The organism is Streptomyces sp. NRRL S-920 (genome assembly GCF_000717945.1).
GTDB lineage: Bacteria > Actinomycetota > Actinomycetes > Streptomycetales > Streptomycetaceae > Streptomyces > Streptomyces alboniger.
This window is the reverse complement of the sequence record NZ_JODF01000015.1, coordinates 1-112,305: the sequence shown is the minus strand read 5'-3', so window position 1 is coordinate 112,305 and position 112,305 is coordinate 1. Positions and strand designations below refer to the sequence as shown.

The following is a 112,305-nucleotide window of genomic DNA, read 5'->3' as shown; positions in this document are numbered from 1 at the left end:
GGCGAAGGACGACAGCGGCGACGAGCCCGCGTGGATCGACTTTTATGCGCACTCCCGCTTGTCCGCGGACGCCGCCGAAGTCTTCCGGGACCTGAAGAACCCCAAAGCCGCCCTGACCTGGAACGAACAGGCCAGCGCGATGCCGACCGGGGTCTTCACCCGCTCCGTCGGCATGCGGCTCGCCATCGTCGGAACCGCCCACCTCCAGGCCCGCGACCTCGACCACGGCCTCGAACTCGGCAACCGCTCCGTGGACATCCTCGCCCGCGTCCAGTCGACCCGGGCCAAGGACTACGTGGCCGAGTTCAACACCGCCCTCACCCCATGGCGGCGCGAGCCAGCCGTCCGCGAGTTCCTCCACCGAACCCGCACCGAACTCGGCGTCGCCGCCTGAGCTGGATCTTCCCCCTCCTCGAGGAGGGGGAAGATCCAGCGAACACCCCAAGGGCGTACGACTTCCTCATGCACCATCGCGTCCGGCTCTCTGGGCTCAGCCGTCCTGGGCTGGGACGGCGGCCAGCCGCTGACGGCTGCCGACCTTCTTCTTCAGCCCGAGGTTCTCCGCGTAGAGGTTCGCGGCAACCGTGGCCAGCGCGTCGAACTTCCCTTGGACTTCCGTGACTTGGCCCTTCGCTTCCCGCAGTTGCTTGCGGAGGTCGGCGATCGTCTCGTCTCTCTGAACTTCGCCGGGGGTCCGCAGGACCGGGCGGGCAACCTTGGTGTCCCACTCGGCCAAGATGTCCTCGGCCCGGTGGACGGTCGCGTGGCTGACCTTGGCCTCGCGAGCAAGGTTCTCCTTGGTCAGGGCCCCGTCGGTGTGCAGGGGCTCTCCGGCCAGCAGCCGGGCCATGGCCTCCCGCAGCTTCGTCTCGGTCGCGGCGGACACCGGCATCAGGTGGCTCCTTCTTCTCGTAGTGCGCGGGTGATGCGATGGACGTCGTCGAGCCGGATCAGGACGGCTTCGCGGCGGGGCGGCGCGAGGCGGGGTTCTTTCGCCATGGCCGTTAGGTCCTCCTCTTCGGCAACCCAGATCGGCATGTGGGCCCGGGTGATCACCGAGTTGCGGCAGCGGTCAGGCTGGCAGGCTCCGATCAGCGGGGCCCGGCCCCGCTGATCCTCTGGCAACTCGTTTTGGCATTCGGCCTGCGGGGCGTCGAACAGGCAGTGGTTCAAGGTGCCCAAGTGCAGTTCGGGAAACTCCGAGGCCAGCAGGGAGGCTTGGAGACGCTCGTCGGCAATCTGGGCCTGCAGTTCGGAGTCGCTGTCGACCGCGGCGATGACCTTGTCCAGGCCGGCATGCAACCGGGCTGCCCCGGGGCCGACCGCGACCACGTCGCCGCTGCGGCGGGCCTTGAGCAGTTCGACCAGTCTGAGCGCCGCCGCGTGCTCCAGCTGATCGTCGAACTCCTTGATCCAAGAGACGTCCATCCGCCCGTATGCCTGGGTCGTCCGGTTCGACATCGCCCGGCGTGCGGCGTGCTTGAGCTGCAGCCCCAGGGCAATCTCAGAGTCCGGCTCCCGGCTGGTGATCAGGGACATCGTCTTGCGGAACATGTGCGGACGCACGTGTGCCTGCGGAATCTTCGCCAGCCCGAGGCGGTCGGCGGTGGCATTGACCCGGTTCATGAAGTAGTCGATCTCGTCGCCCGCGATGATGCCGGGGCGTCCCTTGTAGCTCGTCTCGCCCCGTGTCGGGGGTTCCAGGGTGGCGAACAGGTGGGTCGGGTGCCAGGAGACCTTCTCGGCGACGGCGATCGCCTCAGCGACCGGCTCGATGATCCACCAGAACTGCTCCGGCCGGGTCGGCTCCTTCTTGGTCTTGCGGGACTTCACGGCGGGCGAGCCGAAGTGGCTGCCCACCGCTTCCCGGGTGATCTCCTGGACTTCAGAGTCGCGCATCATGCTCAACGCCGTGATGAAGACGTAGCAGGATGCCCGCAACATCCGCAGTTCTTCGCCCAGTTCGTCATGGGTGATCCGTGTCCGCCAGGGCCCCGTGCTGCCGTCCTCTCGCGTGACCTGGGCCGCGCCGGAGGTCTGAAGCGGCAACAGCCGATAGCCCCGGCTTCCGCGCTGCCCGACAGCCTGGCACTGGCCAGCGGCCACCGCCTCCTCGACCACCCGTCGACGCTCGTGTCCGGCCGCCGTCGTGCCGAAGCGGTGGCCATAACGCGGGAAACCCCAGATCATCCGTGCCAAGGTGCCCAGCATCGGCGTCCCGGCCTCCCCCTGATCGTCAGCCTCCGCCCGGACCGGCACCAGATTGGCCGGGTCGGACAGCCACTTCTGCACGTCGTCGTCGAGTGTGCCCCTCGTGGGGTGGGCGCCGTTGGGGCGGTAACGGCTCCCCTCCGTAAGCCGGCCGACCTCACGGGTTCCAACCGTCCAGCTGCGGCCCTGCGCAACAGCGGCAAGGACGCTGGCCCTGCGGGCCTCGACACGGTCGTGGTGGACGCCCGGGCGGATCGCGAACAGGAAACGGTTCTGCCCGCGGGAGATCATCTGGCTCAGGGTCGTCCAGATCGGGGAGCCTGCCGGTGCCTCCCGGAACGGCTTCTCATGCAGGGGAACAAGGTTGGCCGGGTCGGCAAGCCAGGCCGCGACCACCGCGTCCGCCTCGTCTGCGCTCATCGGGGTTCTGCGTTTGCGGGGCGGCTCCGTTCCTTTGCCCAGCGTCTCGGCCCGCTCCTCGAACTCCGTCTTCCACCGCAGGATGTCCGGGGCGAAGGTGTGGATATAGGTCCAGGCCGCCCGTAGCAGGGGCCACCAGGTCTCGGGCGGGACGGCCGGGGTGGACAGCCCGTCGTTGACGGGAGTGGTGTCCTCCTCGGCCTCCTTCACCACGTGCAGAGCGGGACGCCCCTCCCAGGGGTCCTCGAACGTGCTCATCCCGGTAATCACCGAAGTGAGCTGCCGCAGCCGCCGCACTGCCGCGATGTCGCCGGTCAGGGTCTTGGGCTCAACTGTCTTCAGGCGCTCGGCGATCAGGGCCTGCCAGTGCTCTGTCTCCCATCGTCCGAAGTCCTCGGGCCAGCTGTGTTCCCGGGCCAGCCGCAAGACGATCCGCAGCTTCCGGCAGTCCGCCACCACCGAGAGGAACGGCGCCGGCTCCGCGAGGAGGTAGACGGATGCCTGCCGCAGCCTCGCGTGGGTCGGGTTCAGCAGCGAGAACGCGAACTCCCGCAGCTGCAGCGACGCCAGCGGGTCGTCCGTGGGGAAGTAGAGCGTCCAGTCCGAGCGGCTGAAGTTGGCCCGTCTGCCGATGCAGTCGCCCGACCAGGCAACGAGATCTCCGAAGACGGGAACCTTCACTCCTGCCAGCAGCTGGTAGCCGGTGCCGAAGACGGGTTCGTCGTCACCGATCCGCTCCGATGCCAAGACGGTGGGGGCAAGAGCGGGGCGGGCCGTCATCGGTCAAACTCCGTTCGTTGTCCCAAGGGAAGGTCGAGGCGAAGGCCCAGTTCGTCGATCTCCCGGCGGGCGGCCGGGAGGAGTTCCCCGCACTCGGCGAAGATCTTGTTCAGGGCGGCGGCCTGCCGCCCCCAGACGGCTTGCCAGCGGGGCGGGTCCAGGGCGGCCCGCATCCGTTCAATGTGGTCCGCCAGCATCAGCAGCCGCGGCAACTGTGAGGTGAACACCACCGCATTGCGGCAGAGCATGCACATCGCCGGGGCAACATGGCAGACCTTGCCCCGGGCGCTGTGCGGCGAGTCGTAAGGATCGCGGCAGTTCACCAGCCCCATGTCCAGCTCACCCGCCAGCATCGCCTTGGCCTGCGACGCCTCAAGGCCGAGATCGGCGGCGACCTCGGCGTCCTCCAGCCGCTTCTCGGCTTCCTCGGCAACCAGGACAGGGCTTTGGATCGTGCGGCCGAAGACCCATTCCTGGGCCCGGTTAACCGCCCGGCCGGCCAGGATGTGCGCGGTCGTGCCGTGGGCGTAGTGATTGCGATAGACCTCGACGTGGTGGTCATCACCGGCCAGGTCGGACACCGTGCCGCCCAGGACCGTGGCGCGTACGACTTTCGCGGTCTTGCGCAGGCGGCGTGCGTCATGTGGCTCGGATATCTCCAGCAACTTGCCCGCCGCATCCCGCTGTTGCGCGATCCAGTGGGTGAAGCGGCGATCCGTCCGCTTGAACGAGCAGACCCCGGCCTTGAGCGAGCCGTCCTTAGCCTCGCGGGTCACTTCCAGCATCAGCCACGGGTCCACGTCAGCGAACACTTCCCGGCTCAGCTCTGTGGCCGCCAGCAGGCGCCTGAACAGGCCCGGGACATCCCAGGCGCCCGCCCCGGCGAAGTACTCACCGGCCTCAGTCGCGGGATGAAGATCGGCGCGGGTCCGCCCGGCCCGGAACTTGCTCTGGACCACCCGCAGTCCACCATCGATGGCTTCCAGGTCGCCGAGCTTCAGGTCGTTCAGTTCCTCGGGCGTGGTGTCAGCCATGCCCAGGAGCATCAGGACCCGAAAGGGGTGAAGATCCATGTCGTCGGGAAACAGCAGCCGCCCGACGCCCCGGCCCAGCTGCCGGATGCCGGGGCGGCGGGACTTGCCGTCCGGGGACGGCTCAAGCATCACGTCATGCAGCGGCCGCGGCCACCACTTGGGATGCGCGGGCAGATTCTCCGTCAGCGCCGCCGAGTTGAGCAGCCCGAACCGGGCCGCCCAGACCAGGTTCTCCAGCTTCCGCCAGCTGTCCTGCCGGGGATCGACACCGGCTTCCAGCAGTTCCCGTCCCCAGGACAGACGCTCCTCCATCGCCCGAATCGCCGCCCGGGAGGCGTCCCGCAGCGCGATCCGCTCGGCGTTGGAGAACTCGTCCAGCGGCTCTTCCGGCGGCTTGCGGAAGGCGGGACGGGCCTGCGCTCGCAGCCGCAGGCTCTCCGGCACCGCCCCGTCCCAGGCCGCCCGGTTCGCGATCAGCGCCAGCACCGAGGTTGCACGATCGTAGGAGTTGCCCGATTCCGCCCCGCTCTCCTCGCGCATGGCGGCTTCCCACGCGTAGAGGACCGCGACGAGATCGACCGTATCCCCGTCCAGCCGGGCCTTCTGCGGGTCCAGGCCGAGCGTGGGCAGGTGCTTGTCGACGAACCGGGCGAGGTTCCTCACTCCGTGGGCATAGCTCTGGCCGCCACTGCGCAGAGCCGTGCCCCGCGCCAGCTTCAGCCACTCATCGGCAAGTTGGGCCACCAGCACCGAGCACCGATAGGCCCCCGGGTCCAGCGTGACCGTCTTCTCCCGGCCCCGTTCGGGCACCAGGAGACTGCGGATCCCGATCTGCCCCGGCGACGGCGGCGGTGACGGGGCGGCCGCCCGCGTACGGACCTTGCGTTCTCCCCGCCGGGCCATCAGCCCGCCTCCTTGTCCACCAGTGCCGACGCATAGTCCACGTAAGTCCTGTCCTGGTAGTTCCACTCTTCAATTGCCCTGTTGACCAGCGCATTTGTGTCCCGGATATAGCGCAGATACCGCATCGTGGATTTTGGGCTCCGGTGTCCCAGCAACCGCTGCAAGATCAGCAAAGGGTTCCTGGAGATGTGATCGGCCAGGAACGCGCCATGGCCGCCCTCACGCAGCCGCTCGGCCTCCTCCTGCACCACCAGCTGCGTCAGCATCTGCAGCATGTAGATCGCGAAGGTGTGCCTGGTGTCGTGGATCTTGACCTGTGCGGGCATGACCACGTCGCCCTCGTAATCCTCGATGATGCGCCGCGTGCGCACGAGCGCCTCGTCGAAGATCTGCTCCCACCGCGTCTTGGTCGGCATCCGCCCGCCCCGGCCGACGAACAGCGCCATCGGCTCCAGGCCATGGTCGCCCTCGAACACCGTCCGGCGCCGGGTCTCGGCCGGTATGGCCTCGATGCGGAACGTGCGGCGGCGGCCGTGGAGTATCCCGGTCAGTTTCCTGCGACGCAGGTCGATGTCCGAGACGACGAACAGCTCGTCCCGCCGCCGGGAAAGCGCCTTGGCGGATGCCCGGACCATCGCGGCCCGCTCCGTGCGCCGATACATGTCGATCTCGCGCAGCGTCATGTCCTGGACCGTGACCACCCGCGGAATCCCGAACTTGGCGATCGCCTGCAGCGGCACCTCGGCCGGTGAGCCATCCCGTCGCGGTGAGGGCACCTCGATGTCGAAGAGGCAGCTGAACTCCCGTAGCCGCATGCCAGTCGTGATCGCCAGCTCTCCACCGGCACTGTTTCGCAGCGGGGACCGGCCGCGAAATTGCGGGTCAACACGGTCATTTGGCAGGAGGCCGCGCAGCCCGACCAGCTTCAAGGAACGCCACTGGCGGAAGGTCAGATGCCGCACGTCCAGCTCGCTCGTCGCACCCCAGGACAAGACGTCCCGGCCATTGCTGCGGCGGTGATACGGCCGCTCCTCCAGCAGCTTCGTCCTCGGATCCGTCGCCCAGGTGTAGAAGTTGTTGATCGTCGCCCGGCGGCGCTTCCAGGTCGCCGGCATGTCCGGCGACTCTCGCAGCTCGGTGCAGTCCTCGCGGTAGGCCAGCAGATCGTCCTCGGTGGCGGACAGCAGGTCAGTCGGCGGATCCAGCTCCTCCAGAAAGTCCACCAAGTCCATGGCGTCGTAGGCGTAGTCCTGCATCGTCTTCGCCTTCACCGTCTTCGCCAACTCCAGGAAGAAGCTGCACAACGGCTCCGACGGCCGCATGTCCGGCCCGAGGAAGAACGGCGTACCCTCCTTCACCGCCCCGGGCCGCTGTACATACGCCAGCGCATCGAGCGGAACCCCCGGAATTGGCTCGTAGTAGCGGCGCACCTTCTCGTGCGACACAAAGAAGTAGTCCAACTGTCCCTCCCCTGAGACATGTAGAGATCACTGAACCTAACAAGGCCCTCGCTGATCTCGTACGCCTCAGAAGCAACTGTGAGACACCTAGCAATACTTGGCCTAACCGGCCCCCTCTTGGTTCGCGGGGCGGGACTCCAGCCGGACCACATGGGGGTGCTCGGGCCTCAACTCCGTGGAGTCCTCGGCCAGCACGATCCGCTCCCTCGGGCCGACCAGGCCGAGCAGCGCGCTCAGCAAGGTCGTCTTGCCGGTGCCCGTGCCCCCGCTGATCAGGAAGGACAGCCGGGCGTCGAGCAGCGCCCGCAGCACCCGGTCGCCGCCGGGCGGCACCGTCCCCGCCTCGACCAGCTCCGCGAGGGTGAAGGCGCGGGGCCGCACGACCCGCAGGGAGAGGCAGGTGGAGCCCACGGCGACCGGTGGCAGCACGGCGTGCAGCCGGGTGCCGTCCGGGAGGCGCGCGTCCACCCAGGGCCTCGCGTCGTCCAGGCGCCGCCCCGCCACGGCCGCCAGGCGCTGCGCGAGGCGCCGCAGCGCGGCCGCGTCCCGGAACGAGACCCCCGTCAGCTCAAGGCCACCGCCCCGGTCCACCCACACCTTGTCCGGCGCGGAAACCAGCACATCGGTCACGGAGGCGTCCGCGAGCAGCGGCTCCAGGGGCCCCGCGCCGATCAGCTCCGAACGCAACTGGGCTGCGGCTCCGAGCACTTCGGTGTCCCCGAGGACCCGGCCCTGCGCCCGCAGTGCCTCGGCGACGCGCGCCGGGGTCGGCTCCGTGCCGTTCTCCGCGAGCCACTGGCGCACCCCGTCCAGCATCCGCGCCCCCACGACCGCGCTCATACGCCCCCTCCGAGAGTGTCGGCCGGCACCCGGTCCCAGAACGCGGCACAGAACCGCGCCAGCGGACCGCGCGCGGCGCCACCGGGCGGCACCCCAGCCGCCTGCGCCGCACGGAGCCCCCCTTCCCAGGGCACTTCTCCGACCAGCGGCAGCCCGAGCAGCCCCGCGACCTCCTCCGGATCGAGCGTGCCGAGGCCCGGCGCGCCCACGCCTGCCGGAACCGCCACGCGCACGTCGCGCAGGACCGGACCGGCCGCCGACGCCACCCGCCGCGCCCCCGCCACCGCGCGCAGCTCGGGCGGCACCACCAGCAGGCCGAGGTCGATCTGCGTCAGCGCCTCCGCGACCGCCTCGTCCACCCGGCGCGGCAGGTCCACGACGACCACCCCGCCGCGCCTGCGGGCGGCCGAGACGACCGCACGGACGGCTTCCGGCGCGACCGTCACCATGTCGCCGCGGTCCCAGCTCAGGACCCGCAGGGCGTGCAGCTCCGGAAGCGACTCCTCCAGCGCCCCTCCGCCGACCCTGCCCCGCGACGCGGCGAAGGCCGGCCAGCGCAGGCCTTCGGCCGTCTCGCCCCCCAGGAGGACATCCAGGCCGCCGCCCAGCGGGTCGGCGTCGACGAGCATCGTGCGCCGTCCCGCGCGGGCCGCCGTGACCGCGAGGGCGCAGGCCAGGGTGGAGGCCCCGGCCCCACCTCGGCCGCCGATGACCCCCACGGTGAGCGCGGGCCGCCCCACGCCCTCGGCCACGTCGGCGATGCGCTCCACCAGCCATTGCTCGCCGTCGGGCAGGAGCAGCACATGATCGGCGCCGATCTCCACCGCACGCTGCCAGACCCCGGGATCATCCTGATCCCGCCCGACCAGCACGACCCCGCGCCGCCGCACGGCCCCGCGCAGCCGCTCCGCCGCGTCGTCGCCCACCAGGACGAGCGGAGCCGAGTCCCATCCCCCTCCCCGGTCGGGCCCGCCGTGGTGCACCTCGGGCCGGGCTCCTGCCGCCGCGCACAGCCGCAGCAGGTCATCGAGGAGATCCACATCCTCCGTGAGGATCAGCGGTCCACCCTGCCGTCCGTCCGTCGGCGCGGCCCCGCACTGCGAAATCAGTCCACCCACGATCTTCATCCCCCTCTCGCGCAAGCTCCTGTGAATGCCGCGTTCCGCAAGGGGCGAAGAACCTGGCAAAGCAATCCGGCCATGAACTTCGCGAGCAGAACGAGCAAAATCAGCGTGCCGCGATCCGGGAAATCTTGTGGATCTTGGTCAATAACTGCGGACAAGGCGATGGCTGTGAATATTTCGGTCACTCGAACCAGTGACATCGCCTCGGCTTCACGTCGGCTTCGCGCCACCTTCGCTTCGACTTCCCAGCGCCTTCCGCCGACTTCCCGAGGGCTTCCGCAGAGCAGTGAAACGGCTACGCACAGTGACGAATCTTGGGCAGACCTCAAGAATGCCAAGAGGGTGGAGAGAGGGACCTGAAGGCCGGCAGATGATCGACGGAGGGTTCAAAAACCCATCCGGACATGCGACGACCCCCGCCGGGGGGGAGAGCGGGGGTCGTCCCCACGGTCCGACTCGGGGGGGGAGGAGCCAGACCGGGTTAGCACGGTCGCGAACGATCCGTGACTTCCATGGTGTACCCGAGAGCCTTCTCAGGCAAACCCACGCGCCTCAGCTTACGCCGAATGGTGGGCGCCTATGCTCAAGCCTGTGGAAAACCACTCCTTGCCTCGCGCGGCCGCCTTCTTTGACCTGGACAAGACGGTCATTGCGAAGTCGAGCACGCTCACGTTCAGCAAGTCGTTCTACCAAGGCGGCCTGATCAACCGCAGGGCGGTGCTGCGCACCGCGTACGCGCAGTTCGTCTTCCTGGCGGGCGGCGCCGACCACGATCAGATGGAGCGGATGCGCGAGTACCTGTCCGCGCTGTGCCGCGGCTGGAACGTACGACAGGTCAAAGAGATCGTCGCCGAGACTCTGCACGATCTGATCGACCCGATCATCTACGACGAGGCCGCCTCTCTCATCGAGGAGCACCACATCGCGGGCCGCGACGTCGTCATCGTCTCCACCTCGGGCGCCGAGGTCGTCGAGCCGATCGGCGAACTCCTCGGCGCGGACCGCGTGGTGGCGACCCGCATGGTGGTCGGGGACGACGGCTGCTTCACCGGCGAGGTGGAGTACTACGCGTACGGCCCCACCAAGGCCGAGGCGATCAAGGAGCTGGCCCGGTCGGAGGGGTACGACCTCGACCGCTGCTACGCCTACAGCGACTCGGCGACCGATCTGCCCATGCTCCAGTCCGTGGGACACCCCTTCGCCGTCAACCCCGACCGCGCGCTACGGAAAGAGGCCCTCACGCGCGCGTGGCCGATCCTCGACTTCCACCGCCCCGTGCGGCTCAAGCAGCGCCTGCCCGCCCCGCCCCGGCCCGCCCTCGTAGCGGCCGCCGCGGTGGGGGCCGCGGCGGCCACCGCGGGTCTCGTCTGGTTCGCCAGTCGGCGGCGCGCGGCAGCGAGCTGACCAGCACAGTTGCCCAGGGCGCCCCCTGCGCCCCATTCGCACCTGTTTGAACCCAAAAGTAAAGAAGTACGGCCAGGACTACCGCTTGCCCCAGGACTGGAGTACAAAGGAGTCAACGGCCCGCGAGACCAAGGACATCCGAGAGGATTACCTTAAAACGCAACCACGGCCCCACGGACCGAGCATGAACACTGGGCACCCACGCGACGTCGACCCGTCGATTACGGGCCAGCCGCACCAGGTGACGGGCCAAGTTCCCGACCTGATGGGCAACATTTCGAGGACGCTTGGTAACCCGGTGAACATGCCAGCGGCGGTACGGAATTCCGTACCGCCGCAACCCTGTTCGGGCCCCGCAACTGCCGCTGAAGCGCCTATGCGGCTCCGCGCTGAAGCGCCTCGCAGACCGCGGTCGATTCCCGGACGCCCAGCTCAACGGCCTTGCCGCAGTGGGCGATCCAGGCCGCCATGCCGTCCGGCGTGCCTGAGGCGTAGCCGTCCAGGGCCGCCACGTAGGCCGCCCGGCCCAGCTCCGCGTGCCCCGCCTCCGCCGGGCAGATCGACTTCGGGTCAAGGCCGCTGCCCACCAGGACGATGCGCTCGGCGGCCCGCGCGACCAAGCCGTTGTGCGAGGCGAAGGGCCGCAGACTCAGCAGCTCGCCGTGGACCACGGCCGCCGTCACCAGGGCGGGCGCCGAGCTGCCCGCGATGATCAGCCGCGACAGCCCTTCCAGGCGCCCCGCCACCTCGTCCGCGTCCGGCAGCGGAAGCTCGATCAGCGGCTCCTCGACGGGCTCGCCCGCCAGCCGCGGGCGCCCCGCGGCCTCGGCCGAGTCGGCCGCCGCGACCAGGTGCAGCCGCGCGAGGACCCGCAGCGGCGACTGCCGCCAGATGGACAGGAGTTGGCCGGCCTCCGCGGTCAGCCGCAGGGCCCCGCCGACCGTGCGCGCCTCGCCGTCACCGCTGAAGTCGCTGCGCCGGCGCACCTCCTCGAGGGCCCACTCGGCCCCGGAGAGCGCGGCGGAGCCACGGGCGCCGCGCAGCGCCGCCTCGGAGGTGATCTCGTTGCTTCGGCGCCGCATGATCCGGTGCCCGTAGACCCGGTCCACGGCCTTGCGCACGGAGTCCACGGAGTCGGCCACGCCGGGGAGCGCCCCCAGGGCCACGAGCGGATCGGGTGTCGTACTCATGAGTACGACCCTACGTACTCCAAGCGCCCGCTCCACGAAGGAGTGGTCTTCTTCACGCGGAACGAGTACCGCGCGTAAAGAACCCACTACGCTATGTGGTTATGAAAATCGCTTTCGTGGGGAAGGGCGGCAGCGGCAAGACCACGCTGTCCTCGCTCTTCATCCGCCACCTCGCCGCCACCGGCGCCCCCGTCATCGCGGTGGACGCCGACATCAACCAGCACCTGGGCCCCGCGCTCGGCCTCGACGAGGCGGACGCCGGCCGGCTGCCCGCCCTCGGCGCCCACCTGTCCCTGATCAAGGACTATCTGCGCGGCACCAATCCGCGGATCGCCTCCGCCGACACCATGATCAAGACGACACCCCCGGGCGAGGGCTCGCGGCTGCTGCGGGTCCGTGAGGACAACCCCGTGTACGACGCGTGCGCCCGGCCCCTGGAACTCGACGGCGCCACCGTGCGTTTGATGGTGACCGGGCCGTTCACCGAAGCCGACCTCGGCGTGGCCTGCTACCACTCCAAGACCGGAGCGGTGGAGCTGTGCCTGAACCACCTCGTCGACGGCCGCGATGAGTACGCGGTCGTGGACATGACCGCCGGTTCGGACTCCTTCGCCTCCGGGATGTTCACGCGCTTCGACATGACGTTCCTGGTGGCCGAGCCGACGAGGAAGGGAGTCTCCGTCTATCGCCAGTACAAGGAGTACGCCCGCGACTTCGGCGTCGACCTCAAGGTCGTCGGCAACAAGGTGCAGGGCCAGGACGACGTCGACTTCCTGCGCGAACAGGTCGGCGACGACCTCCTGGTGACCGTCGGGCACTCGGACTGGGTGCGCGCCATGGAAAAGGGCCACCCGCCCCGCTTCGAGCACCTGGAAGAGGAGAACCGCCGTTCCCTGCGCGTCCTTCAGGACACCGTCGACGCCTCGTACGAGCGGCGGGACTGGGAGCGCTACACCCGCCAGATGGTCCACTTCCACCTGAAGAACGCGCAGAGCTGGGGCAACGAACGGACGGGTGCCGACCTGGCCGCCCAGGTCGACCCCGCCTTCGTTCTGCGCGAGCAGACGGTCACCCCTGCCTGAACGGGCCCGCGGGGGTTACGGCTTGACCGCCGGGGCCCCCGGTACGCCCTTGGGGGCCGGTGCGGGCTGGGCGGAGAGGAACGACGCCCAGCCCTCCTTCGGCGCCTTGCCGACGGGCAGCTTGGTCAGCTTCGCCAGCACCTTCGGGTCCTGCGCGTCGAGCCAGTCGGCGAGCTGCCGGAAGGAGACGCAGCGCACCCCGCGCTTGGTGCAGACCGAGTCGATGGTCTCCTCGATGGCCCGCATGTACGTGCCGCCGTTCCACGACTCGAAGTGGTTGCCGATGATCAGCGGCGCGCGGTTGCCCTTGTAGGCGCGCGCGAAGCCCCGGAGCAGTCCGTCGCGCATCTGGTCGCCCCAGTACTCGTGCTTGGACGGGTCACCGTTGGACGTCGAACCGGACTGGTTGACCATGAAGTTGTAGTCCATGGTGAGCGTCTCGAAGCCACGACCGGGCACCGGGACGAGCTGCATCGACAGGTCCCAGAGGCCGTGCCTCTTCTTGGGCCACAGCTGGTTGTTGACGCCGCTGGTGTCGTAGCGGAAGCCCAGTTCCCGGGCCGCCCGCATGAAGTTCTTCTGCCCCTCCAGGCAGGGCGTGCGGGCGCCGACCAGTTCCTTGTCGTAGTCGAAGGGCAGGGGCTGCGCCTTCTTCAGGCCCGTGTTCGTCTTCCAGGCCTTCACGAAGGACTTGGCCTGCTTGATCTCGCTCTTCCAGTCCTTGACCGACCACTCGCCGACCCCGCGGCCGGCACCGCAGAAGTGACCGTTGAAGTGGGTGCCGATCTCATTTCCCTCGAGCCAGGCGCCGCGGAGCTGCTCCACGGTGTTCTTGATGCCCTTGCGGTCGTTGAAGCCGATGTCCGAGCTGCCGGCCATGTGCCGCGGCGGGTCGTAGAGAGCGCGCTTGTCCTCGGGGAGCATGTACACGCCGCTGAGGAAGTACGTCATCGTGGCGTTGTTCCGCTTGGCCACCTTGCGGAAGTGGGAGAACAGCTTCTGGCCGTCCTCGCCCGCGCCGTCCCAGGAGAAGACCACGAACTGCGGTGGCTTCTGGCCGGGCTTCAGCCGGGCCGGTCTCGGCAGGTTCGGCTGTTTTCCAGTGTACGCGGTGGAGCCGTCCCCGATCAGGCGTACCGGGCTCTTGGGCGCCGCGGCTCCGGCCGCCTTCTTCGCGCCCTGGGCGCCTTCCTTGGTGCCGGCGTCCGCGCCGGTGTCGCTTCCCGCGCAGCCGGCCAGCGCTGTCGCGCAGGCCACGAGGGCGGTGAGGCTCGCGGTGATCCTCCGGGTGGCGGCCATCTTCCGCCCACCTCTTTCCGTGCAAGTCGGGACAGAACGGTCAGCAACCTCGCACGGATGTCGGAATGTCCCGGTATGACAAGCCGACAAAAGTTCTTATTCATTCATCCGGGTGATTGGTTACCCCATTTGCACCTTTAGTCCACCCAAAGCCTTTACTCTGCATTACTGTTCGTTTACCGAGCGTTGAGATATCCCGCCGCTGCACGCCGTGACCCACGGCCGCGACCCGCCCTCCGGAGCCCTCCGGAGGACCCCTTGTCCCGCGACCGCGCTGCCCCGGAGGAGACGGGAAAATGTCTGCCTGCGTCCCCACTCGCCCCACTGATCCGGCCCCCACCCCGGGCGCCGACACGCCCCCCACCCGGCCGCCCGGCAAGCGGTTCCGTATCGCGGGGGCCGACATCTCCGCGTCGATCGCCGTCTTCCTGATCGCACTGCCGCTGTCCCTCGGCATCGCCCTCGCCACCGGAGCGCCGCTCCAGGCGGGCCTTGTCGCCGCCGCCGTCGGCGGCATCGTCGCCGGTCGGCTCGGCGGCTCACCGCTCCAGGTCAGCGGGCCCGCCGCCGGGCTCACCGTCGTCACCGCCGACCTCATCCAGCGGTTCGGCTGGCGCACCACCTGCGCCATCACCGTCCTCGCCGGCCTGGCTCAACTGGGCCTCGGCTGCCTGCGCGTGGCCCGCAGCGCGCTCGCCGTAAGCCCCGCCGTGGTGCACGGCATGCTGGCCGGTATCGGCGTCTCCATCGCCGTCGCCCAGTTGCACATCGTGCTCGGCGGCACCCCGCAGAGCGCCGTGATCGACAACCTCCGCGCGCTGCCCGCCCAGTTGGCCGATCTGCATCCGGCCGCGCTGTCGATCAGCCTGCTCACCCTCGCCGTGCTGCTGCTGTGGCCACGGATCCCCGGGCGCGCGGGCCGCATCGCCCGCGTCGTGCCCGCCGCCCTGGTCTCGGTGGCCCTGGCGACGGGCGTAGCCTCGGCCGCCGGCTTCCGGGTCGACCAGGTCGAGCTGCCCTCCTGGCGCAGTCACGCGCTGGCGGGGCTCCCCGAGGGCCCCGCGCTCGGGCTCGTCGCCGCCGTACTCACGATCACGCTGGTGTGCAGCGTGCAGTCCCTGCTCGGCGCCGTGGCCGTCGACAAGCTCGTCTCCAAGCAGCCCGATCCGCACAGGGACGTGCGCCGCTCCGACCTCAACCGCGAACTGCTCGGCCAGGGCAGCGCCAATATCGTCTCCGGCGCGCTCGGCGGCCTGCCCGTCGCCGGTGTCGCCGTACGCAGCACGGCCAATGTGCGCGCGGGCGCCGTCAGCCGGAACTCCACGATGCTGCACGGCGTTTGGGTAGTAGTGGCCGCGCTGCTCCTGGTCCCCGTCCTGGAGCTGATCCCCCTCGCGGCCCTCGCCGCCCTCGTCATGGCCGTCGGCATCCAGATGGTCAGCCTCTACCACATCCGTACGATCACCCGTCACCGCGAGATCCTCGTCTACGCCGTGACCACCATCGGGGTGGCCTTCATCGGCGTCCTCCAGGGCGTCGCGCTCGGCGTCGCCGTCGCCGTGGCCGTGGCGCTGCACCGCCTCGCCCGCACCCGGATCACCCACGAAGTGCGGGACGGCGTCCACCATGTGCGCGCACGCGGCCAGTTGACGTTCCTCGCGGTGCCGCGGCTCAGCAGAACCCTGCACCTCGTGCCCCAGGGCGCCGATGCTGTCGTGGAACTGGACGGCTCATTCATGGACCACGCGGCCTACGAGTCCCTCCAGTGCTGGCAGGACGAGCACACCGCCCACGGCGGCGGTGTCGAGATCACCGGACGGGACGGCACGCGCATCGCCGAGCCCGCCAGCGCCTCGCACTCCTGCTGCCGGCCGTGGACCCCCTGGCGCAACCACCACTGCGACCGGCCGCAGGAGGAGCAGGGGGCAGGCCGACCCAGGCCCAGCGGGTATCAACTGGCCAGCGGAATCAGCGCGTTCCAGCGGGACACTGCGCCGCATGTGCGGGGCGAGCTGGCCAGGCTCGCGCGTGAGGGTCAACAACCCGCGCAGCTCTTCCTCACCTGCGCGGACTCCCGGGTCGTCACATCGATGATCACCTCCAGCGGCCCCGGCGACCTCTTCGTCGTGCGCAACGTGGGCAATCTGGTGCCGCTGCCGGGCGCCGAGAGCGGGGACGACTCGGTGGGCGCCGCGATCGAGTACGCGGTCGACGTGCTCAAGGTGCGGTCCATCACCGTGTGCGGGCACTCCGGGTGCGGTGCGATGCAGGCACTGCTCAACACCCCGCCCGGGGGCGCCCAGACGCCGCTGCGGCGGTGGCTGCGGCACGGCCTGCCCAGCCTGGAGCGGGTGGGCGCGCAGGACAGGGCGTGGGCGCGGCTCTCCGGGCGGGCGCCCGCCGACGCGGTCGAGCAGCTCTGCCTCACCAACGTGGTCCAGCAGTTGGAGCACCTGAAGGCACACGACGCCGTGGCGCGCCGCCTTGCCGAGGGCGATCTCGAACTGCACGGTATGTACTTCCACGTCGGAGAGGCGCAGGCGTATCTGCTGACGGAGAACAGCGACGCGGAGCACCTTCCCGACGAGGTCTTCGCTCAGGTGGCGCCCACAGCGCTGGTCGAGGGCGTCCGGGCCGAGACGCGGAGGGCCAGTGCCTGACGAGTAAAGGTCTAAACCAATTTTCGGCAGACCCTTGTCACCACGGGTCGGGTCTGATGAGCTGTGGCTTCGGACACAACGGTCGCCCCCCGGCAAAGCAGTGCAAGGGAGATGTCGTGAGCAACGAAAGCCTGGCCAACCTCTTGAAGGAGGAGCGTCGCTTCGCGCCGCCGGCGGAGTTGGCGGCCGCCGCCAACGTCACCGCGGAAGCGTACGAACAGGCCAAGGCTGACCGGCTCGGCTTCTGGGCCGAGCAGGCCCGCCGGCTGACCTGGGCCACGGAACCGACCGAGACGCTCGACTGGTCGAACCCGCCGTTCGCCAAGTGGTTCGCCGACGGCAAGCTCAACGTCGCGTACAACTGCGTCGACCGCCACGTAGAGGCAGGACACGGCGAGCGCGTCGCGATCCACTTCGAGGGTGAGCCCGGCGACAGCCGGGCCATCACCTACGCCGAACTCAAGGACGAGGTCAGCCGCGCGGCGCACGCGCTGACGGAGCTGGGCGTCCAGAAGGGCGACCGAGTCGCGGTCTATCTGCCGATGATCCCCGAGGCGGTCGTCGCGATGCTGGCCTGCGCCCGTATCGGCGCCGCGCACTCGGTGGTCTTCGGCGGGTTCTCCGCGGACGCCATCGCGGCCCGCATCAAGGACGCCGACGCCAAGGTCGTCATCACCTCCGACGGCGGCTACCGCAGGGGCAAGCCCTCCGCGCTCAAGCCCGCCGTGGACGAGGCCGTGAGCCGGGTCGACAGCGTCCGGCACGTCCTCGTCGTCCAGCGCACCAAGCAGGACGTGGCGTGGGCCGAGGGCCGTGACGTGTGGTGGCACGAGATCACCCAGAAGCAGTCCACCGAGCACACGCCCGAGGCCTTCGACGCCGAGCACCCGCTCTTCATCCTGTACACCTCGGGCACCACGGGTAAGCCGAAGGGCATCCTGCACACCTCCGGCGGCTACCTCACGCAGACGGCCTACACCCACCACGCCGTCTTCGACCTCAAGCCGGAGACCGACGTCTACTGGTGCACGGCCGACATCGGCTGGGTCACCGGCCACTCGTACATCACGTACGGCCCGCTGGCGAACGGCGCGACGCAGGTGATGTACGAGGGCACCCCCGACACCCCCCACCAGGGCCGCTTCTGGGAGATCGTCCAGAAGTACGGGGTGACGATCCTCTACACCGCGCCGACGGCGATTCGTACGTTCATGAAGTGGGGCGACGACATCCCCGCGAAGTTCGACCTCAGCAGCCTGCGCGTGCTCGGTTCGGTCGGCGAGCCGATCAACCCCGAGGCCTGGATGTGGTACCGCAAGAACATCGGCGCCGACAAGTGCCCCATCGTGGACACCTGGTGGCAGACCGAGACCGGCGCCATGATGATCGCGCCGCTGCCGGGCGTGACCGAGACCAAGCCGGGCAGTGCCCAGCGCGCGCTGCCGGGCATCGCCGCCACCGTCGTGGACGACGAGGCGAACGAAGTGCCGAACGGCGGCGGGGGCTACCTCGTCCTGACCGAGCCGTGGCCGTCGATGCTGCGCACCATCTGGGGCGACGACCAGCGGTTCATCGACACGTACTGGTCGCGCTTCCAGGACCGTTACTTCGCCGGTGACGGCGCCAAGAAGGACGAGGACGGCGACATCTGGCTCCTCGGCCGTGTGGACGACGTGATGCTTGTGTCCGGGCACAACATCTCCACCACCGAGGTCGAGTCCGCGCTCGTCTCGCACCCGTCGGTCGCCGAGGCGGCGGTCGTGGGCGCAGCGGACGAGACGACCGGGCAGGCCATCGTCGCCTTCGTGATCCTGCGGGGCACGGCGAACGCCGAGGACGAGGGCCTGGTGGCCGACCTGCGCAACCACGTGGGCACCACACTTGGGCCGATCGCCAAGCCGAAGCGGGTCCTTCCGGTGGCCGAGCTGCCGAAGACGCGATCCGGAAAGATCATGCGGCGCCTGCTGCGCGACGTCGCGGAGAACCGCGAGCTGGGTGACGTCACCACCCTCACGGACTCCTCCGTGATGGAGCTGATCCAGTCGCGGCTCCCGGCCGCGCCGAGCGAGGACTGAGACCGCCGCGGCAGACCGCTCGTACGTAAGGAGGGCATCCGGCACCGCGCCGGATGCCCTCTTCATGCATAAAGTGAAGATTGCCGGATGCGCCCGCGCGTACGTTAGGTACGCTAAGAATCGCGTCAACGTCGCGACAAGACTCATGCGCACGAGTCATGCGCACGAATCGTACGAACGAGAAGCGACGCGACCGAGAAGCGAAGAGAAGTACCTAGGTGCGCCGGGAAGTCTGGTCGGCATGTGCTCAGCCCTGCCTACCGACCGGAGGTCAACCCGTGACCGCGCCCGCCCCCCACCCCCGCCGCAAGGTCCTCGGCCGCCTCTCGCTGCCCGAGCGGAATTTCGTCGCCGAGGCCCTGCGCGCCGAGACGGTCGGCGGAGTCCTGCTGCTGATCGCCGCCGTCACCGCGCTGATCTGGGCGAACACGGCCGGCGGCTCGTACGAGTCGGTGCGCGGCTTCCACCTCGGGCCCGGGTCGCTCGGGCTCGACCTCTCCCTCCAGCACTGGGCGGCGGACGGCTTGCTCGCCGTCTTCTTCTTCGTGGCGGGCATCGAACTCAAGCGCGAACTGGTCGCGGGCGATCTGCGCGACCCCAAGGCCGCCGCGCTGCCCGTCATCGCGGCGCTCTGCGGCATGGCCGTACCGGCGCTCGTCTACCTCCTCACTAATCTCGCCGGTGGAGGTTCGACCGACGGCTGGGCCGTGCCCACCGCCACCGACATCGCCTTCGCGCTCGCGGTCCTCGCCGTGATCGGCACCTCGCTGCCGTCCGCGCTGCGCGCCTTCCTGCTCACCCTCGCCGTCGTCGACGACCTGTTCGCGATCCTGATCATCGCGGTCTTCTTCACCAAGGATCTGAACTTCGCGGCGCTCGGCGGCGCCGTCATCGGCCTCGCCGTCTTCTGGCTGCTGCTCAAGAAGCGGGTGCGCGGCTGGTACATCTACCTCCCGCTGGCCCTCGCCATCTGGGGCCTGATGTACAACAGCGGCGTCCACGCCACCATCGCGGGCGTCGCCATGGGCCTGATGCTGCGCTGCCACAAGGAGGACGACAGCGAGCGGCACTCCCCCGGCGAGCACATCGAACACCTCGTACGCCCCCTCTCCGCGGGCCTGGCCGTACCACTGTTCGCCCTGTTCAGCGCCGGTGTGTCCGTCTCGGGCGGCGCGCTCGGCGACGTATTCACCAAGCCGGAGACGCTCGGCGTCGTGCTCGGCCTCGTCATCGGCAAGGCGGTCGGCATCTTCGGTGGCACCTGGCTCGCCGCGCGCTTCACCAAGGCCGAACTCAACGACGATCTGGCCTGGCCCGACGTCTTCGCGGTGGCCTCGCTGGCCGGCATCGGCTTCACGGTCTCGCTGCTCATCGGCGAACTCGCCTTCACCGAGGACCCGCTGCTCACCGACGAGGTCAAGGCCGCCGTCCTGGTCGGCTCGCTGATCGCGGCGGTGCTCGCCGGAATCCTGCTGAAGGTACGCAACGCCAAGTACCGCAAGCTGTGGGAGGACGAGGAGCGCGACGACGACCTCAGCGGGGTCCCCGACATCTACGAGATGGACGACCCGGGATACCACCTCCGGATGGCCGCCATCTACGAGAAGAAGGCCGCGGAACACCGCAGGCTTGCCGAAGTGTCGGGCGGGGAACGCGAGGATGGCAACGGTCCGGCATGATCTGAGCAGACATATCTCAGAAGAGATCAGAAGAGAAAAAGGGGAGAACGCGATGAGCTCACCCGACGGTCCTGTCGGCGCCGAGCGCAGCCTCGGCCAGCTGGTCGCCTCGGCGACCGGCGAGATGTCCGCGCTGGTGCACGACGAGATCGCACTGGCCAAGGCCCAGCTGCGCCAGGACGTCAAGCGCGGCGCGATCGGCGGTGGCGCGTTCGCCGCGGCCGGAGCGGTCCTCATCTTCTCGCTGCCCATGCTGAGCTTCGCGCTCGCGTACGGCATCCGTACCTGGAGCGGCTGGAACCTCGCGGTCTGCTTCCTGCTGTCCTTCGCCGCCAATGTGCTGGTGGCCGGTCTGCTGGCACTGATCGGCGTCGTCTTCGCCAAGAAGGCCAAGAAGGGCAAGGGCCCGCAGAAGGTCGCCGCCTCGGCCAAGGAGACGGCCGCCGTACTGGGGAACGTCAAGCCGCATCCCCGCCCCGTGAGCCCTGCGGGTGCTCTCGACGTCCGAGTCGGTGAGACGGGGGCCACTGTGGCACGCTCGTCCTCATGACCGACCCCGCCCATCAGGACCAGGCCCCCACGGGCCCCGCGCAGCACGGCTCCCCGCAGCCCAGCACCGCGCAGCACGGCCCCACGCTGGGTGCCACCGCCCATTCGGCGCAACCGGCCTCGGCCGTACGCATCGAGGGGCCCTGGACCCACCGGGACGTGGCCGCCAACGGGGCGCGCTTCCACATCGCCGAGATGGGTGACGGGCCGCTGGTCCTGCTCCTGCACGGCTTCCCGCAGTTCTGGTGGACGTGGCGGCACCAGCTGGTGGCGCTCGCCGACGCGGGGTTCCGGGCGGTCGCGATGGACCTGCGGGGCGTGGGCGGCAGCGACCGCACCCCGCGCGGCTACGACCCGGCGAACCTCGCGCTCGACATCACCGGCGTCGTGCGCTCGCTCGGCGAGCCGGACGCCGCCCTCGTCGGGCACGACCTGGGCGGATATCTCGCGTGGACGGCGGCGGTGATGCGGCCCAAGCTGGTGCGCCGCCTCGCGGTCTCCTCGATGCCGCATCCGCGGCGCTGGCGCTCGGCGATGCTGTCCGACAGGAAGCAGACCGCCGCGGGGGCGTACGTGTGGGGCTTCCAGCGCCCGTGGCTGCCCGAGCGCCAACTGGTCGCCGACGAGGGCGCCCTGGTGGGGCGTCTGGTCCGGGACTGGTCCGGGCCCCGGCTGCCGGAGGACGAGGCGGTGGAGGCGTACCAGCGGGCGATGTGCATCCCCTCGACGGCGCACTGCGCGATCGAGCCGTACCGCTGGATGGTGCGGTCGATGGTGCGGCCCGACGGCATCCAGTTCAACCGCCGCATGAAGCGGCCGGTACGGGTGCCGACGCTGCATCTGCACGGGTCGCTGGATCCGGTGATGCGTACGAGGAGCGCGGCGGGGTCCGGCGAGTACGTCGAAGCGCCCTACCGCTGGCGGCTGTTCGACGGCCTCGGGCACTTCCCGCACGAGGAGGACCCGGTGGCGTTCTCCACGGAGCTGGTGAACTGGCTGAAGGACCCCGAGCCGGACCGCTGAGCCCCCCGACCGACGGCCCAACCAGTGGCCCACCCCACGGCACGGCCAACGGCAGGGGAACAGCTGTCCTACGAACGCCAATTGCCCGGCGCATAGGCCAATTGGGGCCCTTGGGCGCGGTTACCGACCATGAGGCACGGGCAGACGTCGGGGTATGGGCTGGACGCACGACTACAGTGACGTAGCACGCAATCGCCGCTCGGCCGCAGCGCTGAACAGCCGCGAGAGGGGCGGGCCGCAGGATCCGGGCCGTCACGGCCCCCCTCAAGGCATGGGCATCCCCCGCATCCTCCGCCGCAGGGCCCGCTGGGTCTCCGCGCGGCTTCGGCATACGCGCGACTGACCCAGCCCCTTCCCTCTGGCTCTCGCTCTCTAGAGCGCGCAGCCCTGGCTGTCGACCTCCTGGTTGGCGGTGCGGCCTCGCTCGATGTCCTCGCGCACCTCGTCCACCGTCAGTGCGTAGCCGGTGTCCGGGTCGTCGAGGGACTTGGCGAAGACCACGCCGTAGACCTTGCCGTCGGGGGTGAGCAGCGGGCCGCCGGAGTTGCCCTGGCGCACGGTCGCGTAGAGCGAGTAGACGTCACGGCGCACGGTGCCGCGGTGGTAGATGTCCGGGCCCTTGGCCGTGATGCGGCCGCGCACGCGCGCGGGGCGGACGTCGTACGGCCCGTCCTCGGGGAAGCCCGCGACGATGGCGCCGACGCCGCTCGTCGCGTCCTTCGACGTGAACTTCAACGGCGGTGCCTTCAGCGTGGGCACGTCCAGGACGGCGATGTCCCGCTCCCAGTCGTAGAGGACGACCTTCGCGTCGTACGTCTGGTTCTGATCGCCTATCTGGACCGTCGGGTCGTCCACGCCGCCGACCACGTGGGCGTTCGTCATCACGCGGCGGTCGGCGAACACGAAGCCGGTGCCTTCGAGGACCTTGCCGCAGCTGCGGGCCTCGCCGCGGACCTTCACGATGGAGCGCTTGGCGGTGGTGGCGACCTCGCTCTTGGCGAGCTTGGGGTCGGGGGGCTGGACCTCCGTGATGGGCTCGTTCGAGAACGGGCTGAAGACCTGCGGGAAGCCGTTCTGCGCGAGGACCGAGGAGAAGTCGTTGAACCAGGTGTCGGCCTGGTTCGGCAAGGCGCGCGAGACGCCGAGGAGCACCTTGGAGTTGCGCACTTCCTTGCCGACCGTCGGCAGCGTCGTCCCCGCGAGGGCGGAGCCGATCAGCCAGGCGACGAGGAGCATCGCCACCACGTTCACCAGCGCGCCGCCCGTCGCGTCCAGGGCGCGGGCGGGCTGCCACGTGATGTGTCTGCGCAGCTTGTTGCCCAGGTGGGTGGTGAAGGCCTGGCCGATCGAGGCACAGACGATGACGATGACGACGGCGACCACCGCCACGGTCGTACTCACCGAGGCCGCTTCGTCGTCCGTCAGGGCGTCCCAGATGACCGGCAGGAGATAGACGGCGACGAGCCCGCCGCCGAGAAACCCGATCACCGAGAGGATGCCGACCACGAAGCCCTGGCGGTAGCCCACGATCGCGAACCAGACCGCGGCGAGCAGCAACAGGATGTCCAGCACGTTCACCGATTCAATCCTCGCCTCGCATCGCGGTCGCCACGTCCCCGCAACCTTGTCATGCGCGCCAGTCGAGCGGGACCTGCCTGTCACGGTCCCAGGGGCGCTCCCAACCCGCGAAGTGCAGGATTCTATCGATCACCCCGGCGGTAAAACCCCAGACCAGAGCGGACTCGACGAGGAACGCGGGGCCCTTGTGGCCGTGCGGGTGGACCGCTGTCGCCCTGTTCGCCGGGTCCGTGAGATCGGCCACGGGGACCGTGAAGACCCGCGCGGTCTCGTTCAGATCGACGGCGCCGACGGGGCTCGGGACGCGCCACCAGCCGAGCACGGGCGTCACGACGAAGTCGCTCACCGGGATGAACAGGCGCGGCAGCACGCCGAAGAGCTGGACGCCCCGGGGGTCGAGGCCCGTCTCCTCCTCGGCCTCGCGCAGGGCGGCGCGCAACGGGCCGTCCGTGCGCGGGTCGCCGTCCTCGGGGTCGAGGGAACCGCCGGGGAAGGAGGGCTGCCCCGCGTGGGAACGCAGGGAGCCGGCGCGCTCCATCAGGAGCAGCTCGGGGCCGCGCTCGCCCTCTCCGAAGAGAACGAGCACCGCGGACTGCCGCCCGGCGCCGCTCTCCGGGGGCAGGAAGCGGCTCAACTGGAGCGGCTCGATGGTCTCGGCGGCGCGGGCGACGGGGGTCAGCCACGAGGGAAGGCCGTCGGTGCTGAGGAGGCTCGCGGGGTCGGTCCTTCCGGCCCCACCGGTCGTGTCGAACCCACCGGTCGTGCCGGTCCCGCCGCTCGTGCCGGTCCTGTCGGCCGTGTTGTTCGCGTGTGTCATCGGCACCCCCGTCCGTCTCTGGACAACGCTCTTTGCCCCGTGGTTCGTTCCACCTTGTGCGGTGTCACCCCGCGGCCAGCGGCGGCGCGGGCTTTCCCGGGTAGTCCGCCGGGGGCTTGAGCCGCTGGCCCGGGAAGCCGCCCATCTCGTACTTCAGGAGCTTCTTCGCCTTCTCCGGGTCGGTCTCGCCCTCCCCGTACGACGGACAGAGCGGGGCGATGGGGCAGGCGCCGCAGGCGGGCTTGCGGGAGTGGCAGATGCGGCGGCCGTGGAAGATCACGCGGTGCGAGAGCATCGTCCACTCGCTCTTCGGGAAGAGCGAGGCGACGGCCGTCTCGACCTTCTCCGGGTCCGTCTCCTCGGTCCACTTCCAACGGCGGACCAGGCGGCCGAAGTGGGTGTCCACAGTGATCCCGGGGACGCCGTAAGCATTGCCGAGCACGACGAACGCGGTCTTGCGGCCCACCCCGGGCAGCTTGACCAGGTCGTCGAGGCGGCCGGGCACCTCGCCTCCGAAGTCGTCCCTCAGCACCTTCGCCAAACCCATGATCGACTTCGTCTTTGCGCGGAAGAAACCGGTGGGCCTGATCAGCTCCTCGACCTCCTCGGGGACGGCCGCGGCCAGGTCCTCGGGAGTCGGGTACTCGGCGAACAGGCGCGGGGTCGTCTGGTTCACGCGCAGGTCGGTGGTCTGCGCGGAGAGGACCGTGGCGACCAGCAGCTCGAAGGGGTTCTCGAAGTCCAGCTCGGGGTGGGCGTACGAATACACCTCGGCCAGCTCGCGGTTGATCCGCCGGGCACGGCGGACGAGGGCGGTGCGGGACTCCTGCGGGGAGATGACGGGCGGCTTGATCGCGGGAGCCGCCGACTTCTTCGCGGGGCCGGACCGGCCGGACTTCTTTGCGGGCGTGGAGGCGGACTGTTGCACGGCGGGCTCGGAGTTCCTCGTGGTGGACGCGGGACGGCGCTCGGGGGTAGCGGGGGCCTTCGGAGCGGAAGCGGACTTCTTCCCTACGGATCCGGTCTTCCCCGCGGACGGCGTAGTACGCGCCTGCTCGGCGGCCGACGCGGACGCCACGCGCGCCCCGCCTGCCCGATTTGTCGGATTACCCGACTCCCCGGACGCGTGTTCGCCCACAGCGGAATCACGGGGTGCGGCCACCTTCTCCGCCCCCTTGGCCTGTGCTCTCACCGGCTTTTTGGACACCCGGCCAGCCTAGGGCCCGACACTGACATCCGTCCTTGCCGTCATGGATCGGCCCCCAATTGGCCCCCTCCCGCACGGCACGCCACGCCGGTGCGGCAGACTTGTGACTGATCACACTGTTTGGACCGTCCGGCAAACTGGGGAACACGGTCCCCTAATGCAGGTCGACAAGGAGAGAACTCGTGGACGACGTTCTGCGGCGCGCCCCGCTCTTCGCGGCGCTCGATGACGAGCAGGCCGCGGAGCTCCGCGCCTCCATGAGTGAGGTGACGCTCGCGCGCGGGGATGCGCTTTTCCATGAGGGCGACCCCGGAGACCGCCTGTACGTGGTCACCGAGGGCAAGGTGAAGCTCCACCGCACCTCGCCCGACGGCCGCGAGAACATGCTCGCGGTGCTCGGCCCCGGCGAGCTGATCGGTGAGCTGTCGCTCTTCGACCCGGGTCCGCGGACGGCCACGGCCTCCGCCCTCACCGAAGTGAAGCTGCTCGGCCTCGGCCACGGCGACCTCCAGCCGTGGCTGAACGCACGGCCCGAGGTGGCCGCCGCGCTGCTGCGCGCCGTCGCCCGGCGCCTGCGCAAGACCAACGACCAGATGTCCGACCTGGTCTTCTCCGACGTGCCGGGCCGCGTGGCCCGCGCGCTGCTCGATCTGTCGCGCCGCTTCGGCGTGCAGTCCGAGGAGGGCATCCACGTCGTGCACGACCTCACGCAGGAGGAGCTGGCCCAGCTGGTCGGCGCCTCCCGCGAGACGGTCAACAAGGCGCTGGCCGACTTCGCCGGGCGCGGCTGGCTGCGCCTGGAGGCGCGTGCGGTGATCCTGCTGGACGTGGAGCGGCTCGCCAAGCGGTCGCGCTGACGCCGAGTCCGTACGTGGATGGGCCCCGCCTCTCAGGAGGCGGGGCCCATCGGCGTAGAAGGCCCAATCGGAGCAGGCCGTGTCCCGCGACCGGTCAGATCAGGCCGTGCTCCCGCAAGTAGTCCAGCTGGGCCCGGACCGACAGCTCCGCGGCGGGCCACAGGGAGCGGTCCACGTCCGCGTACACGTGCGCGACGACATCCGAGGCCTCGGTGTAGCCGTTCTCCACGGCCGTCTCGACCTGGGCCAGCCGGTTGGCCCGGTGCGCGAGGTAGAACTCGACGGCCCCCTGGGCGTCGTCGAGCACCGGCCCGTGACCCGGCAGGACCGTGTGTACGCCGTCGTCGACCGCCAGGGACCGCAGGCGGCGCAGGGAGTCGAGATAGTCCCCCAGACGGCCGTCCGGGTGCGCCACGACCGTCGTACCGCGGCCGAGGATCGTGTCGCCCGTCAGGACCGCCCGGTCGGCGGGGAGATGGAAGCAGAGCGAGTCCGCGGTGTGGCCGGGGGTGGCCACCACGCGCAGCTCCAGGCCGCCCGTGGTGATCACGTCCCCGGGGCCGAGGCCCTCGTCGCCGAGGCGCAGGGCGGGGTCCAGGGCCCGTACGTGCGTCCGTGTCAGCTCGGCGAAGCGGCCGGCGCCCTCCGCGTGGTCGGGGTGACCGTGGGTCAGGAGGGTCAGGGCGACGCGCTTGCCCATCTTCTCGGCGGTTTGGACGACGCGGCTCAGATGGGCGTCGTCGAGCGGCCCGGGGTCGATGACCACCGCGAGGGGTGAGCCCGGCTCCGAGACGATCCAGGTGTTGGTGCCGTCCAGCGTCATGGCGGAGGGGTTGGGCGCGAGGACGTTGACCGCGCGGTCGGTGGCGGGGCCGCTGAGGACTCCGCCCCGGGGCTGGCCGGGGAGGGCGGCGGCTTCTGTCATGCGGGGGTGACTCCCGTCGGGTTCGGGGGGTGCGGGGGGTTCGTGCGGGCGCGGCCCGGGGTCACCTCGCGCCGCCCGGCGCGATCCGTTTGGTGAACTCGTCGTGGCCGGGCCAGGACAGCACCAGTTCGTCGTCCACCAGCCGCGCCTCGGCCAGCACCGGAGTCATGTCCTGCGCCGAGGCCCCGGCGAGCGCCTCCGAAGGCGTGCCGTACCCGCTCAGGGCGCGCAGTGTCGCGATCGTCGGCGGCATCATCAGCAGTTCGCCCGCGTCGTAGCGGGCGGCCGCGTCCGCCGGGCGGATCCAGACGGTGCGGTCCGCCTCCGTGGAGGCGTTGCGCGTGCGCTGCCCCTTAGGAAGCGCGGCCACGAAGAAGAACGTGTCGTAGCGCCTGGGCTCGAACTCCGGAGTGATCCAGCGGGCCCAGGCGCCGAGCAGGTCACTGCGCAGGATCAGCCCCCTGCGGTCCAGGAAGTCCGCGAAGGACAGGTCACGGGCCACCAGTGCCTCGCGGTCCGCCTCCCAGTCCGCGCCCGTGGTGTCACCGACGACGGTCTCCGCGGTGGGCCCGGCGAGCAGCACGCCCGCCTCCTCGTACGTCTCGCGGACCGCCGCACAGACGATCGCCTGGGCCGCGGCCTCGTCATCGACGCCCAGCCGGGCGGCCCACCACGCGCGCGTGGGCCCCGCCCAGCGCACCAGGTGGTCGTCGTCGCGCGGGTCGACGCCCCCGCCCGGATACGCGTACGCGCCCCCGGCGAAAGCCATGGAGGCGCGTCTGCGCAGCATGTGTACTTCAGGCGCGCCGACCGCGCCGTTCCCCGCCCCGTCCCGCGCTTCCCGCCCGTCCCTGAGCAGCATGACGGTCGCGGCGCGGCGCGGGGTCGCCGGAATCAGCTCACCGCTCGCGAGGGCGCGGATGCGGTCGGGCCACTCCGGGGGATACCACTGCCCATTTGCCATGGGCGGAGGCTATCCCCAAGTGCGCTGATGTTCGAGAGACGGCCGTCACGCCCTACGGGGCCGTCAGCTCCACCTGGAACTCGACCTCGACCGGCGCGTCCAGCGGCAGCACGGCCACGCCCACGGCGCTGCGCGCGTGCACGCCCTTGTCACCGAGCACCTCGCCGAGCAGCTCGCTCGCACCGTTGATCACGCCGGGCTGGCCCGTGAAGTCCTGGGCGGAGGCCACGAAGCCGACGACCTTCACGACGCGCGCGATGCGGTCGAGGTCACCGGCGACCGACTTCACCGCGGCCAGTCCGTTCAGCGCGCAGGTGCGGGCCAGGTCCTTGGCCTCCTCCGGAGTGACCTCGGCGCCGACCTTCCCGGTCACGGCGAGCTTGCCCTCCACCATCGGGAGCTGGCCCGCGGTGTAGACGTACACACCGGACTGGACGGCCGGCTGATACGAGGCCAGCGGCGGCACGACCTCCGGCAGCGTCAGGCCCAGCTCGGCCAGGCGCGCCTCGACGGCCCCGCTCATGCCTGCTTCTCGCGCTTCAGATAGGCCACCAGCTGCTCGGGGTTGTTGGGTCCGGGCACGACCTGGACCAGCTCCCAGCCGTCCTCGCCCCAGGTGTCCAGAATCTGCTTCGTGGCATGGACGAGCAGAGGCACGGTTGCGTATTCCCACTTGGTCATATGGCCGACTGTAGTCGGTGTAGGGGGATGCTCAGGGTGGGCATCAGGGAACGCTCAGGGTGGGGTCCTGCGTAGGCCGGGCGCGCACTGGTTAGGCTCAAAGGTGTGAGCAGGCTCCAGGTCGTCAGTGGCAAGGGCGGTACCGGCAAGACCACGGTGGCCGCGGCCCTCGCGCTCGCCCTCGCGACGGAGGGCAAACGCACCCTCCTCGTGGAGGTCGAGGGCAGGCAGGGCATCGCGCAGCTCTTCGAGACGGAGGCGCTGCCTTATGAGGAGCGGAAGATCGCCGTCGCTCCCGGGGGCGGGGAGGTGTACGCCCTCGCCATCGACCCCGAGCTGGCACTGCTCGACTACCTCCAGATGTTCTACAAACTGGGGGGAGCCGGCCGGGCCCTGAAGAAGCTCGGCGCCATCGACTTCGCGACCACCATCGCGCCGGGCCTGCGGGACGTCCTGCTGACCGGCAAGGCCTGCGAGGCGGTCCGCAGGAAGGACAAGAGCGGGCGCTACGCCTACGACTGCGTCGTGATGGACGCCCCGCCGACCGGCCGCATCACCCGCTTCTTGAACGTGAACGACGAGGTGGCGGGCCTAGCGAAGATAGGGCCCATACACAATCAGGCGCAGGCCGTGATGCGGGTGCTCAAGTCGCCCGAGACGTCCGTGCATCTGGTGACCCTGCTGGAGGAGATGCCCGTCCAGGAGACCGCGGACGGGATCGCCGAGCTGCGGGCCGCGCGGCTGCCCGTGGGGCGCGTCATCGTGAACATGGTGCGTTCCGCCCTGCTCGACGAGGCCGAGCTGGAGCTGGGCCTGGAGTCGGCGCCCCGTACGGCCATCGCCAAGTCGCTGTCCGCCGCCGGCCTCGGCGGCGCCCGGCGCGGGGGCAGCGCCGAGCGGCTGGTCGACCCGCTCCTGGAGCAGGCCGCGGAGTACGCCGAGCGGTACGCCCTGGAGCGCGACCAGCGTGCCGTGCTCGCGGAGTTCGGCCAGCCCCTGCACGAACTCCCGCTGCTCCCGGGCGGGATGGACCTCGCGGGCCTCTACCAGCTCGCCACGGCACTGCGGAAGCAAGGGATCGCATGACCCCGGAACCGGCACGGACCTCGGACGCGGCACCGGCCTCGGACGCGGCGCGGACCCTGGACGCGTCCCGCGCGCTGGACGTCGACGCCCTGATCGACGACCGGCGGACCCGCATCGTCGTGTGCTGCGGCTCCGGGGGCGTCGGCAAGACGACCACCGCGGCCGCCATCGGGCTGCGCGCGGCCGAGCGGGGCCGCAAGGTCGTCGTCCTCACCATCGACCCGGCGCGCAGGCTCGCCCAGTCCATGGGCATCGACCGGCTCGACAACGTGCCGCGGCGGGTCAAGGAGGTCGAGGGCGACGGCGAGCTGCACGCCATGATGCTCGACATGAAGCGCACGTTCGACGAGATCGTCGAGGCGCACGCGGACAAGGAGCGGGCCGCCGCGATCCTCGGCAACCCCTTCTACCAGTCGCTCTCGGCGGGCTTCGCGGGCACGCAGGAGTACATGGCGATGGAGAAGCTGGGGCAGCTGCGCTCCCGCGACGAGTGGGACCTGATCGTCGTCGACACGCCGCCCTCACGCTCGGCGCTGGACTTCCTGGACGCCCCCAAGCGCCTCGGGTCCTTCCTGGACGGGAAGTTGATCCGGCTGCTCATGGCGCCGGCGAAGGTGGGCGGCCGGGCCGGGATGAAGTTCCTGAACGTCGGCATGTCGATGATGACGGGCGCGCTGGGCAAGCTGCTCGGCGGGCCGTTGCTGCGTGACGTACAGACGTTCGTGGCGGCGATGGACACCATGTTCGGCGGGTTCCGTACGCGGGCGGATGCCACATACCGGCTGTTGCAGGCGCCCGGCACGGCGTTCCTCGTGGTGGCGTCGCCGGAGCGGGACGCGCTGCGGGAGGCCGCGTATTTCGTGGAGCGCCTGGCCGCCGACGACATGCCGCTGGCCGGTCTGGTGCTGAACCGCGTGCACGGCAGTGGCGCCGCTCAGTTGTCGGCCGAGCGGGCGCTCGCCGCCGCGGAAAATCTTGAGGAGAGCGGCATTGTGGATCAGGAGGGCGGGAAGGTTGGAGGTCGTAACTCCTCCGATAATCCCGCGACTTCGGGTCCCGCGCCCACCGAGACCTCAGAACTCCCCGAGACCTCAGAACTTTCCGAGACCTCAGAACTTTCGGAGCCCACGGCCGACCCGTCCGCTGCTGCCGCACCGTCCGCTGCTGCCGACCCCTCCGTCGAGCGGCTGACCGCGGGGCTGCTGCGGCTGCACGCCGAGCGCATGCAGCTGCTCGCGCGTGAACAGCGCACGCGTGACCGCTTCACCGCGCTCCACCCCGAGGTGGCCGTGGCCGAAGTGGCCGCGCTGCCGGGCGATGTGCACGACCTCGCGGGGCTCCGGGCCATCGGGGACCGGCTGGCAGGCTGACGCCGCGCCGACCGCGTACCCCTACGCATACCGCTTCGGTGGCAGGGCTAGCCCACCGCCGCGTAGCTCTCGTACGTCTCCTCGTCCTCCAAGTCCACGGGCAGCAGGCCCGCGCCGCGCTCGTACTCGGAACGCGCGGTCTCCAGGAGCCTGCGCCATGAGGTGACGGTGGGACGCCTGCGCAGCAGTGCGCGGCGCTCACGCTCCGTCATGCCACCCCACACGCCGAACTCGACGCGGTTGTCGAGCGCGTCGGCCAGGCATTCGGTCCGCACCGGGCATCCGGTGCACACCGCCTTGGCCCTGTTCTGCGCTGCTCCTTGAACGAACAGTTCATCTGGATCGGTAGTGCGGCAGGCCGCCTGCGCACTCCAGTCGGTTACCCAGCCCATACCGGCGCCGTCCTCTCCCGAATCGAGGCTCCCCCACGGCGGCAGCGGCATATTCACCGCCGCCAGTTGAGGACGTTACGGAAGGTGGGCACAGCGCAACACCCCCTTCGGGCCCAATCTTGAATGGCCCGAACGGACTATGCGTAAGCGGCAGATCACCCGACGGAGTGAGCTGGCGACATGCGTGAGGAACCCGGCAAAGCGGGACGTTTCAGTTGAGTCACAACGGACGCCCGACGCCACAAAAGGCTAATTCGGACATGAATCCGTCGGATTCGGGAGCGACGGAGGGCTTGTTGCTGCACCCCACAGCTGTGACAGTTGAGAGCAGCTTAGGCCAAGGCATTAAGGCCTGTCCGGAGAATCAGAACGTAGGCTGCCCTCATGGGAAAGAAGCGCTCGGGTGGTGGTCTGTCACCGGCTCAGCAGGCCGCGAAGTTCCTAGGGGTCAGCGTACTGGCGGGTGCCGTGCTGGCCGGGATCGCGCTGCCCGCGGCCGGCGCGCTGGGTCTCGCGGCCAAGGGGTCGGTCGAGGGGTTCGACGAGATCCCCGCCAATCTGAAGCAGCCGCCGCTCAGCCAGCGCACCAGCATCCTGGACAACAAGGGCGGCCAGATCGCCACGGTCTACTCGCGTGACCGCACGGTCGTCCCGCTCAAGGACATCTCGCCGTACATGCAGAAGGCGATCGTCGCGATCGAGGACGCCCGCTTCTACGAGCACGGCGCGGTCGACCTCAAGGGCATCCTGCGCGCGCTCAACCAGAACGCGCAGAGCGGCGGCGTCTCGCAGGGCGCGTCGACGCTCACGCAGCAGTATGTGAAGAACGTCTTCGTCGAGGAGGCGGGCGACGACCCGACGAAGGTCGCCGAGGCCACGCAGCAGACGCTCGGCCGCAAGATCCGCGAGCTGAAGTACGCGATTCAGGTCGAGGACAAGCTGGGCAAGAAGCGCATCCTCAAGAACTACCTGAACATCACCTACTTCGGTCAGCAGGCCTACGGCATCGAGGCCGCCTCCCAGCGCTACTTCTCCAAGCCCGCCAAGGAGCTGAAGCTCCAGGAGGCCGCGCTCCTGGCGGGCATCGTGCAGTCGCCGAGCCGGTACGACCCGGTCAACGACGCGACGGAGGCCACCCAGCGGCGCAACGTCGTACTCCAGCGCATGGCCGACACGCACGACATCTCGCAGCAGGAGGCGAACGAGGCCAAGAAGACGGACCTCGGCCTGAAGGTGAGCCGGCCGAAGAACGGCTGCATCACCGCGGTCAGCGGCGCCGGCTTCTTCTGCGACTACGTACGCGAGGTCTTCCTCAACGACCCGGTCTTCGGCAAGACGAAGGAAGAGCGGGCCAAGGTCTGGAACCGCGGCGGCCTGAAGGTCCGTACGACGCTCGATCCGCAGGCGCAGGACTCGGTGCAGGCGTCGATCAAGGACCACGTGAACAAGACGGACGACGTGGCGACCGCCGCCACCATCGTCGAGCCGGGCACGGGCAAGATCCTCGGCATGGGCCAGTCGCGGCCGTACGGCTTCCGCAAGGACGAGACCACGATCAACCTCTCCGTGGACGACTCCATGGGCGGCGGCGCGGGCTACCAGCCCGGTTCGACGTTCAAGCCGATCGTCGCGGCGGCCGCCCTGGAGGGCGGCAAGACGGCCGGGCAGAAGTATTCGTCCCCGTACGAGATGCCGTATCCGGACCGCGTCTCGGCCTGTGACGGCAAGACCTGGGTGAACACCAACAACGAGAAGCTGAGCAACGAGAACGAGTCCGAGGTCGGCCCGTACGGCATGCGGGAAGCGACCGCGAAGTCGGTCAACACCTACTACGTGCAGCTGATCGGCGACGTCGGCATCTGCCCGGTGACGAAGCTGGCCGCCAAGATGGGCGTCGAGCGGGCCGACGGCAAGGAGATGGCCCAGGCGCCGTCGATCGCGCTCGGCACGCAGGAGATGTCGCCGCTGACGATGGCGGGCGCGTACGCGACGTTCGCCTCGCGCGGCACGTACTGCTCCCCGATCGCCATCGACTCGATCACCACGCTCGCGGGCAAGTCGCTGCCGGTGCCGAAGTCGACGTGCTCGCGCGCGATGTCGGAGAAGACCGCGGACACGATCAACACCCTTCTGAAGGGCGTGGTCGAGGACGGTACGGGTCAGAAGGCGGGCCTCGGCTCCCGGCCGAGCGCGGGCAAGACCGGTACGACGGACTTCCGCTACGCCGCCTGGTTCGTCGGCTACACCCCGAACATGTCGGGCGCGGTCTGGGTCGGCGACCCGCAGCACAAGCGCCAGATGGTCGACATCACCATCGGCGGCGTCCCGTACGACAAGGTCTTCGGTGGCGAGGTGCCGGGTCCGATCTGGCGCGACGCGATGAGCGGCGCCCTGGCGGGCAAGCCGGCGCCCGGTTTCAACTCCGTGCATCTTCCCGGGGGAGGGAAGGGCCATGACCGGGGCGACGGGAGTGACGGCGGCGACGGTGGTGACAGTGGTGACGGTGGCGGCGGCGGTCGTCACGATGACGACAAGCCGGGTGGCGCCGGGGGTGGCGGCGATGACGGGGGCGGCGGCGATGGCAACCCGTGGCCGGAGATCTCCATCCCGCCGGACATGCTGGGCGGCCTCGGCAACGGCGGGGGCCACGGCAATGGGGGCGGCAACGGTGGCGGGAACGGTGGGGGCTGGCGCCGGTAGTTCCGTCTCGGTACGCGTGTGAGGGCGCTCCCTGGCTTTGGTCAGGGGGCGCCCTCATCGTCGTACGCAGGGGGTACTTGATCGTCGTACGCAGGGGGTACTTGCGGCTCGCGAGGAGCCTCAGCCCGCGAGGAGCTTCTTGACCGTGGCGGCGACGCGGCCGCCCTCGGCCAGACCCGCGACCTTAGGGTTGACGATCTTCATGACCTGGCCCATGGCACGCGGGCCCTCGGCGCCGGCTGCCCTGGCCTCCTCGACGGCCTGGGTGACGATCTCCCGCAGCTCGTCGTCGGAGAGCTGCTTCGGAAGGTACTCGGCGAGGATCTCGCCCTCCGCCTTCTCCTTCTCCGCCTGCTCGGTGCGCCCGGCCTGACCGAAGGCCTCGGCGGCCTCGCGGCGCTTCTTCGCCTCGCGCGCGATCACCTTCTGCACCTCGTCGTCGGAGAGTTCGCGCGCCTCGGTGCCCGCGACCTCCTCCTTCGTGATGGCGGTGAGGGTCAGCCGGAGCGTCGAGGAGCGCAGCTCGTCACGCCCCCGGATCGCGGCGGTGAGGTCTTCCTGGAGCTTCGACTTGAGCGTGGTCATGGGTTGATTGTGGCAGGTGCGGCCGGTTTCCTGCCCACCGATTTACCCCGGGGGGTGGGGAGGTTGACCCCGACGCTCCTCCTCTTCCTCGGGCTGGCCGGCCGCCACTGCCCCTTCTGTTCCGGGCCGGTTGGCCACTCGGCGCGCTCCCGAAACCGGGCCGTTGGACCACTCGACGCCCTCCCACAACCGGGCCGTTTGACCACTCGGCGCGCTCCCGATCCCGGCAGCTCTGGCCCCGATGCCCTCCGGATCCGGGCCCGCCCGCGTCTGACACGATGGGAAGATGCGCGCGCGATACGCAGTACCCCTGGGCATCACGGCGACGGCCGCGGCCGGCCTCGCCTACTCGGTGGGCTTCGAAGCCCGTTCCTTCCGGCTGAGGCGGGTCACGGTGCCCGTGCTGCCGGCGGGGATGCGTCCCCTGCGGGTCCTCCAGGTCTCCGACATCCACATGGTGTCCGGGCAGCGCAAGAAGCAGCGGTGGCTGCGCTCGCTGGCGGGCCTGCGGCCCGACTTCGTGATCAACACGGGCGACAACCTGTCCGACCCCGAGGGCGTCCCGGAGACGCTGGACGCCCTCGGCCCGCTGATGGAGTTCCCCGGGGCGTACGTCTTCGGCTCGAACGACTACTACGGGCCGAAGCCGCGCAACCCCGCGCGCTACCTGGTCGAGAAGGTCCAGGGCAAGCACGGCCTGAACGGCAACGCGCCCGCCGTCGGCGTCATCCACAACCCCTGGGAAGGCCTGCGCGACGGTTTCGACGAGGCGGGCTGGGTGAACCTCACGAACACCCGCGGTTCCCTGAAGATCGACGGCTACGAGATCGGCCTCACGGGCCTGGACGACCCGCACATCAAGCGCGACCGGTACGCGCGCGTGGCGGGCGGCCCGGAGGCCGGGCCCGACTTCTCGATGGGCGTCGTGCATGCCCCGTACCTGCGTTCCCTGGACGCCTTCACGGCCGACGGCTACCCGCTGATCCTCGCCGGCCACACCCATGGCGGACAGGTCTGCATCCCCTTCTACGGGGCTCTGGTCACCAACTGCGACCTCGACACGGACCGCGTGAAGGGCCTCTCGACGCACACGGCGGAGGGCCGGACGGCGTTCATGCACGTCTCGGCGGGCTGCGGCGCGAACCGCTATACGCCGATGCGGTTCGCGTGTCCGCCGGAGGCGACGTTGTTGACGTTGGTGCCGGGGGCGTCGGGGGCGGTGGGGGCTGCGAGGGTGCCGGGGGCGTCGGGGCGGGTGGTTTGAGCGGGGGTACGTGGTTGAGCGGGGGTTGGTCGCTGAGCGCGGGGTAAGTCGCTGGGCGCGGGGTAAGTCGCTGAGCGGGACGGTCATAGGGCCGGGTCCCCGCACGGCCCGCCCGCCCCCTTTAGGTCAATATGACCCCCTGCCCCCTACCGTGGGGGCATGATCGCTCCGACTCCTCCCCCGGGCACCTCAAGCGCTTCGGGCGTCCCCGCGGAAGCGGTCGTGCCACCCGTACGCCGCCCCCTCGTGGCCGTCCTCCGCACGCTGATCGCCCTCGCCGCGGTGACCGGGATCGTGATCGACCTGGCCATCGGCAGCCCTCCGCGTGTCCTCAGCTACTTCACCGTCCAGAGCAACGCGCTGGTGGCGGTGGTTCTCGGCCTCTCCGCGTGGCGGGCATGGCGGGGCCGCCGCCCTCTTCCGCCGTGGGTGACCGGCGGCACACTCCTCTTCATCGCGATCACGGGCCTCGTCTACCACCTGGTCCTGGCGAACGCGTCGAGCGGCTTCTCGATGACAGAGGAAACGGCACCGCCATCCGGCTGGCATGCCCTCTCCAACCAGCTCCTGCACACCGTGACGCCGATCGCCGTGGCCCTCGACTGGCTGCTGCTGACAAGGCCGGGCGGCCTGCGCCCGCGCCACGCGGCCCTGTGGCTGCTGTACCCCCTGGCGTACCTCGCCTTCGCCCTGACCAGAGGCGCCCTCCTGCCGCCGGGCTCCCCGGCCCGCTACCCCTACCCGTTCCTGGACGTCGGGTCCCACGGCTATACGGGCGTCCTCGGCAACGCGCTCACCTTCGGCCTGGCCTTCTACGCACTGGCACTGCTGACGGTGACCCTGGACCGCGTCCGCCCCTGGCCCCGGCCCCCCGAAAACCGGATTTCGCCTCAGGCCTCCGGTCCGCTAAAGTAATCGATGTCGCCACGGGCCTTGCAGCAATGCGGGGCGGTGGAGCAACGACATCGGGGTGTAGCGCAGCTTGGCAGCGCGCTTCGTTCGGGACGAAGAGGTCGTGGGTTCAAATCCCGCCACCCCGACAGTTGAAACACCAGGTCAGGGGCCTGATCCGCATCGCGGGTCGGGCCCCTGAGCGGTTTCTCCAGTCGTCTTGGGAGCCAGTCACCAGATCCGGCTCCCAAATCTCCCGGCAATCAAGCAGCCATCTCCGACACCGGGGCAGTTCCCTCCGGCGGGTCGAGAAGCGTGAACGCACAGTCCCCCGGGCGCCGCCCCAAACGTTGGACCGTCAGCGCGCCCAGAAGTGCGGCTCCAGGTCCGCGCACCGGCCCTGCCTCGGTACCTACGAAGATCAGGCCGTTCTCATCCGGCTCCCAGCTCTCGTACTCAGATCCAGCAACCGACGCGAGGCAGAAACCGAGAAGGTCGGCCTGTAACCCGGTGGGCAGGTCTCCGCGGAGGAAGACCAGCGGATGCGCCATCCCCTCGTCGTCGTAGCCAGCTGCCACGACGGCACCGAGGCCCTCAGGCAACGGGTACATGTCTTCGGGGATGTCCTCCACGACACCCTTGAGATGACGGACTCCGACCTCTTTCAACTCCGCGAGGACCTCCTCATCACACCGCCAGCCGTCCTTCGGCGCCCAGTTGCCGTCGCCGTAGAGATCCAGGACGTCTGCCGTCACCTCCGGTGGATCTGCTGACATCGAAGCCGGTAGGTCATCCACTTCCTCCACCCGCCCGCCCTGCCGATCCGACGCCGGCCAGAACGCCAAGACCGGGTATGGCCGGTGGATGTAGTGGGCCAGGAGAGACCGAATAGCGATCGCGACTCGCGCATCGCTCAGCCCGGGACGCACGAGCAGGCAGAGCCGCCCAGTGATGCCGCCCAATGCCGCCTGCATGTTCTGTTCCCCCAGGTCGTACTCGACCGCTTGTGCGTTCATCGTGTCCAACAGCACGGGGAGCTCCAGCGCCCAGGCGTCATGCGCCCGAATCCTGCCCGGCGCCTTGTTCTGGTCCCGAGGGTCCTTTGGGTCCTTTGATGCGCATTGCGTTGCTCGCGCTTGCATGAGTTGTCCTTCCGTCGTTTGAACCAGGTCACCTACTCTCGGCCTGGTTCATTCGACGGAGGGCGTAAAGTCAGGAAATGCCTTCTCGTGCGGGCGACGCCGGCCAAGCTCAGCAGCACGGAGTCGCGGTCGACGCCTCTGTCCGCTGAACTTCTTCTCAAGCAGCTAAGGGCAATCACCCCATACGGCTTGTGCCGCGGTGGTCACAGACGGTACGTCCAACCTCATGCACCCCTGGTCTCCGCTCAACGACCGCCAAGTCGGCCTCCTCCTTCGACGCCGAGCCGCGGACAATACGTAGAACCGCCGACTGGCCACTGCCCGACAGCTGAAGTAACACATCAGGGCCACCGACTCACGTGAGTCGGTGAGGGCCGTTTTTGAGTCGTGGTCTCGTGTGCGGTGTCGCCCGTCTCCCGGTCGGAGTTCCGGGGGCCGACGCGTGGAGGGGCCCTGGTGTCTTGTGACACCAGGGCCCCGAAGGAACTGCTACACCATCTGCCGACCCTGATACCGCGTCGGCCTTCTGTGTCCGCAGGCCCGGCCGTGGTGCGGTCGGGGGTGCGGGGATCGCGGTTGCTTGACCGGAGACCACCTCACTATCGATGTCCTGCGGTACCCAGGCTTGAGACTTCTGCCTGGGCGATCCTGATGGCGCTTGGCCCCTCCGTTCTTCCCTCGGTGATTAACCAGCTATTTCACGGGAGTACTGCCTACTGCTGGTACTGCTCGTGGCGGCCCCTGATCACTGCGGGCCACCCGGTCCGGTCGTCAGCCCCGTCGCCGTCCTGCGACAACCCTGGCTTCGGAACTCCACCACCGGACCGTACTGCGTACTGCAACTGCGGGTACTGCTGCCTGGCAGTTCGTCTCTGCCAGGCCCTTCGGTCTCTCTGGGTTACAGGAGAAACCATAGCCACACCAGCACCCAATGTCTACTCCCGCTGGCATAGGTTTTTGTGTGCTCAGGGCTTAGGTAATCGGGCTCCCCGATCAGTCGCCTGGGGTTAGCCCCACCCGATGTGGGCGGGGTAGCGGGATCGCCCCGGGCCGTCGTGTCCGGAAATGCTGGGTCCGGGGCGCGCGTATCGCCGATGTGTATCGCCGGTGTCCCCACCATCCCGTTGATTGCCTAGGAGTTGGCTCGTGCGTAAGCAGGCTTGGCAGAGGTTCCGTTCGTCCGGGCAGAGGCAGAAGCAGCGGCAGCAGCAGCAGCGGCAGCGCGGGGGGCGTAGAGGCGCCGCGGCCGTAGGGGTCGTGGGGGTCGTGACCATGGGGGTCGTGGCAGTCGGAGTCCTCGCGCCGGCCGGCGCCTTTGCCGCCCCCACGTCGGCCCCGGCGCTTTCCGCCACCCACACGGACGCCGTCCAGCAAGGCCTGAACGCGCTGCTGCGTTCCGACGACCCGCCCCCCGCCGCGCTGGCGAGCGTCCAGGGCCGCGGGGGCTGGGAGGGGCGTGGGCGTAGCTATACCGCCGGCGTCGGTGATCTGGCCACCGGTTCGAAGGTGCCCAGGGACGGGCAGGTGCGGATCGGCAGCAACACCAAGACGTTCACCGCCGTGGTCGTGCTGCAACTGGTCGGGGAAGGCAAGATCCGCCTCGACGCGTCGGTCGACACCTATCTGCGGGGCGTCGTACGCGGGGAGGGGATCGATGGACGTGACATCACCGTCCGGCAGCTTCTCCAGCAGACCAGCGGGCTTCCCAACTACAGCAACTACCTCGGCGACGACGTCCGTTACTACCAGCCCCGCGAACTCCTCGACCTCGCGCTCCAGCACAAGGCCCGCTTCGACCCCGGGAAGAAGTGGGAGTACAGCAACACCAACTACGTACTGGCCGGGCTCATCGTCGAAGAGGTCACCGGCCGGTCCCTCGCCGAGGAGATGGACCGGCGCATCATCAAGCGCATCGGGCTGCGCCACACCTACTTCCCCGCCCCCGGCGACGCGGCCATCCGAGGGCCCCACCCCAAGGGCTACTACCGGGAATCGGCGCGCGGCCCCCTGCGTGACATCACGGAGATCGACCCCTCCTGGGGCTGGGCGGCCGGGCAGTTGATCTCCACCAACTCCGACCTCAACCGGTTCTACACCGCGCTCCTGGGCGGCAGGCTCCTCCCGGAGGCCCAGCTCGCCCAGATGCGCGCCGACACCCTCCCCGCCGACGAGACCTTCGGCCCCGGCGCCCGTTACGGACTGGGGCTCGTGAGCAAGCCGCTGCCCTGCGGCGACGGTGGCCTCTACTGGGGGCACGGCGGCAGCTTCCCGGGATACGAGACCCGGGGCGGGGCCACCGACGACGGCCGCGCCGCCAATGTCGCGGTGACCATGCAGCTGTCCGACGCGGCGTCCAGGGCACGTGTCGATCATGTCGTGGAGACGGCCCTGTGCCGCTGAGCCGCTGAGGGTCGTGGAGATGGCCCTGCGCCGCTGAGGCGCTGACCCGCGTCCTTCTCGGCTGCTCCCTCTGAGCCCGTTCCCCAGCCCCTCCCTCAGCCCGCGGCCGTCGGTGCCGCCTCGGCCGCGCGGCGGTATTCGGCGTTGATGCGCTGGGCTTCTTCGAGCTGGTCTTCCAGGATGATGATGCGGCAGGCGGCCTCGATGGGGGTGCCCTGGTCGACGAGTTCCCGGGCGCGGGCGGCGATGCGCAGCTGGTAGCGGGAGTAGCGGCGGTGGCCGCCCGCCGACCGGAGCGGGGTGACCAGGCGGGCTTCGCCGATGGAGCGCAGGAAGCTCTGGGTGGTGCCGAGCATGGCGGCGGCCCGGCCCATCGTGTAGGCGGGGTAGTCGTCGTCATCGAGGCGGTCGAAAGAATCGTCTGCTGTCATCGCACCTCACTGGGCAAGAGGGGTAGGCGGGGTAAGAGAAGGAACACGTCGAGGGGCCCGGGTGCCGTACTGGCGCCCGGGCCCCTAGGAACTGCTCTACCGTCTGCCGGCCTGGACCGCGCCGGCCTCCGCATCCGCATGGCCACCCGGGAGCGAATGGTCATGCGGTGAATCGCGGGTCTAGCTGTACTGCTTCCAGCTGTACTGCTTCTACCTGTGCTGTTTCTACCTGTACTACTGCTACTTGAACTGACTTGAACTGCTGCCCGGCAGTTCGTGTCTGCCGGGCCCTGCTCGATCTCGCTCGATCTCGGCTACGGGAAAAACCATAGCCACACGACCACCGAATGTCTACTCCAGCCAAGGTAGATTTCTGGGCGTCCCAGGGTGAGGTAATCGTCCCCGAGGTCAGACCTCCGTCGAGACCCCGAAGTCCGCCCCCGAGATGGCCGCCAGGGAAGCCGCCACCATTCGAAGTGGCTCGTGCAGGGCGTTCAGGTCCGCGCGGAAGTTCTCGGCGCGGTCCCACGTGCGCTCGTGGTCCAGCGCGCTCGTGTGCGGCGGGCGGTGGGCCTCCCAGGCCATGAGCAAGGGGTGCCAGCGGGTCATGAAGGGGCGGAGGATGCCGTTCAGTAGCTGGTCAGCCACCGACTGGACGGAGGGGCCCGTGCTCGGCCTCAAGCCGATGCTGTAGCGGTGCAGCGTGTCGCGGGTGAACGGGAAGAGGCTGTTCAGGGAGGTGAGCGCCTCGCGCAGACTGCCGCCGTCGGCGGGGAGTTGCTGGATGCCGATGCGGCTCACCAGCTCGACCTGTAGGTCGAAGGCGGCCATCCGCTCGGCTTCGCTGACCGTCATCGGCACGCTCTCCTTCCGTACGCCGGGGACCGGCGGTCCGGGGTTGTCCAGCGTAATGGCCGTGGCCCCGAGGCTGGAGAGGACCGCACGGCGCAGGGTCTCCGCGCGGGCCGAGTCGCTCTCGTGGTGGAGCCAGGAGTGGGCCGTGACCGGGTGCAGGAGGTGCGGGGCGGGCGTGAGCAGGCCGCGGGCGGTCAGTTCGGCCAGGCCGGAGCGGGCCCGGCGCAGCGCGACGGCACGCGGCAGCCGGTCCGCCGCGGCGAGGACGGTGGCGGCGGTCTCGGCGGTGACCGGCAGGGGCGACAGGGCGAGTGCGCAGCGCAGCACGTCCTGGGCCTCGGCGGGTGCGGTCAGGGCGTCCCGTACGTGGTCGGCCGTGAGTTCGTCGCCGGCGAGGATGTCGAGCAGGGAACGGCCGGGTTCGTACAGCCGGTTGGCCAGGGCCGCGGGGTTCTGGCCGGCGCCCACCGCGCGGCCGAGCAGTCCGAGTGCCCCGGGGTGCCCGGCGGCGGCGTCGACGATCTCGGGGGCGCCGGCGAGGGCGGCGGCGGCCGCTTGGGGGAGCGGTTCCAGGTCGAGGTGCTCGCCGTGTCCCCCGTAGGCGCGGCTGCGCGTGATCAGCAGGGTGCGGACCAGGGGGTGCGGGGCGGTGAGGTCCGTGACGGCGCGGGGCGGCAGGCCGTGGGGCACGTCGTCCACCACGTACAGACACGGGCCGTCGGGTGTCCGCGGCGGCTGCGGCGCGGCGGCCCGGGCCCAGTGCACGCCGCCGGGGAACGCGGCTCCGAACCGCAGCGCGTACTCCCGTGCGAGCCTGGTCTTGCCGATGCCCGGCATGCCGCGCAGCTGCACGGGTCTGGCCGAGGTGCGGCCCGTGACGAGGGGGGCCTCCTGGACGTGCAGGGCGCTGTGCAGGCGCCACAGTTCGGGCAGCCGCCCGGTGAACTCGCCCACGGCGGCCGGCAATGCGCCGTGTACGCGCGGAGGGGTGACGTCCGGCCGCATGGGTCCGGACACCTGCCGCAGGTGGGCGAGGATGTCGGGTACGAGCGTCTCCGGTTCGCCGTGCCTGCTGTCGCGCAGCTCCACCGGGTGGATGTGCGCGGTGTCCGGCTCGGGGTTGACCACAAGGACCCGGCGGCGCGGGTCGCCCTCCCCGAGGCCCGCGAGGAAAGCGGTGGTCAGTTCCCACTGGCAGGCCGGACGCTCGGGGTAGCCGAGGGAGTAGTACGCCAGCAGAACGCGGGAGTTGGCGAGCGCACGGCGGATGGTCTCGCTGATACCGGCGAACCCGGCGACCGCGGACTCGTCCGTGAACACCTTCAGCCCGGCCGCGATGAGCTCCTCGTGGAACCGGCGGACGTGCCCGGCGTCTTTGCGGCTGTAGCTGAGGAAGACGTCCCACACGGTGTCTTACCCTACTGGGGGGAAGCGGGGAGGCGATCATGACGCAGTCCGGCGAGGCACCGCGGAGCGGACGTACGGGACGCACGGGGCGCACGGGGCCTTCGCAGGTCACGGCGAAACTGACGATCCCGTTCGTCGGCGAGGTGGCGGGCCTGTGGGAGCCGGCGGACGCCGAGCGCGTCGCCGCCTGGGAGCTGTACTTCCAGCTGGCCAGCCGGGTCGCGGTGATTCCGCTGGAGCGGGACGAGGGTGTGCTGCGCGAGGCGCTGACCTCGCTGTACTCCCTCTATGACGTCACCCGCGGCATCCTGCACGAGCACGGCCCGGCCGTCGCGCCGCCGGTGCCGCCGGGCCGGCTCACCTTCGGGGTGCTGGCGATGGTGACGCTCAACCGCGTGCTGCGGCCTCTGCTGACGGTGTGGCATCCGCGGCTCTCGGCGTACGAGGCGCTGCGGCCGGAGGGCACGGATCCGGTGAGCTACGAGCGGGCCTGGCCGGAGGCCGCCGAGCTGCGCCGCCAGCTGGATGCCACGCGGCAGGCGCTGCGCTCGCTGGCACGGACGCTTCAGCAGGTGGCGGAGGTGGGCGACCTGATCGACCTGCCGGTCCCCCGGCCGCCGCTGCCGCCACCGGCTCGCCCGCGGCCGCTACCGCTCACTCCGCCGGACCAGTCGGGCCCACGTCCTGACGACGGGTCTGTTGGGGGCCCCCCCCCCCCCCGCTGATCAGGGGTAGTGCCGCCTGTCGTGAGGGGCGTCGGGTGGGGTGTGGTGGCGCGTCCCAGGCGGCGCGCTCCGCGCCATCGCCGCGGACCTGCTCGATGACTCCGGCGGGTCGACGACTACGTGTGTCGCGCCCGGAGCGCCATGTGGTCCGCGCGTGAGCCGCAGGTGATTGGCGCGTGGTCCGCGCGTGATCCGCGCCTATCGCGCGCCACGTCGTTTCGGCACCGGTCCCTCCCCTGTGGGGACCGGTACCGAACGACGCGGGCGGGGTCGATCCGCGTCGCGGCACGGATCGGGTGAGTCCGGGTCTGTGATCGGTGGAAAGTGATCAAGGATCCGGACGTGTCCGGCTGACCGGCGTTGTGGAGCACGCGTGGCGAGGTCGTCGCCACCGATGCGTGACTCCGGCCGGAATCAGCCGAGAATGTGCAGCGTCATCAGTCACCTCTCCGAGCGCAGAGCGTGTGGCCTGCTCCGACGCTGCGCGGTTGGCTCGCTACTGGGTTCAGATCCTGCCAGTTACCGCTTCCGCGGAGGAGGTTCCGGAGTCGTCCGGACCGGTTATCCGCAGGTCAGCCGTATAAAGTGAGTTTTCCGGTCCGGATGTTCGAGCGCGGCGGAAGTAAGGGGTGAAGGCCTTGAGTCCCGACTCAGGGGCACGCACAGCCTTCGCGGAACGTCTCGCTCTGCTGTACAAGGAGGCCGGCAACCCGCCCCTCCAGCGCGTGGCCGAGGCCGTCGTCCGGCTGCAAAGGGTCGACGAGCGCGGGCGGCCCGTACGGGTCTCCGCCCAGCGGATCAGCGACTGGCGACGGGCCAAGAACGTGCCCGCCCAGTTCGCCGCCCTCGCGGCGGTGCTGCACGTCCTGATCCCCGAAGCGCGCCGTGAGCGGCCCGCGCCGGTGTCCGAAGGCCTGTACGACATGGGCCAGTGGCAGCTCCTGTGGGAGCGGGCGGTCGCCGACCCGGTCAGCGGGCGCTCCGCGGCAGCCGCGGAAGGTGAGAGGCAGCCGCCCGCCGAGGCCCCGACCGCCCCCGCCGTGTGTCCCTATCGGGGTCTCGCCTCGTATCGCCGCGAGGACGCCCGGTGGTTCTTCGGGCGGGAGCGGAGCACGAAGGCGCTCGTCGCTCAGCTCCGCGCGGTGGAGAGGACGGGCGGCCTGGTGATGCTCGTGGGCGCGTCGGGCGCGGGGAAGTCCTCCCTTTTGAACGCCGGTCTGGTTCCCGCGCTGCGCGGCGGGGCGTTGAGCGATCACGTCTTGAATGCCGCAATTGTTCTGAATGGCTCGGGCGGCTCGGACGGCTCGCCGGGCTTGAATGCCCCGGGCACACCGGGTGCCCCGAGCACCCCTCGCAACGACCCCCCGAGCGACGCAGCCCACTCAGCCACCCCCCGGCCCGTGCTCCAGCTCGTACCGGGCAACGCCCCTCTCGACGAGCTGACCCGCCACATCCCCGGACTCGCGCACGCCCTCTCCGCCTCCGAGGCCACCCCCGCCCACACCACCCACGACCCCGCCGGGCACCCCGCGTTCACCCGCACCGTGCACGAGGCCATCACGGCATGGGCGGCACAGCACGAGGCCCCCTCGGAGACCCCCTCCAGCAGCCCCGGCAGCCCCAGCAGCCCCGGAGCCCCGAAAGCCCCGGCAGCCCCACGCGCCCGCCCCGTCATCATCGTCGACCAGTTCGAGGAAACCTTCACCCTCTGCTCGGACGAGGCGGAACGGCGTACGTTCATCCAACTCCTGCACGCCGCCTGCTCGCCCACCGCCGCCGGTGACCCCGCTCCCGCGCTCGTGGTCCTCGGCATACGCGCGGACTTCTACGAGCAGTGCCTCGGCTACCCCGAGCTGGCCGACGCGCTGCAACACCGGCACATGGTGCTCGGGCCGCTGACCAACGCGGAGCTGCGCGAGGCGGTGACCGGGCCCGCCAAGTCCGTAGGCCTCGAACTGGAACCGGGGCTCGCCGAGCTGATCGTCCGCGAAGTGAGCACCGACGGCCCGCGCGGAACGCACGACGCGGGAGTGCTGCCGCTCCTCTCCCACGCCCTGCTCGCCACCTGGCAGCGGCGGAAGACGGGCAGGCTGACGCTCGCCGGCTACCGGGCGGCGGGCGGCATCCAAGGGGCCGTGGCCGCGACCGCCGAGCGGGCCTGGTCCGACCTCGACCCCGCGGCCCGCACCGCCGCGAGACTGCTCCTCCTGCGGCTGGTCCGGCTGGGCGAGGACACCCAGGCCACCCGCAGGCGGGGCACCCGGCGCCAGCTGGCGGAGGAGTCGACGGACCCCGGCAAGACGGAGGAGTCGCTCGAAGCGCTGGTCCGCGCCCGCCTGGTGACGCTCGACGCGGAGACCGTGGAGATCACCCACGAGGCGCTGCTGCACGCCTGGCCCCGGCTGCGCGACTGGATCGACGAGGACCGCAACGACCATCTGCTGCGCCAGCGGCTGGAGGAGGACGGCAGGGCCTGGGAGGAGTCCGAGCGCGACACCGCGCTGCTCTACCGGGGTTCGCGGCTTGAGCACGCCCGCGCCTGGGCGAAGTCCGCCGGTGCCACGTTCCTGACCCGGAGCGCGGCGGAGTTCCTCGCGGCCTCGGCCAGGCTGCGCCGACGTACGGTCTGGATCGCCCGCGGCGCGGTGGCGGCGCTGGTCGTCCTGGCGATGGTGGCCGTCGTCTCGGCGGTGGTCGCCTGGCGGCAGCGGGACGACGCGGTGTTCCAGCAGGTGGTCGCCGAGGCCGATCGCGCCCAGCCCACCGACCCCTCCCTGTCCGCCCAGCTCGATCTGGTGGCCCACCGGATGCGCCCGGACGACGCGGCCACGCGCAACCGGCTGCTCGCGATCGTCAACGCACCGCTGGCCACACCGCTGCTCGGGCACACCGGCGCCGTCTACCTCACCTCGTTCAGCCCGAGCGGTCGCCTCCTGGCCACGGCCAGCTACGACCGGACGGTCCGCCTCTGGGACGTGACGGACCCCTCCCGCCCCAAGCATCTGGGCAAACCCCTCACCGGCCACAAGAGCTGGGTGAGCAGCGCCGTCTTCAGTCCGGACGGCCAGACCCTCGCCAGCGCGTCGGACGACGGCACGATCCGGCTCTGGGACCTGCGCGACCCCGGCCGCCCGCGCCCGCTGGGTTCACCCCTGCCCGGCCGCGGCGGCACGATCTACCTCGTCGCCTTCAGCCCGGACGGGCGCACGCTGGCCACCGCCCAGGACGACCACACCGTCGGCCTGTGGAACGTGGCGGACCCGGGCCGGCCGAAGGCGCTCGGCACCCTGACCGGCTCCACGGCGGCCGTACGCTCCGTGGCCTTCAGCCCCGACGGGCGGACACTGGCGGCCGGTGGTGACGACAGCGCGATCAGGCTGTGGGACATGGCGGATCCGCGCCGCCCGAAGCGGGTCGGGAAGGCGCTGAAGGAGCACACGAGCGGGGTGCACTCCGTGGCCTTCAGCCCCGACGGCGACACGCTCGCCAGCGGCAGCTCGGACAACACCATCAGGCTCTGGAACGTGACCGACCCCCGTCGCGCGAAGCCGCTCGGCGCCCCGCTCACCGGCCACACCGGCCCCTTGTGGTCCGTGTCCTTCAACTCCGCGGGCACGATGCTCGCGGGAGCCAGCGCGGACAGTACGGCGAGTCTGTGGAACGTCAGCGACCCCGCGCACCCGTCCCAGGTCGGCGAGCCCCTCGCCGGGAGCAGCGGGGAGATGTACGCGCTCGGCTTCAGCCCCGACGGACGCCATCTCGCCACCGGGACCGGTGACAACAAGGTGCGGCTGTGGTCGATACCGACGTCGGACATGATCGGCCGGACGGGGTCCTTCCGCCCCGACGGGAAGGTCCTGGCCACGGCCGCGCGCGACGACAAGATCCGGCTGTGGAACGTGGAGCGCCCCGGCAGCCCGGTCATGCTGAGCAAGCCGTTCAGGGCCGGGAAGGGGGACGTACGCACGATGGCGTTCTCCCCCGACGGGCATACGCTCGCGGTGCTGACGGCGAACAGCGCGGTCCAGCTGTGGAACGTCACCGACCCGACCCGGCCCGAGCCCTACGGGCCGCCGGTCGCCCTGCGCACGCGGTTCGCGGCCGCGCTGGCCTTCAGCCCGGACGGGCGCACGCTGGCGACGCCCCAGACCGACCGCACCATCCAGTTGTGGAACGTCAGCTCTCCGTCCCGGCTGCGCCCGCTCGGCGAGCCGCTCACCGGGCACAAGGGGTACGTGAACTCCCTGGTGTTCGACAAGGGCGGGCGGCAGCTCGCCAGCGGGAGCGCGGACAGCACCGTACGGCTCTGGAACACGGCCGATCCGCGTCGCGCCACCCCGCTCGGCGGGCCGCTGACGGGCCACCTGGGCCCGATCAACAGGCTCTCCTACAGCCCGGACGGCCGCACCTTGGCCAGCGGCAGCGACGACGGCACGGTCCGGCTCTGGAAGCTCACGGCTCCGCACAAGGCGGCCCGCCCTGCCGCCACCCTCAAGGGCCACACGGACGCGGTGGTATCGCTGACGTTCAGCCAGGACGGCAGCACACTGGCGAGCGGCGGCAACGACAACACCGTACGGCTCTGGGACGTCGTCGACCCCGACGAGGCCACCGCCATCGGCCAGTCGATGAGCCCCAACGCCAAGACCGGCAGCTTCCTGACGTTCAGTCCGCAGAGCGACATGCTCGGGGTGTCGAGCGGCACCGACACCGTCCGGATGTGGGACCTCGACACCGATGCGGCGATTCGCCGGGTCTGCTCGACCACGCGGGGTGTTCTGACCCCGGAAAAGTGGCGTGAGTATCTGCCCCGGCTGTCATACGAGCCGCCGTGCGACGAGTAGGACTCGGTCGCTCCTGGCCGGGCGGCTCGGTACTTTCGTACTCCGCACCGAGAAATCCGGTTGTTCGGCCGGATTGCGGAAGGCAGTTGAACACCACACTTTTACGACGTGATCCCGCTCACAACACCCCATTACAGCAGGGAAGTTGACTCCCCTCATGGAAGCAGCCTTGTTACTGTTGGTCGCAGCCCGATCGCTGGTGCATCCCCCGTCGCCAGCGGTCGGGCCCTTTCATGGGATCGCCGTGCCGCGAGACGCCTTTTTGATACGACGGTCTCCGGCAGCCCGAATTGGGGCGGCTCCGCGGTAAACCGACCCGCCTTCCCCGATATCCCGCGTACAAGCACCTGACAGGACCTCCGGCATAACGCCGGCTGGGAAAGGTGGTGAGCCGTGAGCCGGCGCATCGTCATCGTCACCGCCGTCCACGCACCGTCGGCGCGCTTCCTGCCGGAGGCGTACGACTCCCTCCGCGCACAGGAGTTGCCCGCCGGGTGGGAGTGGACCTGGGTGATCCAGGAGGACGGCACGACGGACGAGGTCGCCCCCCACGTCCCGGACGACGAACGGGTCACCTTCCGCCAGGGGCGTCCCGGCGGCCCCGGCGTCGCCCGCACCATGGCGCTCGCCCACGCGGACGGCGAGTACGTCAAGATCCTGGACGCCGACGACCAGCTTCCGCCCGGTGCGCTGGCCCGCGATCTGGCCGCTCTGGAAAGCGATCCGACGCTCGGCTGGGCGACGTCCCGCGCGCTCGACCTGCTGCCCGACGGTTCGACCGCCGGGTTTCCCGGCGACCCCGAGCCGGGGCCGATCGAGCGCCGCGCGGTGCTCGACTACTGGTCGGCGCACGACTACCGCGCGCAGGTCCACCCGGCGACGCTCTTCGTCCGGCGCGACCTGCTCCTCGCGCTGGGCGGCTGGATGGCGCTGCCCGCCTCCGAGGACACGGGCCTGCTACTGGCGCTGAACTCCGTGGCCCGCGGCTGGTTCTCGGCGGAGGTGGGGCTCCTGTACCGCAAGTGGGAGGGCCAGGCCACCAGCCGGCCGTCCCACACGGACACCGCCGAGCGGGAGGCACGTATGACCGTCGTCGCGGCACGGGCACGGGCGCTGGCGCACTACGGGTGGCGCTACCCGGCCCAGCCGGGCTGACCGACGCGACGACGGCCCGGCGCGACGACTGACCGCCGATCGGCCGGGCCGTCAGACCGCGTAAGGCCGTCAGCCCACGCCGGGCCGTCAGGCCGCCAGCCCACGTCAGCCCGTCAAACCGCGCCGGACCGCCAGCCCGCCTCAGACCGCCAGCCCGCGCCGAGCGTCAGCCCACGCCGGGCCGTCAGGCCGCCAGCCCACGTCAGCCCGTCAGACCGCGCCGGACCGTCAAGCCCCGTCAGGCCGTCAGCCCGCGCCGAGCGTCAGCCCACCCCGGGCCGTCAGGCCGCCAGCCCACGTCAGCCCGTCAGACCGCGCCCGCCCGCCAGCCCGCCTCAGACCGCCAGCCCGCGCCGGACCGTCAAGCCGCGTCAGGCCGTCAGCCCACGCCGGACCGTCAGGCCGCCAGCCCACGTCAGCCCGTCAGACCGCGCCCGCCCGCCAGCCCGCCTCAGACCGGGCCAAGCCGTCAAGCCGTCACCCCAATACCTCCGCGTCCACCCGCGAGAAGACCAGCTCGGTCTCGCCCACCACCGGCCCCCGCCACCGCTCGGGCGCCGAAGGGCTCCTCATCGTCCGCGGGTAGCTTCCGGGCGCGTAGTCGTTGGCGAGGCGGTAGGCGTGGAAGCCGTGCTCCCGCATGGTGTCCAGCAGTTCGTCGACCGAGTCGCCGAGCTGGGCCATGCGCTCGGGCGTGACCTCCACGGCGATCTCCACGTCCGGGCGGAGCCGGTCCAGTACGGGCTTCAGCCCTCGGACGACCCCGCCCTCCGCGCCCTCGACATCGATCTTGATGACGCGGGCGCGGGCGATCTCGTCCGCCTCCAGCAGCTCCGGGAGCGTGAGCGCCTCCGTCTCGAAGGTGGACTCGGCGGGACCCTCGTAGGGAACGATCGAGTTCGCGCCCATGTTCTGGGAGCTGGCGAGGACGAAGGTCAGCGTCCTGCGGCTGTCCGAGACCGCGGCGTTGACCGCGCGGATGTTGTCGCAGCCGTTGAGTCCGGCGTTCCGCAGCAGCCGCCCGTGGAAGGCGGGGGACGCCTCGACGGCGACCACGCGGCCCGTGGCGCCGACGAGCCGCGAGCCGAGGACGGCGAACACGCCCACGTTGGCGCCGACGTCCACCAGCACGTCACCGGTGCGCAGACGGCTCCTCAGCCAGCGCGTCATGTTCGGCTCCCAGACGCCGAAGAGGTACAGATAGCGCTGGATGAGGTCCCGGGTGTCGACCGCGAACCGCGCGCCGCACTCCACGTCGACGACCCGCTGACGCGGATGATCCCGGAGGCGGGCATTGAGGAACCGGGCGGCGAGCGCGCTCTTGAACAGCGTCCCGGGGGCCCGCCGCACATAGGCGCGGCCGAGCGTGACCAGGCCCTCCGTCACACCCTCCCGCACGCCCTCCCCTACGCCCTTCGTCCTGCCCTCCGTCATGGGGTGCCCTTCCGATCGCCTCTCCAGCGGGGAACAGACGAACCCTAACGCCGAGAGTCGAACGGCAGGTCGAGCATCCGGATCGCGTTGCCGCGCAGCACCTTGTACGCGACCTCCTCCGACAGGCCGCCGACATGGTCCTGCGCCACCTGCTTCGTGTGCGGCCAGGTCGAATCGACGTGCGGGTAGTCCGTCTCGAAGGTCGCGTTGTCGACGCCCACAGTCTCGATCGACTCGATCCCGTGCTTGTCGCGGAAGAAGCAGCAGAAGATCTGCCGGTAGTAGTACGTCGAAGGGGGCTCGGGGATCAGATCCTTCACCCCGCCCCACGCGCGGTGCTCCTCCCACACGTCGTCGGCCCGCTCCAGGGCGTACGGAATCCAGCCCATCTGGCCCTCGCTGTAGGCGAGTTTGAGCCTCGGGAACTTCACGAGGACCCCCGAGAAGAGGAAGTCCATCATCGAGGCCATGGCGTTGTTGAAGCTCAGCGCGGCCTGGACGGCGGGCGGGGCGTCGGGGGAGGCCGCCGGCATCTGGGACGAGGATCCGATGTGCATGTTCACGACCGTGCCGGTCTCCTCGCAGGCCGCGAAGAACGGGTCCCAGTAGCCGGAGTGGATCGACGGCAGCCCCAAGTACGTCGGGATCTCGGAGAAGGTCACCGCGCGCACCCCACGGGCGGCGTTCCGCTGGATCTCGGCGACGGCCAGGCCGATGTCCCACAGGGGAATCAGGCACAGCGGGATCAGCCGGCCCCCGCTGTCGCCGCACCACTCCTCGACCATCCAGTCGTTGTAGGCCCGGACGCAGGCGAGCCCCACCTCCTTGTCCTTGGCCTCGGCGAAGGTCTGCCCGCAGAAGCGGGGGAAGGTGGGGAAGCAGAGCGAGGCCTCGACGTGGTTGATGTCCATGTCCTCAAGGCGTGCCTTGGGGTCCCAGCAGCCGCGCCGCATCTGCTCCCGCGTGATGCCGTCCAGGGTCATCTCGTCACGGGAGAAGCCGACGGCCGCGATGATGCGCTTGTAGGGGAAGAGATCGCCCTCGTACTCCCACCAGTCGGTGGTCTGGCCCTCCGGGTCCGTCGTGAACTTGTACTTCCCGCCGACGTAAGCCAGTTCGCCGATGCCCGCGGTGAAGGGCTTCGGCCCGCGGTCGCGGTACTTGCCCGGGAGCCATGTCTCGAAGAGGTGCGCGGGCTCGATCACGTGGTCGTCCACGCTGATGACCCGGGGGATTTCCTTGGTGCCGACCTGGCTGCTGACCACTGCTTGCCCCCTACGGCTCGCCGGTTCCGCCACCGCGAATCTGACGGACCATCAGGTGGAGGTTATGGGCTCGCCCCGACGACGGCAACCACCCCTCCCGAAACTCACCCCACCCCTTGCGAACCCCGGGCACATCAGCTGAACTGACAGACCGTCAGGTCAATGCGACGGAGGGCTCTCGATGCAGACGATGTGGCTCGGCGGCGCCGAGTGGCTGGCCGTGCTCCGGATCGGACTCGGCCTGTGGTGGCTCGAGAGCTGGCGCCACAAGGACAAGAAGGAGTGGTTCAAGGGGGGCGGCATCGGCTGGGCGGCGGGCATCGCCGAGAAACACCGGTGGGCCGTCGTGCGCAGCGGCTTCGACGTCGTGGTCAAGCCGCGGCCGCGGGTCATGGCCTACGTCGTCGCTTACGCGGAACTCGCCCTCGGCCTCGGCCTGATCGTCGGCCTCCTCACGCCGGTCGCCCTCGTCGCGGGCCTGGCGCTCAACCTGATCTACCTCGTCCTGATGATCCACGACTGGGCCGAGCAGGGACAGAACCTCATGATGGCGCTGATCTCCCTCGTCGCCCTCTTCGCGATGAGCTGGCAGACGTGGTCACTGGACGCGGCTCTGGGGATCTTCCTCTGACCGCAGAAGGCCGACCGACTGCCCCCTCTCCCGCCTCTCCCGCCTCTTCCCCTTCTCCTTGCCGCACGGACCCGGAGGTGCCGGTGAACGAACACGACGACAAAGAGCGGGAGCCGACGGCGGCGGCCCTCAGGGCGAACCACGCCGCCCGCGCCGAGAGCGCGGCAGCCCGCGCGGCGGCCCTGTGCCGCTATGCCGAGCGGCGGGGCGCGGAGCACGCCGACGCCGTGTGGAAAGCCGCCCACGCGGCGCGCGTGGCGGCCCAGGCCCTCGCCGTACTCTCCGAGAGCGCGCCCGACCCGGCCGCGGACTCGCGCTGCGCCCGCAACGCGGCGGCGGCCGCCGCGCAGGCCGCGCGGATGGCCGAACTCATCGACGGCGGGGCCGAGTTCTCCGCGCGCGCGAGCCGGGCGGCCCGCGCAGCCTCACAGGCCGCGGCGGCCGTGGCGGGAGCCGGGCGCCTGGGAGCCGACGAGGGTCTGAACGGCGAAGCCGCGGCAGCGGAGAGCGCGGCCGTCAAAGCGGCCGAGGACGCGGGATGGATCCGCCCCGGCGAGCCCGTCCCGAGCGTGGCGACCGGCGTACGCAGCCCCGAGGTGATGGCCATGCTGCACCTGTGACCGCACGCGGGTGAAAAGCCGTACGGAAAACTGACCCGGACGTTCCGAGGTCCCGCTGTGACTCGTTGGGTCCGGCATGGCGGCTTTTGACGACGACCCTCGCGACCCGGCGCCCCTACTTCCCGCTGCGACCGGCGCGACACCCTGGCCGGTGGACCCCGACGCGGGCCTCGACTACTGCGAATGGTGCGCGCGGTTGCGGCAGGCGGACGGCCTCGGCGGCGGGGGGCTTGGCGACAGCGGCCTCGGCGGTGGGCTCGCCGAGCTGTCCGCGCACGTACGGGCAGCGAGGAGAAACGATTCCCTCGCCGTACGGCGGCTGTGGAACGGACGATGGCGAGGGCTCGGCCGGGTCATGCTGCTGTCCGCCGCGACCGCCGCGGTGGTGTCAGGGGTCCTGGCCGTCACCCTCGGCTGACGCCGGCCGCCCGGCCTACTCACGCGCGCGGGGCCGACCGGTCAGCCGCGCCGGAACAGATCCTGCGGATCGGCCCGCACCCAGTCCCCGCCCGCCGTCGGCGGGCGCGGCACCTCCCGGCACTGGGCACGCCACTGCCGTACGAGCGCGTCGTAGATGGGGGTGGACGAGCCGGGGGTCCCGTCTTCAGGAGCGGCGGCCGCATCGCCCGGCCGAGTCGGAAGAACGTTTCTTCGTACGTCGCTCATGCCCTGCCCAACGACGGCGTCATCCGTTCGGTTCGGCCCAGGAAGCCGCTGATCCGGCCCGGTGATAGACACGGACGCAGGAGCGGGCGCCGCTGCAAGAGCCCCGCTCGTGGGGAGTCAGACGCCCGCCGCCACCGTGCGCGCGGGCCACAGCGAGTGGAGGACCACTCATGTCCCAGTTGTCCGAGGGCATAACCCTTTCCGTGAATTTCACCCAAGGGCTCAACGACGCCTGGTCGAAGGTCGCCCAGTTCGTACCCAAACTCGTCGGGTTCCTGGTCGTCCTGGCGATCGGCTGGATGGTCTCGAAGCTGATCACCCGGGTTCTCGACCGGGTGCTGAGAAAGATCGGGTCGGAGAAGCTGGCGGATCGCGCCGGGGCCTCCCGGGTGCTCGCCGGGTCGAAGTACGACATGACGGCGATCATCTGCAAGGTGGTCTACGCCGCCCTGCTCCTGATCACCCTCCAGCTCGGCTTCGGCGTCTTCGGCCCGAACCCGGTCAGCACCATGATCGACGGCATCGTCGCCTGGCTGCCGCGCGGCATCGTCGCGGTGGTCCTGATCGTGGTGGCCATGGCCGTGGCGAACATGGTCCGTGACATCGTCACCAACGCCCTCGCCGCGCTCTCGTACGGCAAGACGGTCGGCACGATGGTCTGGGCGTGCATCGTCGCGCTCGGCGTGATCGCCGCGCTCGGCCAGGCCGGCATCGCCACCACCGTCACCCAGCCCGTCCTGTACGCGGTGCTCGCCTCGGTCGCCGGAATCCTGATCGTCGGCGTGGGCGGCGGTCTCATCGGGCCGATGCGGGAGCGCTGGGAGCGCTGGCTGCACACGGCCGAGCAGGAGACGGCCAAGGCCCGCACCGGCGTCAGCGCCTACCAGGCGGGACGCGAGGACGCGCTGGCCAACCAGCCGGTCCAGGAACGGGAACCCACCGACCCCTTCTGATCCCTCAGAGCAGATCGTGCCGTCTCACCAGCCAGGAAATGGCGGTGAGGCGGCACACCGCGTAGTCGTGCCCGACCGGCTCGCGCCAGTCCGACTCGGCCAGCGCGTCGAGGAAGCCGAGGGCGTAGTCGGTCAGCGCGTCCGGGTCCGGGGCCCGCGGTACGAGCCCGGGGCTGCCCGCCGCCAACCGGTCCCGCAGATGGGCCACATGCTGGTCCACGGCCGCGGTGAAAGCGGCCTCGAAGGCGAATTCCGCGAACCGCGGGGTGTAGGACGCGGTGATGCGGGCGAGCGGGGACATTCCTCCAAGCTAAGACAGGCGGACCGCCCCGCGGAGGGGCTTTTGCCATGCCCTTGGTCACAGACCGAGCGTGGTCACAGAGCGACGAGGTCGTCATAGAGCGAGGGAAGCACTCCGGTGAGTGCTTCCCTCGCTCTCCGTGGATCCGCGGAGCCGACGCGTCAGTGGCGCGGGCCCTGCTTCCGGTCACGCCAGTCCTCGCCCTTCGCGCCGCGTTCGCCCACGCCGCGCTCGCCCTTCACGCCGCGGCGCCGGCTCTTGGCGTCCCCGGTGTCGTCGAACTCGATCTGCTCCTTGCGCACGGTGTCGGAGATCTCCTGGGTCTCGGTGACCCGCTCCGTCTCCAGGTGTACGCGTTCGACCGGCACGGTCTCCTTGCTCACGACGGCCCGCTCGGAGTGCAGGGTCACCTCCGTCTCGGCCTCGCCGATGTCGCCGCGCACCCGGTCGCCCTCACGGATCGGCTCGCGTACGACGCGCACCTCCTCGTGGGAGAGCGGGACGGACGTCCTGACCTCCTCGTTCACGACCGTCTTGCGCAGCCGGGCGCGTCCGGTCTCCTCCTCCTCGGTGCCGACCCGCAGCCGCTCCTCGGAGCGCACCATGTCCCGCTCCTTGGACTCCTCGCCCAGGCCGGCCCGCATGGCGTACTCGCGGTCACCCGCGTGACGCCCCTGGCCCGCACCGGCACCCGCGCCCGCGAGGCCGGCCGTGCCCGTACCGGTTCCGGTGGCCGCGTTGCCGATGCCCGTCGCGGCACCCGGCCGGGACAGGCCGTAGTGGGCGTACAGCTCATGCTCCTGGCCAGGGTCGAGGTGCTGGTCGGCATCCACCCGCGGGGCCTCCTTCACGGCCTCCTTGGTGGCCGTGACGTGCAGGTCCTCGCCCCGCAGCCGGGCCCCCGCCAGCGGCACGAAGCTCTCCTTCATGCCGAAGAGGCCGGTCTTCACGGTCACCCACTCGGGGCGTCCGCTGCGGTCGTCGAGGTAGACCCGTTCGATGCTGCCGATCTTCTCGCCGGTCCGGTCGTAGGCTGTCAGGCCCTTGAGCGCATCGGGGTTGGTGAAGGCCTCGCCCTGCGTCATGGGTGATCACTCCCTTGGAGCGTGCGACGGGCAGAACCCAATCCGCCACGGACGACGCACGCCTCATGCTCCATCGCGCGCCGCGCAGGCCCGCCGCGCAAGGCGGAGTGTCACGCAGCGTGCGGACAACGGCCCGCGAGGCCTCGCCATCCCGGGGCGGGCGCCGCTCGGACCGCTCACATCCGCCACCGCGCCGATGGGGCCATTCGGGTGAACGCGTGGACACTGCACCCACCTCCTCCACGGCCCCCGCCCCGCCCTTCGGCTCAGCCCCGGGGGCGTCGGCTCTGGAGGACGCGCGCCAGCCGGGGGCCGAGGCTCTGCTTGAGCCGGCGCAGGGACGGCAGGCGGCCCACGGTCTGGTCCAGGTGGTAGTAGAGCTGCGGCGGCACATACGGCAGCAGCGGCGAATGGCGCTGTCCGAGCAGCGCGAACATCTGCCGCGGCTCAAGGCCGATGTACCGGGGCAGGTTCTCGTACCACTGGGCGCTGTGCCGGGCCGCGCTCTGCACGGAGAGCAGGGCCTGCTTGCGCTCGCGCTCGTAGGCCGCGAGGGCGTCCGGGAGCCGCGCGGGCCCCGCCGGACCCAGCGCCCGCGCCAGACACGCGGCGTCCCGCAGGGCGAGGCTGGTGCCGGCCCCGATCGAGTAGTGCGTGGTGTGCGCGGCGTCGCCGATCAGGACGAGGTTGCCGTGGGACCACGCCTCGTTGGTGACGGTCGGGAAGGCCTGCCACTGCGCGTGGCCCTCGATGTCCGTACGGCCGAGGAGTTCATGGCCGTCGAGCATGTCGGCGAAGAGCCTCTCCAGCTGGCGGAGGGCGTCGGCGTGGTCGAGCCTGTCGAGGCCGAGGCCGCTCCAGGTGGCCTCGGAGCACTCCACCACGCAGGTGCTGCGATCGGGGCCGTACCCGTAGGCGTAGCACCAGATCCAGCCGTGCCCGGTCTCCACGAAGGCGAACGTGAACGCGGTGAAGACCCGGGTCGTGCCGAGCCAGATGAAGCGGTTGGCGCCGGTGGTCACGCGCGTACCGAAGTGGGCGGCGCTCTCCGTGCGGAGCCTGCTGTGCGCGCCGTCGCCCGCGACCACGAGGTCCGCGTCGGGCAGCTCGGCCCGGCTGCCGATCTCGGTGCCGAACTCCAGCCTGACGCCCAGCTCGCGGGCGCGGTCGGCGAGGACGGTCCGCAGCCGGTGGCGTCCGATGGCGTGGCCCACGTCGCCGTCGTGGGCCACGGTCCTGTCGCCGACGTGGGCGAAGCCGCCGCGCCAGCGCACGGACCGCTCCGCGACGGCGCGCGCGGACACGGGGTCGTGGGCGCGCAGCTCTTCCAGGAGATCGGGCCAGTACGTCACGCCCCAGCCGTGGCTGGTGCCGGCCGCGTGCCGCTCGTGGACGGTGACCTCGTGGGCCGGTTCCTGAAGTTTGGCGAGGATGGCCAGATACAGGGAGGCGGGCCCCCCACCGACGCAATCGATCTTCACGCCGACCAACGTAAGCGCCGACCGCCCCGCTCCCCCGCAGGTCACTCACCGTGTCGGAATAGCGATCATGAGTGACATCTGGGCAGGATCGGAGGGTCTCGGGATACGACGATCACGAGGAGAACGGACGTGTCGGTTCACCTCAGACTGCTTCTGTCGCTGGTGGCGGTGCTGGTCCCGCTGCTGGTGTTCAGCCCCTCCGCGGCGGCCCCCACGGGCCCGAGCGGCCCTGCCGCGACCGTCGTCGGCCAGGTCGAGTGCGACTGGAAGTACGGCAGGTCCTGTGTCGTGGGCGGCGGCATGTCCTTCATGTGATCGGGCCGATTGAGCCGCCTGGAGTAGTCACGGCGGCCACAGGATGCGTGTCGTGCCCGCCGCTAGTGAGCTGGCGGGCATGGACTACGACATAGAGAAGGCGCCCGAGGCGCCTCCCACGCGGCGCCACGCCCTGCGCGTCGCCGCCGGAATCCTGGCCGTCGGAACGGCCCCGCTGACCGCGTCCCGTGCCCTCGCGCGACCGGCGGACGCGGATGTCTGTACGGGCGGGTACGACGCCGAGTTCGAAGCGGCCCTGGCCGAGGCGGACGCCCATCTCGCCCCCGACGAGATCCGGGGCCTCGCCCCCGAGCGGGCGCCCGGCCGTTTCACCCTCCCCCTGCGCAGACGCTTCAGAGTCAGCGCGCGCTACGGAATCCGCGGCGACTGGCTCGCCGGGCACCACACGGGCATCGACCTGGCGGTGCCGAGCGGGACGCCGGTGTACGCGGTGGGCGCGGGGGTCGTCGTCCTCGCGCGCTGGTCGGGGGCGTACGGCAACGCGGTGACCGTGCGGATGCGGGACGGCCGCTATGCCGTCTACGCCCATCTCTCCCGCATCCAGCCGCAGTGATGGGGTCTCCCCTGCTCGAGCGAAGCCGAGAGCTTGGGGAAGTGCCAGACCCCGCGGCCGCGGCATGATCCGCCGGACAGGCCCTAGGGCCTGTCCGGCCCTACTGGACGGCCGGCACGAGGCCCATCAGGGGGGCCACCGGGTCGACGAGCTGCTGGAGCTTGCCGAGTTCGCTCAGACCGCCGAGCTGCTGGTCGATCGTGGGCACCACGGCGCGGTGCTCCTCGGGGATGCCCGCCGTCTGGAGGTCGTTGATCGTGCCCTGCACCGAGATGTTGCCCGGCCCCGGCAGGGCGGCGGCGTGGGCGGCCGGGGCGGCCAGGGCGGCGGTTCCGGCGGCCAGTGAGACAGCGGCGATAAGTCGTCGTGCTGATGTCATGCCCTCAGAAACGGCCGGACCTGCGCCAAGGACACGGCTTTCCCGCCGCTCTCACTCAGGAGAAAACAGAAAACCATGTATTCGGCGCGTCGGCTTGACGCGCCGAATAGCGATTTCCGAATCGACGGCCGAAGCGTTTATGCCGTTACTTCCCCGGGAGAACAGACGTTAGAAAAATGCGGCTGCGCGCAGCAGCCGCTCTTTCCGACTCAAAGGAGAACGTGATGTATCGCATCGCGAAGGCAGCCGCCGCCACCGTCGGCACTGGTGCTGTCGTGCTCGGGGGCGCCGGCCTGGCTTCGGCGGACGCCGGTGCGCAGGGCCAGGCCGTCGGCTCCCCCGGCGTGCTCTCGGGCAACCTGCTCCAGGTCCCGATCCACGTCCCCGTGAACCTCTGCGGCAACACCGTCGACATCATCGGTCTGCTGAACCCCACCTTCGGCAACCAGTGTGTCAACAAGAGCGACAAGCACCACCACCACCACGGCGGCGGGCACCACAAGGGCGGCGACGACCACAAGGGTGGCGGTCGCCACCACGGCGGCTACGGCGGCTGACACGTCCCGCGAAGCCCCCGGTGAGCGTTCCACCGGGGGCTTCGTGCTGCCCGCCCACTGCCCGCCCACTGCCCGCCCGCTGTCCGCCCGCTGTCCGCCCGCGGTGTCAACCGCCGTAGGTGTAGAGCCCTTTGTGCCCCAGCAGGGCGTCCGGCTCGACGTCCCACGGCGGCATCGGCTCGTGGCGGGCGACGATGCGCCGGTACTGGGAGGAGCCGGGGCCGGGGGGCCGTGCGGGGAGGTAGGGCGCCGAGCGGGGGTGGCGGCGCTGCCAGCGGTCCCACAGCAGGTCCACGAAGGCGTGGTGCAGCCAGAAGACGGGGTCGTTCACCGAGGCGCCGCCCAGCATGTGCCCGCCGACCCAGCGGTGGACACGGTTGTGGTTGCGCCACCGCTCCTTGCCGGTGGCCGACGTCCAGCCCTCCAGCTTGTTGCGGAAGCCCTGTGGCGCACGGGAGTCCCACGGCGCCACGTCGTAGCGCGGGTCGTCGAGCGCCCAGGCCACGTCCCGCGGGGTGGGCAGGCCGATCGGGTCGCGCGGACGGCCGAGGTCGCGGGTGAGGAACTCCCCCTCGGTGATGCTCTCCTTGATGACCCAGCCGCCGTTCCGGTGGGCGAACGGGCCGGTCGTGACTTTCCGGTCAGGCCCCCGCCCGTTGCCGCCCATCAGGTCCTCGCCCCACAGCGACGAGGCGGGGCTGCGGTCCTTCGTCCAGTCCCAGTACGGGACGGTGACCCCCGAGTCGATCCGCTGGAGGGCCCGTTCGAACTCCAGCAGGAAGCGGCGGTGCCAGGGGAAGAACGACGGGGTCATGTGGGCGACCCGGAGTCTTTCGTCGCCGTCCGACACGTAGTAGTCGATGTGCGTCCGGACGAATTCGTCGTACTCACCCCTGCGCTTGAGCTTCAGCACCGCGTCGACGAACCTGCGCCGCTCGGCTCGGCTGAGGCTGCTCTGGTTCTTGCGCGTGTGGGCCATGTCCGTCCGTTCTGCGATCCGGTGGGCGCCCGGCACCGCCTCTCAGTGGCCGCGTCCGCTCAGGGCCTGGGAGGGGCCGAGTTCGTCGACGGCGGCCCGGGCGGCGGCGAGCGGTGTGGCGTACGACTGGAAGTGGTCGACCATGCTGAGGTAGCCGCCGTCCGCGCGGCGCATGATCCCGAGCGGCTGCCCGTCGACGGTGACGCTCCAGCCCCCCGGCGCGTGCCCGTCCTGCCGGGCGACCGGCTCGCCCTGAATGCGGCGGCCGCGGTACATCTCGTCGAACGGCGGATCGTCGGGCGGGGTGGCCGGGCCCGCCCCGTTAGGCGTCTGTACGGCGCGGAAGACGCCCCCGGCGGCGAGCAGCGACGAGGCCGCGACGCCGAGGAGGTGGCGTCGCGTCACGCGGTCGAGGAGCCGCGGGGCCGGGCCGTCGGCCGGGGGCTCCTGGCACGGGGAGGTGTGGGCCCGGCTCGGGACCGGGCCCACACGGTTCGGCAGCGGCGCCACGGTCAGCTGAGACCGAGGGTGGTCATCGGCTGTGCGCTCAGCGTCGGTGAGTGGAGCCCCGCGCTCGGCAGCTGGGGGGTGGGCAGCCCCCAGAGGTCGGCGCGCGGCGCGGTCAGGGGAAGACCGAGGCCGGCGCCCGGCGTGGAGGCCGTGACGTCGGAGGCGCTCACCTCGGCGTCGATGGACTCGACGCTCTCGTCGCCGAGCACATCGGCCAGCGGGGCCGACGCCCGCAGGGAGGGCAGGCTGTTGTTGACCGGGATGCGCGGCACCACGTGGTCGGGCAGCAGCTGGCCCTCGACGTAGTCGGGGCCCTGCGGGGCGCCGCTGGGCAGGGGTCCGGGGAGGCCGATGCCGATCTCGGGGGCCTGCACCCCCAGGGAGTACTCGATGCCTTGCAGCGGTACGGGTACCTCGACCTGGTCGGCCGCCGTGGCGGACCCGGCACCGCCGGCCGCCGCCGCGCAGGCGATGACCGCCGCGAGGGCGCCTCTGGTTGACTTCTTCATTGCGGGGTCTCGTCCTTTCGCCGTGACGGCCGCTCGGCCGTCACCGAATCAACGATCCTGGGGCGACATCAGCGCAAACTTCGCCCGACTGAACCAATCTCCACGGCTTTCGCGGGTTCAACCGGTCCAGAAGTCCCACCAGCGCGTCAGTACGAGCATTCCGATGACGCCGATGTGCAGGGCGGGGAGAGTCCAGGTGAACTCACCCAGGAATGCGCGCACTTCGCGGGGGGCGGGCAGAAATCCGCGGCGCACGTTGTGTGACGTCACGTGCCAGAACATGAGAATGGTGGCGGCCCAGGCCAGGCAGCACCACAGGCAGAGCGAATTGATGCGGTAGAGGGACTGGAATTGCAGCCAGGTGCAGAACGCGACGCCGAAGAGCGTGCCCGCGTGGAACGTCAGCCAGTACCAGCGTGGGAAGCGGGCCCCCGCCAGCACGCCCGCCCCGGCGCCGATGACGACGGCGTAGGCGGCGAGGCCGAGCATCGGGTTGGGGAAGCCGAACACCGACGCCTGCTCGCTCTTCATGATGTTGCCGCAGGCCACCACAGGGTTGAGGCTGCATCCCGGGGTGAAGTGCGGGTCCTGGAGGAGCTTGAACTTGTCGAGCGTGATGACCCAGGCCGCCAGCAGGCCCGCCGCCCCGGTGACGACGAGGAGCAGGCCGAACGACCGGCTCCCCTCGGTCCGGTGGGGGCCGTCCGAGGGTGTCGCGCCCGCCGCCCCGGGCCCGCCGGGGGCCTGCCGCGGCACCCGGGCCGGCAGTCCGGTCGTGCTCATCAGCGCAGGCTTCGCGCGGGCAGCAGGCAGTGGGCGGCGTTGAGCAAGGTCTCCTCGTCGCCCGCGAACTCGCTGAGGCGCTTCTCGTCGACGGGCTCGCCCGGCTTGGCCTCCGGCCACGCGCGCGTGGTGACCATGAAGTAGGCGTGGCCGCGCTGCTTGACCGCGGCGAGCCACTCCGGCGGCACCACGCACTGCGCGTGCAGGTGCGGCATGGTGACGACCGCCTGGTCGACCTCGACGAGGAGAGTGACGGGCAGGGACGGGTGGCGCGCGCCGTCGACGACGGGTCCGCCGACGGGCAGCCCCGCGTCGTGGAGCAGGACGCGCATGGCCTCGGCCGTGGCCTCGGGCCCGCCCTCCGTGTCGCCCAGGGAGTAGGCGAGGAGGAAGGGCATGTCCGCCTCCTCGTCGGGGTGTTCGCCGCTCCAGGGAAGAACAGCCAGGGTTCCGAGGTCAGTTGCTTGGAAGGGGCGCTGTTCGCTGGATGTTGAGGTCATGAGGGGAACCGTATAGACGCCGTGGTTCTTATTTCCCTCAGCTGTCACCCAATTGGCCGAGCGCAGGGCCTCCATCACACGATGGGGTCATTCGACGAAATCCGATGACGCGCGGGTACGCGAAAGGGCCGACCCGTGGGAGAGGGGGCCGGCCCTTGCGTCGTCGTGTGTTCCCTTTTCCACCCGGGTCGATACACCGCAGCGGAAAGGGGAAGGCAGCGGGGGTTACTTGGGAGCGAGGGGGAGCCCGCCGAGCATCTTCGACGGACCGCCGCTGGCGTTCACGTCCTCCACGGCCTCCGTGGCGGTGTTGACGACCGAGTTCTCGTTCTCGGTGTCGAGCATGTTCGTGCTCACCGGCTTGGTGTCGAGCAGGGGCTGGCCGGCCAGGGACTCAAGTCCGCCGTTCAGGCTGGTGGGCGTCAGGCCTCCGGCGAACGCGGGCGCGGCGGAACCGGCGATGGCGATCGAACCGGCAAGGACAGCGGCAGCCTTCAGGGCCTTCATCATGTTCCTTTCTTTGGCAACTCGTGTCGCCTGTGGGAGCACCGTTCAGGCATCGTGTGCCTGTCGTCTCACTTCACCGGGACTAACGAGACAAGGCCGGTACGGAAACCCCTGGCTTTCAAACTTCCCCCAAGCCACTCGAATGAAGAACGCATCTCATTCTCATATCAACCGGCCTATTGTCGGGCAGTGCCGAGCCATCGAACGGCACCCCCACACGCGCGACGGCCGCCCCCGCCTTCGCGGGGACGGCCGTCAGGTCAGACGACGCGTCAGTCGTTGACGCACGTGTTGCCGAACGCCGGGTTCAGCAGACCGATGACGTTGATGGAGTTGCCGCAGACGTTCACGGGGATGTGGACCGGCACCTGAAGGGCGTTGCCGGAGATGACACCGGGGGAGTTGGTGGCGGCTCCCTGCGCGCCGGCGTCGGCGGCAGCGACACCCGCGCTTCCGGCCACGGCAGCGGCGGCAACGGCGGACAGGGCGAGAGCCTTGGTGGTACGCGACATGGAGTGCTGCTCCTTGGTAAGGGGTGCGACGTACGGGCCGGGTGCCCGTATACAGGGATCAACTGCCGAGCCGGACGCCGAGTTGTGCGCCCAGACGAGTGATGTGCGGCGGGCCCCCACGTGCGCGATCGCCGATTCACCATGCCCTTCACCGATCCGACACACGTACGCAGGTTGACGGATCGGCCCTTCGCAGCCGCTACAGTTGCCCTTCTATTTAGGGCATTTCAGTCATACGCGCCAGATTCGCGTAAATGATGCGAACCTCTCATCTCCGCTGTGGTCAGAGCTCTTCACACGTCGGAAGGCCAACGCCGTCATGCCACGGATCCTGCACGTCAGCCAGCCCGTGGACGGAGGCGTGGCGCGGGTCGTCACCGATCTGGCCGTCGCCCAGGCGGCAACGGGGATGGACGTCCACGTGGCCTGTCCGGGCGAAGGCCCCCTGCCACGGGCGCTGGCCGCCGCCGGGGGCGGGGTGCGCGGGCATCCCTGGGCGGCGTCACGCTCCCCCGGCCCCCGGCTGCGCGCCGAGGTGGCGGAGCTGCGCCGCCTCATCGACGGCGTAGGGCCCACCCTCGTCCACGCCCACAGCGCCAAGGCCGGGCTCGCCGCGCGGATCGCCCTGCGCGGGCGGATCCCGACCGTCTTCCAGCCGCACGCCTGGTCCTTCGAAGCGGTCGGCGGGAGCACCGCGCTCCTGGCCCGGCTCTGGGAGCGCCGCGCGGCCCGCTGGACGGACCGCATCGTCTGCGTCAGCGAGGCCGAGCAGGTCACCGGCCGCCGCGCGGGCATCGCCGGTTCCTACGCGGTCGTCCCCAACGGAGTGGACGTGGACCACTTCTCGCCCCGCGCCGCGCGGGAGGCCCGCGACCGGCTGCTGCCCGGCCCCTTCGCCCGCGCCCCCCTCGTGGTGTGCGTGGGCAGGCTGTGCCGGCAGAAGGGGCAGGACGTCCTGCTCAGGGCGTGGGCGTCGGTCACCGCGCGGGTGCCGGGAGCGCGCCTGGTGCTGGTGGGAGACGGTCCGGACGCCGCCCGGCTGCGCGAAGGGGCGGACGCGTCCGTGACGTTCGCCGGGGCGGCCGGGGACACCGCCGACTGGTACCGGGCGGCCGACGTGGTGGTGCTGCCCTCCCGGTGGGAGGGCATGGCCCTGGCGCCGCTGGAGGCCATGGCCTGCGGCCGGCCCGTGGTCGTCACCGACGTGGACGGCGCACGGGAGAGCCTGCCGCGGGCCGGCCGCGCCCACGGCCTCGTACCGCCGGAGGACCCCGCCGCGCTCGCCGGGGCCCTGGTCGCCCTGCTGCGGGACGGAGACCTGCGCGACGCGCTCGGCCGGCGGGGCCGGCGGCATGTCCTGGACCACCACGACGCGCGGCGTGCCGCGGACGCGATCGACGTGGTGTACCGCGAGCTTCTGGGCGTGGCGCCCACCAAGTACAGGGAGTGCACCACCACGTGAGTGCGGAACGAACCGTTGCCTCCTCGTCAGGTCCGACACGGCAGGACACCAGTCCGACACGGCAGGACACCACGTCACGGCGGGACACCACGTCACAGCAGGACACCCACGCCTCGCCCGGGAGCCTCGTCATCGCCCCGCGCGGAGCGAAGGGTGCGCGGGCCGGGGCACGCGTGCGGCGCCCCTCCCGCCACCGCCGCTCGGTCGCCGCCCTGGTGGCCGTCGACGCCGCCGCCGCACTGCTCGCCCTGCTCGCGCTCGACGAGCCGCGTCGTTACGCCGCCCTGGCCCCCCTCCTGCTCGCCGCCGTCCTCACCCTGAACGCGCAAGGACGCCTGTACGCGTACACGGCGCTGCCCGCCACCCTCGACGAGGTCCCCGCGCTGAGCGGGCGGATCGCGCTCGGCCTCGCCCTCACCCTCGCTCTCGCCCCCGCCCTGCCCGCCCCCGTGCCCCCGCTCCCCCTGTCGGACCTGGCCACCGTGGGCGCCGCCCAGTGTCTGCTCGTCGTCGGCGGCCGCGCCCTGGTGCACTGGCAGCGGCGGGCGGACGCCCTGCGCAGACCCCGGCCGGTGCTGGTGCTCGGCCCCCGCGCCGAGGCGCGGGCCGTGGCGGCGGCCCTGCTGCGGCGCCCCCGTTGCGGCCTGCGGCCCGTGGGTCTGGTGAGCGAGGCCGACCAGCAGGGCGAGGGGTCCGCTCCCGAACTGCCGGTCCTCGGCACGGAGGACGAACTCCACCGGGCGGTGATCCAGAACGACGTACGGGCCGTGCTGCTGCTCCCCGGCGGCGGCCCCGGGCTCGCAGGCCTGCTGCCGGTGCTGACCGGCCTCGGCTGCGACCTGTGGGAGACCGGCCCGCGCCACGCGGAACTCGGCCCGGCCCGGGAGGGGGCCCGCCGGTACGTGGCCGGGTTCTCCTGCCGGCCGCTGACGGTCGCCGGGCCCCACGGGACGAGCGTGGGCAAACGGCTGCTGGACATCACGGTCGCCGGGGTGCTGCTGCTGGTGGCCGCGCCGGTGCTGGCGGGCTGCGCGCTGGTGCTGCGGGCCGTGGAAGGGCCCGGCGTGATCTTCCGTCAGGAGCGCGTCGGCAAGGACGGGCGCCTGTTCACCCTGCTGAAGTTCCGCACCCACCGGCCCGCCGACCCGCAGGAGTCGGCGACGCGGTGGACGGTCGCCGACGAGCAGCGGATGAACGCCTTCTGCCGCTTCCTTCGCAGCACCTCCCTGGACGAACTGCCGCAGCTGTGGAACGTCCTGCGCGGCGACATGAGCCTGGTCGGGCCGCGCCCCGAACGCCCCTTCTTCGTCGCGCAGTTCAGTCAGACCTATCCGGAGTACGCGCGACGACACCGGATGCCGACCGGCATCACCGGCCTCGCCCAGATCCACGGCCTGCGCGGGGACACCTCCATCGAGGACCGGTGCCGCTTCGACAACGCCTACATCGACAGCTGGTCCTTCTGGCAGGACATGTGCATCCTGCTGCGCACCCTCGGCTGCCTGCTGCGCCGCACGGGGAGCTGACACGGTGACCCCACGCGATGCCGTCCCGCGCGAACTGCGGCGCGCCGCGCCCGTCCTGCCGGTCGTCCTGATCATCGCGCTGCTCGCCCTGCCGATGCCGGCCGGCGGCGAGACGTCCGGCGCGGAGGCCGGAGCCGGGACCGGCACGCTCGCCGACGCGGTCTCCGCCCTGGTCGTCGGCGCCTGCGTCGTCCACGTGGCGCGGACCGGGCGGCGCCCGCTGAGCCGGACCGCCGCGGTACTCCTCGGGCTCCCGGTGGTCGGCATCACCGCGGCCGCCTTCGGCGCGTCCTCCGCGTCGACCGGTGTCGCCGGGGCCGCGCGCTACCTCCAGATCTTCGTGCTGGTACCGGCGGCCGTGCTGATCCTCGTCCGCGACGCGCGCCACTTCCGCCTGCTCGCCTGGTCGTTCGTGGCGCTGGCCCTGTGGCAGGGCGCCATCGGCGTACAGCAGAACCTGACGGGCACCGGGGCCTCGTACATGGGCGAGGACATCCGGGCCGTCGGCACCTTCGGTTCCACGGACGTCATGGGGATGGCGACCGTCGTGTCGTACGGGCTCGTCTGCGCCCTCGCGCTCGCCTTCCGCCCGCACGCGCCGCGCATGCGCGCGGTGGCGGCCGGGTGCGCGGCCCTGCTGGCCGTGCCGCTCGCCCTTTCGTTCAGCCGCGGGGCGTGGATCGCCACCGCGGTGGCCTGCCTCGGCGTCCTGCTGCTCGCCGGGGCACGCCGGGCGGGCACGGTCCTGCTGGCGGGGGGCGCGGCGGCCATTGTGCTGGTCGTGGGGCTCGGGGTGGGCTCCGCGATGCTCCAGGAACGGCTCAGCAGCATCACGCAGGTCACGGACACCCCCGATCAGTCGGTCACCGACCGGTACACGATGTGGGCGGCCTCGGCGGACATGTGGCGCGAGCGGCCGGTGACCGGCGTGGGCCTCAAGGGCTTCCCCGAACACCGCGACAAGTACGCCTCGCTGGCCCTGTCCTCCGGCAGCGACACGGCCGGAGCGGGCAGCGGCTTCGTCCGCCAGCCGCTGCTGTCCCCGCACAACATGTACCTGCTCGTCCTCGGCGAACAGGGTCTTCTCGGCCTCGCCACCCTCGCCGGGGGCTGGGCGGCGCTCCTCGTGTGTGGACTGCTCCGGTGGAAGCGCGGGTGCGCGCGGCCGGGCGGTCGGGACGGTCCCGAGCTGGACTGCGCGCTGGTCGCCTGCGGACTGCTGATCTGGCAGCTGACCGACTTCGTGTACGCGGACATCGGCGGGCCCTCCACCGTCCTGACGGCGGTGGCCCTCGGCGTCGCCGCGTGGTGGGCGGTCGGCTCGCGCGGGCCGGCCGAAGAGGCGGGTGCGCGATGACGACCGTGCCGCCCGCGGTGGTCCCGGAGACCGCCCCGCCCGCGGAACCGCGCGCGACAGCGCCGTCCGAGAAGACCGGCGGCTCGTTCCTCGCCAAGGCCGCGCTGATCACCGCCGCGCTGTCGGTGGCGGGTTCGCTCCTCGGCCTCGTACGCGACCAGGCGCTCGCGCACTTCTTCGGCGCCGGTACCGACACCGACGCCTTCCTCGTCGCCTGGACGATCCCGGAACTGGCCGCGACGCTGCTCATCGAGGACGGCCTGGCCTTCTTCCTCGTGCCCGCGTTCAGCCTGGCCCTGGCCCGCCGCGCGGCCGACCCCGCCACCGACCCCGTACGCGACCTCGTCCGCGCGTCGCTGCCGCGGATGTCGCTGTGGTTCGCCGCGGCGGCGCTCGCGCTCATGGCGGCGGCGCCCTACGTAGTGGCCGCGCTCGCACCGGGGCTGCCCGATCCGCGGCGGGCGGTGGACTGTACGCGGCTGACCGCCACCTGCGCCTTCACCTTCGGGCTCACCGGCTATTGCAGCGCGGCGCTGCGGGCACACCAGCGGTTCGTCGCCCCGGCGACCGTGTACGTCGCCTACAACGCGGTCATCATCACGGCCCTGTTCGTCCTCGCGGCGCCCCTGGGCGTACGGGCCGCGGCGGCGGGCGTGGCGGTGGGCGGCGCCCTCATGGTGGTCGTACAGGCGCCTTCCCTGTGGCGGCAGTTGCGGCGCGGGCCCGGCGCGGCGCCCGCCAAAGGCACGTCGGCGGACAGGACGCTCCAGACGGCGATCATCTGGACGGTCCTGCTGTTCGCGCTCTGCCGCCAGTCGCAGGTCCTCATCGAGCGGTTCCTGGCCTCGTCGCTGCCCGCCGGGGCCATCTCGCACCTGAACTACGCGCAGAAGGTCGCGCAGATGCCGATGGTCCTCTCCCTCATGCTGTGCACCGTCACCTTCCCCACGGTCGCCCGCGCGCTGGCCGCCGGTGAGACGGAACGGGCCAGGGACCGCGTGGAGCGCGACCTCGTCCTCGCGGGCTGCGTGGTGCTGTGCGGCACGGCCGCGGTCGTCGCCGTCGCGCCCGCGCTCATCGAACTGCTCTTCCAGCGCGGCGCCTTCACCGCGGGCGACACCGCCACCACGGCCTCCGTCATGCGGGTGTACGCGCTGGGCCTGCTGGGGCACACGCTGGTGGGTGCGCTCGCCCGCGCCCACTTCGCCGTCGCCCGCACCACCTGGGTCCCGCTCTTCTCGATGTCCCTCGGCATCGTCATGACCGCCGGGATCGGCTTCTTGAGCGTCGGCACCTGGGGCGTCCACGGCATCGCCGCCGCGAACGCCACCGGCATCTGCGTCACCGCGCTGCTCCTGCTGCGCGGTCTCGGCCCGCGCACCGTGCCCATCAGGACGCGGGCGGTCGCCGGGCAGCTGGGCCGCCTGACGCTCGCTGCGGTGGGCGCGGCGATCCTGGGCGGCCTGTGCGCGGAAGGGACCGGGCAGCCCGCCCTCGCCGTCCTGGCCGGTTTCTCGGCCGTCACCGTCTCCTTCGTGCTGTTCGGGCTGCTTTTGGGCGCGCAGCCCTGGCCGTCCGTCCTTCGCTCCGTCAGAGGAAAGGTCCGTCATGTCCGTTGACCTCACCCCGTCCTCCCCGTCCTCCCCTCCCTCCCCTTCCGCGGAGCCCTTCCTTCGCCCCGGGCCGCCCCGCACGCGCGCGTGGATCGCGATGTACCACTCCGTCGCCGACCCCACCGACGACCCGTACCGCATCACCGTCTCCCCCGACCGCCTCGCCGCACAGCTGCGGTGGCTGCGCCGCCGGGGCCTGCGCGGGGTGTCGATGCGCCAGCTCCTGGACGCGTGCGCGCGGGGCCAGGAGCGCGACCTGGTGGGACTCACCTTCGACGACGGCTACCGCGACTTCGTCGACGAGGCTCTCCCGCTGCTGCGGAGCCACGACTGCTCCGCCACCTTGTTCGTCCTGCCGGGCCGCCTCGACGGCGACAACGCCTGGGACCCGCTGGGCCCCCGCAAGCCGCTCCTGGGTGCCGCCGGCATCCGCCGCGCCGCCGAGTACGGCATGGAGATCGCCTCGCACGGCCTGACCCACGTCGACCTCACCCAGGCCGACGACGGGCTCCTGCGCCGCGAGGTCAGCGACAGCCGTGCGGCCCTGACCGAGCTGACCGGCACCGACGTGCAGGGCTTCTGCTACCCCTACGGCCACGTCGACGAGCGGGTAGCGGCCGCCGTACGGGACGCCGGATACCGCTACGCCTGCGCGATCTCCCCCGGCCCCCTCTCCGGAGTCCTCGCGCTGCCCCGCGTCCACATCGGCCAGAGCGACACGGGCCCGCGCCTGCGGCTGAAGCTGTGGACCAACCGGCTGCGGCACCGCACCCTGGACCGCGCGGCGGTCACGTCGGCGGTCACCGGATGAGGGTCCTGCACATCATCACCGGCCTCGGCGTGGGCGGCGCGGAGCTGCAACTGCGCCTGCTGCTGCGCCACTTGCCCGCCGACTGCGACGTGGTCACGCTGACCGACGCGGGCACCGTGGCGCGGGGCATCGTCGCCGACGGCACCCAGGTGACCGACCTCGGCATGTCGGGCAACCGCGATGTCGCGGCGCTGCCCCGCCTCGCCCGGCTCATCAAGGCGGGGCGGTACGACGCGGTCCACACCCACCTCTACCGCGCCTGCCTGTACGGGCGGATCGCGGCCCGCATGGCCGGGGTGCGGGCCGTGGTGGCCACGGAGCACTCGCTGGGCGACTCGCAGATGGAGGGCCGCCCGCTGACGGCCGGTGTCCGCGCGCTGTACCTCGCCGGGGAGCGGCTCGGACGGATGACGGTCGCCGTCTCCCCCGCCGTCGGACAGCGCCTGAACCGCTGGGGAGTGCCCCGCCAGCGCATCCGGGTGGTGCCGAACGGCATCGACCTGGACCGCTTCCGGTTCGACCCGGCGGCCCGCGTCCGCACACGGCGCCGGCTCGGACTGCCCGATTCCGCGTTCGTCGTCGGCGGCGTGGGCCGGCTGACCGACGGCAAGCGTTTCGACGTACTCCTGCACGCGGCCGCCCAACTCCCCGAGGAGGTGGCTGTCCTGCTGGTCGGTACCGGCCCGCGGGAGGAGGAGCTGAGGCGGCTGGCCCACCGGCTGGGCCTGGCCGACCGGGTGCGGTTCGCCGGGGAGGCGGCCCACGAGGAGAGCGGCGGCGCCGACGGTGCGCCGGGCCTGCCCTCGCTGCTGTCCGCGATGGACGCCTTGGCCTCCCCCTCCCCCGAGGAGGCGTTCGGGCTGGCGCTCGTGGAGGGCCTGGCCTGCGGGCTCCCGGTGATCTACACGTCGTGCCCCGCCGTGGACGGCTTCCCGGCCGGGGCGCGGGCGGACGCCTCGTACTGCCCGAGCGACGCGGACTCCTTCGCGCAGGGCCTGTACGGCCTGCGCACCGCCCTCCTGCCGCGCCGCCCCGCACCGGCCGCGGTGCGGCACTACTGCATCACCCGCAGCGCCGAGCGACTGATGCGTGTCTACGCCTCCGTCGTCCCCGGCCCGACCCTGGAGGTGAACCCCCGATGAGCGACTCCGCGAACGAGCGCCCACGTACCGACGCCTGGCGTGCCCGCGTCGCGCGGCTGCCCCGCTGGTGGCCCCTGCCGGCCTGCGCGGCCCTCGGCGTCCTGGCGGGTGCCGGGTACGGCGTGCTCCAGACGCCGCAGTACACCGCCACGAGTTACGTCGTCGCCGTACCGCAGGCCAAGTCGGACCCGGCCGCGGCGCTCGGGTTCGCCCAGGCCTACGGACGGGTGGCGACGCAGCTGGCCGTGCTGGGCGACGCGCAGGTGGCGGCGGGCGTGTCGGCCACGGAGCTGCGGGACAGCGTCCAGGTGGCCACCTCCCCCGACGCGCCGATGATCGCGATCTCCGCGCGCTCCGCAAGGCCCTCGGCCGCCGCCGTCACCGCCGACGCGGTGGCCCGCTCCCTCTCCAGGAGCGCCAATCACTCCAAGGACAGCACCCAGGTCAAACTCCTGACGTTCTCCCGCGCGCTGGAGCCCGACGCGCCGTCCTCGCTCTCCACCGGCGTGACGACCCTGGTCGGCGGATGCGCGGGCGGCCTGCTCGGCGGCCTCGCCCTCCTCGTACGCCCACGGGGACGCGCGGAGACGACCGGCGCGGCCTCCGTACCCGGCCCCACGAACGGCCCCGCGTCCGGCCCCACGCCCGCCCTCGCCAGAAGCGCCGCCCCGTGAGCACGGCGACGGGCACGGGCCCCCTCGTCAGGACGCGGGTGTGCGTCGACGAGCGGGAGTTCGACGCGCTGGCCGAGCCGTGGGGGCGGCTGCACCGGGCCTGCGAGGCGGCCACGCCCTTCCAGAGCCACGCGTGGCTGTCCTCCTGGTGGCGGTCCTACGGGCGCCCCGGGCGGCTGCGGGTGCTCCTGGTCCGGGAGGGGGACCGGCTGATCGCCGCGGCGCCGCTGATGCGGGTGCACCGTCCGCTCCCGGCGCTGAAGCCACTCGGCGGGCCGATCTCCGACTTCGCGGACGTGCTGGTGGACGGCGCGGCGCGCGAGGCCGCCACCGAGGCGCTGGTGACCGGGCTCGCCGAGCTGGCCGGGAGCGCGCTGATCGACTTCGGGGAGGTCCGTCCGGGCGCCTGCGTCGAGGGCGTCCACGCACGCTGGCCGGGGCCGAAGCGGACGCTGGCCGACTCGCCGTGCCTGGAGCTGCCCGCACTGCCCATGGAGGAACTGCTCCAGCGGCTGCCGTCATCGCGGGCCCAGCGCACCCGGGCCAAGATGCGCAAGCTGACCAAGCTGGGCGTGGAGAGCCGCGTCGTGCCCGCCGACGAGGTGGACGCCTCGGTGCGGACCCTGCTGCATCTGCACCAGTTGCAGTGGCGCGGCCGGAAGGTGACCTCCGAGCATCTGCGGCCGCGGTTCCGTGAGCACCTGCTGCGCTCGATGCGGCCGATGGTCGCGGCCGGTGAAGCGGTCATGACCGAGTTCCGCCTGGACGGCGAGGTGGTGGCCGCCGATCTGACCCTGCTCTCGGGCACGCTGGCCGGCGGCTATCTGTACGGCGCCCATCCGCGGCTGCGGGAGCGCAAGGTGGACGTGGCCACGATGCTCCTGGCCGCGTGCACCCGCCACACCGGCGGCGAGCAGCGGCGCGCCCTGAGCCTCCTGCGCGGCGACGAGCCGTACAAGCACCACTGGCGCCCCGAGCCGGTCACCAACCAGCGCTTCCTGCTGGCCCGCAGGCGCACGGCCCCCCTGCTCCGCGCGGCGGTCTGGGACGCCTCCGCCCGGCGGTGGACGAAGGAGCGGCTGCGCGAACGCCGCGAGGCGAGGCGCGGCGACGGGGCCGCCACCACGTGACGGCCCGCGCCCCGTGAGGGCCTCAGGAGCCCTCCGTCCCTTTCCACCAGTCGAACCGCAGGCACAGCTTCCCGCCCAGCCAGTGCTCGGCCCATTCGCCGAGGTCCACCGGCGAACACCCGGGCGGCAGCGCCGGTTCGGTCGGCACGTTGGGGGTGCCGTCACGGCCGGAGAGCAGATCGCGGTAGACCTTCGAGGCCGCCGGATTCTCCTTGCACTGCCACACGCCGTGCGGGCAGTAGTCGGTCACCGTGTTGTAGAGCGGCTTCTTCTCGTCCATCCACTTCAGCATGCGGCGCATGTATTCTTCGTTGTCGCCGTTACGGAAAAGTCCCCATTCGGGATAGGAAATGGGCTTCTTGTGGGCCGCCGCGAAATCGACGTGCTCCTGAAGCCCGTACGGCTCCGCCACCTGTTCGTCGAACGACATTCCGCGCGGCTGGTCGTACGAGTCCATGCCGATGATGTCGACGACATCGTCACCGGGATAGCACTGCGTCCACGGAATGGCGTCACGCCCCCTGCTGGGCGTGAAGTCGAACTGGAACTTCTGCCCGGGCACCGACCGCATCGCGGTGACGATCCTGCTCCAGTACTTCTTCCAGGACTCCGGGTCCGGGCCGCAGCGGTGGGTGTAGGTCGTGCCGTTCATCTCCCAGCCCGGCACGATCACCGTGTCGGGCACGCCGAGGTCGACCAGGCGTTCGGCGAGGGCCCGGAAGTGGTGGTCGAAGCGGCCGTCGGCGCCCTGCCGCAGCAGCCCGGCGACTTCGTCGTCGTCGAGGCCCTCCTCGTTGCGTTCGAGCATCGGGACGTTCAGGACGAAGAGCCGGTCGTCCTTCTCCTTGCGCCACGTGGCCCAGGCGTCCAGGAAGCCGGGGGCGCCCTCGATGTTGCTCCACAGGTCGCCGGGGAGGTAGGTGTGCCCGACCCGCAGCTCGGCCCCGCCGAGCCACCGGCTGAGTTCGCCGATGCGCCGCACCCCGGGGGGCCCGTAGTGGAGGTACGCGCCGAAGGCGGGCGCCTTCCCCGAAGCGGCGGAAGCGGGGGCGGGCCCGGGAGAGGCCGCCGGGGCCACCGGGCCCACCGATGTCACGGGGGCACCGGGAGCGGCGGGAGCCGCGGAAGCCGACGGCAGGGCGCCCGGCGGATCACCGTCGCGCACGACGCCCGCCGTGTATCCGGGCGCCGATACGAGAACCACCGCCGAAACGACCCCCACAGCGATGAAGGAAAGACGTTTACCGTGCCGCCGACGCCCCACATCCGTCCCTGCACCCATAACCGCTCCTCTATTCCGCTACATCGACCACCACCACTGACACTTCGTCATATGTATTCCTATTACGCCAATCGAGTTTCTAATCCCGCGATCCACCACACCGCCCATATGGACCGCGCTGATCGGGTGGACTCGCGGCCGGGCAAAGGCGTGGCACGCATGCGTGCGGGACGGCGCCCCTAGGCTCGCCTCAGGTGACGCGGAGACGGCACCGGGCCCGGCTTCCGTGTATGCGATGGTCCACCGAAGCCGGGCCACCAAGGACCGACCCTCGAATACCGGACCCACCTACCGGCTCTCTTATGAGTGACACGGCGGGCGAATGGGTGAACCTCGTCCGCCGCACGGCCCGTCAGGTGATGCACTGGACGGGCTTCACGGGACAGGCCGGGTCGCTTCCCGCCAGCCGTCGGCAGCCATGCCGTGGGTGAGCGACATCCCCGCAGCGGGCCGGTCGTCCACCGTCCGCCGCCTCGGCTCCGCGATTCCTCGGGGCGTACGCGCCCGGCACCACGCGTCAGAGCCTTGGCCGCCAAGGAACGGTTGAGCCCCGCTACCCGGCAGGTAGCGGGGCTCAACCGGTTTCGTACGTCCGTCAGCGGCGGCCCGGGGCGGTGCGCCCGCGCCGGTAGAGGATCGCGCCGCCGAGCAGCAGGCCGGTGCTCGCGGCCGCCGTCCCCAGCAGCGTTCCGTCCATGCCCGTCGCGGCGAGCCCGGTCTGCGCGTTCGCCGCGTCAGCCGCGTCAGCCGCATGCGCCGCGTGCACCCGGTGGTCGTCCCGAGGCGTCTGCTGGCCGTGCCGCGGCGGTACGGGCGCGGGCCCGGCTCCGGGGTCGCGCGGCTCGTGTTCGCCGGGACGGTGACCGGGCCGCTCCGGCATGAACGGCGGGCGTACCGCGTGAGGTTCGGGCGACTGGCCGCCGCAGCGGTTGTTCATCGCGGGCGAGGCGGCGGCGACACCGTCCACGGTGTTGCCGCAGACGTTCACCGGGACCGACACCGGCGCCTTCACACTGTTGCCGGACAGCGCTCCGGGCGAGTTGGTGACAGCGCCGCGGGCGGCGGCACCTGAGGAGCGCCCGGCGGAGTCGTGACGTCCCTGGGCCGCCGGTGAACTCCGCTCGGTGCGCGGGGAGTCGTGGCGGTGCTCGGCCGAGGAGGAGGTGGTGGCGCACTTGTTGCCCGTGGTCGGGTTGAGGGCGGCCACGCCGTTCACGGAGTTGCCGCAGACGTTCACCGGCACTTCCAGCGGCGCCTGCACGCTGTTGCCCGACAGCACACCGGGTGAGCCCGAGGCCTGTCCGCTCGCCTCGGAGTCGGCGAACGCGGGGGTGCCGGACAGGGACAGGATGCTCGTGGCGGCCGCGGCGGAGAGCATTCCTTTGCTGAGGGCCTGTCGCAATCTAGTGGTCTTTCTCTGTGCGATGGGGAGCCGGCCCCGGAGCCGGTGGGCTTCCGGGGCCGGCCAAGACGCAGCTGGAGCAGCTGAGTCGCTACGTCAGTCGTTGACGCAGGTGTTGCCGAATGCCGGGTTCAGCAGACCGATGATGTCGATGGAGTTGCCGCAGACGTTCACCGGGATGTGGATGGGGACCTGAACCACGTTGCCGGAGAGGACACCCGGGGAGTTGACGGCCGCACCCGAGGCCCCGGCGTCGGCGAACGCCGGACCGCCCATGCCCAGGACCATGACCGCACCGGCGATGAGCGTCGCGCTCTTCTTGAGCTTCACAGCTTTTCCCTTCTTTCGGGCCACGCCTAAACGGCGGCCGGGGCCGGGCGGTAAGTTCCTGTTCCCGCACCGTGACCTGAGCCCTGCTTAACGAGTGATAAGCGCAGAGGAAACCGAGGTGTTGACGTTCCTCGGAAATTCACTCGAATGCGAATGCGGGCAGCGAGCACCCGGATTCGGCGGTGCAACAAATAAAGCTCGGGCCGCCCACCATGAAGAGCGGGCGGCCCGAGCGGGCCCTACGACGTGGCGGATCAGCCGTTGCCGCCGCCGTTGCCGGCGAGGACCGAGATGTCGTCCAGGATGTGCGACAGCGGCTCGTCGCCCTTCGCCTGGGTCGAGTTCTCGGTGCACTGCTGGGTCTGCGACAAGGGAGAGCTGCGGGCTCATGTCACCCTTGGTGGCAGAGTTGCCGAACGACTGCTGGGCGCCGTTGCCGCTCATCGACTGGGTGCCGGTGTCGTCACCGATCGCCATCGCGGGGGAGCCGATACCGGCCACGGACACGGCGACCGCGGCTGCTGCCGTTGCCATTGCCTTCTTAAGCATTTGCGGTTCCTTTTCTGGGGCAGACGGTCACGTTACTGCGGCCTGCTCAACTCCCAACCCCACGTTTAGTTCCGCGCATTCACTCCATCGGATCTTTCGGCGGCTCCATGACGACGAATCACTCATGGAACCGGCCCCGCAGAAATGACGGTCCGATTATTCGCAGATCGGCGATTCACAACTGTCGAGAGACCGCGCATTGGGCCATCGGAGTGAATTTCAGCAACCCCTTCCATCCTGCGCAGTTGCTCAGGGTGCTCCGAGGACGGGGCTAACTCAGAGAGGAACGTCTGTGATCAAGAAGGTTATGGCCGCAACTGCGGTCACGGCTTCCGTCGTCGGCATGTCAGCCGCCGCCGCGCCCACGGCCCTCGCCATCGGCAACGACGGCGGCACCGAGACGATGAGCGGCAACCACGCCGTGCAGTCGTTCGGCAACTCGGCCACGCACGGCAACATGAGCCCGCAGATGGCGCTCATTCAGGGCTCGTTCAACAAGCCCTGTATCGCCCTGCCGGCCAAGCTCAACCTCCAGAACATCGTCGGTCTGGTCAACATCGGCATCCAGGACATCCCGATCCTGTCCGCGCCGCAGACCCAGCAGTGCACCGAGAACTCGACCCAGGCGAAGGGCGACGAGCCGCTGTCGCACATCCCGTCGAGAGTGGCCACGCCTCTCGTCTTATTTTCCAGGAACTGGCATTCAGCACACTTATCCACCGAATGGGCCAATCGCCGCAACTCCCGCCTTGCCACTGAGTTGATGACCATGCGGCTCCGGAGTGGAGCCTCACTCGAAGGGAACCCCTCACCATGAAGAAGCTGCTCGCAACAGCCGCCATCACCCTGACCGCCGCCGGAATGACCGCCACCGCGGTTCCGCAGGCCATGGCGATCGGCAATGACTCGGGCACCGAATCCCTCAGCGGCAACGGCGCCAAGCAGTCGTTCGGCAACTCTGCCACCCAGGGCCGGATGAGCCCGCAGATGACCCTCGCCCAGGGCTCGCTGAACAAGCTCTGTGTCGGCCTCCCGGTCAAGGGCAACATCCAGAACATCGTCGCGCTCGTCAACGTCGGCATCCAGGACATCCCGATCCTCTCGGCGCCGCAGATGCAGCAGTGCACCGAGAACTCGACGCAGGCCAAGGAAGACGAGCCGCTGTCGCACATCCTGTCCGACATCTCGGCCCTCTCCGGCAACGGTGTCGCCAACCACTGAACCTGAGTTCCGACAGGGGCCGGCCGGGACACCGGCCGGCCCCTGCGGCTCGTACGGCTCCGGAAGGCCTCTGATGCAGCGAATCGTTAAGGCGGGCCTCACGGCGGCGGTGGCCGTCGTCTCGGCCCTGGCTCCCGTGGCGGCGACCGCCGCCGAACGGCCCGAGGTGACCCTGGACGGCACGGCCCGGCTCGGCCAGCGCCCGTCGGCCGCGGTCCTCTCCGGCACCTACACGTGCCGGGGCGTGCGGGGCTCCGCACAGCTGATGGTCTCCCTGCGGACCCGGCGCGACCGCACGCCGAGCCCGGCCGAGACCCAGGCCATGAAGCAGCTCTTCGGGCCGTCCGCGCCCACGGTGCTGTCGAGCGTCACCACGCAGGCCCGCACCGTCGAGGTGACCTGCGACGGCAGTGACACGGTCCGCCCCTGGACGCGTTCCTTCCGCGGGGAGTGGGCGAAGAACAGCACCGCGCAGGCGACCGTGACCATGGCCACCATCGACCTGCCCACCCTCAAGATGACCCGGCACGCCACCGCCTCGCGCACGGTGACGTTCTCCTAGCGGCAGCGGTCCGGGCCGCTGTCCCGCCGCCCACTGATCCCCCACGCCCCGTTCCGCTAGCCGGTCCGTGCTGCGACCATGCGGAGTCCGGGATGCAGGGGGAGTCGTCCTCAGTGGGGGGCGGGGCGGGAGGCGTACATGGCAGAGGTGTTCCTGCGGCGGCTGAGCCGTTGGCAGGCGGAGCAGCAGCGCGCTTCCGTCGCCAACCTCTACGTCGAGGCCTATCGGGGCATGGCCGGCGCCGAGTACCGCGACCGGCAGGGTTTTCTGCGGCGTTTCGAACACGACGTCCAGCAGCCCGACTTCGACATGGTCGTCGCCGACTCGGGCGGTCTCGTCGGCTGCCTCTACGGCCACCGCGCCGCCCCCTCCGGCGAGTGGTGGGAGGGGTTCCGCGGCATCCTGCCGCCCGGCATCGAGGAACAGACCGCCTCGGGGCGGGTGTTCCTGCTGAGCGAGCTGATGGTGGCGCCCGCGCACCGCGGGACGGGCGTCGCCACCCGGCTGCGGACGCTGCTTCTGACCCGGCACACCGCCGACGCCGTCGTCGCCGTCATCAAGCGGGACGACGATCAGGGGCGGGAGGTCCTGCGGGCCTGGGACTGGACGAAACTGGGTGAGTTCGACCCCGGGCGCGAGGGGTGGCTGCGGCCGCCCTCGCCGTTGCCGTAAGCCTCTGGAGCGCCGCTGCCCGGGATCCTCGCGCGGGGTGCGTTCAGACCTTGCTCGCCTTCAGGGAGTACATGAGCGGGACGCGGGGGCGGTCCTCGGGGAAGCGGTAGGCGCCGTCCCGGATCTCCAGCGCGCCGAAGCGCCGGAAGAGCGTCATGTCGTGTTCGCGCAGGAAGTCGATGCGCAGGCCCGCCGCGGCGAGCGCGGAGACGACCTCGCCGATGGGGTGCTGCCACTCCACCGAGCGGTTGTGGACGGTGGGCGTGTCCGAGTCCACGTACCCGGCGGGATCCTCCTCGACCCAGGCGTCGCGCGCGAAGTAGTCGTGCTCCAGGCGGGAGCCCGTGGCGTCGTCCAGGATGTCGGTGAGCGGATGGAACTCGGCGAGGTAGAGGAACCCGCCGGGGGCGACGAGCGAGGCGGCGGTCTCCGCCCAGCGCTGGATGTCGGGGAGCCAGCAGAGCGCGCCCACTCCGGTGTAGACGATGTCGTACGAGGGGTCGGGGACCGCCTGCGCCGCGTCGTACACGTCCGCGGCGACGAACGTGGCCTGCTCCGGGGTGAGGCCCAGCTCCGCCGCGAGGTCACGGGCCGCCTCGACGGCGGGCTCGGAGAAGTCGAGGCCCACGACGCGTGAGGCGCCGTGCCGCGCCCAGGACAGCGTGTCCATGCCGACGTGGCACTGGAGGTGCAGCAGCGACTTGCCGCGTACGTCACCCACTTCCGCGCGCTCGAAGTCGCGCGGGGCGTCCTTGCCGGCGCGGAAGGAGGCGACGTCGTAGAAGTCGCTCGCGAGGTGGATAGGGACGCGTTCGTCCCAGCGTTTTCGGTTGGTTTCGAGCCAGTTCGTGGGGGTGGTGGAGTACATGGTCGGAAAGTTATCCACAGGGTGGGGACCCTCGCCAGCGAATTGTGGGCGGGTGCGGGCACTATGGGGGGCATGAGCGAGACGGGTGCCGAGAAGGCCACGGGGTCAAAGTCCATGCCGGACTGGGAGAAGCGTTTCAGGGCACCGCGGGTGTCGCTGCCGGACTGGGCGGAGGACGCGCCGCAGCGCTCCTTGTTCGTGTCGAACGCGACGGGGACGTACGAGCTGTACGCGTGGGACAGGACGACGGGCGCCCAGCGCCAGGTCACCGACCGGCCGAACGGGACGACGGACGGCGTGCTGTCGCCCGACGGGGAGTGGATCTGGTGGTTCAACGACAAGGACGGCGACGAGTTCGGCGTATGGCTGCGCCAGCCGTTCGCGGGAGGGCCGGACGAGCCCGCGGTGCCGGGTCTTGAGGGTTCGTACCCGGCGGGGCTCGCTCTCGGCAGGGACGGCAGGACGGTGGTCGTCGGCCGCTCCACGGACGAGGACGGCTCGACGATCCACGTCGTGCGTCAGGACGGCACGGGCGGCCGGGGCGCGGAACCGGTCGAGGTGTACCGCCACCGCGAGTCGGCGGGCGTCGGCGACCTCTCCCACGACGGCACGCTGATCGCCGTGGAGCACACCGAGCACGGCGACGCGATGCACTCCGCGCTCCGCGTGATCAGGCCGGACGGCTCCACGGTCGCCGAGCTGGACGACACCGAGGGCGGCACGGTCGAGCTGGGCCTGGAGGTGCTCGGCTTCGCGCCGGTCGACGGGGACACGCGGCTGCTGGTCGGGCACCAGCGGCGCGGCCGCTGGGAGCCGATGCTGTGGGACGTCGCGACGGGCGAGGAGAGCGACCTCGTGCTCGGGCTGCCGGGCGATGTGAGCGCCGAGTGGTATCCGGACGGCTCCGCGCTGCTGATCGCGCACGGCTTCGAGGCGCGGGGCGAGCTGTTCCGCTACGACCTGGCCTCGCGGGAGCTGGTGCGCATCGAGACGCCCGCGGGCTCGGTGTCGGGCGCGACCGCGCGGCCCGACGGCTCCGTGGAGTACATGTGGTCGTCGGCGGCCGAGCCGCCGGTGGTGCGGTCCACCTCGGGCGGCGTGGTGCTGGACCCGCCCGGCATGAAGGCGCCGCGGTCCGTGCCGGTGGAGGACGTGTGGGTGGAGGGTCCCGGCGGCCGCATCCACGCCCTCGTGCAGAAGCCCGCGGACGCCTCCGGTCCGCTGCCGACCGTCTTCGAGGTGCACGGCGGTCCCACCTGGCACGACAGCGACTCCTTCGCGGCGGGCCCGGCGGCCTGGGTCGACCACGGCTACGCGGTGGTGCGGGTCAACTACCGCGGCTCGACGGGTTACGGCCGGGAGTGGACGGACGCGCTCAAGCACCGCGTGGGCCTCATCGAGCTGGAGGACATCGCGGCGGTCCGCGAGTGGGCCGTCGCCTCGGGCCTCGCCGACCCCGACCGGCTGGTCCTCGCGGGCGGCTCCTGGGGCGGGTACCTCACGCTGCTGGGGCTCGGCACGCAGCCCGAGGCGTGGGCGGTGGGCCTGGCGGCGGTGCCCGTCGCGGACTACGTGACGGCGTACCACGACGAGATGGAGGCCCTCAAGGCGATGGACCGCACGCTGCTGGGCGGCACCCCGGAGGAGGTCCCGGAGCGCTTCGCCGCGTCGTCCCCCCTGACGTACGTGCACCAGGTCAAGGCCCCCGTCTATATCTCGGCGGGTGTCAACGACCCGCGCTGCCCGATCCGCCAGATCGACAACTACGTGGACCGGCTGGTCGCGCGGGGCGCGGTGCACGAGGTGTACCGGTACGACGCCGGGCACGGGTCGCTCGTCGTGGACGAGCGGATCAAGCAGGTCGCCCTGGAGCTGGACTTCGCGGCGCGGCATCTGTCGGGGGGTGGGGCCTAGCGGCCGGTCGGGGCCCCGTACCGTGGGAGTGTGTACCGGTTTCTGCTGACGCCCCGGTGGTGGGGGATCAACGTCTTCGTCGTGCTGGCCATCCCCTTCTGCGTCTTCATGGGGTCCTGGCAGCTCGGCCGCTTCGAGGACCGCGTGCAGGACCACGAGTCCGCCAAGGAGCAGGCCGCAGAGCAGCGGGGCACGCACGGCCGGGCGGCCGGGGCCCGGCCTCTCGACTCCCTGTTGCCCGTCGACAAGGAGACCTCGGGCGAGCAGGCCACGGCCACCGGTCGGTACGGCGAGCAACTCCTCGTGCCGGACCGGGAGTTGGGTGACAAGCGCGGCTTCTATGTGCTGACCCTGCTGCGTACGGACAGCGGCAAGTCGCTGCCCGTGGTCCGCGGCTGGCTGCCCGGTGACGCGAGCGCCGCCAAGGCCCCGGCCGCCCCCACGGGCGAGGTCACCGTCAAGGGCGCCCTCCAGGCCTCCGAGAGCCCCGGTTCCAACGGGGTGAGCGCGGCGGGCGGGCTCCCCAGGGGCCAGCTGGGCGCGATCAGCTCGGCCTCGCTGGTCAATCTCGTACGCGACGACGTGTACGACGCCTGGGTCACCCTCGACAAGGGCGACTCCGGTATGAAGGCGGTCCCGGCGAGCGCGCCGAACAACACCGGCCTGGATCTGAAGGCCTTCCAGAACCTCGGCTACACCGGTGAGTGGTTCGTCTTCGCGGGCTTCGTCCTCTTCATGTGGTTCCGCCTGTTCCGCCGCGAGGCGGAGGTCGCCCGCGACGCGCGGCTGGGACTGGCCCCCTAGGACCTGGGCCCTGAGGACCTAGGACGCGGGCAGGATGCCGGTGCGGTAGATCGTGCCCGCGCACGCGTTGGAGACCGTCGTCGCCGCCGAGGGGGCGCCCGACTCCGCGGTCAGGGAGATGACGACGCTGCCGTCGGCCACTCCGCCGTCCGTCCGCTCCAGCTGGGGTGCCGTGCCGTCGGTCGTGCCGCCCTCCGTGGTGCCGCCGCCGCTGTCGGTGGGGGTGGGGTTGGGGGTGGGTTCGTTGCCGCCGTCCGTGGGGCAGGTCTCCGCGGGCACCCAGGCGAAGCGCACCTCATAGGCCGTGCCGGGTTGCAGGACGAGGGGGCTCGCCTCAAGCGAGGGGTCGGGCAGGGCGCCCGCGGCGTCGCCCGCCGTGTGGTCCACCACCGTGATCTTCGCGGGGTCGGCCGCGCCCTGCGCCGTGGTGCTGACCGCGCCCGCGGCCTCGACCGTGCAGCTGCTGTCGGAGACGTTGGTGACGCGGAAGCTGCCGTACACCTTGTTGTCGGCGTCCGCCGGGCCCGCGGTGCCCGTGGCGCTGAGCTGGGCCGCGGAGCAGGCGGGCGAGGTGGCGGCCTCGGAGGCGCCGGGGTCGGGTGATCCCGTACCGCCGCCGCCCGTGCCGCCCTTGCCCTTGCCGTCCTTCTTGCCCTTCTTGTCCTTCTTGTCCTTCTCCTTGGACTTGCCGGGCTTCCGGTCGGCGTCCTTCCGACCGGAGTCGGGACCCTTGCCCTGACCGGAGCCGCCCTGCGCCTCCTGGCTGTTGCCCGCGATCGAGGGGCGGTCGTCCGAGCCGCCGCCGGAGTTGGTGACGTGCACCAGGGCGGGGACCGCCGTACCGATGAAGAGGGCCGCGGCGGCGAGGCCGACGACGGCCTGGCGCTTGCGGGCCCTGCGGGCGGGGACCGCGTGCCGCAGGTGTTCGAGGGAGCGCTCGCTCGGCTCGATCTCCTCGACGGCCCGCCGCATCATCCGCCGGAGCGCCAGCTCGTCGGAGCCCAGCTCTCCGGGTTCGTCCTCGGGGCCGTGGTTCACGATTCCGTTCCCGCCATGCTGCTCAAGTCCGCCCTGCTCATCACGCTTGCGCTCACTCATGCCGGCGCCTCCATGGCGACCCTCAGGGCCGCGATGCCGCGCGAGCCGTACGCCTTCACCGAGCCCAGGGATATGCCCAGGGTCTCGGCGACCTGCGCCTCGGTCATATCGGCGAAGTAGCGCAGCACGAGGACCTCGCGCTGGCGTCGCTGGAGGCCCTTCATCGCCTTGATCAGCTCGTCGCGCTCCAGCTGGTCGTAGGCCCCCTCCTCGGCGCTCGCCATGTCCGGCATCGGCTTGGAGAGCAGCTTCAGCCCGAGGATGCGCCGCCGCAGGGCGGACCGTGAGAGGTTCACCACGGTCTGCCGCAGATAGGCGAGCGTCTTCTCCGGGTCCCGCACCCGCTTGCGCGCGGAGTGGACCCGGATGAACGCCTCCTGCACCACGTCCTCGCAGGACGCCGTGTCGTCCAGGAGCAGCGCGGCGAGGCCGAGCAGCGACCGGTAGTGGGCGCGGTAGGTCTCGGTGAGGTGGTCGACAGTGGTGCCGGCGGTCATCGTGTCGTCAGCGCCCTCGCGCTGCGCCGGAAGAGAGGCGGCCCGCGCTGCGGGCATGGGCGCGATCACCGGCATGCCGCCGGCCGCGCGGGTACGACGAGGGGGACGCAGCGCTGCCGCGCCTCTCGCCTGTACCGCTGTGAAGTCGAGTACCTCTGCCACGCCTGTTGGACACGCTTCCCCCCGTCAGGGTTGTACGCATCCGGCATCGCGTTTGCGGCGCGTCGCGCGGGCACCGCTCGTGACGATGCATCAAATGCCCCCATGCGTACCAGCTCTTCCCCTATGCCCCATTTTTACGGCGCTCAGGCCACCCCGGAGGGCGACCGCTAAAGACGCCCCGCGTCCGGCTGCCGGTTGCAGTGGTCGGACGGGAATCTTCGAACGCGCGGATGATCCAGTTCAAGCGCCCTGGGCCACCGAGTCGGACACAGAACTTACACAGACCTCACAGCGGCCCCGGCCGTGGGGCGGCATATCGCCGGGCCCCGGGGCGGTACATCGCCGCGGGCCTCAGCCCGCCGTGAACTCCTTGGCCACCAGTTCCGCGATCTGCGCGGTGTTCAGGGCGGCCCCCTTGCGCAGGTTGTCCCCGCACACGAAGAGTTCCAGGGCGGTCGGGTCGTCCAGCGCGCGCCGCACGCGGCCCACCCAGGTCGGGTCGGTACCGACCACGTCGGCGGGGGTCGGGAACTCCCCCGCGGCCGGGTTGTCGAACAGCACGACCCCGGGCGCGGTGGCGAGGATCTCACGCGCGCGGTCGACGGTGACCTCGTCCTCGAAGCGGGCGTGGACGGTCAGGGAGTGCGTCGTGATCACGGGGACGCGTACGCAGGTGGCGGCGACGCGCAGCCCCGGCAGGCCGAGGATCTTGCGCGACTCGTCGCGGACCTTCATCTCCTCGGACGACCAGCCGTCCTCCCGCAGCGACCCGGCCCACGGCACGACGTTCAGCGCCACGGGCTCGGGGAAGGGCCCCGTGTCGTCGCCGACGGCCCGGCGTACGTCCCCGGGGCTCGTGCCCAGCTCGGAGCCCGCCACGAGCTTCAGCTGGCGCCGCAGCGTCTCCACGCCGTCGCGGCCGGCCCCGCTCACGGCCTGGTACGAGGAGACGATCAGCTCGCGCAGCCCGAACTCGGCGTGCAGCGCGCCGACGGCGACGATCATCGACAGGGTGGTGCAGTTGGGGTTGGCGACGATGCCGCGCGGGCGCACGCGCGCGGCGTGCGGATTGACCTCGGGGACGACGAGGGGGACGTCCGGGTCCATCCGGAAGGCCGCGGAGTTGTCGACCACGACGACGCCCTTGGACGCGGCGAGCGGCGCCCACTGGGCGGCCACCTCGTCGGGCACGTCGAACATCGCGACGTCGACCCCGTCGAAGACGTCCTCGGACAGCGCGAGGACCTCGACCTGCTCACCGCGCACGGTCAGCTTGCGGCCGGCCGAGCGCGGTGAGGCGACGAGTCGGATCTCGCCCCAGATGTCGGCGTGCTGCGACAGGATCTGGAGCATGACCGTGCCGACGGCCCCGGTCGCTCCGACGACCGCGAGCGTCGGCTTTCGGCTCATCGGCCGGTGCCTCCATAGACCACGGCCTCGTCCGTGTCGGAGTCCAGGCCGAAGGCGGTGTGCACGGCGCGCACGGCTTCGTTGACGTCATCGGCGCGCGTGACGACCGAGATGCGGATCTCGGAGGTCGAGATCAGCTCGATGTTCACGCCCGCGTCGCTGAGCGCCTCGAAGAAGGTCGCCGTGACACCGGGGTTGGTCTTCATACCGGCGCCGACGAGGGAGATCTTCGCGATCTGGTCGTCGTAGCGCAGGGAGTCGAAGCCGATCGCCGAGCGCGTCTTCTCCAGGGCGTCGATGGCCTTGCGGCCCTCGGCCTTGGGGAGGGTGAAGGAGATGTCGGTCAGGCCCGTCGAGGCGGCCGACACGTTCTGCACGACCATGTCGATGTTGACCTCGGCGTCCGCGATGGCGCGGAAGATCGAGGCGGCCTCGCCCGGCTTGTCCGGCACGCCGACGACCGTGATCTTGGCCTCGGAGGTGTCGTGCGCGACACCGGAGATGATGGCCTGCTCCACCTTGCGGTCCCCTTGCGATTCGTTGCTGTTGCTGACCCACGTGCCCTGGAGCCCGCTGAAGGACGAGCGGACGTGGATCGGGATGTTGTAACGGCGTGCGTACTCCACACAGCGGTGGAGGAGCACCTTGGACCCGGAGCTGGCCAGCTCCAGCATGTCCTCGAACGAGATCCAGTCGATCTTCCGCGCCTTCTTGACCACACGCGGGTCGGCGGTGAAGACACCGTCCACGTCCGTGTAGATCTCGCAGACCTCGGCGTCGAGGGCGGCGGCGAGGGCGACGGCGGTCGTGTCCGACCCGCCACGGCCCAGCGTGGTGATGTTCTTGCCCTCCTGGCTGACGCCCTGGAACCCGGCGACGATGGCGATGTTGCCCTCGTCGATCGAGGTCCTGATGCGCCCGGGGGTGACATCGATGATCCGCGCCTTGTTGTGGACGGAGTCGGTGATGACGCCGGCCTGGCTGCCGGTGAACGACTGGGCCTCGTGGCCCAGGTTTTTGATCGCCATGGCGAGCAGCGCCATGGAGATCCGCTCTCCGGCGGTCAGCAGCATGTCGAATTCACGCCCGGCAGGGATCGGGGATACCTGCCCGGCAAGATCGATCAACTCATCCGTCGTGTCGCCCATCGCGGACACCACGACAACGACCTGATGGCCGTTCTTCTTGGCGTCGACGATTCTCTTGGCGACCCGCTTGATGCCCTCGGCATCGGCTACGGAGGAGCCTCCGTACTTCTGCACGACAAGGCCCACGTGCGCTCCTCGCTCAATCCGTTGTGCGGTCGGCTCAGTTTAACGAGCGACCGAAATTCGCCTCGCGGCTATCACATGGTGAGATGTCCTGCTCACCAGCTGATCACCGCAGGCGTACGTTCCCGCTGGTCGGGACGTACGTTCGATCGCTCGGCTTGGCACATGCCCGCTGTGGAGCGCTGCACTCCGGAAAGTGGGGCGGGTCACAAGGGGCGGGCGGGGAAGCGGTGGCCGGGCGGGGCCTACTGCACCGGCTTCACCGTGTGCAGGCCCAGCGGGCCCGCGATCTCCTCCGCCATCACCCGGCCCGCCTCCTCGGCGAGCGCCTCCTCGGCGAGGTCCTCGTCCGTGTCCAGGCCGTCGAGGTCCTCCAGGGGCTGGTTCAGGCGGACGTGGGCCACCAGGGACTGGAGGGCGCGCAGGGTGGCCGACGCGGTGGAGCCCCAGTTCGAGAAGTACGAGAACTGCCACCACCACAGGGCCTCGGTCGTGCGGCCCGCGCGGTAGTGGGCCAGGCCGTGGGAGAGGTCCGCGACGACGTCCGCCAGGTCGTCCGAGATCCGGGCGGGCACGGGGGCCTTGCGGGGCTCGTACGGGTCGAAGACCTCGGAGTAGACGTCGATGGGGTCCAGCAGCAGCGCGAGGCGCTCCCGCAGGTCGTCGACGTCCTGCTCGGGGCCGAGGTCGGGTTCGTACCGCTCCTCGGGGACGATGTCCTCGTGCGCGCCCAGGCGGCCGCCGGCCAGGAGGAGCTGGGAGACCTCCAGGAGGAGGAAGGGGACGGCCGAGTCCGGTTCGTCGCCCTTCGCGACCTCCCTGACCGAGACGATGAAGCTCTCGATCTGGTCGGAGATCTGCACCGCGAAGTCGTCCGGATTGTCGGTCACGGTGTTCAGCGTGGCGTCAGACATCTAGGAGTCGTCTCCCCTCGAAGGCGCGGCCCAGGGTGACCTCGTCCGCGTATTCCAGATCTCCCCCGACAGGGAGTCCGCTGGCCAGGCGGGTGACCTTCAGGCCCATGGGCTTGATCATGCGTGCGAGGTACGTCGCCGTGGCCTCGCCCTCCAGGTTCGGGTCGGTCGCCAGGATCAGTTCCGTGACGGTGCCGTCCGCGAGCCTCGCCAGGAGTTCTCGTATCCGCAGGTCGTCGGGGCCCACGCCCTCGATCGGGCTGATCGCCCCGCCGAGGACGTGGTACTTCCCGCGGAACTCGCGGGTCCGCTCGATCGCCACGACGTCCTTCGGCTCCTCGACCACGCAGATGACCGAGAGGTCGCGGCGCGGGTCGCGGCAGATGTTGCACAGCTCTTCCTGCGCCACGTTCCCGCAGGTCGCGCAGAAGCGGACCTTGTCCTTCACCTCAAGGAGGGCGTGCGCGAGCCGGCGTACGTCCGTGGGCTCCGCCTGGAGGATGTGGAAGGCGATCCGCTGCGCGCTCTTGGGACCGACGCCGGGCAGCCTGCCCAACTCGTCGATGAGGTCCTGAACCACGCCTTCGTACAACGGAACGCCTTTCCGGAAGATCCCGCGGACCCCTGGGTCCTGAGGAGGTTGCCGACTCTCTACGTACGGTAGTTGGCCGGGGGGTTTCTTAGAAGGGAAGGCCCGGCATGCCTCCGCCGCCCAGGCCCTGGGCCAGCGGGCCGAGCTTCTGCTGCTGGAGCGTCTGCGCGTTCTCGTTCGCCGCCTGGACCGCCGCGACCACCAGGTCCGCCAGCGTCTCGGTGTCCTCCGGATCCACGGCCTTCGGGTCGATCACCAGGGCGCGCAGCTCACCGGAGCCGGTGACCGTCGCCTTGACGAGGCCGCCGCCCGCCTGGCCGTCCACCTCGGTCCGCGCCAGCTCCTCCTGCGCGGTCGCGAGGTCCTGCTGCATCTTCTGGGCCTGCTGGAGCAGCTGCTGCATGTTGGGCTGGCCACCACCGGGGATCACGATCAGCTCCCTTTCCTACGGGTCCATGAGGCGGTGTCTCCGCCTGAAACGAGCCTACGTGGTCGTGGGTGCCGTCGCCCCAGCACTCTTTCGAGTGAGGTCGGCCGTCCTCCTATACCTGATCAAGCACCTCTTCCGGGCGGAAAAGCCGTGAAACGGCGCTCAGGGCCACCCATTGGGCGGTAGGACTTGTGCCACCGCATCGGCCGGAAACGTTGCGCCGCCGCAGGGAACAGCCCCGCAGGGAACAGTCAGGGATCTCGTAGAGGAGTGCCGGGTGAGCCAGCCGGAGATGCAGCCCGAGGGGGTGCCCCCCGAGGGGCAGGGTGCGGGGGCGGGCGCCGGTTCCGGTGCGGGCGGGCAGCGGGTCGGGGATCTGACCGGGCGGGCCTTCCCGCTCGGCGACTGGGGCGAGCCCGCCGCGCGCCTCGACGAGCTGTACCGCTGGGTGGAGCGGGGCGCCCTCGACACCGCCGAGTGGTATCTCACGGACCGGGGCTGGAAGCGGCGCGGGGCGCGGCTGCTGCGGGCCGGTACCGCGCTGGGCGGCGTGGGCGCCGGGGTGCTGCCGCTGCTCGATCTGGCCGGGGCGGCGCAGTCCGTGGCCTCGTGGGGGTTCGTCTCGCTGCTCGCCGGGGTGGCGTGCGTGGGGTGCGACCGGTTCTTCGGGCTGACGTCCGGGTGGATGCGGGACGTGGCGACCGCGCAGGCCGTGCAGCGGCGGCTCCAGGCGTTGCAGTTCGACTGGGCGTCGGAGAGCGTGCGGGAGGTCCTCGGGCCGACGGAGGGGACCGCGGGGGAGGCGGCGGACCGGTGCCTCGGGGTGCTGCGGAGGTTCTCCGAGGACGTGACGGAGCTGGTGCGGGCGGAGACGTCGGACTGGATGGTGGAGTTCCGGGCGGGTCCTGTGCCGCTGGTCATGCAGGCGATGGTGCCCGGGGCCGCCCGGGAGGCCCCCTCTCCGCCCGGGCGGTTCCCGCTGCCGCCGGGGGCACGGCCGAACATGCCCCGGCAGCGGCCGCCCGAGCCCAGGTAGTCACCGGCTGCTTTTGGCGGACTGCTTGGTACCGGGTGCTTTTGCCGGCGTTTGTCACCGGCTTCGCCGAGTTCGTCCTCAAACGCCGGACGGGCTTTCCCACCGTGCTCAGCTGTAGATGATCATTGAGCCTTGGGCGAGGCTTCTCGTTGTCGCCGCGTGCAGGCCCAGCCAGACGTGGCGCTCCCTGGCGAAGGGGCTCTCGTCCGGAGGGGCAGGGGCCGCCGGTTCCTCCAGGGACGTGGGGGCCGCGGGCGGGGTCGGCGCCAGCGGTGGGTTGGCGGGGTCGATGCCGAGCGAGGGGGCGACGAACTCCAGCTCCCGCAGGAGCGCCTGGGACGAGCCCAACGGGCCGCCGCCCGCCAGCAGTTCGTCGTTGGACAGCGGCGCCGGGAAGTCCACGGGGACGTACGCGCCCGCGTGGTCGTAGTGCCAGACCAGGTGCGAGTGCTGGGCCGTGGCGTCGAACATCTCCAGCAACTGCTCGTAGTCGCCGCCCAGTTCGTCCACCGGCGTGACCTCCAGGCCGCAGATCCGCAGGAGGTAGGCGCGGCGCAGGAAGTGCAGCGCGTCGTAGTCGAAGCCCGCGACCGGGGCGACGTCACCGGACAGGCCCGGCATGTAGGAGAAGACGGGGACGGGCGGGAACCCCGCCTCGTGCAGCGCCTTGTCGTAGGCGGCGATCTCTTCCGCGAAGGGGTTGTCGGGGCTGTGGCACAACACGTCGACGAGCGGGACCAGCCACAGGTCGCAGGCCAAGAAGACTCCTCGGGTCAGGGTCAGGTGCGTTGCCTCGCGTGCAGGCAGCGTAGTCGCGACCCGGGGCCGCTAGCTGCCCCCGTGCATACCCCGGTCGCCGCCGCCTTCGTACAGGTCCCATACCCACACGCCGTCGACCCACCGCGCCCGGCGTCCGACGAGCGCGTCCACGGTGTTCCGCAGTGCCGCCTCGTGCGGGTGCGGGGGCAGGACGAGGACGCCCGCCTTCCAGAACTCCAGGTCCACGCGGGCCGCCTCGCGCCAGGCGGGGGTGATCTCCGGGACGCGGCCCGATTCGCTGACGCGGCGCAGGAGGGTCGAGGTGTTGCGGGGCGAGGGGCCGTAGATGCCGACGCGGTCCGGGCCCCAGGGGCCGTTGAAGTAGCCGCCGGGGAAGCGGAAGCCGAGGCCGGCGACGGTCTGCCAGTGCAGGGCCTCCGCGTGGGCGGCGTCGGGCACCGGGATCGGCACGAGGGTCTCGTCCGGGCCCAGGTACGTACGCCAGGTGCCCCGTGCGATGAACGGCGGCACCTCGGCCCGGTCCACGGCGTCGAGCGGCACGGGCACGATCGGCAGCAGGGCGAGCGCGACGGCCGCGAGGCCCGCGTACCGGCCGGCCCCGCGACGGCCGTTCTCCCGGCGGGTGAGCAGGCGGGCGAGGGCCAGGGCCAGGAGCATGCCGAGCGCGGGGGCGCACACCATCGCCACGCGTCCCTCGATGACCGACTCGAAGAGCGGCCGGTGGCGGATCAGGGCCCACGGTCCGGGCAGGACGAGGTCCGTGAGCGGGATGCGGAACTTCGGACCGAGCGAGAGCAGCGCCGCCCCGAGCACCGTGAGGGCGAGCGCCTTGACCACCGCGCGCTCCCACAGTCGTACGACGATCGCGAAGGCCAGGGCGGTGAGCGGCCAGCCGTAGAAGGCGTTCTGCTCGGTGCGGTTCAGGGCGAGGGCGTCGGAGGCGTCCGCGGAGCCCGCGAGCGAGCGCTCGGCGAAGGAGATGAAGGCGAGCGGACTGTTGCCCGCCTGGTCGCCGTGGAGCACGCTCTTGTAGCTCTGCGGGCCGAAGAACTGCCAGTACAGAGGGTAGGCGACGAGGGGGAGCGCGACCGCGAGGGCGATGCCGATGCCACGGGCGAGGGGGCGCCAGGACGCCCTGGCCACGTCCCTGCGCGCGAGCGCGTAGGCGAGGGCGAAGAGCAGCATGCCGAGGGCCGCGAGCAGCAGCGGTTCCTCGCCGAGGAAGATCTGGTACGTCGTGAGGAGGCCGAGGACGACTCCGTCGCGTACGACGCGGGTGCCCTCGCCGAGCCGCAGCGCCCTGTCGATGATCAGCGGGATCATGAACAGGACGATGAAGTTCGGGTGGGCGGTGGCGTGGCTGATCATCGGCGGCGCGAAGGCGGCGAGGGCCGCGCCGACGGCGGCGGCGCCCCGGTGCGCGGTCAGGCGTCGGACGATCAGCCAGTACCAGGCGACGGCGGTGGCGGCCAGGCCGCCGGTCATCGCCACGTTCAGGGCGACCGCGGGGCCGAGGAGCCAGGTCACGGGGGCGAGGGGGACGGAGAGGCCGAGCATGACCGTGTTGGCCATGAGGTTCACGCCGTCGGGGAAGTTCTGGAGGGTGGTGAACAGGGGGTTGTCGAAGTGGCGGACGTTGTCGGCCGTCACCGCGAAGAACCACTCCCACTGGTTCTGGTCCTGCATGGAGTCGGGGATGTAGCGGGAGGCGGGGGATATCCAGCGCTGGGCGTAGAGGGTGACCGACAGGACCAGGAAGAGGAGCGCGACGAGGACGTCGGCGCGGCGGATCGCGCGGGCCTTGAGCGCGGTCAGTTCGGCGAGGACCCTGACGTAGTCCAGCGGCCTGACCTTCGAGCCCTCCTGGTGCGACCAGCGCACGGGGACCTCGGCCACCGGCCAGCCCGCCCGGCGGAAGTACTGGAGTATCTCGACGTCTATCCCCCAGCCGCGCAGCCGGGACGCGGCGAAGGCCTCGCGTGCACGGTCGCCGTCGAAGAGCTTGAAGCCGCACTGGGTGTCGCGGATTCCGGGGACGGCGACCGAGCGTATGAGGAAGTTGCCGGTACGGCCGAGCAGCTCGCGCAGGCGGTGCTGGTGGGCGCCGATGGTGGCGCCGGGGCGGGCGCGGGAGCCGATCGCGGCCGTGTGGCCGTCGGCGAGCGCCTTGTCGAGGTGGTCCAGCTCCGCTATGGGCGCGGCGAGGTCGGCGTCGGTGATCAGGACGCGGCGGCCACAGGAGGCGAGGACGCCCTGGCGCAGGGCGTGGCCCTTGCCCCGGTTGCGTTCGCTTCGGACGAGGTGGATGCGGGGGTCCGCGTCGGAGGCCGCCGCGGCGATCTCCGCGGTGCGGTCGGTGGAGCCGTCGTCCACCACGATCAGCTCCCACTCGCCGCGGGCTGCGGAGTCCGCGGGGCCGTCCGCCGAGTCCAGGTGCTCCTGGATCGCCTTCAGGGTGGGGGCCAGGCGGCGTTCCTCGTTGTAGGCGGGGATGACGACGGTGAGTTCGGGGGTGTTGTTCCGGTCCGTGCTCATGCGGTGGCCAGCCGCTCTATGAGGGACAGGGAGTGCGCGTTGTACTCCTCGACGATCGCGTGGGCGGCGGCCGGGTCGCGGCGGACGAGGGCGTCCACCAGTTCGGTGTGCCGTGACCAGAGGGCGCCGCGCAGGTCGCCGCCGCCCTGCTCGCTCCAGCGGCGCAGGTGCGTGACCGCGCAGACCCAGGACTTCACGCGCAGGCGGTGCAGGAAGTCGGAGAGGTAGGGGTTGCCGAAGAGGGCGCTCAGCTCGCGCCAGAAGCGGAGGTCGTAGCCGATCAGGACGTTCAGGTCGCCCGCGCAGGCCGCGCGGGCCGCCTCCTCGCCCCTGCGGCGTACGGAGAGCAGGGCGTCGGACATGTCGGCGCGGGTCTGCGCGGTGCGGGCGAGGTCGCGGAAGATGCCGTCCGCGATCAGGCCGCGGGCCTCCAGCATGCCGCGGTAGTCGGCCAGCGTGTGCTCGTGGACGCGGAAGCCCCGGTGCTGGTCGGCGTCCAGCAGGCCCTGGGCGGTGAGGTTCACCAGGGCCTCGCGGACGGGGGTCGCGGAGACGCCGTACTGGTCGGCGATCTCCTTCACGGTGAACTCCTGGCCCGGCCCCAGCCGGCCCGCGAGGACCTCGTCGCGGAGGGCGTCGGCGATCTGCTGGCGCAGAGTGCTGCGGATGACGGCGGGGCCGTCGGTGCCGGGCATCTGGGTTCTCCCACGGAGTCTGGCGTGGTCGCCTTGGGCGGTCGTCTTGCGGGGCCCTGTGGAGGGGCGCGGGCACGTCAGACTACGCGGTGGGGGGTTCGGGGGGCCGGGGCGGTGTTTCCCCGCGGGGGCTGCGGCGGGGGCTGCGGCGGGGGCTGCGCGCCGCGGTGAGTTCCGGCCGGCGCGCGTGGAGCCCCGGCCCCCGAGGGGGAGCCGGGGCCTTGGGCCTCCTGGCAGGTGCGGGGTCAGGCGACGTGGGCGTCGGCCTCGGTGAGGGCCGCGTCCAGTGCCGCGAGGCCCTCCTTCGCCTCCGCCTCCGTGATGGTGCACGGCGGCACCACGTGCGTGCGGTTCATGTTGATGAACGGCCACAGGCCGTGCTTCTTCGCCGCGGCGCCGAACGCCGCCATCGGGGCGTTCGCCTCGCCCGAGGCGTTGTACGGCACCAGCGGCTCCCGCGTCTCCCTGCTCCTCACCAGCTCCAGCGCCCAGAACATGCCGAGGCCCCGCACCTCGCCCACGCTCGGGTGCCGCTCGGCGAGGTCGGCCAGACCGGGGCCGATCACGTCCGCGCCCAGGCGGGCCGCGTTCTCGACGACGCCCTCCTCCTCCATGACGTTGATCGTCGCGACGGCGGCGGCGCAGGCCAGCGGGTGGCCGGAGTACGTGAGTCCGCCCGGGTAGGGGCGCCGGGCGAAGGTCTCGGCGACGGCGCCGGAGATCGCTACGCCGCCCAGGGGGACGTAACCGGAGTTCACGCCCTTGGCGAAGGTCATCAGGTCCGGTACGACGCCCTCGAAGTGGTCCACGGCGAACCACTTGCCGGTACGTCCGAAGCCCGCCATGACCTCGTCGAGGATGAAGACGATGCCGTACCGGTCGCAGAGTGCGCGGACGCCCGCGAGGTAGCCGGGCGGCGGCGTCATGATGCCCGCGGTGCCGGGGATCGTCTCCAGGATGATCGCGGCGACGGTCTGCGGCCCCTCGAAGACGATGGTGTCCTCCAGGTGCTGGAGGGCCCGTTCGCACTCCTGCCGCTCGTTCTGCGCGTAGAAGCGCGAGCGGTACAGGAACGGCGCCCAGAAGCGGACGACGCCCGCCGAGCCGCTGTCGGAGGCCCAGCGGCGCGGGTCGCCGGTGAGGTTGATCGCCTGCTGGGTGCCGCCGTGGTACGAGCGGTACGCGGAGAGGACCTTCGTACGGCCCGTGTGCAGACGGGCCATGCGGACGGCGTGCTCGACGGCGTCGGCGCCCGCGTTGGTGAAGAAGATCTTGTCCAGGTCGCCGGGGGTCCGCTCGGCGATGAGGCGTGCGGCCTCCGAGCGGGCCTCCACGGCGAAGGCGGGCGCGAACGTGGTCATCGTCGCCGCCTGCTCCTGTATCGCGGCGACGACCTTGGGGTGCTGGTATCCGATGTTGGTGAAGACGAGGCCGCTGGTGAAGTCGAGGTAGCGGTTGCCGTCGTAGTCCCAGAAATACGAGCCTTCGGCGCCGGCGACGGCCGGCGGATCGATCAGCTCCTGTGCGGACCAGGAGTGGAAGACATGTGCGCGGTCCGCGGCCTTCACGGCGGCGCCGAGCTGCGGGTTCGGCTGAGGGGTCATGCGGCCGAGGGTAAGTGTCCGCGGAGTGGACAGGGTATGGGCGTCTTGTCGGGCGTGGGGGGCGGAACCCGACACTCTGTCTGGCCGGGGGGCCTCAGCTGGAGATCTGCCGGCCCGTCGTGGTTGCTCGCGCCGTTCCCCGCGCCCCTGACGGGGCGCTCGTACGTGCCCCGCGCGCGCAATGGGGGGCGGGCCGCAGGTGAGGAACTGGCGGGGTCAGTCCTCGTCGCTGTCCGGGGCCACCCTCGCCCGAGGGCCCTGCGCCGTGCAGCGGATCTCGTAGGCGAGGTCTTCCCGCTCGTCGTCGTCGCCCGGCTCCGCCTCCAGGCGGGCGACCGCCGCCGGGCCCCGCTCCACGTCGTCGTCGATGTGGAAGCCGTCCGCGGGGCTCCAGGAGACGAGCCTGACCGTGCCGTCGGAGCGGCACTCCGCCGTCGCCGCGCCGCCGGTGAAGCGGACCGTAGAGCGTTCAGGAGAGGCGTCGGGGGAGCGTTCGGGCGAGGGCGCCGCACTCGGGGGCCGTGAGGGGCTCGCCCTGGCCAGCGCCTCACGCACCGCCGCCTCGTCCAGCGGACGGCTGTGCGCCGCACCGCCCCCGCTGTCCGCACCGGCCAACTGCCAGGCACCCAGCGCCCCCGCCGCCGTACCGACGGCCACCCACGCCGCCGTCACCGCGGCGCTCCGCCACTTCCTCATCCCGCCGCTTCCCTCATTCCGCCACTGTGCCGCATCGTTGCCTAACGCCCGGTTAAACCCCGGCCAATGCCCCTGACTACGGTGGTTGTATGGCGCACCTTCTCGTCGTCGAGGACGACCCCCAGCTCCGCGGCGCCCTGGTGCGGGCGCTGCGCGACAAGGGGCACGCGGTGGCGACCGCGCCCAGCGGCATGGCGGGGCTTGACGCGGTCGTCACCAGCCGTCCCGACCTGGTCGTCCTCGACCTGGGGCTGCCGGACGTCGACGGGGCGCAGGTGCTGCGGATGCTGCGCGCGGTCAGCGACGTCCCCGTCATCGTGGCCACCGCCCGCGACGACGAACCGGAGATGGTCACGGTCCTGGAGGCCGGGGCGGACGACTACATCGTCAAGCCTTTCGGAGCGGCCCAGCTGGACGCCCGCGTCAAGGCGGTCCTACGCCGCCTCGGCGTGACGGAGACGGAGGAACCACTGCGCGTCGGCGGGCTCCGCGTCGACCCTGGCTCCCGCGAGGTCACCCTGGACGGCACGCCCATCGACCTGACGCCCCGCGAGTTCGACCTCCTCGCCCATCTCGCCCGCCGCCCCGGACAGGTCGTATCCCGCCGCGAACTCCTCGCCGAGGTCTGGCAGCAGCCCCTGGGCGGGGCCGACAAGACCGTGGACGTCCACCTCTCCTGGCTGCGTCGCAAGCTCGGCGAGACGGCCCAGCACCCGCGCTACCTCCACACGGTCCGCACGGTGGGCGTCAAGCTCACAGCACCGGAGCAGCCCGAAGGCACGGGCTGATGCGCCGCAGCCTGCTCCTGCTGACCGCGGCCACCACCGCCCTGGTCCTCACCGCCCTCCTCGTCCCCCTCACCCTCCTCACCCGCACCCACGCGGCCGACCGCGCCACGGCCGAGGCGACCGCGCGGGCCCAGTGGGTGGCCCACGCCCTGGGCCCCGCCCTGGCCACGGCGGGCGAGCGGGAGACCGCCGAGCAGACGGTGGAGAGCGTCAACGGCAAGGATCTGCCCGCCACTTCGCTGATCCTCGCGGACGGCACGGTCATCGGGCCGCGCGCGCACCAGGAGACCGCCCCGGTCCGCCTCGCCCGCACCGGCCGCGCCTTCACCTACGAGCCCGAGTCCGGCGGACGCCTGGTCCTGGTGCCGGTGCAGGGCGCGAAGAACGGCACGGCCGTCGTCCAAGTGACGCTCACCGAGCGCCAGTTGTACGCGGGCACGCTCGCTTCCTGGCTCGTCCTGGCCGGCATCGGCGTGGGTCTCGTACTCCTCGGTCTGCTCCTGGCCGACCGCCTGGGGGCACGGCTCGTCGGGGCGACCCGGCGCCTCGCCCGCACCGCGGACCGCCTGGCCGCCGGTGACCTGACGGCTCGGGCGACCCCGGAGGGCCCACCCGAACTGCGCCTGGTCGCGGGCGAGCTGAACCGTCTCGCGGCCCGCATCGACACGCTGCTCGCGGCCGAGCGGGAGAACGCCGCCGACCTCGCCCACCGGCTGCGCACCCCGCTGGCCGCCCTGCGCCTGGACGCGGAGACCCTGCGGGACCCGGACGAGGCCCACCGCATCGCGGCGGACGTCACCGCGCTGGAGCACAGCGTCGACGACGTGATCCGCAAGGCGAGGCGGCCGCTGCGCGAGGCGCCGCGCGCGGATCTGGCGGCGGTGGCGCGCGAACGCGCGGCGTTCTGGCAGCCGTTGGCGGAGGACCAGAACCGCGCCACCCGCACCACGACGCCCGACCGTCAGGTCCTGGTCCCCGTACCCGAGGACGAACTCGTCGCGGCGCTCGACGCGTTGATAGGGAACGTCCTGGACCACACGCCTCAGGGCACGGCGTTCTCCATCGAGGTCGGCACGGCCCCGGCCCCGGGCCGTGGGGCAAAGCTGACCGTCGCGGACGAGGGCCCCGGATTTCCCGGCGCGACGGCGTCCGGGCGCGGCACGAGCGGCGCCGGTTCCACGGGGCTCGGCCTGGACATCGCCCGGCGCACCGCCGATGAGGCCGGCGGCCGCTTCGAGACGGCGAGCACACCCGAGGGCGCGCGCGTCACGCTCACGTTCCCGCCCGTACCTGCCGGGGGAACGCCGTCCGCACCGAGCGCGCCCAGCGGTTGATCCCCAGCTCGGGCCGGACCGCCGCGTACCCCCCGCAGTACTTGGTGAACTCCGCGGCGCGCACCCCGAACCGGTGCAGCACCCGGTCGGCCTCGGTCAGATGCCCCTTGGTCTTGGTCTCGACGAGGACGAGCCCGCTGTCGGCGGCGGCCGTCCGGCCGGTCGCGGTGTCCCGTACGACCAGACCCGCGTCGCACGTGACGCGCTGTCCGTCGGCCACGAAGGTCGCCCGCTGGTAGTCGGTCACGAGCGAGGCGGTGAGGCCCTCCGGGGCCTCGATGCCGTACGAGCCCCGCAGCACACCGGCGAGGAAGCCCCGCCGCGCCTCGTCCAGGGCGTGGTCGTCGCCTTCGAGCCGCTGCCGGTGCTTGACGGTCTCGCCGCGCCCGCTCTTCAGCTTGATCTCGAACTGGCGCTCGCCACTGTCCTGGTAGACGCGCTCACGGATGCGGTAGCGCAGCCGCCGGCCCTGCCGGTGATCGTGGAAGGTGCCCAGCTCAGGGGTGTCGTAGTACGTCGAGTGGTACCGGAACCAGCGCTTCCCGCCGATGCTCAGCGCCCGGAAGGGTCCGTGGGCCCTGCGCGGGTCGGTCAGCAGCGCGGCGAGGTCCTCGAAGATCTCCACGGGTACGAGGTAGCTGTTGTCGTAGCGGGCGAGCAGCTCCGCGCGCGCGTTCACCTCGTCCAGGGCGATGGGATGGGCGGCGAGCGCGGCGCGGCCGATGGCGCGTATGGCGGGGTTCACACGGTCTCCTTCGGGTGGCTGGGGGCGATCGTGCGGGACCGGGTCGTGCGTCGTCGTATCGACAACTCCCCGCGCCGCACCGAAGGTTCCGGCTGGCGGAAGCGGACTTCCAGGACCATGAGGTCGCGTACGTAATCCACCTCCTGGACGGTCCATCCCAGCGGCTCCCCGAGGCGCCGCGCCAGCTCGGCCCGGAGCGTGCCCTCCTCGCGGTACACGGCGTCGAGCGTGACGACCGCGCGCCGGTCGCGCGCGAAGAGCCGCGGGTGGTCGGCGCCGTACATCACCACGAGCAGCACACCGGAGAGCAGCGCCGCCACCGGCAGGCCGAGCGCGGGAAGTCCGCAGAGGAGGCCGAGTACGAGGGTGATGAAGTAGTACGCGACTTCCTGGTGCTGGAGCGCGTCGGAGCGCAGCCGCACGATCGAGAGCACCCCGAAGAGCCCGAAGCCGAGGGCGAGACCGCCGTCACCACCGACGGTCCCGAGCCCGGCGACCACGGCGAACAGGGCGACGTTCAGGGCGAGGTACGCCGGGACCAGCTCGCGCCTGCGGTGCCGCGGATAGAAGACGCCGAAGGTCAGGACCGAGACGGCGGCCAGGTCGAGCCCCAGGTGGGCGCCGAGGGCGCTGAGGTTCAGTGTGCTGTCCATGGCCGGGACGCTAGGGAGCGGCGGGTTAAGGGCGCCTCTGCCGGGCGTTAAGCCTGCTCGGGTGAGGGCCGGGCGTGACGATGGCCCCGCCGGGGCGGGGCCGTCGCGGGGGACGGCTTGGTCCTACGGATGGGCTTAGTCGTCGAGATTGTTGGGCAGGGCGACTAGGCCGTCAGAGTCGGGCAGGTCGGGGAGGGCCGCGGCGGCGGACAGGTCGCTGGGGGGCGGGGACACTCCGTTGGTGGCCCCGCTGGGGTCGACTGCGTTGGACAGGCCATTGGCGAGCGGATCACCGAGCGTCGTGCCGAGGGGCGCATCCGCGAGGCTCGCGGCGCCGTTTTCAGTAACCGGGGGAAGGGGATCCTGGATCGAGGCGCCCGCCGTGCCCGCCGCACCGAGAGCGGTGACGGCCAGGACGCCGGCGATGAAGGCGGCTTTGAGTGTGGTGTTCATGCGCCCAACCTCCGCCCACCCCCGCCTCCGCGACAGCGGGGAGCACCCAGTGGGGTGAAGGCCAGCACATTGCGCTCACCCAAACCCTCTTGACAGCATGCTGTCCTTTTGACAGCATGCTTACGTACACAGAGCACGGCACGCACGTCGCACGCAACTCGCACGCGGAACGGCACGACACACAGCCAACGGAGGCCCTGATGTCCCGCAAGCCCGTACACCTCGCCGTCTACGACACCTTCGCCGACTGGGAGACCGGCCACACCACGGCGTGGCTCGCCCGCGTCGGCTACGAGATCCGCACGGTCGGCCCCTCGGCCGCCCCGGTCACCTCCATCGGCGGCCTGCGCGTCCAGCCCGAGCTGTCGCTCGCCGAACTGCGCCCCGAGGACAGCTCGTTGCTGATCCTGCCGGGCGCCGACCTGTGGGACACCAGCGACGACCTCGCGCCGTTCGCCCGCACGGCCCGCGCGTTCCTCGACGCGGGGGTGCCGGTCGCCGCGATCTGCGGGGCCACGGCGGGTATCGCCCGCGAGGGGCTGCTCGACGACCGGACGCACACCAGCGGCGCGGCGATGTATCTGGCGGCCTCGGGCTACAAGGGCGGCGAGCGGTACGTCGAGGCGGACGCGGTCACCGACGGCGACCTGATCACGGCGGGCCCGACCGAACCGGTCGCGTTCGCGCGGGAGGTCTTCGGGCGGCTCGGCGACGTCTTCGAGGGCGAGAAGCTCGACGCGTGGTACCGCCTCTTCCACGACTCGGACCCGGCGGCGTACGAGACGCTGAACTCGTGAGCGGGGCGGAACGATGACCGACTCCGCACGCCGCGCCCCGCAGGAGCTGCTCAGCCGGGCGGCGCTGACCGTCTTCCGGCTGAACGGGCAGTTCCTCGCACGCTCCGAGGAGCTGGCAAGGCCCGCGGGCCTGACCGCCGCCTGGTGGCAGGTGCTCGGCGCCGTGCTGCGCGAGCCGCTGCCGGTGGCGGGGGTGGCCCGCGCGATGGGCATCACACGGCAGAGCGTGCAGCGCGTGGCGGACATCCTCGTACGCGAGGGCCTCGCCGAGTACGTACCGAACCCCGCGCACCGCCGCGCCAAGCTGCTGCGCCCCACGGGCCGGGGCAGGGCGGCCGTGGCGAAGATCGATCCGGGCCACGCGGAACTCGCCGGATGGCTCGCGGCGGCGCTCGGCGAGGACGAATTCGCCCATACCGTAAGGGCTTTGGAACGCCTGTCCGAGGCGCTGGACGCGGTGGCCGGCCCGGATGCGGAACCCGTTACGGAACCGTAGAGGGTGGGGTGGGCGCCGCTGTCCTGGCTCCGCACTATCCTCACCCTGTTGCACACCACATGGGGGAGGTCGGTGCGGCGATGGAAAAGCTCGGGCCCGGGGATCCGCAGCGGATCGGCGCGTATCGGCTGCTGGCGCGGCTCGGCGCGGGCGGCATGGGAGAGGTGTACCTCGCTCGGTCGGGCAGGGGGCGCACGGTCGCGGTCAAGCTGGTCCGCCAGGAGCTGGCGGAACAGGACGAGTTCAGGAACCGCTTCCGGCAGGAGGTGCGGGCCGCGCGGCGGGTCGGCGGCGCGTGGACGGCGCCCGTCCTGGACGCGGACACCGAGGCGGTGATTCCGTGGGTCGCGACGGGGTACGTGGCGGGGCCCTCGCTCCAGACCGTCGTCTCGCGCGACCACGGGCCGCTGCCCGAGCGGTCCGTGAACATCCTCGCGGCCGGGCTCGCCAACGCCCTCAAGGACATCCACGCGGCGGGCATCGTCCACCGCGACCTCAAGCCGTCGAACGTGCTCGTCACCATCGACGGACCCCGCGTCATCGACTTCGGCATCGCCCGCGCGCTGGAGACGGTCACCGACGGCGGCCTCACCCGCACCGGCGCGCTCGTCGGCTCGCCCGGTTTCATGGCGCCCGAGCAGGTGCGCGGGGACCGCATCACCCCGGCGTGCGACGTGTTCTGCCTCGGCTCCGTCCTGGCGTACGCGGCGTCCGGCGCGCTGCCCTTCGGTACGGCCAACAGCGGGGTGCACGCCCTGATGTTCCGCATCGCGCAGGAGGAGCCCGACCTGGAGGGCCTCCCGGAGAACCTGGCCGAGCTGATCGCGCTCTGCCTGCGCAAGGACCCGGCGTCGCGGCCCACCCTGGACGACGTCCTGGAGCGGACCGGGGCGCAGGACACCCTCAGCGCGGGCGGCACCACGGTCGACCCCTGGCTGCCGGGCGCGCTGGTCGCCCAGCTGGGGCGGCACGCGGTGCAGTTGCTGGACGCGGAGGATCCCGATGAGCCGGGCGCGGCGGCGGGTGGGAGCGCGGACGCGGCTGGAGCCGCCGGGGCCGCCGCCGAGGGCGGGGCGGCAGTCAATGGTTCCTCGGGCTCGGGTTCCTCGGACGCGGGCGCGGCCGCTCCCGACGCCGCTGCTCCCGACGCCGCCGCTTCCGGCTCGGCCGCTCCCGACGGCAGCCCCACCCCGCCTCCCCCCGGCGCTCCCGGTGCCGCCCCCCTGAACCACCTCCCCACGATGGTCTCCGCTCAGGCCCCGCCGCCCGCACCGCCGCCCGGCGCCCCCTCGTACGGCTATCCCCAGCACCCGCAACAGCACCCCCAGCCCGCCGCCTACGGCTACCCCCACCAGGCGCCGCCCGGCTACGGCCCCACTCCCCCGTACGGGCCCGGCATGTACACCCCTCTGCCCACGCCGCCGCCCGAACCGTCGCGCCGCAGCGGGCGTTCGACCGCCGCGCTCGTCGCCGTCGCGTTGATAGTGGCCATCGGGGCGGGCGGCACGGTCTACGCCGTCATGAACGGCGAGGGCAGCGAGAAGAAGGGCGACGACGCCAAGAACTCCGCGAGCAGCGCCCCGCGCACTCCCGGCAGCAGCTCGCCGTCCACGGGCCCGACGAGTCCGGACCCGAGCCCCTCCACCGACGAGGAGGGCACCGTGCCGGACAAGTACCTGGGCACATGGAGCGGCGGCCTCGACAACAAGTTCGGCCACCACACGCGCCGGCTCACTCTCCAGCAGGGCGAGACCGGCGAGACCGCGCTGTCCCTGGTGGCCGAGGGCCCGAGCGAGGACGGCGGCACCTACCGCTGCGTCTTCGAGGGCAAGCTGGAGTCCGCCTCCGAGGAACGGCTGCACATCGGTCCGACCGAGATCACGGTCGGCGAGCCCATGTCGGCCTGCACGCCGGGCAAGGCGAGCGTCGTGACGATCCTCGGCAACGGCAAGCTGCGCCGCGCGAACACGGACGGTACGGGTGAGTTGACGTACGACAGGTCGGGATGAGCGCGGCGGTACGGGGCCCTGGTCAGCGCCGGGTGGCCCCGCACCGCCGTCCCTCAGCCCTCGATCCGCAGCGTCCTGATGCCCGTACCCCGGTAGCGGTGCGGCGCCCTGGTCAGCACCGGGCGGCCGCGCGGCCACTCGGCCGACGGCAGCGCGAGGTGCAGGGCATGTGCCCCGCCCCAGTCCGCCGCGCCGTCGATCCGCAGCTGCTTGCCGACCGCCGCGGCGCCCGCGAAGTCCAGCTCCGTGATGTCGACGGACGGCAGTGATCCGACGTGCTCGGCGACCCCGGCGCGGTCACGCTCGGCGGCCGCGAGCGCCAGGGCGGGTACGCAGACCCTGAGGGCGGGGTCCTTCTCGGCCTCGACCACGAGCCGGGACGCCATCCTGTTGCCCGCTCCGAGCGCCAGCGCGGCGGTGTCGTCGAAGATGACGGCGCGCGGCAGCGGGTACTTGTCCTTCTTCACTGGACCTCCCCGATGCGCCCGGCCTCAAGGTCGGCCCAGAGCTGCTCGCCCGCCTTCTCGTCCTCTTCGGTGTAGGGCCCGCCGAGGAAGTGCTCCTCGACGTACGCCTTCGTCTCCTCGTACCGCCGCCGCTGCTCCTCCTTGGTGGGCGTGGCCCCGGCCAGCTGCGCGACCAGATCGCGCATGGTCATCCCGCGCTCGCGCGCCAGCTCCATGAGGCGGTCGCGGACGGCGGGGTCGACCTTGATCGTGGTGTCAGCCATGACGACAGTATACCGGCGGTATACCGTTTCTGGGCGTTCGAGTGCGATGGTCTCGGCACTCCGTTTCTTTCGAAGGACCCGGCCTCGCGGGTGCGGGCCGGGAGTCTGAGGCCTGCCGTCAGGCGGGCGAGGGCAGAGCGGATCCCCGCAACGCGGCCCTCGCCGCCGCCCCGCCCCGCAGCGCCGCCGCGACGAACCCCTGCTGGCCCGGCGCCCGCCTCTCCTCGCCCTCGCGAGGCGGCCGGGGCGGGGGCGGTGGAGCCGGCAGCTTCCGGCGCAGCCGGTCCTTGAGCAGGGCGGCGGCCGAGTACACGCGCGGCGGCAGCCCCTGCGTCAGCGCGGCCCGCACCGCCGCGTCACTCGCGCCGACCGCCCACCACTCCTCGACGAGCGGCGCGAGGCGCGCGGCCTCGGCGGCGCCGATCGCGAGCCGCGGTTCGCGCCTCCCGAGGGAGGCCAGCAACTGCGCCGCCGCACCCGGCGGTTCGGGGGAGGGAGGTTTTTCTTCCCTGGTCTTTTCTCCCGAAGGGAGAGCGCCCGCCGCCCCGGAGGCCGACTCGCCGGGAGCCAGGTTTTGAACTTTTTCCCCGTCACCCTCCGGGGGCGTCTCGTCGTACGGGGTATCGAAGACCTCGTAGACGGTGAAGAGCCGGCCGGACTCGGGGTCCTTGTGGACCGCGCGCCGCAAGTAGCGGGATTCCTCCAGCTCACGCAGGGCGGCGGCGACCCGCATACGCCCTTCCTTGCGCTGCTCCGCGAGCGAACGGACCGTGGCACGGGCGTCGTTCGGGAGGCTGAGGAGGTACATCAGTACGCCTGCCGCGCACCAGGAGATGGACCTGTCGCGGAGAAGAGAGTTGGCGAAGCTGGAGAACGCGCGCGTGGGCGTCGTACGATGGATACGCATCTGGAGGTCTTGCTCCGGGTGTCGAGCCCCCAGGTGTTCCCGCACCGTGGGGGCAACTTCTTTGCGCCGCCGACCGGCCGCGCTGTTGGCGGCGACTCTATGCCCCTGCAAAGCGACGCGCGCAAGTCTTAACTCCCGTTTCAGCAGCTCGCGTTCATCATCTTCACTCGTGCGAGTTAAGCGCGGCGCGCAGCAGCAGGGTGTCCACGCGGCGGTCCACGCCGCTGGGCCGAGCAGCGCTCCCCCGCGCGGGGGAGAAGGACCGGCCCCGGAGGTGATCCACCGCGCCGGGATCGCGGCGAGGCTGGAGGCATGAACACAGCAGCCGCGCACGCCGCCCCCGCCCCCACCCGCACCCTCACCCGCACCGCCCACCTGGCCCCCGCCTGGACCGTCCGGGTCGCCCACGCCATACCCCTGGTCGCGCTCCCGGTCTGCGTGTGGCGGCTGCCCATCGCCTTCGGTTACGGGATGGGCGGGGAGACCCTGGACCCGGCGTGGTTCAACATCCCGTACGTCTTCGGGCTCAGCGTGCTCTCGGAGATCGCCGCGCTGCTGAGCTTCGGGCTCGTACGCGGCTGGGGCGAGGTCGTCCCCTCCTGGGTGCCCCGCATCGGCGGCCGCCGCATCCCGCCCGCCGCCGTGATCGTCCCGGCGACCCTCGGCGGGCTGCTCTTCACCGCGCTCGCCATCGCCTGGCTGGTAACCGCCCTCACCCAGGGCCCGAGCGGCTGGCCCTACGCCGAGGGCTGGGACGTCCTCGCGATGACCGTGAGCGGGCTGATGAATCTGTGGGGGCCGCTGCTCCTGGTACTCACGTTCGCCTACTACCGGCGTCGGCGGCAGGACGCGTAGTAATACCCGGCCGCACTACTGGTCCTTGGGGCAGGAGAGGTCGTTCGGCCCCCACGTCTCGACGCTGGGTTTGTTCAGGCTGAAGGTGCCGCAGTGCAGCACCAGGCTCGGGCCGTCCCTGGTGTACCTCTCGATGACGAAGCCCTTGTCGACCGGGGGCCTGGAGCCCACATTGCCCTCCCGGTAGTGGATCGCGCCGCTGGCCCCTTCGAGGCGCAGTTCGTTGTCCAGTTTCGACTTGACGGCCGATGCCGTCACCTCGTTCCTGACGCTGGCGTTCGCGTCATCGGCGGCCCTGCCCAGGACCCGCAGGGCGTCGAAGCCCAGCGGGCCGTGCCCGTCGCTGCGCCAGGGGTCGTTCTCCCCGGCGTAGTACGAGTAGTTGGCGGCGAACCGCCGCGCCTCCCCGTTCATCTCCTCGTGCCCCACGGGCAGGATGTGGGCCGTGTGGTAGAGCCGCAGCCAGTCGTGGGCGAAGTTGTACTCGCCCGCCATCGCCGCGTTGGTGAGTTCGTTGCCGCCGATGACCGTCAGGGTCTGGTACGCGCAGCCGGTGTTGGTGTAGTTGTCCAGGAACGTGTTGAAGCTCTCCACACGTGAGGCCCAGTACACGACCGTGCGCCGCTCCTCCTTTCGGAACGCGCAGATCCGCTTGGCGGTGTCCATGCCGTTGGCGGCGCCACCCGGGTACTCGATCGTGTGGGTCGCCCCGGTGAAGTGCTTGACGAACTTCGACCCGATCTCGTCGCTGTAGAGGTCGCGGGGGTCCTTCACCACGACCGCCTGCTTCGCGGTGTCGCAGTAATCGGTCGTCTTCCGGGCGTCGTCCGTCTCCTCGACGACGCTGCCGCTGCGCGCGAACTGCGCCGCGATCCGGCTCTCCCGCTCGTTGCTGGGCGCCAGCGGACGGTAGTACGGGCCCGCCTTCTGCATCGCGTCGGCGGTGGCCGTCGTACTCAGCACCGGCACCCTGCCCTCGTTGAGGATCCGGGCCGCGCTCTGGGTGCGGTCGCGGCTCTCGGCGAACCCGACCACGCCGATGATGGTCCGGTGGTCGTGGTGCTTGGCGTTCCTGCGGGCCTCGGCGACGACCTCGGCCGCCTCCTTCGCCGCGTTCTCGAAGTCCTTGCCGGTGTCCCGCACATCGACGACCAGCTGCACCTTCTCCTTCTGGGGGTCCTGCGCGGCCTCGCCGTTCAGCCGCGTCTGGGCCAGCCATACCCCGCGGAGTTCGGCGACGGCGCCGTTGAACTCACCCCGCCCGGGGTCGGCACTCACCGAGGAACCCAGGTAGACGACCTTGCGCACGGTGAAGCCGTCCTTCTCGGCGGCCCGTGCCCGCTGGTTGTTCGACTGCTTGTTCTTCAGGCCCTCGATCTGCCGGACCACGGCGTCGTACGCGGCCTTGTCGTTCTCCTTGCGCAGTCCGCCCCGCTCCAGCGCGACGTTGCGCAGCGGCTCCGGCTCGACGGTGTCGTCCGCGACGCTTCCGTCCAGGCAGTGCGTGTCCGGAGAGGAATCCCGCGGGGACAGCGGCAGGAACGGGATGGGCACCGCGGCGAGCAGCACCGCGAGAGCGACCGCCAGCGCGCTCTCCGCGCGGGGGCCGATGGGCGGCACCGCCGGATGCAGCGGGGCGACGGCCAGGCCGACCCCCCTGAAGGCGTCGTCGTCCAGAGCGGGTTGCAGGAGTCTCGGATCGCCCTCCCGCTCGTCCCCCGGCGCCGACGCGCGCAAGTACTGCGCCACGGCCGCGAGCCCCTCGGTCTGCTCCAGGTGCCAGCGCTGCCCGGCGACCTCCGGATAGCCGTCGGGCAGCCCCGCGCCGATCAGACACAGCGACGAGGCGCCGGGCGCCCGGCACACGCTGCGGTACGCCTGGAGGAACCGCACGGCGTCCTGGCCGCCGGGCGCCGAGGCCGCCGGCAGATCGAGCAGGATGACCCGGCGGGTCCTGCGGCGCCGCTTCCACGGCCCCCACCGGCCGGAACGCGCCCGGTGGAGGTCCGCCATCAGGGCGCGCAGCAGCAGCTTCTCCATTTCCAGCAGCGCGTTCTGCCGGTCCTGTTCATTGCCCCGCAACGCCGTCGACTGGGCCGTCAGGACTTCGGAGACCCGGTCGAAGAACGACCCGTGGGTGTGCGCGAGGTTCAGCCACCTGCGGTACCAGCCGTACCGGCGTGACGTGAGGAGCCGCCGCTTCCACCGCCACGCCCACAGGCGCCGGGGCAGCCGGTAGAAGAGGGGCCGCGCCAGCACCCGCAGGATCAGGGCGAGGACGACGTTCATGCCCTCGGGCGGCGGCTGCGCGAGGGTGTGCGGCACGCCGTCGGGATCCTGGGCCCGCCGCGCGTACAGGTCGTCCCGCAGCGCCCGGCCCACCAGCCGGTCCTGTAACTCCTGGTCCGACAGCTCCGCGCGGTCCTGCTCGGCGAGCCTCCTGGCCCCCTCGACCAGCTCCGCGACGAGCTGGAAGTCGCGCAGTTTCAGCCTGCCCGTGCGCTTGAGCGGGTCCCGGGGCAGTTCGGCGCCGATCCGGAGCGTCAGCAGCGCCGAGCCAGGGGTCGCCGCCGGTGGGCGCTGCGGCCTGGCGTAGGGGACCGCACGGCAGTCCGGCAGCCTCAGCGAGTTCTCCAGCGCGTCCAGGACCCGGGCCGACCGCTGCGCCGCCCCCTCTCCCGCACCGCCCGTGCGCAGCAGGACCGGCGGAAACGCCTTCTCGTTCAGTGACCTCCAGTCGCTCGGGTAAACCACCGCGCGAAATGCCCGCAGGAAGTCCGTCGCCCCCGCGGCGTTCGGGAAACCCATGTCACCCCTCCCCCCGAAAAGTGGCAGTAAGTATCCACTCCTGAAGGGGAGTTGGGAACGGAGAACGACAAGCGCCCTCGACCGGAGGAAACCGGTCGAAGGCGCTTGCTCTTTGAACGTGAACTGATGAACTGCCTAGACGAAGGAGTTGATCTCGATCGTCTCCGTGCGGCCGGGGCCCACGCCGATCGCGGAGATCGGGGCGCCGGACATCTCCTCCAGGGCCTTCACGTAACCCTGCGCGTTCTTCGGCAGGTCGGAGAAGGTCTGGGCCTTGGTGATGTCCTCGGACCAGCCCGGCAGCATTTCGTAGATCGGCTTCGCGTGGTGGAAGTCGGTCTGGCTGTACGGGAGTTCCTCGACGCGCTTGCCGTCGATCTCGTACGCGACGCAGACGGGGATCTGCTCCCAGCCGGTGAGGACGTCGAGCTTGGTGAGGAAGAAGTCCGTCAGGCCGTTCACGCGGGTGGCGTAACGGGCGATCGGGGCGTCGAACCAGCCGCAGCGGCGGTCACGGCCGGTGGTGACACCGCGCTCGCCGCCGATGCGGCGCAGGTCCTCGCCGTCCTGGTCGAACAGCTCCGTCGGGAACGGGCCCGCGCCGACGCGGGTCGTGTACGCCTTGAGGATGCCGATGACCCGGCTGATCTTCGTCGGGCCCACGCCCGTACCCGTGCAGGCGCCGCCCGCGGTCGGGTTCGAGGAGGTGACGAAGGGGTACGTGCCGTGGTCCACGTCCAGGAGCGTGCCCTGGCCGCCCTCGAAGAGGACGACCTTGTCGTCGTCGAGCGCGTTGTTGAGGATCAGGGTGGTGTCGGCGACGTACTGCTTGATGTTCTCGCCGTGCTCCAGGAGCTGCTCCACGATCTGCTCCGCCTCGATCGCGCGGCGGTTGTAGAGCTTGGTGAGCAGCTGGTTCTTGATCTCCAGCGCCGCTTCGACCTTCTGCTGGAGGATCGACTCGTCGTAGAGGTCCTGCACGCGGATGCCGGTGCGGTTGATCTTGTCGGCGTACGTCGGGCCGATACCGCGCCCGGTCGTGCCGATCTTCCTCTTGCCGAGGAAGCGTTCCGTCACCTTGTCGACGGTCACGTTGTACGGCGTGATGATGTGCGCGTTACCGCTGATCAGCAGCTTCGACGTGTCGACGCCGCGCTCGTTCAGACCGCTCAGCTCGGAGAGCAGGACCGACGGGTCGACGACGACTCCGTTGCCGATGACCGGGACACAGTCCGGGGAGAGAATCCCGGAAGGGAGGAGGTGCAGCGCGTACTTCTGGTCGCCTACGACAACCGTGTGGCCGGCGTTGTTGCCGCCCTGGTAGCGCACTACATAGTCCACCGAGCCACCGAGCAGGTCGGTGGCCTTTCCCTTGCCTTCGTCACCCCACTGAGCACCGAGCAGCACAAGTGCGGGCACAGGCGTACACCCCTTCCGGGCGGGGCATGTCCAAGGTCAGGGGCCGTCGCCCCCGCGTGGGAGTGGCGTGTACGGCCTGGGTGTGCCTTGGATGCTGCCCCGGAATAGACGAAGCCCCTGGCGCAATAGCGCAAGGGGCTCTTGCACAAAGATGCTACCCGAGGTCTCAAAGAACGGCTAAAAGAAAGGGCGCATGGTGTCGGCTCGCGACCAGCTCCTTGTCGTCATCGACCCGGTGGCCCGGCTCACGGACGGCGAGTCGGTACGGATCGCGAGGGATGTGCTCGGCGCGGGGGCGGCGGTGCGGGTGTGCCTGCCGGACAGCCCCGAGGACTTCACGAAAGCCCTGGCCAGGAGGGGTGCGCGGCGGCTCGTGGTGATCGGCGACGACCGGGCGCTGCTGCGGGCGGTGGCCGCGCTGCACCGGGAGCGGGTCCTCGGCGGGACCGCGCTCTCCCTCGTCCCGGTAGGGGCCGCGCAGTCGCTGGCGCGGTCGCTCGGGGTGCCCGCGGGGGCGGTCGCGGCGTCGCGGGCGGTGCTTGAGGGGGTCGAGCGGCGGATGGATCTGCTGGTCGATGACAGTGACGGGGTGGTGTTGAGGGACCTCCGGATCCCTTCGGGGGGAGTGGGGGCGGGAGCTTCCGGGGCCTCTGGGGCTGCCGGGGGGCTCGGCGGATTCGGGGGATTCGGGGGGTCCTGGGC

Annotated in this window: 104 protein-coding genes, 1 tRNA gene and 3 pseudogenes (1 of these 108 only partly in view); 49 read left to right on the top strand and 59 right to left on the bottom strand. The window is 71.2% G+C overall.

Going from position 1 to position 112,305, the window contains the following annotated elements:
• Window positions 1-394: the 3' portion of a hypothetical protein gene (locus tag IG54_RS0113565; protein ID WP_030782130.1), read on the top strand. The gene continues 1,004 nt to the left of window position 1, outside the view; only the last 394 of its 1,398 coding nucleotides appear in the window; the start codon falls outside the window, past its left edge; it ends in the stop codon at window positions 392-394.
• Between the two features lie 96 nt (window positions 395-490).
• Here the strand turns inward: IG54_RS0113565 and IG54_RS0113560 are convergent, their stop codons facing one another.
• The 6 genes and pseudogenes from IG54_RS0113560 to ssd form a co-directional block, all read right to left on the bottom strand.
• Window positions 491-892: a hypothetical protein gene (locus IG54_RS0113560; protein WP_030782128.1), complete on the bottom strand. Its 402-nt coding sequence runs from the start codon at window positions 890-892 to the stop codon at window positions 491-493.
• Complete coding sequence (locus IG54_RS39255) at window positions 892-3,411, bottom strand: hypothetical protein (RefSeq protein ID WP_051819495.1); 2,520 nt, start codon at window positions 3,409-3,411, stop codon at window positions 892-894. The genes IG54_RS0113560 and IG54_RS39255 overlap by 1 nt, the downstream gene beginning before the upstream one ends.
• Window positions 3,408-5,348, bottom strand: coding sequence for a hypothetical protein (locus IG54_RS0113550; protein WP_030782124.1), 1,941 nt, complete (start codon window positions 5,346-5,348; stop codon window positions 3,408-3,410). The genes IG54_RS39255 and IG54_RS0113550 overlap by 4 nt, the downstream gene beginning before the upstream one ends.
• A complete protein-coding gene (locus tag IG54_RS0113545; RefSeq protein ID WP_030782122.1) occupies window positions 5,348-6,808 on the bottom strand; it encodes a site-specific integrase in 1,461 nt (486 codons plus the stop codon). The genes IG54_RS0113550 and IG54_RS0113545 overlap by 1 nt, the downstream gene beginning before the upstream one ends.
• Window positions 6,809-6,913: 105 nt before the next feature.
• A pseudogene (locus tag IG54_RS37920) lies at window positions 6,914-7,648 on the bottom strand (CpaF family protein); the annotation flags it as partial.
• On the bottom strand, window positions 7,645-8,775 hold the full coding sequence (ssd, locus tag IG54_RS0113535; RefSeq protein ID WP_051819494.1) for a septum site-determining protein Ssd: 1,131 nt from the start codon (window positions 8,773-8,775) through the stop codon (window positions 7,645-7,647). The pseudogene IG54_RS37920 and the gene ssd, both read right to left, overlap by 4 nt.
• A 576-nt stretch (window positions 8,776-9,351) precedes the next feature.
• On the opposite strand from ssd, the gene IG54_RS0113530 reads away from it, so the two are divergent.
• Complete coding sequence (locus IG54_RS0113530) at window positions 9,352-10,176, top strand: HAD family hydrolase (RefSeq protein WP_030782118.1); 825 nt, start codon at window positions 9,352-9,354, stop codon at window positions 10,174-10,176.
• 374 nt (window positions 10,177-10,550) lie between these two features.
• Here IG54_RS0113530 and IG54_RS0113525 read toward each other — a convergent pair whose 3' ends face one another.
• Window positions 10,551-11,366 (bottom strand): Fic family protein, encoded by an 816-nt coding sequence (locus IG54_RS0113525; protein WP_030782116.1) that lies wholly within the window; start codon window positions 11,364-11,366, stop codon window positions 10,551-10,553.
• 101 nt (window positions 11,367-11,467) lie between these two features.
• On the opposite strand from IG54_RS0113525, the gene IG54_RS0113520 reads away from it, so the two are divergent.
• Window positions 11,468-12,448: an ATP-binding protein gene (locus tag IG54_RS0113520; RefSeq protein WP_030782114.1), complete on the top strand. Its 981-nt coding sequence runs from the start codon at window positions 11,468-11,470 to the stop codon at window positions 12,446-12,448.
• Between the two features lie 15 nt (window positions 12,449-12,463).
• Here IG54_RS0113520 and IG54_RS0113515 read toward each other — a convergent pair whose 3' ends face one another.
• On the bottom strand, window positions 12,464-13,747 hold the full coding sequence (locus tag IG54_RS0113515) for a hypothetical protein (protein ID WP_030782111.1): 1,284 nt from the start codon (window positions 13,745-13,747) through the stop codon (window positions 12,464-12,466).
• A gap of 296 nt (window positions 13,748-14,043) precedes the next feature.
• Here IG54_RS0113515 and IG54_RS0113510 point away from each other — a divergent pair, with 296 nt between their 5' ends.
• The 6 genes from IG54_RS0113510 (at window position 14,044) to IG54_RS42910 (ending at window position 22,076) form a co-directional block, all read left to right on the top strand.
• Window positions 14,044-16,407: a bifunctional SulP family inorganic anion transporter/carbonic anhydrase gene (locus IG54_RS0113510; RefSeq protein WP_030782108.1), complete on the top strand. Its 2,364-nt coding sequence runs from the start codon at window positions 14,044-14,046 to the stop codon at window positions 16,405-16,407.
• A 116-nt stretch (window positions 16,408-16,523) separates the two neighbouring features.
• The gene (acs, locus tag IG54_RS0113505) at window positions 16,524-18,482 is read left to right on the top strand and encodes an acetate--CoA ligase (protein WP_030782106.1); all 1,959 of its coding nucleotides are present in this window, start codon (window positions 16,524-16,526) and stop codon (window positions 18,480-18,482) included.
• Window positions 18,483-18,760: 278 nt separating this feature from the next.
• The gene (nhaA, locus tag IG54_RS0113500) at window positions 18,761-20,161 is read left to right on the top strand and encodes a Na+/H+ antiporter NhaA (protein ID WP_030782104.1); all 1,401 of its coding nucleotides are present in this window, start codon (window positions 18,761-18,763) and stop codon (window positions 20,159-20,161) included.
• A 52-nt stretch (window positions 20,162-20,213) separates the two neighbouring features.
• Complete coding sequence (locus IG54_RS0113495; RefSeq protein WP_030782102.1) at window positions 20,214-20,711, top strand: phage holin family protein; 498 nt, start codon at window positions 20,214-20,216, stop codon at window positions 20,709-20,711.
• Window positions 20,708-21,733, top strand: a complete 1,026-nt coding sequence (locus IG54_RS0113490; RefSeq protein ID WP_234336154.1) for an alpha/beta fold hydrolase — start codon at window positions 20,708-20,710, stop codon at window positions 21,731-21,733. Before IG54_RS0113495 ends, IG54_RS0113490 begins: the two co-directional genes overlap by 4 nt.
• Window positions 21,734-21,887: 154 nt before the next feature.
• Complete coding sequence (locus IG54_RS42910) at window positions 21,888-22,076, top strand: hypothetical protein (protein ID WP_078594055.1); 189 nt, start codon at window positions 21,888-21,890, stop codon at window positions 22,074-22,076.
• A 29-nt stretch (window positions 22,077-22,105) separates the two neighbouring features.
• Here the strand turns inward: IG54_RS42910 and IG54_RS0113485 are convergent, their stop codons facing one another.
• The 3 genes from IG54_RS0113485 to nth all read right to left on the bottom strand — a co-directional run bounded on the left by IG54_RS0113485 (window position 22,106) and on the right by nth (window position 25,206).
• Window positions 22,106-23,311 carry a MarP family serine protease gene (locus tag IG54_RS0113485; RefSeq protein ID WP_030782098.1) on the bottom strand — a complete coding sequence of 402 codons (1,206 nt, stop codon included), beginning with the start codon at window positions 23,309-23,311 and terminating at the stop codon, window positions 22,106-22,108.
• A gap of 49 nt (window positions 23,312-23,360) precedes the next feature.
• Window positions 23,361-24,128: an NUDIX hydrolase gene (locus IG54_RS0113480; protein WP_030782096.1), complete on the bottom strand. Its 768-nt coding sequence runs from the start codon at window positions 24,126-24,128 to the stop codon at window positions 23,361-23,363.
• A 64-nt stretch (window positions 24,129-24,192) separates the two neighbouring features.
• Window positions 24,193-25,206 carry an endonuclease III gene (nth, locus tag IG54_RS0113475; protein WP_078594053.1) on the bottom strand — a complete coding sequence of 338 codons (1,014 nt, stop codon included), beginning with the start codon at window positions 25,204-25,206 and terminating at the stop codon, window positions 24,193-24,195.
• Between the two features lie 311 nt (window positions 25,207-25,517).
• Here nth and IG54_RS0113470 point away from each other — a divergent pair, with 311 nt between their 5' ends.
• Window positions 25,518-26,192, top strand: coding sequence for a Crp/Fnr family transcriptional regulator (locus IG54_RS0113470; protein ID WP_016642758.1), 675 nt, complete (start codon window positions 25,518-25,520; stop codon window positions 26,190-26,192).
• A 94-nt stretch (window positions 26,193-26,286) separates the two neighbouring features.
• On the opposite strand, the gene IG54_RS0113465 is transcribed toward IG54_RS0113470, so the two are convergent.
• The 4 genes from IG54_RS0113465 to IG54_RS41285 form a co-directional block, all read right to left on the bottom strand.
• On the bottom strand, window positions 26,287-27,117 hold the full coding sequence (locus IG54_RS0113465) for an MBL fold metallo-hydrolase (RefSeq protein ID WP_030782092.1): 831 nt from the start codon (window positions 27,115-27,117) through the stop codon (window positions 26,287-26,289).
• Window positions 27,118-27,178: 61 nt separating this feature from the next.
• A complete protein-coding gene (locus tag IG54_RS0113460) occupies window positions 27,179-28,081 on the bottom strand; it encodes an NUDIX hydrolase (RefSeq protein WP_030782090.1) in 903 nt (300 codons plus the stop codon).
• Window positions 28,082-28,133: 52 nt separating this feature from the next.
• A complete protein-coding gene (locus IG54_RS0113455) occupies window positions 28,134-28,604 on the bottom strand; it encodes a RidA family protein (protein ID WP_030782088.1) in 471 nt (156 codons plus the stop codon).
• Complete coding sequence (locus IG54_RS41285; protein WP_003975360.1) at window positions 28,601-28,762, bottom strand: DUF4177 domain-containing protein; 162 nt, start codon at window positions 28,760-28,762, stop codon at window positions 28,601-28,603. The genes IG54_RS0113455 and IG54_RS41285 overlap by 4 nt, the downstream gene beginning before the upstream one ends.
• 105 nt (window positions 28,763-28,867) lie before the next feature.
• Here IG54_RS41285 and IG54_RS0113445 point away from each other — a divergent pair, with 105 nt between their 5' ends.
• Together IG54_RS0113445 and IG54_RS0113440 are read left to right on the top strand one after the other, a co-directional pair.
• Entirely contained in the window at window positions 28,868-29,848 is a 981-nt protein-coding gene (locus tag IG54_RS0113445; RefSeq protein ID WP_030782085.1) for an ArsA-related P-loop ATPase, read from the top strand.
• On the top strand, window positions 29,845-31,218 hold the full coding sequence (locus IG54_RS0113440) for an ArsA family ATPase (protein ID WP_030782083.1): 1,374 nt from the start codon (window positions 29,845-29,847) through the stop codon (window positions 31,216-31,218). Before IG54_RS0113445 ends, IG54_RS0113440 begins: the two co-directional genes overlap by 4 nt.
• 47 nt (window positions 31,219-31,265) lie before the next feature.
• On the opposite strand, the gene IG54_RS0113435 is transcribed toward IG54_RS0113440, so the two are convergent.
• Entirely contained in the window at window positions 31,266-31,610 is a 345-nt protein-coding gene (locus tag IG54_RS0113435) for a WhiB family transcriptional regulator (protein WP_030782081.1), read from the bottom strand.
• 384 nt (window positions 31,611-31,994) lie between these two features.
• Between IG54_RS0113435 and IG54_RS0113430 the strand changes: the two genes are divergently transcribed.
• Window positions 31,995-34,310, top strand: a complete 2,316-nt coding sequence (locus IG54_RS0113430) for a transglycosylase domain-containing protein (RefSeq protein WP_051819492.1) — start codon at window positions 31,995-31,997, stop codon at window positions 34,308-34,310.
• A gap of 120 nt (window positions 34,311-34,430) precedes the next feature.
• On the opposite strand, the gene IG54_RS0113425 is transcribed toward IG54_RS0113430, so the two are convergent.
• Window positions 34,431-34,895, bottom strand: coding sequence for a GatB/YqeY domain-containing protein (locus tag IG54_RS0113425; RefSeq protein ID WP_030782075.1), 465 nt, complete (start codon window positions 34,893-34,895; stop codon window positions 34,431-34,433).
• 286 nt (window positions 34,896-35,181) lie between these two features.
• Between IG54_RS0113425 and IG54_RS0113420 the strand changes: the two genes are divergently transcribed.
• The 3 genes from IG54_RS0113420 to IG54_RS0113410 all read left to right on the top strand — a co-directional run bounded on the left by IG54_RS0113420 (window position 35,182) and on the right by IG54_RS0113410 (window position 37,199).
• A complete protein-coding gene (locus tag IG54_RS0113420) occupies window positions 35,182-36,159 on the top strand; it encodes a metallophosphoesterase (protein WP_106977002.1) in 978 nt (325 codons plus the stop codon).
• Window positions 36,160-36,318: 159 nt separating this feature from the next.
• Window positions 36,319-37,074 (top strand): Pr6Pr family membrane protein, encoded by a 756-nt coding sequence (locus IG54_RS0113415; RefSeq protein ID WP_030782069.1) that lies wholly within the window; start codon window positions 36,319-36,321, stop codon window positions 37,072-37,074.
• A 51-nt stretch (window positions 37,075-37,125) separates the two neighbouring features.
• Window positions 37,126-37,199, top strand: a tRNA-Pro gene (locus tag IG54_RS0113410).
• A 114-nt stretch (window positions 37,200-37,313) separates the two neighbouring features.
• On the opposite strand, the gene IG54_RS0113405 is transcribed toward IG54_RS0113410, so the two are convergent.
• Entirely contained in the window at window positions 37,314-38,081 is a 768-nt protein-coding gene (locus IG54_RS0113405) for a hypothetical protein (protein ID WP_234336152.1), read from the bottom strand.
• 1,383 nt (window positions 38,082-39,464) lie between these two features.
• Between IG54_RS0113405 and IG54_RS0113400 the strand changes: the two genes are divergently transcribed.
• Entirely contained in the window at window positions 39,465-40,592 is a 1,128-nt protein-coding gene (locus IG54_RS0113400) for a serine hydrolase domain-containing protein (RefSeq protein WP_030782063.1), read from the top strand.
• Window positions 40,593-40,687: 95 nt separating this feature from the next.
• Here IG54_RS0113400 and IG54_RS0113395 read toward each other — a convergent pair whose 3' ends face one another.
• Window positions 40,688-41,023, bottom strand: coding sequence for a MerR family transcriptional regulator (locus tag IG54_RS0113395; RefSeq protein WP_030782054.1), 336 nt, complete (start codon window positions 41,021-41,023; stop codon window positions 40,688-40,690).
• A gap of 408 nt (window positions 41,024-41,431) precedes the next feature.
• Window positions 41,432-43,285 carry a toll/interleukin-1 receptor domain-containing protein gene (locus tag IG54_RS0113390; protein WP_030782050.1) on the bottom strand — a complete coding sequence of 618 codons (1,854 nt, stop codon included), beginning with the start codon at window positions 43,283-43,285 and terminating at the stop codon, window positions 41,432-41,434.
• A 38-nt stretch (window positions 43,286-43,323) separates the two neighbouring features.
• On the opposite strand from IG54_RS0113390, the gene IG54_RS0113385 reads away from it, so the two are divergent.
• The 3 genes from IG54_RS0113385 (at window position 43,324) to IG54_RS0113375 (ending at window position 50,009) form a co-directional block, all read left to right on the top strand.
• The gene (locus IG54_RS0113385) at window positions 43,324-44,010 is read left to right on the top strand and encodes a hypothetical protein (protein WP_063756221.1); all 687 of its coding nucleotides are present in this window, start codon (window positions 43,324-43,326) and stop codon (window positions 44,008-44,010) included.
• A 629-nt stretch (window positions 44,011-44,639) separates the two neighbouring features.
• On the top strand, window positions 44,640-48,854 hold the full coding sequence (locus IG54_RS0113380; protein WP_030782043.1) for a WD40 repeat domain-containing protein: 4,215 nt from the start codon (window positions 44,640-44,642) through the stop codon (window positions 48,852-48,854).
• A 393-nt stretch (window positions 48,855-49,247) separates the two neighbouring features.
• Window positions 49,248-50,009: a glycosyltransferase family 2 protein gene (locus tag IG54_RS0113375; RefSeq protein WP_030782040.1), complete on the top strand. Its 762-nt coding sequence runs from the start codon at window positions 49,248-49,250 to the stop codon at window positions 50,007-50,009.
• A 477-nt stretch (window positions 50,010-50,486) separates the two neighbouring features.
• On the opposite strand, the gene IG54_RS0113370 is transcribed toward IG54_RS0113375, so the two are convergent.
• Both IG54_RS0113370 and IG54_RS0113365 read right to left on the bottom strand, forming a co-directional pair.
• A complete protein-coding gene (locus IG54_RS0113370) occupies window positions 50,487-51,443 on the bottom strand; it encodes an FkbM family methyltransferase (protein WP_106977001.1) in 957 nt (318 codons plus the stop codon).
• 44 nt (window positions 51,444-51,487) lie between these two features.
• Window positions 51,488-52,708: an amidohydrolase family protein gene (locus IG54_RS0113365; protein WP_030782034.1), complete on the bottom strand. Its 1,221-nt coding sequence runs from the start codon at window positions 52,706-52,708 to the stop codon at window positions 51,488-51,490.
• Window positions 52,709-52,889: 181 nt separating this feature from the next.
• On the opposite strand from IG54_RS0113365, the gene IG54_RS0113360 reads away from it, so the two are divergent.
• The 3 genes from IG54_RS0113360 to IG54_RS0113350 all read left to right on the top strand — a co-directional run bounded on the left by IG54_RS0113360 (window position 52,890) and on the right by IG54_RS0113350 (window position 54,377).
• On the top strand, window positions 52,890-53,339 hold the full coding sequence (locus IG54_RS0113360) for a DoxX family membrane protein (RefSeq protein WP_030782031.1): 450 nt from the start codon (window positions 52,890-52,892) through the stop codon (window positions 53,337-53,339).
• Between the two features lie 83 nt (window positions 53,340-53,422).
• Complete coding sequence (locus IG54_RS0113355; protein ID WP_030782028.1) at window positions 53,423-53,959, top strand: hypothetical protein; 537 nt, start codon at window positions 53,423-53,425, stop codon at window positions 53,957-53,959.
• Window positions 53,960-54,035: 76 nt separating this feature from the next.
• Window positions 54,036-54,377 (top strand): hypothetical protein, encoded by a 342-nt coding sequence (locus IG54_RS0113350; RefSeq protein WP_158708869.1) that lies wholly within the window; start codon window positions 54,036-54,038, stop codon window positions 54,375-54,377.
• Window positions 54,378-54,418: 41 nt separating this feature from the next.
• On the opposite strand, the gene IG54_RS42000 is transcribed toward IG54_RS0113350, so the two are convergent.
• Window positions 54,419-54,625, bottom strand: a complete 207-nt coding sequence (locus tag IG54_RS42000) for a hypothetical protein (RefSeq protein ID WP_158708868.1) — start codon at window positions 54,623-54,625, stop codon at window positions 54,419-54,421.
• A 170-nt stretch (window positions 54,626-54,795) separates the two neighbouring features.
• Here IG54_RS42000 and IG54_RS0113345 point away from each other — a divergent pair, with 170 nt between their 5' ends.
• Window positions 54,796-55,578 (top strand): mechanosensitive ion channel family protein, encoded by a 783-nt coding sequence (locus tag IG54_RS0113345; protein ID WP_030782022.1) that lies wholly within the window; start codon window positions 54,796-54,798, stop codon window positions 55,576-55,578.
• Window positions 55,579-55,582: 4 nt separating this feature from the next.
• On the opposite strand, the gene IG54_RS0113340 is transcribed toward IG54_RS0113345, so the two are convergent.
• From IG54_RS0113340 to IG54_RS0113330, 3 genes are all read right to left on the bottom strand, one after another.
• On the bottom strand, window positions 55,583-55,879 hold the full coding sequence (locus IG54_RS0113340; protein WP_030782019.1) for a DUF6401 family natural product biosynthesis protein: 297 nt from the start codon (window positions 55,877-55,879) through the stop codon (window positions 55,583-55,585).
• A gap of 161 nt (window positions 55,880-56,040) precedes the next feature.
• Window positions 56,041-56,964, bottom strand: a complete 924-nt coding sequence (locus tag IG54_RS0113335) for a DUF2382 domain-containing protein (RefSeq protein ID WP_051819491.1) — start codon at window positions 56,962-56,964, stop codon at window positions 56,041-56,043.
• A gap of 266 nt (window positions 56,965-57,230) precedes the next feature.
• Window positions 57,231-58,445 (bottom strand): FAD-dependent monooxygenase, encoded by a 1,215-nt coding sequence (locus tag IG54_RS0113330; protein WP_030782013.1) that lies wholly within the window; start codon window positions 58,443-58,445, stop codon window positions 57,231-57,233.
• A 129-nt stretch (window positions 58,446-58,574) separates the two neighbouring features.
• On the opposite strand from IG54_RS0113330, the gene IG54_RS0113325 reads away from it, so the two are divergent.
• Window positions 58,575-58,760 carry a hypothetical protein gene (locus IG54_RS0113325; protein WP_030782011.1) on the top strand — a complete coding sequence of 62 codons (186 nt, stop codon included), beginning with the start codon at window positions 58,575-58,577 and terminating at the stop codon, window positions 58,758-58,760.
• Between the two features lie 52 nt (window positions 58,761-58,812).
• Complete coding sequence (locus IG54_RS42515) at window positions 58,813-59,334, top strand: M23 family metallopeptidase (protein ID WP_234336150.1); 522 nt, start codon at window positions 58,813-58,815, stop codon at window positions 59,332-59,334.
• Window positions 59,335-59,434: 100 nt separating this feature from the next.
• Here the strand turns inward: IG54_RS42515 and IG54_RS0113315 are convergent, their stop codons facing one another.
• Window positions 59,435-59,713: a hypothetical protein gene (locus tag IG54_RS0113315; RefSeq protein WP_030782009.1), complete on the bottom strand. Its 279-nt coding sequence runs from the start codon at window positions 59,711-59,713 to the stop codon at window positions 59,435-59,437.
• Between the two features lie 224 nt (window positions 59,714-59,937).
• Between IG54_RS0113315 and IG54_RS0113310 the strand changes: the two genes are divergently transcribed.
• A complete protein-coding gene (locus IG54_RS0113310; RefSeq protein WP_030782006.1) occupies window positions 59,938-60,270 on the top strand; it encodes a chaplin in 333 nt (110 codons plus the stop codon).
• 106 nt (window positions 60,271-60,376) lie between these two features.
• Here the strand turns inward: IG54_RS0113310 and IG54_RS0113305 are convergent, their stop codons facing one another.
• The 7 genes from IG54_RS0113305 to IG54_RS0113275 all read right to left on the bottom strand — a co-directional run bounded on the left by IG54_RS0113305 (window position 60,377) and on the right by IG54_RS0113275 (window position 64,570).
• Complete coding sequence (locus tag IG54_RS0113305) at window positions 60,377-61,249, bottom strand: tyrosinase family protein (RefSeq protein WP_030782003.1); 873 nt, start codon at window positions 61,247-61,249, stop codon at window positions 60,377-60,379.
• Between the two features lie 42 nt (window positions 61,250-61,291).
• Window positions 61,292-61,654: a tyrosinase family oxidase copper chaperone gene (locus tag IG54_RS0113300; RefSeq protein ID WP_037897064.1), complete on the bottom strand. Its 363-nt coding sequence runs from the start codon at window positions 61,652-61,654 to the stop codon at window positions 61,292-61,294.
• A 107-nt stretch (window positions 61,655-61,761) separates the two neighbouring features.
• Entirely contained in the window at window positions 61,762-62,268 is a 507-nt protein-coding gene (locus IG54_RS0113295; protein ID WP_030781997.1) for a hypothetical protein, read from the bottom strand.
• A 117-nt stretch (window positions 62,269-62,385) separates the two neighbouring features.
• On the bottom strand, window positions 62,386-63,051 hold the full coding sequence (locus tag IG54_RS0113290) for a vitamin K epoxide reductase family protein (RefSeq protein ID WP_078594049.1): 666 nt from the start codon (window positions 63,049-63,051) through the stop codon (window positions 62,386-62,388).
• The gene (locus tag IG54_RS0113285; protein ID WP_030781994.1) at window positions 63,051-63,551 is read right to left on the bottom strand and encodes a DUF5949 family protein; all 501 of its coding nucleotides are present in this window, start codon (window positions 63,549-63,551) and stop codon (window positions 63,051-63,053) included. The genes IG54_RS0113290 and IG54_RS0113285 overlap by 1 nt, the downstream gene beginning before the upstream one ends.
• Before the next feature lie 225 nt (window positions 63,552-63,776).
• Entirely contained in the window at window positions 63,777-64,061 is a 285-nt protein-coding gene (locus tag IG54_RS0113280; protein ID WP_420712248.1) for a hypothetical protein, read from the bottom strand.
• Between the two features lie 269 nt (window positions 64,062-64,330).
• On the bottom strand, window positions 64,331-64,570 hold the full coding sequence (locus tag IG54_RS0113275) for a chaplin (protein WP_030781990.1): 240 nt from the start codon (window positions 64,568-64,570) through the stop codon (window positions 64,331-64,333).
• A 319-nt stretch (window positions 64,571-64,889) separates the two neighbouring features.
• On the opposite strand from IG54_RS0113275, the gene IG54_RS0113270 reads away from it, so the two are divergent.
• From IG54_RS0113270 to IG54_RS0113235, 8 genes are all read left to right on the top strand, one after another.
• Window positions 64,890-66,032: a glycosyltransferase gene (locus tag IG54_RS0113270; protein WP_030781988.1), complete on the top strand. Its 1,143-nt coding sequence runs from the start codon at window positions 64,890-64,892 to the stop codon at window positions 66,030-66,032.
• Window positions 66,029-67,558 carry an exopolysaccharide biosynthesis polyprenyl glycosylphosphotransferase gene (locus IG54_RS0113265; protein ID WP_078594047.1) on the top strand — a complete coding sequence of 510 codons (1,530 nt, stop codon included), beginning with the start codon at window positions 66,029-66,031 and terminating at the stop codon, window positions 67,556-67,558. The genes IG54_RS0113270 and IG54_RS0113265 overlap by 4 nt, the downstream gene beginning before the upstream one ends.
• 4 nt (window positions 67,559-67,562) lie before the next feature.
• A complete protein-coding gene (locus IG54_RS0113260; protein ID WP_030781982.1) occupies window positions 67,563-68,915 on the top strand; it encodes an O-antigen ligase family protein in 1,353 nt (450 codons plus the stop codon).
• The gene (gene murJ, locus IG54_RS0113255) at window positions 68,912-70,534 is read left to right on the top strand and encodes a murein biosynthesis integral membrane protein MurJ (protein ID WP_030781979.1); all 1,623 of its coding nucleotides are present in this window, start codon (window positions 68,912-68,914) and stop codon (window positions 70,532-70,534) included. Before IG54_RS0113260 ends, murJ begins: the two co-directional genes overlap by 4 nt.
• Window positions 70,535-70,625: 91 nt before the next feature.
• Window positions 70,626-71,339, top strand: a complete 714-nt coding sequence (locus IG54_RS0113250; protein ID WP_030781976.1) for a polysaccharide deacetylase family protein — start codon at window positions 70,626-70,628, stop codon at window positions 71,337-71,339.
• Entirely contained in the window at window positions 71,336-72,481 is a 1,146-nt protein-coding gene (locus tag IG54_RS0113245; protein ID WP_030781973.1) for a glycosyltransferase, read from the top strand. Before IG54_RS0113250 ends, IG54_RS0113245 begins: the two co-directional genes overlap by 4 nt.
• Complete coding sequence (locus IG54_RS0113240) at window positions 72,478-73,155, top strand: lipopolysaccharide biosynthesis protein (RefSeq protein WP_051819489.1); 678 nt, start codon at window positions 72,478-72,480, stop codon at window positions 73,153-73,155. Before IG54_RS0113245 ends, IG54_RS0113240 begins: the two co-directional genes overlap by 4 nt.
• Entirely contained in the window at window positions 73,152-74,285 is a 1,134-nt protein-coding gene (locus IG54_RS0113235; protein ID WP_030781968.1) for a GNAT family N-acetyltransferase, read from the top strand. The genes IG54_RS0113240 and IG54_RS0113235 overlap by 4 nt, the downstream gene beginning before the upstream one ends.
• Window positions 74,286-74,307: 22 nt before the next feature.
• Here IG54_RS0113235 and IG54_RS0113230 read toward each other — a convergent pair whose 3' ends face one another.
• The 4 genes and pseudogenes from IG54_RS0113230 to IG54_RS37910 form a co-directional block, all read right to left on the bottom strand.
• Window positions 74,308-75,567 (bottom strand): glycoside hydrolase family 26 protein, encoded by a 1,260-nt coding sequence (locus tag IG54_RS0113230; RefSeq protein WP_051819488.1) that lies wholly within the window; start codon window positions 75,565-75,567, stop codon window positions 74,308-74,310.
• Window positions 75,568-76,162: 595 nt separating this feature from the next.
• A complete protein-coding gene (locus tag IG54_RS43570) occupies window positions 76,163-76,969 on the bottom strand; it encodes a chaplin (RefSeq protein ID WP_030781962.1) in 807 nt (268 codons plus the stop codon).
• A gap of 96 nt (window positions 76,970-77,065) precedes the next feature.
• Window positions 77,066-77,257: a chaplin gene (locus tag IG54_RS0113220; RefSeq protein WP_051819498.1), complete on the bottom strand. Its 192-nt coding sequence runs from the start codon at window positions 77,255-77,257 to the stop codon at window positions 77,066-77,068.
• Between the two features lie 296 nt (window positions 77,258-77,553).
• Window positions 77,554-77,848, bottom strand: a pseudogene (locus IG54_RS37910) (RdlA protein).
• Between the two features lie 292 nt (window positions 77,849-78,140).
• On the opposite strand from IG54_RS37910, the pseudogene IG54_RS40200 reads away from it, so the two are divergent.
• The 4 genes and pseudogenes from IG54_RS40200 to IG54_RS0113190 form a co-directional block, all read left to right on the top strand.
• A pseudogene (locus IG54_RS40200) lies at window positions 78,141-78,503 on the top strand (rodlin); the annotation flags it as partial.
• A gap of 158 nt (window positions 78,504-78,661) precedes the next feature.
• Complete coding sequence (locus tag IG54_RS0113200; protein ID WP_030781950.1) at window positions 78,662-79,069, top strand: rodlin; 408 nt, start codon at window positions 78,662-78,664, stop codon at window positions 79,067-79,069.
• Between the two features lie 73 nt (window positions 79,070-79,142).
• Window positions 79,143-79,631 (top strand): hypothetical protein, encoded by a 489-nt coding sequence (locus tag IG54_RS0113195; protein ID WP_030781947.1) that lies wholly within the window; start codon window positions 79,143-79,145, stop codon window positions 79,629-79,631.
• A gap of 138 nt (window positions 79,632-79,769) precedes the next feature.
• On the top strand, window positions 79,770-80,303 hold the full coding sequence (locus IG54_RS0113190; RefSeq protein WP_051819486.1) for a hypothetical protein: 534 nt from the start codon (window positions 79,770-79,772) through the stop codon (window positions 80,301-80,303).
• A 43-nt stretch (window positions 80,304-80,346) separates the two neighbouring features.
• Here the strand turns inward: IG54_RS0113190 and IG54_RS0113185 are convergent, their stop codons facing one another.
• Window positions 80,347-81,171, bottom strand: coding sequence for a class I SAM-dependent methyltransferase (locus IG54_RS0113185; protein WP_030781941.1), 825 nt, complete (start codon window positions 81,169-81,171; stop codon window positions 80,347-80,349).
• Between the two features lie 72 nt (window positions 81,172-81,243).
• Between IG54_RS0113185 and IG54_RS0113180 the strand changes: the two genes are divergently transcribed.
• Both IG54_RS0113180 and IG54_RS0113175 read left to right on the top strand, forming a co-directional pair.
• On the top strand, window positions 81,244-83,085 hold the full coding sequence (locus IG54_RS0113180) for a prolyl oligopeptidase family serine peptidase (RefSeq protein WP_030781932.1): 1,842 nt from the start codon (window positions 81,244-81,246) through the stop codon (window positions 83,083-83,085).
• A 30-nt stretch (window positions 83,086-83,115) separates the two neighbouring features.
• Window positions 83,116-83,889: an SURF1 family protein gene (locus tag IG54_RS0113175; RefSeq protein ID WP_030781929.1), complete on the top strand. Its 774-nt coding sequence runs from the start codon at window positions 83,116-83,118 to the stop codon at window positions 83,887-83,889.
• Window positions 83,890-83,907: 18 nt separating this feature from the next.
• Here the strand turns inward: IG54_RS0113175 and IG54_RS0113170 are convergent, their stop codons facing one another.
• The 7 genes from IG54_RS0113170 to IG54_RS0113140 all read right to left on the bottom strand — a co-directional run bounded on the left by IG54_RS0113170 (window position 83,908) and on the right by IG54_RS0113140 (window position 90,263).
• Window positions 83,908-84,987 (bottom strand): hypothetical protein, encoded by a 1,080-nt coding sequence (locus tag IG54_RS0113170; protein ID WP_078594043.1) that lies wholly within the window; start codon window positions 84,985-84,987, stop codon window positions 83,908-83,910.
• A complete protein-coding gene (locus IG54_RS0113165; protein WP_030781922.1) occupies window positions 84,984-85,559 on the bottom strand; it encodes a SigE family RNA polymerase sigma factor in 576 nt (191 codons plus the stop codon). The genes IG54_RS0113170 and IG54_RS0113165 overlap by 4 nt, the downstream gene beginning before the upstream one ends.
• A 438-nt stretch (window positions 85,560-85,997) precedes the next feature.
• Window positions 85,998-87,056, bottom strand: a complete 1,059-nt coding sequence (locus IG54_RS0113160) for an aspartate-semialdehyde dehydrogenase (protein WP_030781919.1) — start codon at window positions 87,054-87,056, stop codon at window positions 85,998-86,000.
• Entirely contained in the window at window positions 87,053-88,330 is a 1,278-nt protein-coding gene (locus IG54_RS0113155; protein WP_030781916.1) for an aspartate kinase, read from the bottom strand. The genes IG54_RS0113160 and IG54_RS0113155 overlap by 4 nt, the downstream gene beginning before the upstream one ends.
• A 242-nt stretch (window positions 88,331-88,572) precedes the next feature.
• A complete protein-coding gene (locus IG54_RS0113150; protein ID WP_030781913.1) occupies window positions 88,573-89,241 on the bottom strand; it encodes a DUF5063 domain-containing protein in 669 nt (222 codons plus the stop codon).
• Window positions 89,234-89,833, bottom strand: a complete 600-nt coding sequence (recR, locus tag IG54_RS0113145; protein WP_030781910.1) for a recombination mediator RecR — start codon at window positions 89,831-89,833, stop codon at window positions 89,234-89,236. The genes IG54_RS0113150 and recR overlap by 8 nt, the downstream gene beginning before the upstream one ends.
• A gap of 88 nt (window positions 89,834-89,921) precedes the next feature.
• Window positions 89,922-90,263, bottom strand: a complete 342-nt coding sequence (locus IG54_RS0113140) for a YbaB/EbfC family nucleoid-associated protein (RefSeq protein ID WP_055534966.1) — start codon at window positions 90,261-90,263, stop codon at window positions 89,922-89,924.
• A 277-nt stretch (window positions 90,264-90,540) separates the two neighbouring features.
• On the opposite strand from IG54_RS0113140, the gene IG54_RS0113135 reads away from it, so the two are divergent.
• On the top strand, window positions 90,541-91,299 hold the full coding sequence (locus IG54_RS0113135) for an SLATT domain-containing protein (protein ID WP_030781904.1): 759 nt from the start codon (window positions 90,541-90,543) through the stop codon (window positions 91,297-91,299).
• Between the two features lie 108 nt (window positions 91,300-91,407).
• Here IG54_RS0113135 and IG54_RS0113130 read toward each other — a convergent pair whose 3' ends face one another.
• The 5 genes from IG54_RS0113130 to IG54_RS0113110 all read right to left on the bottom strand — a co-directional run bounded on the left by IG54_RS0113130 (window position 91,408) and on the right by IG54_RS0113110 (window position 97,609).
• Entirely contained in the window at window positions 91,408-92,058 is a 651-nt protein-coding gene (locus IG54_RS0113130; RefSeq protein WP_030781902.1) for a hypothetical protein, read from the bottom strand.
• Between the two features lie 69 nt (window positions 92,059-92,127).
• Window positions 92,128-94,614 carry a dolichyl-phosphate beta-glucosyltransferase gene (locus tag IG54_RS0113125; protein WP_037897027.1) on the bottom strand — a complete coding sequence of 829 codons (2,487 nt, stop codon included), beginning with the start codon at window positions 94,612-94,614 and terminating at the stop codon, window positions 92,128-92,130.
• Entirely contained in the window at window positions 94,611-95,309 is a 699-nt protein-coding gene (locus tag IG54_RS0113120; protein WP_030782281.1) for a GntR family transcriptional regulator, read from the bottom strand. The genes IG54_RS0113125 and IG54_RS0113120 overlap by 4 nt, the downstream gene beginning before the upstream one ends.
• A 245-nt stretch (window positions 95,310-95,554) precedes the next feature.
• Complete coding sequence (locus IG54_RS0113115) at window positions 95,555-96,913, bottom strand: aspartate aminotransferase family protein (RefSeq protein WP_030781896.1); 1,359 nt, start codon at window positions 96,911-96,913, stop codon at window positions 95,555-95,557.
• A 216-nt stretch (window positions 96,914-97,129) separates the two neighbouring features.
• A complete protein-coding gene (locus IG54_RS0113110; RefSeq protein ID WP_030781893.1) occupies window positions 97,130-97,609 on the bottom strand; it encodes a hypothetical protein in 480 nt (159 codons plus the stop codon).
• An 89-nt stretch (window positions 97,610-97,698) separates the two neighbouring features.
• Between IG54_RS0113110 and IG54_RS0113105 the strand changes: the two genes are divergently transcribed.
• Together IG54_RS0113105 and IG54_RS0113100 are read left to right on the top strand one after the other, a co-directional pair.
• Window positions 97,699-98,397, top strand: coding sequence for a response regulator transcription factor (locus tag IG54_RS0113105; protein ID WP_030781890.1), 699 nt, complete (start codon window positions 97,699-97,701; stop codon window positions 98,395-98,397).
• The gene (locus IG54_RS0113100; protein WP_051819485.1) at window positions 98,397-99,731 is read left to right on the top strand and encodes a sensor histidine kinase; all 1,335 of its coding nucleotides are present in this window, start codon (window positions 98,397-98,399) and stop codon (window positions 99,729-99,731) included. Before IG54_RS0113105 ends, IG54_RS0113100 begins: the two co-directional genes overlap by 1 nt.
• On the opposite strand, the gene IG54_RS0113095 is transcribed toward IG54_RS0113100, so the two are convergent.
• The 3 genes from IG54_RS0113095 to IG54_RS0113085 all read right to left on the bottom strand — a co-directional run bounded on the left by IG54_RS0113095 (window position 99,670) and on the right by IG54_RS0113085 (window position 101,582).
• Window positions 99,670-100,476 carry a VTC domain-containing protein gene (locus IG54_RS0113095; protein ID WP_030781885.1) on the bottom strand — a complete coding sequence of 269 codons (807 nt, stop codon included), beginning with the start codon at window positions 100,474-100,476 and terminating at the stop codon, window positions 99,670-99,672. The genes IG54_RS0113100 and IG54_RS0113095 overlap by 62 nt on opposite strands.
• A complete protein-coding gene (locus tag IG54_RS0113090) occupies window positions 100,473-101,129 on the bottom strand; it encodes a DUF4956 domain-containing protein (RefSeq protein ID WP_030781883.1) in 657 nt (218 codons plus the stop codon). The genes IG54_RS0113095 and IG54_RS0113090 overlap by 4 nt, the downstream gene beginning before the upstream one ends.
• Window positions 101,130-101,264: 135 nt before the next feature.
• Window positions 101,265-101,582, bottom strand: coding sequence for a hypothetical protein (locus IG54_RS0113085; RefSeq protein ID WP_030781880.1), 318 nt, complete (start codon window positions 101,580-101,582; stop codon window positions 101,265-101,267).
• A gap of 200 nt (window positions 101,583-101,782) precedes the next feature.
• On the opposite strand from IG54_RS0113085, the gene IG54_RS0113080 reads away from it, so the two are divergent.
• The 3 genes from IG54_RS0113080 (at window position 101,783) to IG54_RS0113070 (ending at window position 104,884) form a co-directional block, all read left to right on the top strand.
• Window positions 101,783-102,379, top strand: coding sequence for a DJ-1/PfpI family protein (locus IG54_RS0113080; RefSeq protein WP_030781877.1), 597 nt, complete (start codon window positions 101,783-101,785; stop codon window positions 102,377-102,379).
• A gap of 13 nt (window positions 102,380-102,392) precedes the next feature.
• Entirely contained in the window at window positions 102,393-102,875 is a 483-nt protein-coding gene (locus IG54_RS0113075; protein WP_030781875.1) for a MarR family winged helix-turn-helix transcriptional regulator, read from the top strand.
• An 80-nt stretch (window positions 102,876-102,955) separates the two neighbouring features.
• Entirely contained in the window at window positions 102,956-104,884 is a 1,929-nt protein-coding gene (locus IG54_RS0113070) for a serine/threonine-protein kinase (protein WP_030781873.1), read from the top strand.
• Between the two features lie 53 nt (window positions 104,885-104,937).
• Here the strand turns inward: IG54_RS0113070 and IG54_RS0113065 are convergent, their stop codons facing one another.
• The 3 genes from IG54_RS0113065 to IG54_RS0113055 form a co-directional block, all read right to left on the bottom strand.
• Window positions 104,938-105,351: a hypothetical protein gene (locus IG54_RS0113065; RefSeq protein WP_030781869.1), complete on the bottom strand. Its 414-nt coding sequence runs from the start codon at window positions 105,349-105,351 to the stop codon at window positions 104,938-104,940.
• Complete coding sequence (locus IG54_RS0113060; protein WP_051819484.1) at window positions 105,348-105,614, bottom strand: hypothetical protein; 267 nt, start codon at window positions 105,612-105,614, stop codon at window positions 105,348-105,350. The genes IG54_RS0113065 and IG54_RS0113060 overlap by 4 nt, the downstream gene beginning before the upstream one ends.
• Window positions 105,615-105,732: 118 nt before the next feature.
• Entirely contained in the window at window positions 105,733-106,521 is a 789-nt protein-coding gene (locus IG54_RS0113055; RefSeq protein ID WP_051819483.1) for a hypothetical protein, read from the bottom strand.
• Window positions 106,522-106,833: 312 nt separating this feature from the next.
• On the opposite strand from IG54_RS0113055, the gene IG54_RS0113050 reads away from it, so the two are divergent.
• On the top strand, window positions 106,834-107,376 hold the full coding sequence (locus IG54_RS0113050; RefSeq protein WP_234336145.1) for a hypothetical protein: 543 nt from the start codon (window positions 106,834-106,836) through the stop codon (window positions 107,374-107,376).
• A gap of 15 nt (window positions 107,377-107,391) precedes the next feature.
• On the opposite strand, the gene IG54_RS0113045 is transcribed toward IG54_RS0113050, so the two are convergent.
• Window positions 107,392-110,184, bottom strand: coding sequence for a hypothetical protein (locus IG54_RS0113045; protein ID WP_030781858.1), 2,793 nt, complete (start codon window positions 110,182-110,184; stop codon window positions 107,392-107,394).
• 135 nt (window positions 110,185-110,319) lie between these two features.
• A complete protein-coding gene (locus IG54_RS0113040) occupies window positions 110,320-111,603 on the bottom strand; it encodes an adenylosuccinate synthase (protein ID WP_030781854.1) in 1,284 nt (427 codons plus the stop codon).
• Between the two features lie 193 nt (window positions 111,604-111,796).
• Here IG54_RS0113040 and IG54_RS0113035 point away from each other — a divergent pair.
• Window positions 111,797-112,305 (top strand): diacylglycerol kinase family protein (locus tag IG54_RS0113035; protein ID WP_030781852.1); only part of this gene is annotated, 509 nt, incomplete at its 3' end.

What these genes read in the sequence shown, in the direction of transcription:
- IG54_RS0113560 (WP_030782128.1), bottom strand. Translation starts at nt 892, where the DNA reads ATGCCGGTGTCCGCCGCGACCGAGACGAAGCTGCGGGAGGCCATGGCC.
- IG54_RS39255 (WP_051819495.1), bottom strand. Translation starts at nt 3,411, where the DNA reads ATGACGGCCCGCCCCGCTCTTGCCCCCACCGTCTTGGCATCGGAGCGG.
- IG54_RS0113550 (WP_030782124.1), bottom strand. Translation starts at nt 5,348, where the DNA reads ATGGCCCGGCGGGGAGAACGCAAGGTCCGTACGCGGGCGGCCGCCCCG.
- ssd (WP_051819494.1), bottom strand. Translation starts at nt 8,775, where the DNA reads ATGAAGATCGTGGGTGGACTGATTTCGCAGTGCGGGGCCGCGCCGACG.
- IG54_RS0113530 (WP_030782118.1), top strand. Translation starts at nt 9,352, where the DNA reads ATGCTCAAGCCTGTGGAAAACCACTCCTTGCCTCGCGCGGCCGCCTTC.
- IG54_RS0113525 (WP_030782116.1), bottom strand. Translation starts at nt 11,366, where the DNA reads ATGAGTACGACACCCGATCCGCTCGTGGCCCTGGGGGCGCTCCCCGGC.
- IG54_RS0113520 (WP_030782114.1), top strand. Translation starts at nt 11,468, where the DNA reads ATGAAAATCGCTTTCGTGGGGAAGGGCGGCAGCGGCAAGACCACGCTG.
- IG54_RS0113515 (WP_030782111.1), bottom strand. Translation starts at nt 13,747, where the DNA reads ATGGCCGCCACCCGGAGGATCACCGCGAGCCTCACCGCCCTCGTGGCC.
- IG54_RS0113510 (WP_030782108.1), top strand. Translation starts at nt 14,044, where the DNA reads ATGTCTGCCTGCGTCCCCACTCGCCCCACTGATCCGGCCCCCACCCCG.
- IG54_RS0113495 (WP_030782102.1), top strand. Translation starts at nt 20,214, where the DNA reads ATGAGCTCACCCGACGGTCCTGTCGGCGCCGAGCGCAGCCTCGGCCAG.
- IG54_RS0113490 (WP_234336154.1), top strand. Translation starts at nt 20,708, where the DNA reads ATGACCGACCCCGCCCATCAGGACCAGGCCCCCACGGGCCCCGCGCAG.
- IG54_RS42910 (WP_078594055.1), top strand. Translation starts at nt 21,888, where the DNA reads ATGGGCTGGACGCACGACTACAGTGACGTAGCACGCAATCGCCGCTCG.
- IG54_RS0113480 (WP_030782096.1), bottom strand. Translation starts at nt 24,128, where the DNA reads ATGACACACGCGAACAACACGGCCGACAGGACCGGCACGAGCGGCGGG.
- IG54_RS0113465 (WP_030782092.1), bottom strand. Translation starts at nt 27,117, where the DNA reads ATGACAGAAGCCGCCGCCCTCCCCGGCCAGCCCCGGGGCGGAGTCCTC.
- IG54_RS0113460 (WP_030782090.1), bottom strand. Translation starts at nt 28,081, where the DNA reads ATGGCAAATGGGCAGTGGTATCCCCCGGAGTGGCCCGACCGCATCCGC.
- IG54_RS0113455 (WP_030782088.1), bottom strand. Translation starts at nt 28,604, where the DNA reads ATGAGCGGGGCCGTCGAGGCGCGCCTGGCCGAGCTGGGCCTGACGCTG.
- IG54_RS41285 (WP_003975360.1), bottom strand. Translation starts at nt 28,762, where the DNA reads ATGACCAAGTGGGAATACGCAACCGTGCCTCTGCTCGTCCATGCCACG.
- IG54_RS0113440 (WP_030782083.1), top strand. Translation starts at nt 29,845, where the DNA reads ATGACCCCGGAACCGGCACGGACCTCGGACGCGGCACCGGCCTCGGAC.
- IG54_RS0113435 (WP_030782081.1), bottom strand. Translation starts at nt 31,610, where the DNA reads ATGGGCTGGGTAACCGACTGGAGTGCGCAGGCGGCCTGCCGCACTACC.
- IG54_RS0113430 (WP_051819492.1), top strand. Translation starts at nt 31,995, where the DNA reads ATGGGAAAGAAGCGCTCGGGTGGTGGTCTGTCACCGGCTCAGCAGGCC.
- IG54_RS0113425 (WP_030782075.1), bottom strand. Translation starts at nt 34,895, where the DNA reads ATGACCACGCTCAAGTCGAAGCTCCAGGAAGACCTCACCGCCGCGATC.
- IG54_RS0113420 (WP_106977002.1), top strand. Translation starts at nt 35,182, where the DNA reads ATGCGCGCGCGATACGCAGTACCCCTGGGCATCACGGCGACGGCCGCG.
- IG54_RS0113415 (WP_030782069.1), top strand. Translation starts at nt 36,319, where the DNA reads ATGATCGCTCCGACTCCTCCCCCGGGCACCTCAAGCGCTTCGGGCGTC.
- IG54_RS0113400 (WP_030782063.1), top strand. Translation starts at nt 39,465, where the DNA reads ATGGGGGTCGTGGCAGTCGGAGTCCTCGCGCCGGCCGGCGCCTTTGCC.
- IG54_RS0113395 (WP_030782054.1), bottom strand. Translation starts at nt 41,023, where the DNA reads ATGACAGCAGACGATTCTTTCGACCGCCTCGATGACGACGACTACCCC.
- IG54_RS0113385 (WP_063756221.1), top strand. Translation starts at nt 43,324, where the DNA reads ATGACGCAGTCCGGCGAGGCACCGCGGAGCGGACGTACGGGACGCACG.
- IG54_RS0113370 (WP_106977001.1), bottom strand. Translation starts at nt 51,443, where the DNA reads ATGACGGAGGGCAGGACGAAGGGCGTAGGGGAGGGCGTGCGGGAGGGT.
- IG54_RS0113360 (WP_030782031.1), top strand. Translation starts at nt 52,890, where the DNA reads ATGCAGACGATGTGGCTCGGCGGCGCCGAGTGGCTGGCCGTGCTCCGG.
- IG54_RS0113350 (WP_158708869.1), top strand. Translation starts at nt 54,036, where the DNA reads ATGGCGGCTTTTGACGACGACCCTCGCGACCCGGCGCCCCTACTTCCC.
- IG54_RS42000 (WP_158708868.1), bottom strand. Translation starts at nt 54,625, where the DNA reads ATGAGCGACGTACGAAGAAACGTTCTTCCGACTCGGCCGGGCGATGCG.
- IG54_RS0113345 (WP_030782022.1), top strand. Translation starts at nt 54,796, where the DNA reads ATGTCCCAGTTGTCCGAGGGCATAACCCTTTCCGTGAATTTCACCCAA.
- IG54_RS0113340 (WP_030782019.1), bottom strand. Translation starts at nt 55,879, where the DNA reads ATGTCCCCGCTCGCCCGCATCACCGCGTCCTACACCCCGCGGTTCGCG.
- IG54_RS0113335 (WP_051819491.1), bottom strand. Translation starts at nt 56,964, where the DNA reads ATGACGCAGGGCGAGGCCTTCACCAACCCCGATGCGCTCAAGGGCCTG.
- IG54_RS0113315 (WP_030782009.1), bottom strand. Translation starts at nt 59,713, where the DNA reads ATGACATCAGCACGACGACTTATCGCCGCTGTCTCACTGGCCGCCGGA.
- IG54_RS0113310 (WP_030782006.1), top strand. Translation starts at nt 59,938, where the DNA reads ATGTATCGCATCGCGAAGGCAGCCGCCGCCACCGTCGGCACTGGTGCT.
- IG54_RS0113305 (WP_030782003.1), bottom strand. Translation starts at nt 61,249, where the DNA reads ATGGCCCACACGCGCAAGAACCAGAGCAGCCTCAGCCGAGCCGAGCGG.
- IG54_RS0113295 (WP_030781997.1), bottom strand. Translation starts at nt 62,268, where the DNA reads ATGAAGAAGTCAACCAGAGGCGCCCTCGCGGCGGTCATCGCCTGCGCG.
- IG54_RS0113290 (WP_078594049.1), bottom strand. Translation starts at nt 63,051, where the DNA reads ATGAGCACGACCGGACTGCCGGCCCGGGTGCCGCGGCAGGCCCCCGGC.
- IG54_RS0113285 (WP_030781994.1), bottom strand. Translation starts at nt 63,551, where the DNA reads ATGACCTCAACATCCAGCGAACAGCGCCCCTTCCAAGCAACTGACCTC.
- IG54_RS0113280 (WP_420712248.1), bottom strand. Translation starts at nt 64,061, where the DNA reads ATGATGAAGGCCCTGAAGGCTGCCGCTGTCCTTGCCGGTTCGATCGCC.
- IG54_RS0113275 (WP_030781990.1), bottom strand. Translation starts at nt 64,570, where the DNA reads ATGTCGCGTACCACCAAGGCTCTCGCCCTGTCCGCCGTTGCCGCCGCT.
- IG54_RS0113270 (WP_030781988.1), top strand. Translation starts at nt 64,890, where the DNA reads ATGCCACGGATCCTGCACGTCAGCCAGCCCGTGGACGGAGGCGTGGCG.
- murJ (WP_030781979.1), top strand. Translation starts at nt 68,912, where the DNA reads ATGACGACCGTGCCGCCCGCGGTGGTCCCGGAGACCGCCCCGCCCGCG.
- IG54_RS0113250 (WP_030781976.1), top strand. Translation starts at nt 70,626, where the DNA reads ATGTACCACTCCGTCGCCGACCCCACCGACGACCCGTACCGCATCACC.
- IG54_RS0113245 (WP_030781973.1), top strand. Translation starts at nt 71,336, where the DNA reads ATGAGGGTCCTGCACATCATCACCGGCCTCGGCGTGGGCGGCGCGGAG.
- IG54_RS0113240 (WP_051819489.1), top strand. Translation starts at nt 72,478, where the DNA reads ATGAGCGACTCCGCGAACGAGCGCCCACGTACCGACGCCTGGCGTGCC.
- IG54_RS0113230 (WP_051819488.1), bottom strand. Translation starts at nt 75,567, where the DNA reads ATGGGTGCAGGGACGGATGTGGGGCGTCGGCGGCACGGTAAACGTCTT.
- IG54_RS0113220 (WP_051819498.1), bottom strand. Translation starts at nt 77,257, where the DNA reads ATGGTCCTGGGCATGGGCGGTCCGGCGTTCGCCGACGCCGGGGCCTCG.
- IG54_RS0113200 (WP_030781950.1), top strand. Translation starts at nt 78,662, where the DNA reads ATGAAGAAGCTGCTCGCAACAGCCGCCATCACCCTGACCGCCGCCGGA.
- IG54_RS0113195 (WP_030781947.1), top strand. Translation starts at nt 79,143, where the DNA reads ATGCAGCGAATCGTTAAGGCGGGCCTCACGGCGGCGGTGGCCGTCGTC.
- IG54_RS0113190 (WP_051819486.1), top strand. Translation starts at nt 79,770, where the DNA reads ATGGCAGAGGTGTTCCTGCGGCGGCTGAGCCGTTGGCAGGCGGAGCAG.
- IG54_RS0113185 (WP_030781941.1), bottom strand. Translation starts at nt 81,171, where the DNA reads ATGTACTCCACCACCCCCACGAACTGGCTCGAAACCAACCGAAAACGC.
- IG54_RS0113180 (WP_030781932.1), top strand. Translation starts at nt 81,244, where the DNA reads ATGAGCGAGACGGGTGCCGAGAAGGCCACGGGGTCAAAGTCCATGCCG.
- IG54_RS0113170 (WP_078594043.1), bottom strand. Translation starts at nt 84,987, where the DNA reads ATGAGTGAGCGCAAGCGTGATGAGCAGGGCGGACTTGAGCAGCATGGC.
- IG54_RS0113165 (WP_030781922.1), bottom strand. Translation starts at nt 85,559, where the DNA reads ATGCCGGTGATCGCGCCCATGCCCGCAGCGCGGGCCGCCTCTCTTCCG.
- IG54_RS0113160 (WP_030781919.1), bottom strand. Translation starts at nt 87,056, where the DNA reads ATGAGCCGAAAGCCGACGCTCGCGGTCGTCGGAGCGACCGGGGCCGTC.
- IG54_RS0113150 (WP_030781913.1), bottom strand. Translation starts at nt 89,241, where the DNA reads ATGTCTGACGCCACGCTGAACACCGTGACCGACAATCCGGACGACTTC.
- IG54_RS0113125 (WP_037897027.1), bottom strand. Translation starts at nt 94,614, where the DNA reads ATGAGCACGGACCGGAACAACACCCCCGAACTCACCGTCGTCATCCCC.
- IG54_RS0113120 (WP_030782281.1), bottom strand. Translation starts at nt 95,309, where the DNA reads ATGCCCGGCACCGACGGCCCCGCCGTCATCCGCAGCACTCTGCGCCAG.
- IG54_RS0113115 (WP_030781896.1), bottom strand. Translation starts at nt 96,913, where the DNA reads ATGACCCCTCAGCCGAACCCGCAGCTCGGCGCCGCCGTGAAGGCCGCG.
- IG54_RS0113110 (WP_030781893.1), bottom strand. Translation starts at nt 97,609, where the DNA reads ATGAGGAAGTGGCGGAGCGCCGCGGTGACGGCGGCGTGGGTGGCCGTC.
- IG54_RS0113105 (WP_030781890.1), top strand. Translation starts at nt 97,699, where the DNA reads ATGGCGCACCTTCTCGTCGTCGAGGACGACCCCCAGCTCCGCGGCGCC.
- IG54_RS0113100 (WP_051819485.1), top strand. Translation starts at nt 98,397, where the DNA reads ATGCGCCGCAGCCTGCTCCTGCTGACCGCGGCCACCACCGCCCTGGTC.
- IG54_RS0113090 (WP_030781883.1), bottom strand. Translation starts at nt 101,129, where the DNA reads ATGGACAGCACACTGAACCTCAGCGCCCTCGGCGCCCACCTGGGGCTC.
- IG54_RS0113085 (WP_030781880.1), bottom strand. Translation starts at nt 101,582, where the DNA reads ATGAACACCACACTCAAAGCCGCCTTCATCGCCGGCGTCCTGGCCGTC.
- IG54_RS0113080 (WP_030781877.1), top strand. Translation starts at nt 101,783, where the DNA reads ATGTCCCGCAAGCCCGTACACCTCGCCGTCTACGACACCTTCGCCGAC.
- IG54_RS0113075 (WP_030781875.1), top strand. Translation starts at nt 102,393, where the DNA reads ATGACCGACTCCGCACGCCGCGCCCCGCAGGAGCTGCTCAGCCGGGCG.
- IG54_RS0113070 (WP_030781873.1), top strand. Translation starts at nt 102,956, where the DNA reads ATGGAAAAGCTCGGGCCCGGGGATCCGCAGCGGATCGGCGCGTATCGG.
- IG54_RS0113060 (WP_051819484.1), bottom strand. Translation starts at nt 105,614, where the DNA reads ATGGCTGACACCACGATCAAGGTCGACCCCGCCGTCCGCGACCGCCTC.
- IG54_RS0113055 (WP_051819483.1), bottom strand. Translation starts at nt 106,521, where the DNA reads ATGCGTATCCATCGTACGACGCCCACGCGCGCGTTCTCCAGCTTCGCC.
- IG54_RS0113050 (WP_234336145.1), top strand. Translation starts at nt 106,834, where the DNA reads ATGAACACAGCAGCCGCGCACGCCGCCCCCGCCCCCACCCGCACCCTC.
- IG54_RS0113045 (WP_030781858.1), bottom strand. Translation starts at nt 110,184, where the DNA reads ATGGGTTTCCCGAACGCCGCGGGGGCGACGGACTTCCTGCGGGCATTT.